Here is a 115,343-nt window from a genome sequence, read left to right on the forward strand (position 1 = left end):
CACAGCACGCTGACGAACGTGCCGATGATGAACCGCTCGGCGACGGCGGGGTCGTCGCCCGACCGCAGCTCCGGATAGCGCCCGAGCCCCTTGATGGCCAGGGCGAGCGCGACCATCTCGCGCCAGCCCGCGACGACCGAGGCGTAGATCGCGACCCGCTCCAGCGCCCCGATCCAGGCGCCGCCGCGCAACCGGTCGGCGGCGCCCTCGAGGGCCGCGGTGCAGGTCGGGGAAGGCCGGCGTCGGCCGCGGCTCCTCGGGGCGGCCCCGGTCGGCGAGCCGGAAGACGAGCACCGTCAGCGGTCCGCCGCCCAGGGTCGCGAGCACGCCGAGCGCGGCGAGCACGAGGAAGTCAGGCATGGCGCCAGGGTAGGAGCGAGGTCGGACACCCGCCGATAGCCACGCGCGTCACGGCAGCGTGCGCAGCCGGCGGATCGCCGCTGCGGCCACCGCGAGGCCGTGGCCGCGCACCCGTTGCGACGCGGCGGAGGTGCTGATGCCGAGCTCGGCGGCCAGCTGCTGCTGGGGGCGTCGTCGACCAGTCCGCGCAGCAGTCGCCACGAGCGCTCGTCGAGCGGGCCGAGCAGCTGGTCGAGGCAGGCCAGGGCCGGGTCGACCGCTGCGGGCGGGGGAGCGGTCTGGTCGTCGGTGCGGTAGGAGAACCGGGCGTGCTTGGTGGCCGCGCGTGCGGCGCGCTCCTCGACGTCGACGATCGCGTCGCGGGCGGTCCACCAGGCCGGCCCGTCGGACGCCCCCGCCTCGTCGGAGAGGTCGGTCACCTCGCCGTAGCCGAGCCCGGCGCGCACCTCGACCTCGGGAGCCAGCGCCAGCCGCACGGCGAAGGCGACGCCGATCGCGTCGCCGAGCCGGGCGTACGTCGCCTGGAACTCGTCGCCCGCCGTCACCCCCGGCGCACGCAGCGCGGGGAACTCCTCCCGGGTCTGCTCGAACGCGGCGACGAGCCGGTCGTGCAGCCCGGCGCGGTCGCGGTGGGTGCGGGAGCCGACGACGTCGACGATCAGGGCGGCGCACGACAGGGACGGGGACCGAGCCATGGAATGAAGCATAGAACTTCATTCACCAGAAGTGAAGCGAAACGCTTCACTGGCTCGGTCCCCGTGCGCAGCGGCGTCGCGGCGTCAGTGCGCGGCGCGCGTGACGTCGGTGCCCTTCGGCGTGAGCACGAAGGCCAGCGCCGCGACGGCGAGCATCAGGATGCCCCCGATGAGCCCGGTGGACTGCATCCCCTCGGTGAACGCCTGCCCGGCGCTCGCCGCGAGCTGCGGCAGCTGCTGCTGCCCGGCGATGGCCATCGCCGCGCCCAGCGACTCCTCGGCCTGCGCCGCGAGCGCGGGGTCGAGGCCGTCGAGGGCCGCGCTGTCGACCAGCTCGGCCCGGTACAGCAGAGCCGAGATGCTCCCCATCACGGCTACGCCGAGGGTGCCGCCGAGCTCGTACGACGTCTCCTCCAGAGCGCCGGCGTTGCCGGCCTTCTCCTCGGGCGAGGCGCCCATGAGCATCGCGGAACCGATCGCCAGGGATCCGGTGCCGGCGCCGACCAGCACCAGGTAGGCGAGCACGATCGCCCCGTTGAGCTCGCCGTCCTGCAGGCCGAGCAGCAGCATGCCGACGCCGGCCAGGGCCAGCCCGCCGGCCAGCACGGCACGGGCGCCGATGACGCGGGACAGCGGCGGTGCGATCGCGGCGGCGACGGCACCGGCGAGCGCGGCGGGGACCAGTCGGAGCCCGGCCTCGATGGGCGAGGCGCCGTCGACCAGCTGGAGCCACTGCGCGAGCAGGAGCAGCGCGGCGATCAGCGAGAACGTCGCGCCGAGCGCGGCGACGATGCCAGCGGTGAAGGTGCGGTTGCGGAACAGGCGCAGGTCCAGCAGCGGGTGGTCGCTGCGCAGGCAGCGCCGCACGAACCAGGTCAGCGCGACGGCGGCGACCGCGAGCGCGGCCCAGGCCAGGGGCACGTCGAAGCCGGCCTCCTTGCCGAACTTCTTCACCGACCAGATCAGCAGGGTCATGCCGACGAGCGAGAGCGCGGCGGCGAGGGCGTCCCAGCGGCCGGGGTTGGGGACCTTCGACTCCGGGAGGATGACCAGCCCGGCCACGATGCCGACGGCGATGAGCGGGATGTTCACCAGGAACGCCGAGTGCCAGGAGAAGTTCTCCAGCAGGAACCCGCCGACGAGCGGGCCGACGGCCGCGCCCAGCCCGGAGACCGCGGCCCAGATGCTCAGTGCGGTCGCGCGCTCCTTGGGGCTGGTGAAGACCACGCGGATCAGCGACAGCGTCGTCGGCATGATCATCGCCCCGCCGACGCCGAGGAAGGCCCGGATCGCGATCACGTGCCACGCCTCGCTCGCGAAGACGACGAGGAAGGAGGCCACGCCGAAGATGAGGTAGCCCAGGAGCAGCATCTTCTTGCGGCCCCACCGGTCGCCGATGGCCGACCAGGAGACGAGCAGCCCGGCGAGGACGAGCGAGTAGACGTCGACGATCCACAGTTGCTGCTCCGCCGTCGGCTTGAGCTCGGCCGCCATGTCGGGCAGCGCGATGTTGAGGATCGTCATGTCCATCGTGATGAGCAGCAGGCTGGCGCTCAGGACGGCGAGCGCGAGCCAGCGGCGGCGCGGCGACAGGGTGTCGGCGCGCGCGGAGAGCGAGGTGACCGAGGCGTTCATGACGGGTCCTTGGCGGTCGGCATGGCCAGGATCGCGTCGGTGATGCGCGCGATGGCCTCGCGGCTCAGCGGGGCCTCGCGCAGCGCGGCGTGCAGGGTGGCGCCGTTGATGACGACCTCGAGCGCGACGGCGCGCTCGCGTCCGACGTGCCGCTCGAGCATCTCGGTGAGTCGCTCGGTCCAGCGCACGGCCAGGGCCTCCAGGCCCGGGTCGGCCAGCGCCGCGGAGTACATCGCGACCCCGGCGCGCACCTCGCGGCGGTCGGACAGGGCCTCGTGCAGCAGCGCCGGCAGCTCGGTGGCGATGGCCTCGGGGAGTCGAGCCGCTCGGCCATCTGCTGCATCTCGACGTCGGTCTCGTCGACCAGCGACTGCAGCGCGGCCTCGCGCAGGTCGTCGATCGAGCTGAAGTGCTGTGTCGTGGACCCCAGGGGCACGCCGGCGCGGGTGGCCGCGGCGCGGTGGGTCAGCGACCCGGGCCCGTGCTCCAGGACGTGCTCGGCCGCGGCGGCGATGATCATCCGCCGGCGGCCCTCCGGGTCGCGCTTGCGCGGTGGGGTGGTGGTCATGCGGGGCTCCTCCGTTGATGTACGTATGTACATGTACGTTTGTACAGTAACGCCGTCCGCAGGGCAAGTCCGGCTCGGTCGGGGCGGTGTCTAGGCTCGTGACCGTGCGGCAGGCGGGGACGGTGAGACGGCCGTCCGCGCGCACCCGGCGCCTCGCCGCCGCCGGCCTGACCGTGCTGGTCGGGCTGCTGGTGAGCACCCGCTGGTGGGACACCCACCGCTTCCAGGTCCCCGTCCTGCAGGCCGCCTTCCCGGTCGTCGGGGCGCTCGCGGTGGGTTGGGCGGCGCTGCTGCTGGCGCTGCGGCACCGGACCGCCGCGACGGTGCTCGCGGTGCTGGCCGCGCTCGTACCGCTGCTGCTCGCCGGCGGATCGCTGCGCAGCGACACGGTGCCGGCGCGCCCGGGCGACCAGGTCGTGATGAGCGCCAACCTGCAGTACGGCCGCGCCGACCCCGCCGCGCTCGTCACCCTGGTGCGCCAGCAGCGCGTCGACGTGCTCGTCCTGGTCGAGGTCACGCCCGACGCGGCCGCCGCGCTGCGCCGCGCCGGCCTCGACCGCCTCCTGCCGCAGTCGGCCGGCAGCCCGCGCACCGGCGCCGACGGCACCATGATCCGCAGCCGCCACCCGCTCCAGACGCTCGAGAACGCCCAGGTGCCAGGCCTTTTCGGCTCACCTGTCGCGCGCGTGCGCGCACCCTCGGGCACGTACGTCGTCAAGGGCGTGCACCCGTACCCACCCGCCGGCGAGCTCGTCGCGGGGTGGCACCGACAGCTGCGCGACCTGGGGCGGTGGGTGCGCGCGCAGCCGACCGACGAGCCGCTGGTGCTGGCCGGCGACTTCAACTCCTCCTCGGCCCACCCGGCCTTCCGCGAGGCGACCGCCGGGCTCACCGACGCCCACGGCGCCGCCGGGAAGGGGTGGGTGCGCACCTGGCCGGTGGGGCAGCGGGTGCCGCCGTTCGTGCAGATCGACCACGTGCTGCAGCGCGGCGGTCGCGTGGTCGACGCCGGCAGCGCGACCGTGCCCGACACCGACCACGCGGTGGTCTGGGCGCGGCTGCGCGTCCCGGGCTGAGCGCCGCAGCGCCCGACCGGCCGCCCCGCGCGACCGCAGCGCCCCCAGGGCAGGCAGCGCCCCCAGGGCATACGGTGCGGTGGTGAGCGAGCGCGGTGGCGGGCCCTTCGGCGAGCTGGGACGGTTCGCCCGTGCGGCCCTGGTCGACCCGGTGCCGCGCGACCACCGTGAGTCGCGCGCCGCGATCCGTCGCCGCCAGGTCGTGGTGCTGGCCACCCTCGTCGTCGGCTTCGCGCTGCTGACCTGGGCGCTGCGTACGCCCCCTGGCAGCTCGGCCTTCTACGTCGCCACCCTCGCGCTCGCCGCGGTCTGGGTGGCCGGGGCGTTCGCCTCCGGGCCGCTGCACCTGGGCCGCGCCCGCACCCGCACCGGGCGCATCGACGCGCGCCCGGTCGTGCAGCCGGTCGTCCTCGGCGTCTCGCTGCTGCTGGTGTTCCTCGCCGGGGCGCTCGTGGTGGGCCGGATCCCGCTGCTGCGCGGCCCGGTGGAGGAGCTGCTCGACCACGCGCGCTTCGGCTCGCTGCTCGCCGTCGCGCTCATCACGGCGATCAACGGCATCGCCGAGGAGCTGTTCTTCCGCGGCGCGATGTATGCCGCGCTCACCCGCCACCCCGTCGCGGTCTCGACGATCGCGTACACCCTGTCGACCGTGGGCACGGGGGTGCCGCTGCTCGTGCTGGCCGCCGCCGCGCTCGGCCTGGTGACCGGCCTGCAGCGTCGGGTCACCGGCGGCATCCTCGCGCCGACGATCACCCATGTGGTGTGGTCGCTCGGCATGCTCCTGCTGCTTCCCCCGCCCTCGCGATCGGAGACTGACATGGCCACGGACCAGACCGACCGGCCCGCCGGCGACGGGCCGGTGCTCGTCACCGGCGCCACCGGATACATCGGCGGGCTGCTCGTCCCCGAGCTGCTGCGCCGCGGCCGGACGGTGCGGGTGCTCTCGCGCAGCGCCGACCGCATCGCCGAGCTCGACTGGGGCGACGCGGTCGAGGTCGCCGAGGGCGACGCGTCCGACGCCGACGACGTGGCCGCGGCGCTCGAGGGCGTCGACGTGGCCTACTACCTGCTGCACTCGATGGCCGGCGGCGACGACTTCGAGGAGCGCGACCGCGAGCTGGCGCGCACGTTCGCGACCGCCGCGGCGCAGCAGGGCGTCCGGCGGCTGGTCTACCTCGGCGGCCTGCACCCCGACGGCGAGCTGTCGCCGCACCTGGCCTCGCGCGTCGAGGTCGGGAAGATCCTGCTCGACTCGGGCGTGCCGACCGCGGTCCTGCAGGCCGGCGTGGTGCTGGGCGACGGGTCGGCGTCGTTCGACATGCTGCGCTACCTCACCGAGCGGCTGCCGGTCGTGGTCGCGCCGCGCTGGCTGCGCAACCGCATCCAGCCGATCGCCGCGGACGACGTCGTGCACTACCTCGCCGAGGCCGCCGACCTGCCGGCCGAGCTCAACCGCACCTTCGACGTGGGCGGCCCCGACGTGCTGACCTACGCCGAGATGATGGAGCGCTTCGCGGCCCTCACCGACCTCGGCCCGCGCTACATCGCGACCGTGCCGGTGCTCACCCCCGAGCTCGCCAGCCTGTGGGTCGGGCTCGTCACGCCGGTCGACTCCGGGGTGGCGCGGCCGCTGGTCGGCAGCCTGATCCACGACGCCGTGCGCTCCGAGGAGGACCTCGACGACCTGGTCCCGCCCCCGCCCGGCGGGGCCGCCGGCTTCGACGAGGCCGTGCGCCGGGCCACCCGCGACATGCACCTGTCGCTGTCGGCCCAGGGCGCCCGGCTCGGGGCGGGCGCGATCGGCGCGGCCGTCTCGCTCGGGTCGGCGGCGACCGCGCCGGCCCGGGGAGTGCTGCGCCGCCTGCGGTCCTGAGCCCCGGGCGTACGTCGGGGTCGGGGGCCGCCGGCAGCGGCGCCCGGGCGGGTCGCTCGGCCCGATCGGTGACGTGCCCTCCGGGCCCCGGCATCGCCGGCCCCCGCGTGTGACACGTGGTGCAGGTGGGACGAAGGGCTACCCTGCGGACGTGGCCACCCGTCAGTCCGCGTCGTCCCAGCGCGCCTCCGCGAGTCGCGGTCGCTCCACGCGACCGTCCTCGCGCACGTCCTCCCGCCCGCCCGCCAAGAAGAAGGCCGGCGCGGGTGGCAGCACGCGCGCCAGGACGACCAGCGGCGGGCTGCCCCTGCCGCTGCGCGCGCTGCGCGGCACCTGGATGGGCGTCGCGCACGTCGCCGGCGGCGCCGCCCGTCGGGTCGGGACGTCCGCGCGCGACCTCGACCCCGAGCACCGTCGCGACGGGGTCGGTTTCCTGCTCGTCGCGCTCTCGCTCGTCGTCGCCGCTCGCGAGTGGTGGGGCCTGAGCGGATTCTTCGGCGACGTCGTGCACGCGGTCGTCGCGGGCACGTTCGGCCGGGTCGGCCTGGTCCTGCCGCTCGTGCTGCTGCTGCTCGGGGTGCACCTGCTGCGCTCGCCGCGCGGCCACCAACCGACCAACCGGGTCGTGATCGGCCTGGTCATGTTGGCCTTCTCCGCCTGCGGCCTGGCCCACCTCGCCGACGGCATGCCCGCCCCGCCCGACGGCCAGGAGGCCATGCGCGAGGCCGGCGGCATCATCGGCTTCCTGGCCTCCAGCCCGCTCGAGGCGGCCGTCCGGGTCTGGGGCGCGGTGCCGCTGCTGCTCCTGCTCGGGGTCTTCGGCCTGCTCGTCGTCACCGCCACGCCGGTGCACCTGGTCGGGCAGCGGCTCGGCGAGCTGCGCGACCGGATCTTCGGCATGCCCGAGGCCTACGACGACCAGGACGAGGAGCAGCTCGACGCCGTCGCGGCCGACCGGCACGGCGCCGACATCGACGGCACGGCGCCGAAGCGGCGCAGGCGCACCCGCAAGAAGGACGCCGACGAGGGGTCCGACGACGAGGCCCGCGAGGGTGACGAGGCGTTCGAGCAGGCGGCCACGGTCGTACCCCGTCGGACCAAGGGCGGACGGGTGCTGCGCCCCGGCGAGAAGGCCCCCAAGGACGACCCCGAGCGCGCCGGCGGCGAGGTCTACGACGGCGAGGCGGCCGCGGCCGCCGAGGCGCTGGACCGGGCCAAGCAGGGCGCGGTCAAGCTGCCGACCGCCAAGGCGGGGAGGCGGCCGCCGGCGAGAGCAGGTCCAAGCTCGAGGCCCCGCCCACCCAGCAGCTGCCGCAGCGCGTCGAGCAGCTCGCGCTCGCGGGCGACGTCACCTACACGCTGCCCGAGAGCACGCTGCTCGAGCCGGGCACCCCGCACAAGTCGCGCTCGTCGGCCAACGACCGCGTCGTCGAGGCGCTCACCGAGACGCTGGAGTCGTTCAACGTCGACGCCGAGGTCACCGGGTTCACCCGCGGCCCGACGGTCACCCGCTACGAGGTCGAGCTGGGCGGCGGCACCAAGGTCGAGAAGGTCACGGCGCTGTCGAAGAACATCGCCTACGCCGTCGCGTCGGCCGACGTTCGCATCCTCAGCCCCATCCCGGGCAAGAAGGCCATCGGCATCGAGATCCCCAACACCGACCGCGAGAAGGTCAGCCTCGGGGACGTGCTGCGCAGCCAGGCCGCGCGCGGCAACGAGCACCCGATGGTGATGGGTGTCGGCAAGGACGTCGAGGGCGGCTACGTCATCGCCAACCTCGCGAAGATGCCGCACATGCTGGTGGCGGGCGCCACCGGCGCCGGAAAGTCCAGCTTCGTGAACTCGATGATCACCTCGGTGCTCATGCGCGCGACGCCCGACGAGGTGCGCATGGTGCTGGTCGACCCCAAGCGGGTCGAGCTGACCGCCTACGAGGGCATCCCGCACCTGATCACCCCGATCATCACCAGCCCCAAGAAGGCCGCCGAGGCGCTGCAGTGGGTCGTGCGCGAGATGGACACCCGCTACGACGACCTCGCGGCGTTCGGCTACAAGCACATCGACGACTTCAACAAGGCGGTGCGTTCCGGACGGGTGCAGCCGCTGCCCGGGTCGGAGCGGGTGCTGCAGCCCTACCCCTACCTGCTCGTGATCGTCGACGAGCTCGCCGACCTGATGATGGTGGCGCCGCGCGACGTCGAGGAGTCGATCGTGCGCATCACCCAGCTCGCGCGCGCGGCCGGCATCCACCTGGTGCTCGCGACGCAGCGCCCGTCGGTCGACGTCGTCACGGGTCTGATCAAGGCCAACGTGCCGAGCCGACTGGCCTTCGCCACCAGCTCGCTCGCCGACAGCCGCGTCGTGCTCGACCAGCCCGGCGCCGAGAAGCTCATCGGCCAGGGTGACGCGCTGTTCCTGCCCATGGGCGCCTCCAAGCCGATGCGTGTTCAGGGCGCGTGGGTCACCGAGACCGAGGTCCAGCAGGTCGTGGAGCACGTGCGCGAGCAGCTGAAGCCGACCTACCGCGACGACGTCGCCGTCTCGGCGCCCAAGAAGGAGATCGACGAGGACATCGGCGACGACCTCGACGTGCTGCTGCAGGCGGCCGAGCTGGTCGTCACCACGCAGTTCGGGTCGACCTCGATGCTGCAGCGCAAGCTGCGCGTCGGGTTCGCCAAGGCCGGTCGCCTGATGGACCTGCTGGAGTCGCGCGGCATCGTCGGCCCGTCCGAGGGCTCCAAGGCGCGTGACGTGCTGGTCAAGCCCGACGACCTGCCGACCACGCTCGCGCTGCTGCGCGGCGAGGAGGTCCCCGACCGGGCCGACGACGCCGGTGACGTGGGCGAGGAGCCGGCGCAGGCGTACCACGACGGCCATGACGGCGAGGATGAGTCCGGTGAGGACGCGTGGGAGCTGACCCAGCACGGCCGCTGAGAACCGGGTGCACCGCGGCCGGGGTCCGCGGCCGCGGTGGCAGCGGTGGCGCTACTACCCCAACGCGGTGCTGCTCGGCGCCCAGCTGCTGGGGATCCTGGTCTACCCGTTCACCGACAGCGAGCTCGGGCGCGCGGTCTTCTCGCTCTTCCAGCTCGGGGTGCTGGTCATCGCCGTCGGCGCGGTGCGCGCCACCCCGGCGCTGAACTGGGTGTCGTGGGTGTTCGGCGTGCCGGCCGCGGTGCTGACCCTGGTCGAGGTCGTCGTGCGCGACAACAACACGATCTCGTTGCTGTCCAACGTGACTCACGCGGCGTTCTACTTCTACCTGGCCTATGCGCTGGTGCGGTACATGTTCGCCGACCGGCACGTCAGCACCGACGAGATGTTCGCGACCGGGTCGTGCTTCACGGTGGTCGCGTGGGCGTTCGCGTACCTGTACGGCGCGGTGCAGAACGTCTGGGGGCCCGAGCAGTTCTCGCACGCCGGCGACGGGCCGCTGACCTGGATGCAGATGCTGTTCCTGAGCTTCACGACGATGACCGGCACGGGCCTGTCCGACATCTCGCCGGTCGGGGGACAGGCACGCTCCATCGTCATGCTGGAGCAGCTGGCCGGGCTCAACTACGTCGCGCTGGTGGTCGCCCGGCTGCTGGCCATGACGATGGCGCGTTTCCACGCCGAGGGTGACGCGGACGTACGGCGGTGGCGGGGTGATGCGGGCACGCCCCCAGGAGCGACCGCGCCACCGACACCCGCACCGACACCGACACCGACGAGGCGTGAGGCGTCAGTGCGTCAGGCGTGAGGCGTCAGCGTGAGGCGCGGCGCACACCTTCCCGCGCATGAAACCGGGTTACGTGCGTTTGACCCTGATGCATTGAGGTCAGTTACACGTAACCGGGTTTCATGCCTGGGGGTGCCGATGAAACCCGGTTTCATGCGGGTGGTTCATGCGGGCGGGGTGGCCTCCAGGCGGTATCCCTGGCCCGGCTCGGTGACCAGCAGGCGCGGGGCGGCGGGGTCGTCCTCGAGCTTGCGGCGCAGCTGGGAGACGTAGACCCGCAGGTAGTGCGACTGCCGGTCGTAGCCCACGCCCCACACCCGCCGCAGCAGCTCCTGCTGGCTGACCAGGTGGCCGGGCCGCTCGGCCAGCACGTCGAGCATCGACCACTCGGTGGGTGTGAGGTGCACGTCCTGCCCGCCGCGGCGGGCGGTGCGCTCGGCGAAGTCGAGCTCGACGTCGGCGGTGCGCAGCGGGGCCGGCCGGTGCTCGCCGGGCTGCAGCCGCCGCTCGGCCACCCGGATGCGGGCGAGCAGCTCCTCGACGCCGAACGGCTTGGTGACGAAGTCGTCGGCGCCGGCGTCGAGCGCCTCGACCTTGTCGTCGGAGTCGTGCCGGGCCGACAGCACGATGACGGGGATCTGGGTACGTCCGCGCAGTCGGCGGATGACCTCGACGCCGTCGACGTCGGGCAGGCCCAGGTCGAGCACCACCAGGTCGGGCGGCTGGGGCGAGTCGAGCACCTCCTGCAGCGCCGAGCGTCCGTCGTGCACCTGCGCGACGGAGTAGCCGTGCGCTCGCAGCGTGATGCCGAGCGTGCGGACGATGGCGGCCTCGTCGTCGACGACCAGGACGTGGGTCACGGGGTCTCCTCGGGAGGATCGCTGGGGGTCGCGGGCAGCGCGGGCAGCTGCAGCACCATGGTCAGCCCGCCGCCCGGGGTGTCCTCGGCGGTGAGGCTGCCACGCATCGTCTCGGCGAGGCCCCGGGCCACCGCGAGGCCCAGGCCGACGCCCGACCCGCGCGGCGCGTCGCCGAGCCGCTGGAACGGCGCGAACAGGCGCTCCTGCTGGTCGGCCGGCACCCCGGGGCCACGGTCGACGACCCGGATCTCGACGGCGGCGCCGACGCGCCCCGCGTCGATGCGCACGCCGTGCCGGCCGCCGTGCTGCACGGCGTTGTCGACGACGTTGCCGAGCACCCGCTCGGCAAGGCCCACGTCGGCGACGCACACCAGGTCGGGGGCCACGTCGACCTCCACGTGGCCGCGGCCCGCGAGGCCGGCGAGGGCCAGGTCGACCAGCTCGGACGCCTCGACCGGCACCAGGTGCGGGCGCACCGAGTCGGACTGCAGGCGCGACAGGTCGAGCAGGTTGCCGATCAGCCCGTCGAGCCGGTCGGCGGAGTCCTCGACGGTCTCCAGCAGCTCGGCGCGGTCCTGGGCGCTGAGGTCCACGTCGGTGAGCCGCAGCCCGCCGACGCCGGCCTTGATCGCGGCGAGCGGGGTGCGCAGGTCGTGCGACACGGCGGCCAGCAGCGCCCCGCGCGCCTTGTTGTCCTGGGCGAGCCGGCCGGCCTCCTGGGCCGCGGCCGCGAGCGCCCGGGAGCGGATCGCTGCCGCGGCGTGGCTGGCGACCGCCTCGACCAGCCGGCGCTCCCGCCCGCTCGGGGCCGGTGCGCGCAGCGCGAGCGCGTGCCGCTCGTCGATGGTCGCGGTCGTCAGCTCGCCCGGACCGTCCAGGTCACCGACCGTCGCGACGGGGCCCTGCAGGGTGCCGCTCGCGGTGCGTCGCAGCACCCCCGCGCCCCGCGCGTCGAACAGCTCGCGGGTGGCGGTGAGCAGGTCGGTCAGCGGGTCGCGGGCGTCGATCAGCGTGTGCGCCAGGTCGGCGAGGAGGCGCGACTCGCGCTCGGCCGCCAGCGCGAGGCGGGCGCGCTGCTCGGCCAGGTGCACGACCGAGGCCACCGCGACGGCCACGAGCACGAAAAGCGTGACGGCAGCGATGTTCTCGGGCTCGCTGATGGTCAGGGTGTATCTCGGGTCGGTGAAGAACCAGTTGATCAGCAGGCTCGACACGACGGCCGCGACCACGGCCGGCAGCAGCCCGCCGACGATGGCGACGAGCACGGTGAGCGCCAGGTAGAGCAGCATCTCCAGCGGCAGCTCGTGGCTGCCGCTGGTCAGCGTCAGCACCCAGGTGAGCAGCGCGGCGCCGAGCGTGGCGAGCAGCCAGCCGGCGAGCGTACGTCCTCGGCCGAGCGAGCCTGCCGAGCGCGGCCGTCGCACCGCTCGAGACTCCGGGTGGGAGACCATCAGCACGTCGATGTCGCCCGAGCCGCGCACCACCTGCTCGCCCACCCCTGGCTGAGCAGGCTCTGCCAGGCCGACCGGCGGCTGGCGCCGATGACGATCTGCGAGGCGTTGATGCCGCGGGCGAAGTCGAGGATCGAGCGGGCCACGTCGGAGCCGGTGACGACGTGCATCTCGCCGCCGAGCTCGTGGGTGAGCTCCCGGGCGGCCGCGAGCGACTCGGCGGGGGAGTCGCGCAGGCCCGAGTCGGGAATCACCTTGACCGCGAACAGCTTTCCGCCCGCGCCACGGGCGGCGATGCGCGCTCCGCGGCGCAGCAGCACCTCCTGCTCGGGGCCGCCGGTGAGCGCCACGAGCACCCGTTCGCGGGTGGCCCAGGTCTGCTCGATGCGCTGCTCGTCGCGGTAGTGCTCCAGGTGCTCGTCGACCCGGTCGGCGACCCACAGCAGTGCCAGCTCGCGCAGCGCGGAGAGGTTGCCGGGGCGGAAGTAGTTCGACAGCGCCGCGTCGACCCGCTCGGCGGGGTAGACGTTGCCGTGGGCGAGCCGGCGGCGCAGCGCCTCCGGGCTCATGTCGACCAGCTCGACCTGGTCGGCCGCGCGCACCACCTCGTCGGGCACCGTCTCGCGCTGCCGCACCCCGGTGATGCCGGCGACGGCGTCGTTGAGCGACTCCAGGTGCTGCACGTTGACGGTCGAGATCACGTCGATCCCGGCGTCGAGCAGCTGCTCGACGTCCTGCCAGCGGCGCCGGTGGCGCGAGCCGGAGGCGTTGGTGTGCGCGAGCTCGTCGACCAGGCACACCTGCGGCGCACGGCGCAGCACCGCGTCGACGTCGAGCTCGTCGACGGTGCGGTCGCCGTGCGCGACGGCGACCCGGGGAGCACCTCCAGCCCCGCGAGCGCGTCGGCCGTGCGGGCCCGCCCGTGGGTCTCGACGACGCCGACGACCACGTCGGTGCCCCGGTCGCGGCGGCGGCGCCCTCGCCGAGCATGGCGACGGTCTTGCCCACACCGGGGGCAGCGCCCAGATAGATGCGCAGTCGTCCGCGAGCCACCCCGCGATTGTGCCCGGCCGCCACGTCAGTCCCGCGCGGCCACCCGCGCGAGGGCGAGGTTGAGCTGCAGCACGTTGACCCGTGGCTGCCCGAGGAAGCCCAGCGTCGGGTGCTGCGTCTGCTGACGTACGAGCGCGGCCACCTGGGTGCGCGGCAGCCCGCGGGCGGTCGCGACCCGGGCCACCTGCCCGTCGGCCGCCGCGGGCGTGATGTGCGGGTCGAGCCCGCTGCCGCTCGCGGTGAGCAGGTCGGGTGTCGCGGCGCCACCGAGCGCCGCGCGCCGCTGCGCCACGTCGGCCTGCAGGTCGGGGCTGGAGGCGGGCAGGTTGGACCCGCCGCTGGTGTCGCCCGCGTGGTCCGAGGCCGACGGTCGGGAGTGGAACCACTGCGCCCCGGTCCACCGCTGGCCCAGCAGCGAGGAGCCGACGACCCGCCCGTCGACCCGCACGAGCGACCCCTCGGCCTGGTCGCGCAGCCCGGCCTGGCCGACGGCCCAGACGGCGCCGGGGTAGGCGACCCCGAGCAGGACGGTGAGCAGCAGCAGCACGCGCAGCGCGGCGGTGCCCTGCCGCACGACGGCGGCGGACCGGGAGGTGGTGCTTCGGAGCATGGCGATCACAGTCCTGGGAGTGCGGAGACGAACAGGTCGATGAGCTTGATGCCGACGAACGGCGTGACGACGCCGCCGAGGCCGTACACCAGCAGGTTGCGTCGGAGCAGCGCCCCGACCGGCATCGGTCGATAGCGAACGCCCTTGAGCGCCAACGGGATCAGCGCCACGATCACGAGCGCGTTGAAGATGACCGCCGAGAGCATCGCCGACTCCGGGGAGCCGAGCCGCATGATGTTCAGCGCCTCCAGGCCCGGGTAGGTCGCGACGAACATCGCGGGGATGATCGCGAAGTACTTCGCGAGGTCGTTGGCGATGGAGAACGTCGTGAGGGCGCCGCGGGTGATCAGCAGCTGCTTGCCGATGGCGACGATGTCGATCAGCTTGGTCGGGTCGGAGTCGAGGTCGACCATGTTGCCGGCCTCCTTCGCGGCCGAGGTGCCGGTGTTCATCGCCACGCCGACGTCGGCCTGGGCGAGCGCCGGCGCGTCGTTGGTGCCGTCGCCGGTCATCGCGACGAGCCGGCCCCCGGCCTGCTCCTGGGTGATGAGCCGCAGCTTGTCCTCCGGCGTCGCCTCGGCGAGCACGTCGTCGACCCCGGCCTCGGCGGCGATCGAGGCGGCGGTGCGCGCGTTGTCGCCGGTCACCATCACCGTGCGGATGCCCATGCTGCGCAGCTCGGCGAACCGGTCGGCGAGGCCGGGCTTGACCACGTCCTTCAGGTGCAGCACGCCCACGGCGACCGGGTGCTCGCCGACCCCGTGCACCGCGACGAGCAGCGGGGTGCCGCCCTGCTCGGCGATGCGGTCGGTGATCGCGTCGACGGCGTCGTCGCAGGTGCCGCCGTGCTCCACGATCCACGCGCGCACCGCGCCGGTCGCACCCTTGCGCACCTGGGTGCCGTCGGGCAGGTCGACGCCGCTCATCCGGGTCTGCGCGCTGAACGGCACGTCGACCGCGCCCCGGGGGCAGCGCGGCGCGGCGGGCAGCTGCGCGGTGCACCAGTCGACGATCGAGCGGCCCTCGGGCGTGGTGTCGGTCTGCGACGACAGGTGCGCCAGCTCCTGCGCGCGCCGGGCCGGCGTGCCGCCGAGCGGGTGGAGGGCGTACGCCTGGCGGTTGCCGAGCGTGATGGTGCCGGTCTTGTCCAGCAGCAGCGTGCCGACGTCGCCCGCGGCCTCGACCGCGCGGCCGCTCGTCGCGAGCACGTTGTGCTGCACGAGCCGGTCCATGCCGGCGATGCCGATCGCCGACAGCAGCGCCCCGATGGTCGTCGGGATGAGGCAGACGAGCAGCGCGACGAGCACGATCACCGACGGCGGCTCGCCGGTGAGGCCCGCGAGCGGCGGGACCGTCGCGACCGCGAGCAGGAAGATGATCGTCAGGACGATCAGCAGGATGCCGAGCGCCACCTCGTTGGGCGTCTTCTGCCGCGCGGCGCCCTCGACCAAGGAGATCATCCGGTCCAGGAACGAGCGGCCCGGCTCCGCGGTGACCCGCACGACGATCCGGTCGGACAGCACCGTGGTGCCGCCGGTCACCGCGCACCGGTCGCCGCCGGCCTCGCGGACGACCGGGGCCGACTCGCCGGTGATCGCCGACTCGTCGACGGTGGCCATCCCCTCGACCACGTCGCCGTCGCCGGGGATCACCTGGCCGGCGGTGACCACCACCCGGTCGCCGACCCGCAGGTCGGCGCCGGCGACCTCCTCCTCGCCGCCGGCCGGGAGCAGCCGGCGGGCCGTGGTCGTGGTGCGCGTGCGGCGCAGCGAGTCGGCCTGGGCGCGTCCGCGGCCCTCGGCGACCGCCTCGGCGAGGTTGGCGAACAGGATCGTCAGCCACAGCCACACCGTGACCGACACGCTGAAGACGCCGGGGTGCAGCACCGACAGCGCCGTGGTGAGCACCGCCCCGACCCACACGACGAACATCACCGGCGAGCGGAACAGGTGGACGGGGTTGAGCTTGCGCAGCGCTGCGGGAGCTGGGCGGCGCCGAGGGTGAGCAGCTGGGTCATGACAGGGCCTCCGCGAGCGGACCGAGGGCGAGGGCGGGTAGGAAGGTGAGGCCGGCGACGAGCAGCGCCACCCCCACCATCAGCCCGGAGAACAGCGGGGTGTGCGTCGGCATGGACGACGCAGTGACCGGCGAACGGCGTTGTGCCGCAAGGGATCCCGCGAGCGCCAGGACGAGCACCACGGGCAGGTAGCGGCCGAGCAGCATGCACGTCGCCAGGGCCAGGTTGAGCACCGGCTGGTCGGCGCTCAGCCCGGCATAGGCGCTGCCGTTGTTGTTCGCGGCCGACGCGAAGGCGTACAGCATCGTGGTGAGCCCGTGCGCGCCGTCGTCGGCGACGGCGGCCCGCGACGCCGGGACGACCAGCGCCAGGCCGGTGCCGAGCAGCACCAGCGCGGGGGCGGTGATCAGCGCGAGCGAGGTGCAGGTGATCTCCCGGCGCCCGATGCGCTTGCCGAGCAGCTCGGGCGTGCGGCCCACCATGAGGCCGGCCAGGAAGACGGTGAGGGTGGCGAGCAGGAACGCGCCGTACATCCCCGAGCCGACGCCGCCGGGCGACACCTCGCCCAGCAGCATGTTGAGCAGCAGGGTGCCGCCGCCGATGGGCGAATAGCTCTCGTGCATCGAGTTGACCGCGCCCGTCGAGGTGCCGGTCGTGGAGCTGGCGAACAGCGCGGAGCCGAAGATCCCGAAGCGCACCTCCTTGCCCTCCATGCCGCCGAGCGGCCCTGTGGCTGCACGGGACTCGGCGATCGTCGTGATCGTCAGCGCGGCGGCCCAGAGGGTGACCATGAAGCCGAGCACGGCCCAGCCCTGACGGCGGTCGCCCACCATCAGGCCGTACGTCCTCGGCAGCGCGAACGGGATGAGCAGGATCAGGAAGATCTCGAGCAGGTTGGTGACGGCGTTGGGGTTCTCGAAGGGGTGCGCGGAGTTGGCGTTGAAGTAGCCGCCGCCGTTGGTGCCGAGGAGCTTGATGGCCTCCTGGCTCGCCACCAGGCCGCCGTTGATCTGCTGCTGCCCGCCGCCGAGCGTGCCGACCGTGGTGGGCGCGTCGAGGTTCTGGATCACCCCGCCGGCCAGCAGCAGCACCGCACCGACCGCCGCGACCGGCAGCAGCACGCGCACGACGACCCGGGTGAGGTCGACCCAGAAGTTTCCGACCGTGCCCGACCCGTCGCGGGCCACGCCGCGGATCAGCGCCGCGCACACCGCGATGCCGACCGCCGCCGACACGAAGTTCTGGATCGTCAGGCCGAGCGTCTGCACCAGGCGCGAGGCGCCGGTCTCACCGCCGTAGCTCTGCCAGTTGGTGTTGGTGACGAACGAGACGGCGGTGTTGAGCGCGCCGGTGCGTGACTGCGACTCTCCGCTGCTCAGCGGCAGCCGGCCCTGCAGCAGCACCAGTGCGGTGAGCAGCGCGATGCTGACGACCGCGAGCGCCAGGCAGGCGATGGCATACGTCGACCAGCGTTGCTGCGACTGCGGATTCACGCCCGAGAGGCGATAGACGGCGCGCTCGACGGCGAGGTGCCGGTCGCTGGTCAGCACCCGCGCGAGATAGCCGCCGAGGCTCAGGTGCGCGACGGCGAGCGCCAGCACCAGGGTCGCGAGGGTGAGCACCGCGCCCGGCATCAGAACTTCTCCGGGTGCAGGAGGGCGTACAGCAGATAGACGAGGAGGCCGGCAGCGACGACGCCGGCGACAAGCAGCTCAGGCATGCGTGCAGCGTCTGCCCGACGCCGCCCGCGTCCGCCCCGCTTGACGCGACCTTCACACGTCTTGACGGGATCTTGAGGTGTCCTCGGGGAGTCCGCGGGCAGGGCGCCGGCGTCGGCGAGCTCGGCGCGGATGTCCTCGACCATCGCGCGCACGGCGGGCTCGCCCTCGACCGGGCCGCCGGCGAGCAGCCCGTCGGCGCCCAGCAGCACCGCGGAGGGGTTGGCGAACAGGCGCAGCACCCGGGCGACGTTGAGGTCCAGGTCGTAGAGGGCGTACGGCGCGGCGGCGGGCGCCAGCTCGGCCACCCGCTCGGGGTCGGCGTCGAACAGCGCCCGCACCGCCACGACCCCGCCGAGCTGCTCCTCCCAGACGCGCAGGTCGGGGGCGATGCGGGTGCACGGGCCGCAGCCGGGGCTCAGCGCCACGAGCAGCGCGGGACGCTCGGTGGCCAGCTCGTGCAGCGTCAGCTGGGTGCCCTCGGGCGTGCGGGTCTGGCCGTACGGGATCGGGTGGCGGACGTAGTCGAGCTCGCCGGCGTCGTCGCCGGGCTCCGCGGCCGGTGCCGCAGCCGGTGCGGCCGGCTCGCCGCTGCCGCCGAGGCTGAGCGTGCAGACCGCCGCCGCCAGCGCGGCCCCCACCAGCCACAGCCACCACTGGTCGAGGTCGGCGAGCGCGGACGGCACGCTCACCCCGCGCAGCGCGCCGACCAGGGCAAGCACTCCCGCGAGCACCAGCAGCGTGTTGCGCACCAGGGTGCGGCCGGTGATCGTGTGCGCGCCGAGCCGGCCGAAGCAGCCGCAGCGCACCGGGTGCTCGAAGCGCAGGGCGCGGGCCACGACGAGCCAGTACGCCAGCAGCAGCGCGAGCGTCGCGCTCGCCACCACGACGAGCAGCGGCGCCGGGCTCACCAGCAGCGCGACGCCGAGCACCAGCTCGGCGGGCGCGAGCAGCGCCGGCGCCCACGACGGCGCGTCGACACGCAGCGCGCCGAAGGCGTCGGCGGTGGCCTGGCGCTCGCGCAGCTTGGCCGCGCCGCTGACCAGCAGGATCAGCGCGCAGGTCAGGACCGGGAGGACGAGGGCGAGCTCGGGCACCGGGTCATCATCGCAAGCGCCCCGCCCCGCGGGTGCGTAGATCGCCGATCAGGCGGAGGCGTCGAGCTCCTCGATGGTGGCCAGGCTCGGCCCGCGGGTCTGCTGCAGGTCACGGGCCACGGCCTCGGCGTCGCGCAGCACCCGCAGCACGTTACCGCCCGCGACCTTGGCGAGGTCGTCGTCGCTCCAGCCCCGCTCACGCAGCGCCTCGAGCACCGCGGGGTAGCGGCTGACGTCCTCGAGGCCGACCGGCAGCCCCGGCACGCCGTCGTAGTCGCCGCCGACCCCGATGTGGTCGATGCCGGCCACCTCACGGATGTGCACGAAGTGGGCCACGACGTCGTCGATGGTGGCGGTCGGCATCGGGTGGGTGCGCTGGTACTCCTGCGCGAACCGCTCGAACGCGTCGAGGTCGCTGGGCTTGACGCCCTGGGCGCGGGCCGCCTCCGTCGCCTCGCGGCGGTACTCCGCGCACGCGGGCGAGACGAACGCCGGCACGAAGGTCGCCATGATCACGCCGTTCCGGTCGCGCAGCGTCTCGAGCACGTCGTCGGGGGCGTTGCGCGGGCTGTCGGCGACGGCGCGGGCGCTGGAGTGGCTGAAGATGACCGGCGCCTCGCTCGCGGCCAGCGCGTCGCGCATCGTGTCGGCGGACACGTGGGACAGGTCGACGAGCATGCCGGTGCGGTTCATCTCGCGCACCACCTCGACGCCGAACCGGGAGAGCCCGCCGAGCACCGGCTCGTCGGTGGCGGAGTCGGCCCACGGCACGTTGTCGTTGTGGGTGAGCGTGAGATAGCGCACGCCGAGGACGTACATCATGCGCAGGGTCGCGAGCGAGGAGCTGATCGAGTGGCCGCCCTCGGCACCGAGCAGCGAGGCGATGCGCCCGGAGCGGAACACCTCCAGCACCTCGTCGGCCGTGCGCGCGATGCCGAGGTCGTCGGGGTAGCGAGCGACCAGCTGGTGGACGGCGTCGATCTGCTCCAGCGTGGCGCTGACGGCCGTGTCGCCGGTGAGCGAGGCGGGGACGAACACCGACCAGAACTGCCCGCCGACGCACCCCTTGCGCAACCGCGGGATGTCGGTGTGCGTCCGGTCGCTGGTGTCGCCGGAGACGTCGAGCCGGTCGAAGTCGTACCGCACCGACTGGCGCGCGGCCCACGGCAGGTCGTTGTGCCCGTCGATCAGCGGGTGCTCGCGGAGCAGGTCGGTGATGTCGCGCCGGGTCTCGGTCATGGAGGCCATCAGACCACGCTCACTAGAGTGGCCGCGTGCCGAACCCCACTGACCGCCGCAGCGTCGCTGTGGTGACCCTCGGCTGTGCCCGCAACGAGGTCGACAGCGAGGAGCTCGCCGGCCGGCTGGCCGCCGAGGGCTGGAGCCTGGTCGACGACGCCGCCGAGGCCGACGTCGCCGTCGTCAACACCTGCGGATTCGTCGAGCAGGCCAAGAAGGACAGCATCGACGCGCTGCTGGAGGCGAACGACCTCAAGCAGACCGGGCGCACCCAGGCGGTGGTCGCGGTCGGCTGCCTGGCCGAGCGCTACGGCAACCAGCTCGCCGAGCAGCTCACCGAGGCCGACGCCGTGCTCGGCTTCGACTCCTACGCCGACATGTCGGGCCACCTCACCGCGGTGCTCCAGGGCCACCGGCCCGCGGCGCACACCCCCGGCGACCGACGTACGCTCCTGCCGCTGTCCCCGGTGGCGCGGCAGGAGTCCGCGGCCGGCGTGGCGACCCCCGGCCACGGGCAGGGCGCCGCCGAGACCTCCCGTCCCGACGACGTGGTCGTCGAGAGCCCCGTCGCGGGCGCGGGCCCGCGGGTCATCCGGGCCCGGCTCGACGGGCGGCCGTGGGCGCCGCTGAAGATCGCGAGCGGCTGCGACCGGCGGTGCGCGTTCTGCGCGATCCCGATGTTCCGCGGCGCCTTCGTGTCGCGCCGGCCCACCGACGTGCTCGCCGAGGCCCGCTGGCTGGGGGAGCGCGGGGTCAAGGAGGTCTTCCTCGTCAGCGAGAACTCCACGTCCTACGGCAAGGACCTCGGCGACCTGCGGCTGCTCGACACGATGCTGCCCGAGCTGGTCGCCGTCGAGGGCATCGAGCGGGTGCGGGTGAGCTACCTGCAGCCGGCCGAGATCCGCCCCGACCTGCTCGACGCCATGACCCAGGTCCCGGGCGTCGTGCCCTACTTCGACATCTCCTTCCAGCACGCCTCCGGCCCGCTGCTGCGCCGGATGCGCCGGTTCGGCGACCGCCGCTCCTTCCTCGACCTGCTGCAGCAGGTGCGCGAGCGCTCGCCCGAGGCCGGCATCCGCTCCAACGTGATCGTCGGGTTCCCCGGCGAGACCGAGGACGACCTCGCCGAGCTCGAGGCGTTCCTCGCCGAGGCGCGGCTCGACGTGGTCGGGGTCTTCGGCTACTCCGACGAGGACGGCACCGAGGCCGAGACCTACGGCGACAAGCTCGACCCCGACGAGGTCGCCGAGCGGGTCGAGCGCATCCGCACGCTGGCCGACGAGCTGAACCTGCAGCGCGCCGAGGAGCGCGTCGGCGAGGTCGTCGAGGTGCTGGTCGAGTCGGTCGAGGACGGGCAGGCGACCGGCCGCGCGGGCCAGCAGGGTCCCGACGTCGACGGCGTCACCCAGCTGACGTCCGGCACGCATGCCGTCGGTGACCTGGTGCGGGCTCGGGTGATAGGGACGGAGGGCATCGATCTGCTCGCCGACCCCCTCACGGAGCCCGCCTGATGCACATCCCCGAAGAGCCCGACCCGATGGCCACCCCGAGCCGGGCGGTCAGCAACTGGAACGTCGCCAACCAGCTCACCGCCCTGCGCATCCTGCTGGTGCCGGTCTTCGCGGTGCTGCTGCTGACCGACGGGGAGCAACACCGGGTTCCGGTGGGCGGCCTTCGCCGTCTTCGTCCTGGCCAGCCTCACCGACCGCATCGACGGCGACCTCGCCCGCTCGCGCGACCTGGTCACCGACCTCGGCAAGGTCATGGACCCCATCGCCGACAAGGCGCTCGTGGGCATGGCGCTCGTCGGGCTGTCGATGATCGGCGAGCTGTGGTGGTGGGTGACCGTCGTGATCCTGGTGCGCGAGCTCGGCATCACGCTGCTGCGCTTCGCGGTCATCCGGCACGGCGTGATGCCGGCGAGCCGCGGCGGCAAGGCCAAGACGGTCCTGCAGATCGTCGCGATCGCGATGTTCGTCATGCCACTGCCGGAATGGCTCCACGTCGTCGCGATGATCGTGATGCTCGCCGCCGTCGCGGTGACGGTCGTGACGGGAATCGACTACTGCGCCAAGGCCGTACGCCTTCGCCGGGCGAGCCTGCGCGGTCGCCCCGGACCCTCCGACGACGCGCGAGGCGGATAGCGGTGCCGGCCAGCCTCGCGGCGTCCTGAGGCCGTCGTGCGGGAGCCGGCGGCGCGCGACGTCGTGCACGTCCTGACCGAGCGGGGTCGCACCGTCGCCACGGCCGAGTCGCTCACCGGGGGACTGGTGTGCGCCGCGCTCACCGAGGTCCCCGGGTCCAGCGCGGTCGTGCGCGGTGGGGTCGTGGCCTACGCCACCGAGGTCAAGGCGGCGGTGCTCGGCGTGGACGGCGAGCTGCTCGCCCGGGGCGGCGCGGTCCAGGGCGAGGTCGCGGCTCAGCTGGCCGAGGGCGTACGGCGGGTTCTGGGTGCCGACGTCGGTCTCGCCACCACCGGGGTGGCCGGCCCGGCCGAGCAGGACGGGCAGCCGGTCGGGCGGGTGTTCGTCGCTGTCGCGCGGCCCGAGGGCACCACCGTTCGGCAGCTGGACCTGAGCGGGGACCGCGCGGCGATCCGCGAGCAGACCGTGTCCGCCGTGCTGGCCCTGGCGCACTCGCTCGAGGGCTGAGCCGCGGCCCCGGCCGGGCGCTAACCGTCCTTGCTGGGGCGGCCCCGCCGGCGGATCGGCGCCGCGTCGCGGGGAGCCGGCCCGCCTTGCGCAGCGCGTCGCGCAGCACCGTCTCGACCTGGGCGTTGACGCTGCGCAGGTCGTCCGCCGCCCACCGCTGCAGCGCGTCGTGGACGGCAGGGTCGAGCCGGAGCAGGACGGCCTTGCGCTGGCCGCCCCGCCCCGACGTCGAGGGCTGGTCGGAGGTCAGTGGTAGAGGCTTCCCGTGTTGACGACCGGCGTGGCGCGCTGGTCGCCGCACAGCACGACGAGCAGGTTGCTGACCATCGCGGCCTTGCGCTCCTCGTCGAGCTCGACGACCGACTCGCGCTCGAGCCGCTCGATGGCCATCTCGACCATCGTCACCGCGCCCTCGACGATCCGCTCGCGCGCGGCGATGATCGCGCTGGCCTGTTGCCGCTGCAGCATCGCCTGGGCGATCTCCTGGGCGTAGGCGAGGTGGCTGATGCGCACCTCAAGGATCTCCACGCCGGCGATGGCCACGCGCGCCGCGACCTCGTGGGCCAGCTCCTCGGAGACCTGGTCGGTCGAGCCGCGCAGCGAGGTGCCGCGGCCGTCGGGGTCGTCGTAGGGGTGGGTGGTCGCGACGTGCCGCAGCGCCGCCTCGGACTGCACGCTGACGAAGTCGGTGTAGTGCTCCACCGCGAACGTCGCCTTCGCCGTGTCGGCGACCTGCCAGACGATGATCGCCGCGATCTCGACCGGGTTGCCGTCGGCGTCGTTGACCTTCAGCGCGTTGGTCTCGAAGTTGTTGACCCGCACCGACACGTTGCGGCGCGTGGTCAGCGGCATGACCCAGGTGAGGCCCGTGCGGCGGACCGTGCCGACGTAGCGGCCGAAGAACTGGATGACCCGGGTCTGCCCGGGCTGGATGACCACGAGCGGGGAGCCGACGAAGACCGCCAGCACCACCAGCGCGATCGCGACGGGTACGAGCCCGGCGAGCGCCGACAGCCCGGCGCCGACCAGCATCGCCAGCGCGACGAGCAGGGCGAGGAAGCCGTTCATCGCCCACGCCGGGCGCTCGGAGATGTCGACCCGCATCCCCTCGTGGCCGACCGGCCGGTGCGAGGGCGGCTGCTCCTCGGGGCCGCGGCCGGAGTCGTCGGGTCCGTGCGGCCCGTTCGGGCCGGGACCGCCGGGGCCGCCGGGGCCGTTCTGGCCGTGGGGGCCGTTCGGGCCCTGGGGTCCGCCGGGGCCGGGAGGCAGGCCGGGGCCGGTGGGCGCGCCGCCGGGTGCGTCGATGCCCGCCGGCCCGTTCTGGCCGGGCATCGGGCCGGGACGACCCTGCTGCTGCGCGGGCAGCGGGTGCCGGGTGGACGGGCCCGACGGTGCGTCGCGCCCGGGTCCCTGCGGCGTCGGGGGCAGGCCCCCTGCCGGAATCGCGCCGGTCTCCTCGTTGTTGCTCATGTCGATCGCTCCTGCCCTCGTGGCGGGTGGGTGGCGGAATCGCACCCCCGAGTTCCCGCGATATCAAAGTGATAGCACTTTAACCCGTGTCGTGCCCGCACGTCGAGATGCCTGTGGGTGCCGCGAGGTACGGTGTTGTCAGCGCTGGTGATCCGCTCACCTGCACCACGGGAGGGTGGTCCGCAGCCGCCCCCGAGACCGTTCGAGACCGTCCGATCGCGACCTGACGCCGCACGACCTGCACGAGGAGGCCCGATGATTCTGCTTCGCCGAGAGCTGGGTGACGTGCTGCGCGAGCAGCGTCAGGACCAGGGCCGCACCCTGCGCGACGTGTCGTCGTCGGCCAAGGTGTCCCTCGGCTACCTGAGCGAGATCGAGCGCGGCGAGAAGGAGGCATCCTCCGAGATGCTCGCCGCGATCTCCGCCGCGCTCGGGCTGCAGCTGTCCGAGACGCTCGAGCTCGTCTCGCAGCGCGTCGCCGTGGCCGAGGCCATCGCCGCGCCGGTGCGCCTGCCCGTGGGGCAGCGCGAGCACGCCTCGGTCGTCCACGCCGCCTGAGCGGCGCGTCCGGCCTGCACCGCGGGCCCCTTCACGTTCCGCACGCACCCCCGTCGCACGCGCCCGGCGGGTTGCCACCGCACGCCGCGCTCAGCCGCGCAGCTTCGTGGTGGTCGGTCCGAGCCGCCCCTGCGGTCGTCCGTCGTCGTGCGCGGCCAGCCCGCCCTGGCACGTGGGGCAGTAGCACAGCACCCGCTGCTGCGGCGGCTCGCCGACCGTCGCCATCCGCACCATCCCTCCGCACCGGCGACAGGGCAGGCCGCGCCGGGCGAAGACGTACGCCGGTTCGCGGCTGTCCCCGGTCGACACCGGCCGGCCCGACGCGACGCTCTGGCGCAGCAGCCGCCGAGCCCGACGTACGACCCCGCGCAGCTGCTCCTGCGACAGCTCGCCGACGGCGGTCCACGGGTTGAGCCGCTCCAGGAAGAGCGGCTCGCTGGCGAAGATCGTGCCGAGCCCGGCGACGTTTCGCTGGTCGAGCAGCGCCTCCGCGAGCAGGCGGTCGGGCTGGGCGGCCAGGTTCGCGACCGCGAGGTCCTCGTCGAGGCCGGGGCTGAGCAGGTCGGGGCCGAGGTGCCCGACGACCCGGTGCTCGTGGGCGGTCGGCACCAGGCCGACCATGCCGAGCTGCCAGCCGAGCGCCGCGTGCTGCCCGGTCGCCAGCAGCACCCGCAGCTTCGGCGAACGCCGTTGCGCCGCAGTCACTCTCGCGGTCGGACTGGTGCGCCAGCGGCCCTCCATGCGCAGGTGGGTGTGCAGCGTGACGCCGCGGTCGACCCGGTGCAGCAGGTGCTTGCCGACGCTCACGACCTCGAGCGTGGTCGCGCCCTGCAGCGGCGTGGCGTCCAGGTCGCCCCAGCGGATCTCGGCGTGCCGCAGCACCTCACCCGCCAGGGCACGGTGCAGCCGGCGAGCAGCCAGCAGCACGGCATCACCTTCGGGCACGGCACGACGCTACCCACCCGCCGCCACCCTGCCGAAACCGCGTTTGAGCCTTCTGACCGTGCTGCAGTGGAGTCAAAGCGCTGAAACTGCGTTTCAGAGCCGGGGCGGGCAGGGGTCAGCCGCGCAGACTCACCCGCGCAGTCTCACCCGCGCAGGCGGAGACCGCGGGGGTGGCGTGGAAGCCGCTGGCCTCGAGGGCGGCGGCGACCGGGTGCTCGGAGCCGAGCAGCTTGTCGCCGTCGGCGGTGGTGACGGTGAGCTGGCCGAGCGCTCCTTCGCGGACCGCCAGGGCCAGGGCGTCGGCGGCCGCGCGCAGGGTGGCCTCGTCGTCGCTCCACGACAGCAGGGTCTTGCCGCCGCGCTCGACGTAGAGCACGAGGGCGCCGTCGACAAGCACGACCAGGGAGCCGGACTTGCGACCCGGCCGGTGACCCGTGGTGGCTGCACCCGTGGCCGTGCCACCCGTCGCCGCTGCACCGCTGGTCGCACCGTCGGGGAGGTCGGGCGGTCCGGCCAGGGAAGGGCCGCGCCGTAGGGGTTGGCCGGGTCGGCGGCCGCGAGCACCTGGGCGGTCGAGAGCTCCGGCCGCGGTTGCTCCCACAGCGAGTCGGTCGCGGGTGCGGTCGGGCGGCCGACCGCACGCAGCCGGTCCACGGCCCCCGCGGTGCCGAACTGGGCGGCGCCGAGCCCCTCGACGAAGTAGCCCCGGCGCACCCGGCCGGACTCCTCGGCGGTCGAGAGCACCCGATAGACGCCGGCGAACCCGTCGGGCACGCCCTCGGCCATCACCGACCCGCGGGTGACGATGCCGTAGCGGTCGAGCAGCACCTCGGCCGTGGCCAGCGCCCGCTCGGTCGGGGCGTCGGCCGCGGGCGGCAGCAGCGACCAGCGCCCGCCCACCTTGCCGGGGGTGGCGACGCGCGAGGTGCCGGCGCCGGTGACGCCGCGCCGACCGACGGGCACGCCGCCGAGCGACGTGCGCGCCCGGCCGTAGCGGCTGCGGGCCGGGCCGGTGCGGCGCGCCCGGTGCGCGGGCCGGCCACCGCCGACCAGCGCGCGCAACGGGGCCAGCGTGTCGCCGGTGACGAGCCCGCCCCAGACGAGGTCCCACAGCGCCTCGGTGAGCCGGTCGTCGCCGACGACCTCGCCCGCGGACAGCGCGGCCACCCGCTCGCTCAGCGTGCTGAAGAAGAACGCGCCGCCGCCCTCGAGCGCCTGCAGCACCCGCTCGTGCAGCGGCCCCAGCTCGAGCTCGGCGTCGGGCGGGGTGAGCGTCAGGTGGGCCGAGTCGGCGAGGTGCAGCGACATCCAGCCGTCGTCGCCGGACAGCGCGCCCCGCCCCTGCCAGAGCACCTCCCCGCCGGCCATCAGCTCGTCGAGCATCGACGGGCGATAGCTCGCGACCCGCGCGGGCAGCACCAGCGACTCCAGACCGCTGGCCGGCAGCGCCACCCCGGCGAGCTGCTCGACGGCGCGCAGCAGACCGTCGAGCCCGCGCTGCCCGGAGCCCACCCCTGCCACGCCGGCAGGAAGCGGGCGAGGTCGCGCGCCGGCACCGGCTCGACCTCGGCGCGCAGCGAGGCGAGCGAGCGACGCTTGAGCACCCGCAGCACCTCGGCGTCGGCATATTCCACCGACTCGCGTCCGCCGCCCAGCGACAGCGGGCGCAGCTCGCCGGCGACCAGCCGTCCGGCACCGACCAGGCGCTGCAGCCCGGCGTGCACGACCGCGCGGCCCAGGCCCAGCTCGGCGGCGACCGCGGGCTCGTCGAACGGGCCGTGCGTGCGGGCGTAGCGCGCGAGCAGGTCGCCGAGCGGGTCGTCGACCGGCTCGAGGAAGACCGCCGGCACCCCCATCGGGAGCGAGACCCCCAGCGCGTCGCGCAGCCGGGCGGCGTCGTCGACCAGGGCGAAGCCGTCGCGGCCGGCCACGCGCACGGCGACGACCTGCCGGTCGCTCACCAGCGACTCGAGCCACGCCGGCACCCGGTCGCGCACGTCGGGACGGGTGCGCTCGGTGACGGCCTCGGTGGTGAGCGGGCCGAGCCAGCGCAGCAGGTCGGCCACGTCGTCGCGGTCGCGGGCCAGGCGCTCCTCGGTGGTGCGCTGCAGCTCGGTCTCGGTCGCGGCGACGACCTCGGGGTCGAGCAGGTCGCGCAGCGCGGTGCCCTCGTCGCGTCCGAGCAGCTCGCCCAGCAGCACCGGGTCGAGCGCCAGCGCGGCCGCGCGGCGCTCGGCGAGCGGGCTGTCGCCCTCGTAGAGGAACTGGGCGACATAACCGAACAGCAGGCTCTTGGCGAACGGCGACGGGGTCTTGGTCTCGACCTCGACCACGCGGATGCGCCGGGCCTGCACGTCGCGCATCAGGTCGACCAGACCGGGCACGTCGAAGACGTCCTGGACGCACTCGCGGACCGCCTCGAGCACGATGGGGAAGGACGGGTAGCGACTCGCCACCTGCAGCAGCTGCGAGGAGCGCTGCCGCTGCATCCACAGCGCCTGCCGACGCCCCGGGTTGCGCCGGGGAGCAGCAGCGCTCGCGCCGCGCACTCGCGGAAGCGTGAGGCGAACAGCGCCGACCCGCCGATCTCGTCGGTGACGACCTGCTCGACGTCGTCGGGGTCGAGCAGCAGCAGCGCCGACAGCTCGCGATCGAGCTCGACCCCCTGGTCGACCTCGAAGTCGAGCAGCCGCAGCACGATGCCGTCGTCGCCGTGCAGCGCCTGCACCTCGGTGCCGAACCGCTCGCGCAGCCGCGCCGCCAGCCCCAGCGCCCACGGCGCGTGCACCGGTGAGCCGAACGGGGAGTGGATGACCACCCGCCAGTCGCCGAGCTCGTCGCGGAACCGCTCGATGACGATCGACCGGTCGTGCGGCAGGTGGCCGGTGGCCTCGCGCTGCTCGCCGAGATAGGCGAGGAGGTTGTCGGTGGCCCACTCGTCGAGCCCGGCCCGGCGTACGCGATCGCGGGCCTTCGCGTCGTCGAGCCCGCCGAGCTCACGCACGAACGAGCCCACCGCGCGCCCCAGCTCGGCCGGCCGGCCGGGGAGTCACCCCGCCAGAACGGCAGCCGGCCGGGCTGGCCGGGCGCGGGCGTGACGAGCACCTGGTCGTGGGTGATGTCCTCGATGCGCCAGCTGCTCGTGCCGAGCGTGAACACGTCGCCGACGCGCGACTCGTAGACCATCTCCTCGTCGAGCTCGCCGACGCGCCGGCCGGGCCCTTCGCCGGTGGCGAGGAACACCCCGAACAGCCCCCGGTCGGGGATGGTGCCGCCGGAGGTGACCGCGAGCCGCTGCGCGCCGCGGCGACCGCGCAGCACCCCCTCGATGCGGTCCCACTCGATGCGCGGGCGCAGCTCGGCGAACTCGTCGCTGGGGTAGCGCCCGGAGAGCATGTCGAGCACCGACTCCAGGACCGACCGCGGCAGGGAGGTGTACGGCGCGGCTCGCCGGACCAGTCGCTCCAGCTCGTCGACGGTCCAGTCGTCGAGCGCGCACATCGCCACGACCTGCTGGGCAAGCACGTCGACCGGGTTGCTCGGGACCCGCAGCTCCTCGATCGCGCCCGCGCGCATCCGCTCGACGACCACCGCCGTCTGCACCAGGTCGCCGCGGAACTTGGGGAACAGCACGCCGCGCGAGACTGCACCCACCTGGTGCCCTGCGCGCCCCACCCGCTGCAGACCGCTCGCGACGCTCGGTGGGCTCTCGACCTGCACCACCAGGTCGACCGCGCCCATGTCGATGCCCAGCTCCAGCGAGCTGGTGGCGACCACCGCGGGCAGCCGCCCGGCCTTGAGGTCGTCCTCGATCTCGGCCCGCTGCTCCTTGCTCACCGAGCCGTGATGGGCGCGGGCGAGGACGCCGGGCGCCCCCGCGGCCTGCCCCGCCTGACCCATGAGCTGAGCCGGTGGGCGCGGCGGCACCGCGGGCGGTGCGTCCTCGGGTGCGTCTTCGATGTCGTCGGCGTCGGCATCGGCGTGCTCGGCCACCGCCGCCTCGGCGCCCTCGGCCCAGATCTCGTTGAGCCGCGAGGTCAGCCGCTCCGCGAGCCGGCGGGAGTTGGCGAACACCAGCGTCGAGCGGTGCCCGGCGACCAGGTCGACGATGCGCTCCTCGACGTGCGGCCAGATCGAGGCGCGCTCCTGCGGGTCGGCGTCGTCGGACGGGCTGCCCCCGCCCAGCTCGCCGAGGTCGGGCACCGGCACCACGACGTCGAGGTCCCACTCCTTGGTCGACGGCGGCTGCACCACGCTCACCGGCGAGCCCCCGGCCAGGAACCGCGCGACCTCCTCGACCGGCCGCACGGTCGCGGACAGGCCGATGCGCTGCGCCGGCTTCTCGAGCAGCTCGTCGAGCCGCTCGAGGCTGAGGGCCAGGTGGGCGCCGCGCTTGGTGCCGGCGACGGCGTGCACCTCGTCGACGATCACGGTCTCGACCCCGCGCAGCGCCTCGCGCGCGGAGGAGGTCAGCAGCAGGAACAGCGACTCGGGCGTCGTGATCAGCACGTCGGTGGGCGTGCGCTGGAACGCCCGGCGCTCCTGCGCCGGCGTGTCGCCCGAGCGGACCGCGACCGTGACGTCGGGCTCGGGCAGCTCGAGCCGGCTCGCGGCGTGGCGGATGCCGACCAGAGGTGCGCGCAGGTTGCGCTCGACGTCGACCGCGAGCGCCTTCATCGGCGAGACGTAGAGCACCCGGCAGCGCGCCGCCGGGTCGTCCGGCGGCCCCTCGCTCGCCACCCGGTCGAGCGCCCACAGGAAGGCCGACAGCGTCTTGCCCGACCCGGTGGGCGCGACGACCAGGGTGTGCTGCCCGTCGCTGATCGCCTCCCACGCGCCGGCCTGGGCGGCCGTGGGCTCGGCGAAGCTGCCCTCGAACCACGCGCGCGTGGCGGGGGAGAAGCGGTCGAGCACCGAGGCCATGGCGCAAGCCTGCCACCGACGTACGACATCGCCGGCCGGGCGGTGCGCTCACCCCACGGCGGTGGTCGTTCCGGCTACGCCGCGGGGCGCTGCGCCGAGGTCGTGAAGTCCTGACCGGCGTACTTCCACAGGATGCCGCCGAGGACGTCGCTGTGCCGGTCCAGCGCGGTGGGGTCGATGTTGCTGGAGTCGTCGCAGGAGCGGTGGTAGCACGGGTCGAACGAGGCCCCGGCCGTGCCGCCCCAGCTGTTCGCCTGTGCCGCCGACTTCGGCTCGGAGCCGCCGCTGTAGAGACCGCCGGTGGGGATGCCGTACCGCAGGAAGGCGGCGTGGTCGCTGCGGCCCTGCACGTCGACGTACTCGGCCGGCACGCCCTCGGCGCTCATCAGGCTGGTGAGGTCGTCGCGCACGAACGTGCCGGCCGGGTTGTCGTCGTAGACGAAGTAGCCCGGGTTCACCGACCCGATCATGTCCGCGTTGACGTACGCCTTGATGCGCGAGCGCTCGGTGCTGGTCAGCGACTGCACGTAGTAGCTCGAGCCGACCAGACCGATCTCCTCGGCGCCCCAGAACGCGAATCGCAGTGTGTTGCGAGGCTTCTCGCCGCTCGCGGCATAGGTGAGCGCGGTCTCGAGCACGCCCGCGGTGCCGGACGCGTTGTCGTTGATCCCGGGGCCGGCGGTGGCGCCGTCGAGGTGCGAGCCGAGCATCACGACGCCGTTCGGGTCGCTGCCGGGCACCTCCGCCACGAGGTTGTACGTCGTCCCGCGCGAGGTCGGGACCTGCTGCACGGTCGTGCTCAGGCCAGCCGCCTCGAGCCGCCCCTTCACGTAGTCCAGCGACCGCTGGTATCCCGGCGTCCCCACCGCCCGGTTGCCCCCGTTGGCGTCGGCGATCTGCTGCAGCGCCGACACGTGCCCCTGCACCCCGGTCAGCGAGATGTCCGGGGCGACCGCGGCGTCGGCCGGTGCGGCGAGCAGGGGAGCGGCGACGAGCGCCACGGTGGCGGCGAGGGCGTGCGGGCGGCGGGTGGCTGTCATGCGACGACCATCGCGGCTGGGCGCGTCGGAGGGAAGGCGGCTTGACTAAGTCCGGAGCAAGGCTTGGCCGTTCGCTTGCCCGCCGCCGACATGCGGGTGAGGATCGGGCAATGGTCTCCGCCTCCGACCTCCCGCTCGAGCAGCAGGTCGCGCTGCTGTCCGGCGCCACCTTCTGGCGCACGGAATCCTTTCCGGACCAAGGGATCCCGCCGGCAGTGCTCAGCGACGGTCCGCACGGGCTGCGCGCGCAGAACCCCGACCTGAACAGCTTCGGGCTGTCCGACAGCAGGCCGGCGACCTGCTTCCCGCCCGCGGTCACGATGGCGACCACCTGGGACGAGGAGCTCGTCGAGGTCGTCGGTCGAGCGGTCGGCGTGGAGGCGCGGGCGCTCGGCGTCGACGTGGTGCTCGGGCCGGGGCTGAACATCAAGCGGCACCCGTGCGGCGGGCGCAACTTCGAGTACTACAGCGAGGACCCGCTGCTCAGCGGCCGGTTCGCGGCGGCCGCCGTGCGCGGCATCCAGAGCACGGGCGTCGGCGCCTGCGTGAAGCACTTCGCGGTGAACAACCAGGAGTCGCACCGCATGGTCGTCGACGCCGTCGTCGACGAGCGCACGCTGCGCGAGATCTACCTCGCCGGCTTCGAGCACGTCGTCACCGAGGCGCAGCCCTGGGCGGTGATGGCGGCGTACAACAGCGTGAACGGCGAACCGGCCACGGCGAGTCCCCGGCTGCTGCGCGAGATCCTGCGCGAGACATGGGGATTCGAGGGTCTGGTGATGAGCGACTGGAGCGCCGTGGGCGACCGCGTCGCCGGCGTCGCGGCGGGCATGGACCTCGAGATGCCGAGCAGCCGGGGGCTGTCCGACGGCGACGTCGTCGCTGCCGTACGCCAGGGCCGGCTCCCCGAGGCGGCCGTCACCGCGTGCGCGCAGCGGGTGCTCGACCTGGCCGCGCGGGCCCCCGGCGAGGCGGCGGGGAGCATCCCGGTCGACGTGCACGACGCGCTCGCCCGCCGCGCGGCGGCCGCCGGCACCGTGCTGCTCACCAACGACGGCACCTTGCCGCTGGACCCGACGGCGTCGGTCGCGCTGATCGGGGCGATGGCCGAGCACCCGCGCTTCCAGGGCGGCGGCAGCTCGCAGGTCAACCCGACGCGCGTCACGACGGCGCTGGCCGCGCTGGAGAGCCGGGGCGCGACGTTCACCCATCACCCCGTCTACGACCCGCAGACGGGCGAGGCGGGCCGCGCCGAGATCGCCGCCGCGGCCGACGCCGCGCGCGCCGCCGACGTCGCGGTGGTGCTGGTCGGCCTCCCGCCGGTGGTCGAGAGCGAGGGCTTCGACCGGGCCGACCTCGCGCTGCCGCCGCAGCACGACGCGCTCGTGACCGCCGTCGCCGCCGCGAACCCGCGCACCGTCGTGGCGCTGTCCAACGGGTCGCCGGTGACGCTGCCGTGGGCCGACGACGTGGCGGCGGTGCTCGAGTGCTACCTCGGCGGTCAGGCGAGCGGGGGCGCGCTCGTCGACGTGCTGTACGGCGACGCCGACCCGGGCGGGCGGCTCGCCGAGACCTTCCCGCGGGCGCGCGCCGACGTGGCCGCCGACCCGTTCTTCCCCGGCCGGCCGCACCAGGTCGAGCACCGCGAGGGGCTGTTCGTCGGCTATCGGCACCACGTGACCGCCGAGGTGCCGCCGGCGTTCGCCTTCGGGCACGGGCTCAGCTACGCGGCGTTCGACTGGAGCGCCCCGCGCCTGTCGACCGACGCGATCGCCGCGGGCCAGGACGTCGAGCTCACGGTCACGGTGACCAACGTGGCGCGCCGGGCCGGGTCGGACGTGGTGCAGGTCTACCTGGCCGACCGCACCGGCGTGGTGCTGCGCCCGGCGCGCACGCTCGCCGCCTTCGCCAAGGTGCACCTGGACCCCGGGGAGTCCCGCGACGTCACGGTCGTGGTGCCCGCCCGGGCGTTCCAGTTCTTCGACGTCGCGCAGCAGCGGTGGCAGACGCCCACCGGTGACTTCGGCGTCGAGGTCGCCCGCTCGTCGGTCGACGTGGTCGCGACCCTGCGGGTCACGGTGGACGGCGGGGTGAGCACCAGCAGCGAACCGGCCGACGGTCCCGCGGTGGCCGCGAGCGACGCCGACTTCGAGCGGCGCCTCGGACGCCCCGTCCCGACCCCGCGGCCGGTGCGGCCGTTCAGCCGCGACTCCACGATGTCGGAGATCGCCCAGACGCGGGTCGGCGCGGCCTTCCGCTCGACGCTGTGGCGCCTCGGCCCGGGCAGGGCCGGGGAGGCCGACCCCACGACGCAGGAGGCCGTCACCCGCGCCTTCGAGGAGCTGCCGCTGCGGGCCGCAGCCGCGCTGTCCGGCGGGCGGCTGCGCTGGCCGGCGGTCGACGCGCTCGTCGACCTCGCCAACGGGCGCCCGCTGCAGCTGCTCGGGGCGCGGCGCGCGGCGCGAACGGGCTGCTGCGTCGGTGGGGTGGCCGCTAGGTCGGGCCGAGCGCCTGCGAGGAACCGCCCGCCGAGTGGTCACTTCTGGCTGGTGCCGCGCCCCGTTCATCGGCAACAACTGACCTTTCGACGCGCGCGGCGGGCCTGTCGGCGCCGTTGCGGGCCCGCGGCGGGTCGGGCTGCAGCCGCAGCACGTGCAGCGTCGTCGCCAGCATCGTGTAGTTGCCGACGAGCAGCAGCAGCTCGAGGCGCTCGCGCTCGTCGAGGTGCCGGCCGAGGGCGGTCCACGTCTCGTCGGACAGGTCGGACGTGCCCACCAGCTCGTCGACCGCACGCAGGATCGCCGCGTCGCGCGCCGGCCACTGGTCGTCGAGATCCGTTGCGGTGCGGTCGATCTCGGAGGTCGTCAACCCGGATCGGCGGCCGATCCGCTCGTGGTGGGCGCGCTCGTACGCACTGTCCCTGAGGTGGGCCACGCGCAGGATGACCAGCTCACTCTCGCGCCGCGGCAGGTGCCCGAACGGCATCAGCGAGGCGGAGAACCCCAGCCACCCCCAGTACGTCCGGCGCGCCCGGCCGAGCACCGTGAACACCGCGGGCGGCGCGGTGCCCATGACGCGACCGGCCGCCCGGCTGAAGGCGTACGCCGCCGGCCCCAGCTCGCGCAACCCACCCGGGCGGACGCGCGGCGTCACGACCGCTCCACCCGCTCCGGCTGGGCGGTGGTGAACGGCACGTCCTCGGTGCGGGCGAGCTCGAGGGCGCGCTCGAGCTGGGGGAGCGGCTTGAGCTCGACCACGCGCTGGGCGAGCGCGCGGGCAGGCAGCACGGCCCGACCCCACACCGGCGCGGCGATGGTGCGCGACCGGCGGGCGATACCGCGCTCGAGCGTGTCGATGGCGCGGGGGAGAGAGGAGACGCCGCTCAGCGAGGTGTGCCGCCCGAGCAGGGCCTTGGCCGCCTCGGTGCCGAAGCCACGGCTGGTCATCTCGGTGTCGAGCTCGGAGTAGAACGCGACCCCGACCCGGGCACCGCTCGGGCGCAGCTCCTGGCGCAGCGTGTTGCCCATCGCCTCGACGGCGGCCTTGGAGGCGGAGTAGGCGCCCATCAGCGGCAGGTGCACGGCGGCGCCGAGCGAGGCGGTGAGCAGCGCATAGCCGCCGGGGTGCGCGACGTGCGGCCCGGCCGCGCGCAGCGTGTAGTAGGTGCCGAGCGCGTTGACCGCCAGCGTGCGCTCCATGACCTCCGGGTCGCCACCGATCATGGCCAGCTGCCTGGCGATCCCGGCGTTGGCGACGACCACGTCGAGCCCGCCGAGCTCGCCGACCAGCTCGGCCACGGCGGTGTCGACCTGCGCCCGGTCGCTGACGTCGCACTCGCGCCAGACGGCGCCGGTGCGCTCGGCCACCTGCCGCAGCAGGTCGGGCTCGAGCCCGAGCAGGGCGAGGCGGGCCCCGCGGGAGGCGAGGCGCTCGGCCAGCGCCGCACCGATGCCGCGCGCGGCCCCGGTGATCAGGACGCGTCGTCCGGTGAGTGGTTCGGCTGCCATCCCGCGAGCGTACCTACGCGCGGGTAGGTGTGGCGTGCGTACGCCGTCGATGGCGGCAGTGAGCTCAGCCGGGTTGCTGCTGGGTGATGCAGTGGATGCCGCCGCCGCGGGCGTACAGCTCGCGGGCGTCGACGCCGACGACCCTGCGGCCGGGGTAGACCTGCTCCAGCACGGCGAGGGCGCGCGCGTCGTTCGGGTCGTCGAAGGTGCACGCGATGACCCCGCCGTTGACGACGAGGTGGTTGACGTAGCTGTAGTCGACCGGGCCCTCGTCGTCGAATCCCGTTGCAGGAGCAGGGATCCGGACGATCTCGAGCGTGCGTCCGGCGGCGTCGACGGCGTTGCTCAGCACCTCGATCAGCTCGCGGCTGACCGCGTGGTCGGGGTGCTCGGGGTCCTCCTGGTCGTGCACCAGCACGACGCCGGGGAGGGGAAGGTCGCGACGATGTCGACGTGGCCGCGGGTGCCGAACTCCTCGTAGTCGCGGGTCAGCCCGCGGGGGAGCCAGATGCAGCGGGTGACCCCGAGCGTACGTCGGAGCTCGGCCTCGATGTCTTCGCGCGTCTTCCCAGGGTTGCGTCCGGGGTCCAGCTGCACCGTCTCGGTGAGCAGGGCCGTCCCCTCACCGTCGACGTGAAAACCCCCGCCCTCGTTGACGATCGGCGAGTCGAGCACCTCGGCGCCGGCGAGCCGGCCGACGAGCTCGCCGACCTCGGCGTCGTGCTCCCACGACGCCCACGACTGGGCGCCCCACCCGTTGAAGACCCAGTCGACCGCGCCGAGCGCCCCCGAGGCGTCGCGCACGAACGTCGGGCCGATGTCGCGCATCCACGCGTCGTCCAGCGGGGCGGTGGTGCGCTCGACCCGGTCGTCGAGGAAGCGGGCCGCGACGTCGTCCTGGCCCGGCGCGACGAGCATCGTCACGGGCTCGAACTCGACGACGGCGTTCGCGACCGCGGCCCAGGTGCGCCGCGCCGCGTCGGCCTCGTCCTCGGTGTCGCCGAGGGTGTAGCCCGACGACGGCCAGGCCATCCAGACGCGCGACTGCGGAGAGGTCTCGGCCGGCATGCGCCAGCCGCGAGAACCGTTGTCAGCGTTGGTCATTCGGAGACCTGTCGCTGGTGCTCGGGGCGCACCGGCTCGCTCAGCGCGGCATAGCTGTCGGGGCGCCGGGTGGCGAGGAACGGGAACAGGTCGAGCCAGTCCTTGCGCTGCGACAGGTCCAGGTCGGTGACCAGCACCGCCTCGGTCTCGCGCGGCGCCTGCACGAGGATCCGGCCGTAGGGGTCGGCCACGAACGAGGTGCCGTAGAACGTGATGAGCCCCTCCGTGCCGGTGCGGTTCGGCGCGACGACGAACAGGCCGTTGGCGATCGCGTGGCCGACGATGGTGTGCTGCCACAGCGGCTGGGTGTCGAACTCGGGGTGGTCGGGCTCGGACCCGATCGCGGTGGGGTAGACGAGCACGTCGGCGCCGCCGATGGCGTACAGCCGGGCGACCTCGGGGAACCACTCGTCCCAGCAGGTCGGCAGACCCAGCCGCACGTCCTGGCCGGGCACGTCGACGACGGGGTAGGCGTCCTCGGGCGGGCCGGGGCGGAAGTACTTGTCCTCGTAGTAGCCGGCGGTCACCGGGATGTGCGTCTTGCGGGTGCGCGCGACGAGCGTGCCGTCCGGCGCGACGAGCACGGCGGTGTTGAAGCCCAGGCCGTCGCCCTGGTCGGCCTTCTCGTAGAGCGAGGCGTGGACGTAGACGTCGTGGGCCTTGGCGGCCTCGCGCGCGAACGTGATCGTGGGGCCGGTCTCGAGGTCCTCGGCGGTGGCCGACGGGGTGCCCTCGGGGAGGGTGTCGGCGGGGTAGCGCGACAGCGTCAGCTCGGGCAGGAACACCGCCGTCGCGCCCGCCTCGGCGGCCTGGCCGATCGCCTCGGACAGCACCGCGCGCAGCTCGTCGGCGTCCTCGCGCCAGTGGTGCTGCACCACCCCGATGCGCAGGGGCGGCGCGCTCGGCTCGTCGACGCGGGCCGGGGACGTCGGGACGGACGTGGTGGTGATCAGCTCCATGCCGGCCAGTATGCCCAGAACTTCGAAATCGTATGAGACCGTCTCCGAGTGCGAGTCAGTGAGCTGTGGCGATTGATCGACGAGGAGTTCGGGCGGGCGTACGGCCGGCACCTCGCCAGGACGCACGTGCTGCGCGCGCTGCAGGACCGCACGGTCGAGCAGGCGCTGGCCGCGGGCGTCGAGCCGCGCGCGGCGTGGAAGGCGCTGTGCGTCGACCTGGACGTGCCGCCCGAGCGGTGGCTGGGCCGCGACATCCCGCTGAGCGACCACCCCGACTGAGCCCGCGTCGAGCGCGTGGGCGACGTCACCGGCGTGTCGTGCGATCTCGTACGCCTGTTCGGATAGTGTCGTCCACAGGTCCGGTCCGACGACCCGCTCCGTCCACAGCGTGCGTGGCACCTCTGGGTGAGTGTCGGTGCCGGCACCTAGCGTCTGACGCACGCTCGTCGCCCCCGTGCACGCAGGGGTGAGGGGCCCGTCGCCGGGAGGCGCGCTCACCACGATCCGACAGGAGCACCCACGCATGGCAGGCAACCTGAAGTCCGTCGGCGGCGGCGACAAGGAGAAGTCGCTCGACGTCGTCCTCGCCCAGATCGAGAAGTCCCACGGCAAGGGCGCGGTGATGCGCCTCGGTGACGACGTGCGCCCGCCGGTGCAGGTGATCCCGACCGGGGCGATCGCCCTCGACGTCGCGCTCGGCGTGGGCGGTCTGCCCCGTGGCCGCGTCGTGGAGGTCTACGGGCCCGAGTCCAGCGGAAAGACCACGGTCGCGCTGCACGCGGTCGCCAGCGCCCAGAAGAACGGCGGCATCGCGGCGTTCATCGACGCCGAGCACGCGCTCGACCCGGAGTACGCCAAGAAGCTCGGCGTCGACACCGACGCGCTGCTGGTCAGCCAGCCCGACACCGGTGAGCAGGCGCTGGAGATCGCCGACATGCTGATCCGCTCCGGCTCGCTCGACATCATCGTCATCGACTCGGTGGCCGCGCTCGTGCCGCGCGCCGAGATCGAGGGCGAGATGGGTGACAGCCACGTCGGTCTGCAGGCGCGGCTGATGAGCCAGGCGCTGCGCAAGATCACCGGTGCGCTCAACTCCACGGGCACCACCGCGATCTTCATCAACCAGCTGCGCGAGAAGATCGGTGTGATGTTCGGTTCTCCCGAGACCACCACGGGCGGCAAGGCGCTGAAGTTCTACGCCTCGGTGCGGCTCGACGTGCGCCGCATCGAGACCCTCAAGGACGGCTCCGACCCGGTCGGCAACCGCACCCGGGTCAAGGTCGTCAAGAACAAGGTCTCCCCGCCGTTCAAGCAGGCCGAGTTCGACATCCTCTACGGCCAGGGCATCTCCCGCGAGGGCGGCCTGATCGACATGGGCGTCGAGCAGGGCTTCGTGCGCAAGTCCGGCGCTTGGTACACCTACGAGGGCGACCAGCTCGGGCAGGGCAAGGAGAACGCCCGCACCTTCCTCAAGGACAACCCCGACCTGGCCGACGAGCTGGAGCGCAAGATCAAGGCGAAGCTCGGCGTCGGCCCGGGGCTGCCCGAGGACGCCGCGGCCGGTGAGCCGGCCGGCCAGCCCGAGCCCGACCAGGTGCCGGTCGACTTCTGATCGGATGACCGCTTCCCAGCAGCACCCTGCGGCGCCGTCCACATCCCCCGTGGGCGGCGCCGCGGGCGTGCGTCCGAGCCACCGGCCACCGGTGCGGCGGCTGCCGACCGCGAGCCCGACGCCCACGAGGTGGCCCGCACCATCGCCCTGCGGCAGCTGACCATGGGTCCGCGCAGCCGCTCCCAGCTCGAGGACAAGCTGCGCCAGCGCGGCTGCGACGACCAGGTCGCCACCGAGGTGCTCGACCGGCTCGAGGAGGTCGGGCTGATCGACGACACCGCCTACGCGCAGATGCTGGTGCGCTCCCAGCAGGCCACCCGCGGCCTCGCCCGTCGCGCCCTGCGGCACGAGCTGCGCAAGAAGGGCGTCGACGACGACACCGCCGCCGAGGCCCTCGACCAGGTCAGCGACGAGGCCGAGGTCGAGCAGGCCCGCGAGCTGGTCGCCAAGAAGCTGCGCAGCATGCACGGTCTCGACGCCACCGTGCAGGCGCGGCGGCTGGCCGGCATGCTCGCCCGCAAGGGTTACGGCGGCGACGTCGCCTGGCGCGTCGTGCGGGAGGCGGTCGACGAGGCCGAGGAGCACCGGCGCGACTGAGCGCGCAGGTCAGGCGGTCCGGTCCTGGGCGACCCGGTCGTACGTCGTGTGCCGCTGGGCGGCGGGACGGCCGGCCAGCGTGGCCATCTGCTCCAGCTCGGCGATCGACTTGCGCGAGCCGTTCGTGCTGCCCGCCATCCGCGAGATGGTCTCCTCCATCAGCGTCCCGCCGAGGTCGTTGACCCCGCCGTTCAGCACCTGGGTGCACACCTCCGGTCCGAGCTTGACCCACGAGCACTGGATGTTGTCGATCAGCCCGTGCAGCATGATCCGCGCGACGGCGTGCACCGCGCGGTTGTCGCGCACGGTCGGGCCCGGGCGCGCCACCCCGGCGAGGTAGACCGGCGCGTTCTGGTGCACGAACGGCAGCGGCACGAACTCGGTGAACCCGCCGGTGCGGCGCTGGATCTCGGCGATCGTGCGCAGGTGCCCGACCCAGTGGCGCGGGTGGTCGACGTGCCCGTACATCATCGTCGAGGTCGTCGGCAGGCCCACCTCGTGCGCCGTCGTGATCACCTCGATCCACTGCTGCGCCGGCAGCTTGCCCTTGGTCAGCACCCAGCGGATGTCGTCGTCGAGGATCTCCGCGGCGGTCCCGGGCAGCGAGTCGACGCCGGCGGCGCGCAGTTCGGTGAGGAACTCCCGCAGCGGCAGCCCGGTTCGCGACACCCCGTTGATGACCTCCATCGGGGAGAAGGCGTGGATGTGCAGCGACGGGGCGGCCGCCCGGATCTCGCGCGCGATGTCGAAGTACGCCGTCCCCGGCAGCTCCGGGTGGATGCCGCCCTGCACGCAGACCTCGGTCGCGCCCACCTGCACCGCCTCCGCGGCGCGCTGGGCGACCTCGCCCATCGACAGGGTGTAGGCGTCGGCGTCGGTCTTGCGCTGCGCGAACGCGCAGAAGCGGCAGCCGGTGTAGCAGACGTTGGTGAAGTTGATGTTGCGGTTCACGACGTACGTCACGACGTCACCCACCGCGTCGCGGCGCAGGTCGTCGGCCAGGCGGGTGACCGCCTCCAGGGCCTCGCCGTCGGCGGTGATCAGCGTCAGCGCCTGCTCCTCGGTCACGCCCGCCGGGTCGCGCTCGGCGGCCGCGAGGGCCTCTCGCGCAGCGGAGTCCAGGCGCGCGGGGGCGGTGTCGCGACCGTCCGGCTGCGCGGCCTCGCTCGCGACCTTCTCGCGCAGGGCCTGCCAGTCGCCGTAGACCGCGTCGAAGTCACCGCGACGGTCGGTGCGGCGCCCTTCGTCGTCGATGGCGGTGTGCAGGTCGGTGCGGCCGCTGTCGTCCCACCCGCCGTCGGGCTCCTGCCACGGCAGACCCGTGGCCCGGGCGCCGGCGCGGGCCAGGCCGTCGTCACCGCGCAGGGCGTCGACGTGCGGCCGCAGCCGCGGGTCGACCCACGGGAGGTCGAGATACTCCGGGTGGGCCGTGAGCCGCTCGCGCAGCTCGAATCCCAAGGAATCGCAAAGGGATCCGAGCGCGTCGACCTGCGGCCAGGGTCGCTCGGGGTTGACGTGGTCGGGCGTGACCGGGCTGATGCCGCCGAAGTCGTCGACGCCGGCCTGCAGCAGCCGACGGCACTCCTCGAGGTCCACGAGGTTCGGCGGCGCCTGCACCCGCGCGCCCGGCCCCAGCACCACCCGGGTGGTCGCGATCGCGGCGAGGTACTCCTCCAGCCCGAGGTCGGGCACCGACCGCATCGCCGTGTCGGGCTTGGCCCGGAAGTTCTGCACGATCACCTCCTGGAGGTGCCCGTGCTCGCGCCCGACCCTGCGCAGCGCGAAGATCGTCTCGGCGCGCTCGGTGAGGGTCTCGCCGATGCCCACGAGCAGTCCGGTGGTGAACGGGACTGCCAGGCGACCGGCGTCCTCGAGGGTGCGAAGGCGTACGGCGGGGTCCTTGTCGGGCGACTTGTGGTGGGCGAGGCCGGGCTGCTCGAACAGCCGCGTGCTGGTCGTCTCGAGCATCATGCCCATCGAGGGCGCCACCGGCTTCAGGCGCATCAGCTCGCCCCAGGACATGACGCCGGGGTTGAGGTGGGGGAGCAGGCCGGTCTCCTCCAGCACGCGCACGGCCATCGCGCGCACGTAGTCGAGGGTGGAGTCGTAACCGGCCTCGTCGAGCCACTGCCGCGCCTCGGGCCAGCGGTCCTCGGGGCGGTCGCCGAGCGTGAAAAGCGCCTCCTTGCAACCTTGTTCGGCGCCCGCACGGGCGATCTCGAGCACCTCGTCCGGCGTGAGGTACGGCGCCGGCAGCTTCCCGGGGACCGTCACGAACGTGCAGTAGTGGCAGCGGTCGCGGCACAACCGGGTCAGCGGGACGAACACCTTGCGCGAGTAGGTCACGGTCGCGGGGCGGCCCGCCTCCTGCAGACCGGCGTCGCGCACCCTGCCGGCGACGGCCAGCAACCGCTCCAGCTGCTCACCCCGCGCTGCGAGGAGCGCGGTGGCCTCCGCGACGTCGATGCTGCGCGCGGACTCGGCGCGGCCGACCGCTCGGGCGATCTCACGCTCGGTCGGTGCCTGCGACAGATCAGTCATGCCTCGATCCTCACCGATGACCAGGGCGTTTCGTGGCTCGGGGCGGCGTGTGTCTCGAAGGCCAGGAGGAATCCGGGCGCAGGCCCGTTCGTAGGGGTGTGCGCGAGCGGCGAGAGGCGGTGAGGTCAGCGGCGGGCGACGGTCAGGTGCAGGGCTCGTCGCAGCTCGCCGCGCCCCGCCGCGAGCCGGGGGTCCGCGGCGCGCGGCGTGACCAGCGACAGCCGGATGCGCTGCCGGAACGGCAACGGGTCGAGCACCTCCTCCTCGGTCGTCTGGTGCGCGAGCGCGCTGCGCGGGACCACCGCGAGGCACCCCACGCGTCTGGCCATCGCCACCGCGGTGGGGAGCGTCGCGGCCAGCTCGACCTCGGCGCCCAGCCGCGCCAGGCGAGCCGCCACCTCAGGGCCCGTGCTGTCGTACGTCGCGACGAGAACCCGGCGACCGGCGTACGGCGTGCGGCCGCGTCCCCTCCCCGGCGTGCTCCTGCGGCGGAAGACCTCGAGCACGTCCTCCCCGAGCGGGTGCACGCGCGCCTGCCGGGGGAGCGTCATCTGCTCGGCGATGCCCACCACGGCGGCGTCGAGACTGCCCTCCGAGACCAGGTGCACCAGCTCGGGTCCGTGCGACACCGTCGGCAGCACCGGCTGCCGCAGCAGCTGCTCGACGGACGGGAACACCGACGGCGCCAGTGACGCGAACGTGCCTATGCGCAAAGGCTTTTCGCGGGATGCGGCGTGTGCCGCGCGATAGATGCCGTCGAGATGGCCGAGCAGGTGCTCGGCCTGCCGGGCCACCTCCTGTCCGGCGGGTGTCGGCCGCGCGCCCGTCGTGTCGCGGGTGAACAGGGGCAGGCCCAGCCGGCGCTCCAACGTCGACAGCCGTGCGCTGGCGGACGGCTGGCTCACGTGCAGGCGGCGCGCTGCAGCTCCGATCGACGCCTCCTCGGCGATCGCCAGCACGAGGCGCAGATCATCGATGCTGGGATCATTCGCCATAGGGCAACCCTATGACCCGCCGTACGCCCTCGCTGGCTACCGCAGGCACGGCCGGCCGACCACGGTGGAGCCATGACGAACCAGGCGCACACCCACCCCGACCGGACCCTCCCGACCCCCGACCAGGCGCGCGCCTGGCTGCAGCGCTGGGACGACCAGCAGGCGACGTACTTCTCCGACCGTGACGAGCGCTTCGAGGTGATCTGCGACGTGCTGGTCGAGACGGTGCAGCGGCCCGACCCGCTGGTCGTCGACCTCGGGGTCGGCCCCGGTTCGCTCGCCCGCACGGTGCTGCAGCGCATCCCCGGCGCGACCGTGGTGGGCGCCGACATGGATCCGCTGCTGCTGGGGCTGGCGAGCGCGGCGTACGGCGAGGAGCGGTTCCGCCTGGTGCAGGTCGACCTGCGGCGCGACGGCTGGCTGGCCGAGCTCGACCTGCCGCGGGCACCGGACGCCTTCATCAGCACGACGGCGCTGCATTGGCTCGAGCGCGCACCGCTGCAGCGGCTCCTGCGCACGGCCGCCGAGTCGCTCGCCGGCAGAGGGGTTTTCGTCGACGGCGACCACCTGTTCGTCGCAGCCCGGGACAAGAATCGCGTCGTGCGGTCCGACCTCGACCAGCTCGCCCAGGCCGTCGCCGACCGGGCCGCGGTGCGAGCCGGTGGGCAGGAGGCGGAGGGCTGGTCGCAGTGGTGGGACGCCGCGGCGACCGCTCCCGAGCTCGCCGGCCTGTGGCGGCAGCGTGCGGCCATCGACCTGTCGCACGACGTGAACGACGCGGCGACCCTCGCGGACTACCTCGACGCGCTGCGCCAGGGCGGCTGCCGCGAGGTCGGGACGGTCTGGCAGGTGGGGCACGACCGGGTCGTCGTCGGCCTGCGCTGACCCGCCGCAGATCGGCCGGGTCGGCCGATCGGTCCCGGCAGCGGAGCGTCCGGGATGGTCGTTACCGTCGCCGCCATGAGCGAATCGACGACCCCGAAGCCCAAGCTGGACCTGGTGATCCTCGACTGCCCCGACGCGCTGGCCCTGGGCCGCTTCTACGCCGAGGTGCTCGGCTGGGAGCTGGAGGAGGGCTCCGACCGCGACTGGACCACCCTCGTGCCGCCCGGCGGCGGTCTCTCGCCGGACAACCCCGACGGCCGAGCGACGTTGGCGTTCCAGCGGATCGACGACTGGGTCGAGCCGACGTGGCCGGGCGGGGCGCACCCGCAGCAGTTCCACCTCGACCTGGCCACCGGAGGCAGCATCGAGGCGGCCGAGCCGGGCGTCCTCGCCGCTGGCGCCCGGGTGCACGAGCACCAGCCGTCGGACGACGGGCACTTCAAGGTCTACCTCGACCCGGCCGGCCACCCGTTCTGCCTCATCAAGTGAGCGGCGTGAGCGACGGCAGCGGCGGCCTGCGGGCGGTCCACCACATCGACCTGTGGGTGTCGGCGCTGAGCCGCGGGCGCGAGAGCTGGGGCTGGCTGCTGGGCGAGCTGGGTTGGTCCGAGGAGTTCTCCGACGACGACGGCTGCGCATGGACGCACCCCGACGGCACGTACGTCTTCATGCAGACCGCGCTGGTGCACGCCGAGTACGTCCGCACCGGCATCGGCATGAACCACCTGGCGCTGCTCGTGGACGGTCGCGACCGCCTCGACGCGCTGCGCGCCGCCGCGCCGGAGCACGGGTGGAGCGAGCTGTTCGCCGAGAAGTACCCCCACGCCGGCGGCGAGCAGCACGTCGCGCTCTACCTGGAGGACCGCGACGGCCTGGAGGTCGAGGTGGTGACGCCGCCGGCCACCGCAGAGCCGGTCGGGTAGGAGCTCGCCCAAGGCGGTCGAATAGGCGCGAGGCGCTAGCCGAGCGGCGTATCGAGACCACGCCGGCACCCAAGCTGGTCGAGTAGGCGCGGCTAGCCGAGTGGCGTATCGAGACCACGCCGGCACCCAAGCTGGTCGAGTAGGCGCGAGGCGCTAGCCGAGCGGCGTATCGAGACCACGCCGGCACCCAAGCTGGTCGAGTAGGCGCGAGGCGCTAGCCGAGCGGCGTATCGAGGCCACGCCGCCGACACTCCTGGGCTACCCGTGCCTTCAGAGTGGTTGTCAGTGGGCGCTCCTACGATGGGTACATGAGTTCGAACACCGCTCCCGGCGCTGGGTCGTGGGAGCCGGGCGCGCCGCTCGGTGACCAGGTCACCGGGCCGGCCGAGGTGTTCGAGTCGATGCTGCTGGAGGACGGGGTCCTGGGCGCGATCGAGACCGTGCTGAGTGGGCTGCAGGTCGCTGGCACCGACCCGGTCACGCTGCAGCTGGAGGGGATGAAGCTGCTCGCCGCGGACGTGGCGCGGCGGATGACCCGGCCTGACCCGTTCGCGGTCGGGGAGCACGACGACGGCTGGTTCGTCCCGTCCGACCTGCCCCAGGGCCAGGCCACCGAGCCGGGCGCCGACGTGGAGGCCGCCGGGAGCGATACCTGCGGTGCCGGCCTGGCCCCTGAGGCTGCTGCCGCGGCGCCGGCGTCGGGCTCGCTCGACACGACGGCGGACGATGCTGCTTCGGCCGGCACGTCCGCTGCGGAGCTGCCGCAGGCGTGGCGGGATGCGGCTGCGGCCGCGGCGCGGTTGGCGCGGTTCGAGGACGTCACAGTGGCGGCGCACCAGGTGATGAACCAGGCGGGTGCGGTCCGGGCGTACGCGGCCGAGCGGTGCGCCCGGTTCGACACCGCTTCGGACTCGACGCCCTGGTCGGCCGCGGACTGCCTGACCGGGGACGCCCCTCGCCCCGGAGACGTGACCGAGCATCCGCCCGGTCACCGGGGCCGGTTCACCGGTGACCTGCTCGCCCCGTCGCTGCGACTCGGGCCGCAGGCCGCGGACTCCGTGGTCGATGCGGCGGTCTGGTTGACCCAGCGCACCCCGGCGCTGCTGGCTGCGGTCGCCCGCGGCGAGGCCAACCTGGACACCGCTGCCGCGATCGCCCGTGAGCTGCAGGACGCTCGCCCCGACACCTGCGAGCTGGTCGAAGACGCGGTCCTCGGGCGCGGGGTGCACCAACGGTCCTTGTCCCCGGCGCGGCGCTCGGCCCGGGTCCTGGTCGAACGGTTCGAGGCCACCGCCGCCCGGACCACGCTGCAGCGGACGCAGGCCCAGCAGACCGGGGTCCGGCTCGACACCCACCCCACTCCCGGTCTGTCCTCCCTCACTGCGGTCATGCCCACCGGGCATGCCGCCTCCGTGATCGACGCGGTCGACCAGCGCGCCCGCGCCGCCCAGCACGAAGCCAAGACCGCCTCTGGCGACGGTCAGGCGCTGCTGCTCGGGCAGCACCGCGCCAACGCGCTGCACGACCTGGCCCTGGGCAACGTGGAGCTCATCGCCCACCTCGAACTCATCGTCCCGCCGGGGGCTCCCCGTCGCAGACTCCGCCGGCTGACACCCCGCCGCCGACCGGAGACTCCCCGCCGGAAGGAAACGGCCCATTGCCCGCGGGCCCGCCGCCGACCACAGACTCGCCGCCGGAAGGGAACGGCACGCCCGACGCCTCAGCGCAGCTCCCGGACCCTGCTCCCCGCGCAGTCACCGCCCCGGCCACCCAAGCGGAGCCCGCCACGACAGGCCGATCGACCGTCACGGCCGAACAGGCCGTGCAGATCCTGACCAACGCAGCCACGATCGTGGCCCACGACCGCGCCGGACCGGTCCCGACCGAGCAAGCCATCCAGCTCCTGACCACCCGCGCGCACCGAGTCACGGTCGAACACGTCGACCCGTGTGCCAGAGCCCGTGGACCAGACGACCCGGTCGGCCGCGACGGGCCCGAGAGCTACCGACCGGGCGCCCGGCTCAGGCGCGCGGTCAAACGCCGCGATCAGACGTGCCGGTTCCCCGGCTGCGACCGGCGCACCCTGTTCACCGACCTCGACCACGTCGAACCCTGGCCTCGCGGACGCACCAGCGCCAGCAACCTGCAGAACCTGTGCCGCCACCACCACTGCACCAAGCACCAAGCTGGGTGGCGCGTCGTCATGACTCCCGATGGGACCTGCACCTGGACCAGCCCCACCGGCCGCACCCACACCACCCAGCCAGGTCTGCTCGAGCTCCTCGACGACCTCGCCTACCCCGTGACGCTCGACCGGTGAGCTAGGCCCGACGTCCCCGGGGTCATCGCACGCTGGCGGGCTATTCGACCAGCGTTGGGGCGGCTACTCGGCCTGGCCCGACGAACCCGTGGCGACGGCGTACGACCACAGCTCGGCCGACATACCGACCGGGCCCTTGCCCGGCTCACCCGAGCCGCCGCCCGGCTGCCCGCCGGACTCGCCCTGCCCGTGCGCGCGGCCGAACGCCGACCCGTCGCGCCAGGCCTCGAACGAGGCCTCGTCGGCCCACCGGGTCACCACGAGCCAGGTGTTGCGGCCGTCGGTCGGCTGCAGCAGCTCGAACCCCTCGAAGCCGGGCTGCCCGTCGACGGCGCCGGCGCGCGCCGCGAAGCGCTGGGCCAGCTCGTCGCCGCTGCCCTCGGGGACCGTGATGGCGTTGATCTTCACGATGCTCATGCCTCGATCCTGCGCCACTCGCGGTTTCCGGCGCGCACCGGCCCGGACGTACCCTGGGCAGCGCGATGGAGACGAGCGCGATGAAGACGTACGAGGTCCGCACCCACGGGTGCCAGATGAACGTCCACGACTCCGAGCGGATCAGTGGTCTGCTGGAGTCGGCGGGCTATGTCGACCTGGCCGGGCTGGCCGCGGACGAGCGACCCCAGGCGCCGGACGTCGTCGTGTTCAACACGTGCGCGGTGCGCGAGAACGCCGACAACAAGCTCTACGGCAACCTCGGCCACCTGCGCCCGGTCAAGCAGGACAACCCCGGCATGCAGATCGCGGTCGGCGGCTGCCTCGCCCAGAAGGACCGCGCCACTATCGTCGAGAAGGCCCCTGGGTCGACGTCGTCTTCGGCACCCACAACGTCGGCTCGCTGCCGGTGCTGCTCGAGCGCGCGCGGCACAACGCCGAGGCGCAGGTCGAGATCCTCGAGTCGCTCGAGACCTTCCCGTCCACGCTGCCGACCCGGCGCGACTCGGCCTACAGCGGCTGGGTCTCGATCTCGGTGGGCTGCAACAACACCTGCACGTTCTGCATCGTGCCGAGCCTGCGCGGCAAGGAGAAGGACCGCCGCCCCGGCGAGATCCTCGCCGAGATCGAGGCGCTGGTGCAGCAGGGCGTCGTCGAGATCACCCTGCTCGGTCAGAACGTCAACAGCTACGGCGTGGAGTTCGGCGACCGGCTCGCGTTCGGCAAGCTGCTGCGCGCGTGCGGCGACATCGAGGGGCTCGAGCGGGTCCGGTTCACCAGCCCGCACCCGGCTGCGTTCACCGACGACGTCATCGACGCGATGGCCGAGACGCCCAACGTGATGCCGTCGCTGCACATGCCGCTGCAGTCGGGCTCGGACCGGGTGCTGAAGGAGATGCGCCGGTCGTACCGCTCGGCCAAGTTCCTCGGCATCCTCGACCGGGTGCGCGAGCGCATCCCGCACGCGGCGATCACGACCGACCTGATCGTGGGCTTCCCGGGCGAGACCGAGGAGGACTTCCAGGACACGCTCGACGTCGTGCGCGCCTCGCGCTTCTCGTCGGCCTTCACCTTCCAGTATTCCGTCCGGCCCGGTACGCCCGCCGCCACCATGCCCGACCAGCTCCCCAAGTCCGTGGTCCAGCAGCGGTTCGACCGGCTCATCGAGCTGCAGGAGGAGATCTCCTGGAGCGAGAACCGCACGGTCGAGGGCCGCACCGTCGAGGTGCTGGTCGCGCCCGGCGAGGGCCGCAAGGACGCCGAGACGCAGCGGCTCTCGGGTCGCGCGCAGGACAACCGACTGGTGCACTTCGCCGTGCCCGACGGGGCCGAGCGCCCCCGCCCCGGTGACATGGTCGAGGTCGACGTCACCTACGGCGCGCCGCACCACCTGGTGGCCGACGGCGCGCTCACCGGCGGCACCTACCGCGTGCGCCGCACGGCCGGCGGCGACGCGTGGGAGGCGCTGCAGGCGGGTGCCACACCCGGCGCCAGCCCCAAGCCCGCGGTCAGCCTGGGGATGCCGAGCATCGGCAAGCCCGCCACGCCGCCGCCGAGCGCGCCCGCCTGCTCGTTGTGACGAGCCCCTGCTCGCCCGGGTGTCGGGCGGGCAGCCGAACTAGCGTTGGCCGGGTGCTGCCCTCCGACCACGTGCTCGACCTGTTCGCGGTGCCGGGTGACGTGCGCTCGCTGCCCGGCGGCCGGGGCGGCAGCGTGCTCGCCGGCGACCTGGTGCTCAGCCCGGGCCGCGACGCGCGGGTCGCCGACCTGCTCGACCCGACGCTGGCGCGGCTGGCCGTCGCGCTCGACACCCGCCCCGGTCGGCGCGCGCAGGACCTGCGCATCGCCGTGCCGGTGCCTGCTCGTGACGGGTCGTGGGTGGTCGACGGATGGGGCGCGAGTCGCTTCGAGCCCGGCACCCGGGCGTGCACCGACCTCCCGGTGCTGCGCGCCACCGGCGCCGTGCTGCACGCCGAGCTGGCCCTGGCCGTGCGCTCGTGGCCGCCCGCCCAGCAGCCGCCGCGCCACCGGTGGGACGTCGCCGAGCGGGTGGCGTTCGGAGCGGCGGACCGCCTCGACGAGACGCCGGTCGGGTCGGACGAAGTGCCCTCTGCCACAGCCGATCTCGTGGACGAGTTGCTGCGCGAGCGGAGCGATCACCCGATCGGCCCCGACCAGCTGGTGCACGGGGACCTCGCCGGCAACGTGCTGATCGACCCGGCGGGCGCACCGGTCGTGATCGACCTCTCGCCCTACTGGCGGCCGGCGCTGTGGGCGGAGGCCGTGTGCGTGCTCGACGCGGTGATGTGGCTGGGCGCCGACGCCGGCGTCGTGCAGGAGTGGACGTCCGGCGCGCAGCGCGAGGCGATGCTGCGGGCCGGGATCTTCCGGCTGGTCGCTGACCAGCCGGAAGACCCCGAGCCCTACCGCCGCGCCCTGGGCGCGCTGCTGTCGCTCAGTCGCCCTTGACGTTGACGATCTGCCGCAGCGTGTGCCGGACCTCGACCAGGTCCGCGGCGTCGGCCATGACCACGTCGATGTCCTTGTACGCCTGCGGGATCTCGTCGACGAACGCGTCGGTGTCGCGGTACTCGATCCCGACCATCGCCTCCCGCAGCTGGTCCTGGGTGTACGCCTTGCGCGCCTTCGTCCGCGACAGCGCCGTCCGGCGCCGTGCGGCGAGGAGTTCAGCGACACCGGGTTGCCCAGCCCGGACACCACGTAGGACGCGGTGCCCATGGAGCCCGGGATCAGCCCCGGGCGACCCCGCTCGGCGTTGATCGCGCCCTTCCGGGAGACCCACACGTGCTTGCCGAAGTGCTTCTCCTGCTCGGTGTAGTTGTGGTGGCAGTTGATCCGCTCGGCCTCGACCAGCGAGTCGAGGCCGACCCACCGCCGCACCTGCTCGGCGACCCGGTCCATCATCTCCTCCCGGTTGAGCAGCGCGAACTGCTGCGCCCACCGCAGCTCGCGCACGTAGGCCCAGAACTCCTCCGACCCCTCGACGAGGTAGGCAAGGTCCTTGTCCGGCAACGAGATCCACCACTTCTCGCACATCCGCTGCGCGACCTTGATGTGGTGCTGGGCGATCTTGTTGCCGACGCCCCGCGAGCCCGAGTGCAGGAACAGCCACACCCGGTCCTCCTCGTCGAGGCTGATCTCGATGAAGTGGTTGCCCGAGCCGAGCGTGCCCAGCTGCAGCCGCCAGTTCTTCGCGTAGGACTCCGGGTCGAACCCGGCCTGCTCCGCCGCGGCGGCCAGCCGGTCCAGCCGCTCCTGGGTGTGCTCGCGGCTGATCTTCCGGTTGTAGCCACCGGCGGACAGCGGGATCGACCGCTCGATCTGCTCGCGCACCGCCGCCCGGTCCTGCGGCAGGTCGGTCGCAGTCAGCTCGGTGCGGACCGCGATCATGCCGCAGCCGATGTCGACGCCGACGGCCGCCGGCATGACCGCGCCCAGCGTCGGGATCACCGAGCCCACGGTGGCGCCGAGCCCCAGGTGGGCGTCCGGCATCAGCGCCAGGTGCGGGTGGATGAACGGCATCGTGGCCGTGCGCTCCGCCTGCTCCCGGGTCGCGGGCTCGAGCACGCTCGCCCAGCTGAGCAGCTTGTCGTTGATCTTCTCCATCGTCCGCTCCTTCCCGTGAGCAGTCTCGGGTGTGCCGCCGGTTCGGCAGCGACCGAGAGTGACACGCGGGAGATGCTGGCCGCCAACGGTTTTCGGCGGTTCCTCGCCGAGACCGACTCGGGCGCCGGGGCGGTCGTGCAGGCGTCAGCGGGCGGCGCGGATCAGTCCCGCAGGAACTGCGGCACCCGGTCCTTCGGCCGGCCGATGATCGCCCGGTCGCCGCGCACCAGCACCGGCCGCTGCATGAGGCGGGGGTGCTCGGCGAGCACGTCGGCGACCTGCTCGGGCGTCTGCACGTCGGCGTCGGTCAGGCCGAGCTCGGTGAACAGCTTGTCGCGCCGCACCAGGTCGCTCGGCTCGTCCTCGAGCTTGCCGAGCAGGTCGAGCAGCGCCGCGCGGTCGAGCGGCTCGCTGAGGTATCGCACCACGTCGGTGTCGACCCCGGCCGTCTCGACCTCCTCCAGCGCCGCGCGCGACGTGGAGCAGCGGGGGTTGTGCAGCAGCGTGAAGTCAGCCATGCCGGCAGGCTAACGGGCTGCTCGGCGGGGCTCGGCCGGTCGCGGCTCAGCCGGCCGCGCTCTCGCCGTGCTGCAGCCGGTCGTACGCCGCCCGGCAGGCGCCGCAGTCGCACGTCGTCGACGCATGCATGGTGCCCGAGTTGCGTGTGCTGCCAGGCGGATACAGCGGCTCCGGTCTGCCCCCGGGATGGCCGTACGTCTGCTGCAGCTGCGGGGTCGGGTCCGCCTGCGCCGCTCCCCGGTTGCAGCAGCTGCACGAGGAGTAGCCGCGCGAGCGCGGCTCGTGCCACCCGGTCGCGTGCCCGCAGGCGCGGCAGCGGTGCACCAGCACGCTCATCGCGGCGCGCCACCTTCTGGACGGATCGGCATCAGCAGCGACAGCGCACCGTCGCTGCCGCGGACCGCGAGCGGGGAGATCGGGCCGTCGAGGCGCAGCACCGGTTCGTCGCCCGCGGCCGTGACTGCGTCGAGCAGGAACTCGTGCCGCACCGTGATGCCGGGGGCGCCCGGGCCCGCACCGGTGGACGAGGCGGGAACGATGGTCGCGGTGCCGGACCGTGCGTCGATCTCGAGATCCGTTGTCTGCCAACGGGACTCGACGGCCGATCCGGAACTCTGGTCCTGCCCCTCCAGCAGCCGTCGGTAGTCCGGGAAGTCTCCGTCGACCAGCCCTGCAGAGCAGCCGGCGGTCCCGACCTGCAGCGAGACCTCGTCCTCGACAAGCGCCAGGCTCACCGCCGTCGACCCGCCGGTGTCGCGCAGCAGGTCACCCACCTCGGCCAGCCAGGCCGCGGGCACGACGCCCCGGGCGCACCCCTGCCCCGCCCGGCCATCCTCCGGCTGCCACACCTCGACCTCGTGCACCGCCAGCCGGTAGCGATCGGTCGCCACCATCCGCAGCAGCCCCGGCTCGATCTCGCACAGCGCGCCGTGCAGGACGGGAAGGTCTGGGTCCCGGCCCACGGCGAAGGCCACGGCCTCGATCAGCCGGCGCAGACCCGCGGCGGAGACGGAGACGCGCACGGCCGCGGACTCGCCCTGGTCGCCCAGCCCGGCGCGCAGCCGCGCGATCTCGCGACGGGCGTCCTCGAGGCCGCCCTCCAGCCGGCGCAGGTGGGCGGCGAGCAACCCGTCGACCAGCTCGACGTCGTGGTGCTGCTCCACGGCCTCGCGGATCTCGGCGAGCGGGAGACCGACCCGGCGCAGACCCGCGACCAGGCGCGCCACCGCGACCTGGCCGGGCGCGTACCGGCGATAACCGCTGGTGGCGTCGACGGCCTGGGGGCTCAGCACGCCGGCCCCGTCGTAGAAGCGCAGCGCGCTCACCGTGAGGCCGCTGCGGCGGGCCACCTCACCGATGGGGAGCAGATCGGTCATGGGGCTACTCCACACCCTCGACCGGGTCGAGGGTCCAGCCGCAGCGACGACGCGTCCGCGCCCGGCAGGCGGCAGGGGAGCGCAGCAGAACCCACCGATGACAAAGCTGCAGCGCGCGACGGCGGACCGTCACGCGCTGCAGCCGGGGAGCGAGTCGGCTCCGAGAGGCGCGGCTGCGCCTGCTCAGCTGCCGATCGCGCCGCTCTCGTCCTCGGGGTCACGCTCGGGCGGAAGCGGCATGCCCTCTTCGGTGGCCGTGCTCTCCTCGTCCTCCTGATAGACCTCGTCCGTGTGCTCGCGCTCTGTGTCGGGATCAGGCTGCGTCGTCATGGCACCAGGTTAGAGGGCTCGCGCCGGCGCTTCACCCGAGCCTGGCCGCCAGGCCGGCAGGGGTGGCACGATGCCCGCGATGAGTGACGACGTCGCGTCCCGGTCGGATCGCCGGCACCCGGTGGTCGCGGTGGTCGGACCCACCGCGACGGGCAAGTCCGACCTCGGGGTCGAGCTGGCCCTGCGGCTCGGGGAGAGGTCGTCAACGCCGACGCGTCCCAGCTCTACCGCGGCATGGACATCGGCACGGCCAAGCTGAGCCCCGCCGAGCGGCGCGGTGTCCCCCACCACCAGCTCGACGTCATCGACGTGACCGACGAGGCGAGCGTCGCCGCCTACCAGCAGGCCGCCCGCGCCGACATCGACGCGATCAGCGGCCGCGGCGCGGTCCCGGTCGTCGTCGGCGGGTCCGGGCTCTACGTGCGGGCAGCGCTCGACCGGTTGGAGATCCCGCCCACCGACGCCGCCGTGCGCGCCCGCTGGGAGTCGCGCCTGGCGGCCGAGGGCCCAGCCGCGCTGCACGCCGAGCTCGCCGCTCGCGACCCCGCCGCCGGCGCCGCGATCCTCCCCAGCAACGGCCGTCGCGTCGTGCGGGCGCTCGAGGTCGTCGAGCTGACCGGCCGGCCGTACAGCGCGACCATGCCGACCCGCGAGCTCGTCCGTCCCACAGTCATGCTCGGCCTCCGGGCCGACCGCGACACCCTCGACCGACGGGTCGAGGCCCGCGCCCGGAGGATGTACGACCAGGGCCTGCTCGACGAGGTCCGCTCGCTCCTCCCGCACGGGCTTCGCGACGGGCGCACGGCCAGCCGCGCCATCGCCTACGCCCAGGCGCTGCGCGTGCTCGACGGCGCCCTGACGCCCGAGGACGCCGTCGCCGAGACCGCGCAGGCCACCCGCCGGCTCGTCCGGCGGCAGGAGTCGTGGTTCCGCCCCGACCCGCGCATCCACTGGCTCGACGCGACGGCGCCCGACCTGCTCCAGCAAGCGCGACGACTCGTGGAACGCCCAGCAGACTCTGCGACGATGGGCCGGTGACCACCACCATCCCGTTCGCCAAGGGCCACGGCACGCACAACGACTTCGTGCTCGTGCCCGACCCCGACGGCCGGCTGCCGCTCGATGCCGGCACCGTCGCCTTCCTGTGCGACCGCCGCGGCGGCATCGGCGGGGACGGTCTGATCCGCATCACCCGCGCGGCTCACGTCGACGACGTCCCGGAGGGCCTCGACCCGCAGGCGTGGTTCATGGACTACCGCAACGCCGACGGCAGCGTCGCGGAGATGTGCGGCAACGGCACCCGGGTGGTCGCCCAGTGGCTCACCGAGGCCGGCGAGATGCGCGACTCCGTCGACCTCGCGACCCGCGCCGGGGTGAAGCGGATCGTCAAGACCGACAACGGTTTTGCGGTCGACCTCGGCCCCTGGGGGCTCAGCCGCGCCGACGAGGCGCAGCAGCGCGGCATGGACAGCGTGGTGCAGGTCGTCGGCGCGCCCGACCCCTGCCCTCGCTCAGCCTCGACCTGGGCAACCCGCACACGGTGGTCGCGCTCCCGCCGGAGTTCGACCTGCAGGCCCTCGACCTGACCGCCGCACCCCACGTCGACCCGCACCCCCGCACGGCACCAACGTCGAGATCGTGCGCGCGATCGGCACCGGTCACATCGCCATGCGGGTGCACGAGCGTGGCGTCGGCGAGACCCAGTCGTGCGGCACCGGGGCGGCGGCCGCGGCCCTCGCGACCTGGTGGTGGGCCGGCCAGCCGCAGGACCAGCTCGACTGGCGGGTCGACGTGCCCGGCGGCACGGTCGGCGTGCACATCGCTCGTGACCGGGTGACCCTGTCCGGCCCGGCGGTCATCGTCGCCCGGGGCGAGGTCAGCCTCCCGGCTCCTCGCGGCTGACCCGCAGCACCCGGAAGCCCTTCGAGCTGGCCAGCCGCGCGGCGGTCAGGCCGGGCAGCTCCCGCCCGATCCAGCTCTGCAACGAGTCGGCCCCGAGGTTCTTCTGCACCACGAGGTATGCCCGCCCGCCCGGCGCGAGCCGGGGCAGCCAGGTGCGCAGCAGCTCGTGCAGCACCGCCTTGCCGACCCGGATCGGCGGGTTGGACCAGATCTCGTCGAACACGACGTCGGCCGGCACCTCGTCGGCGGTCACCGCGCGCACGCCGTCGCAGCCGAGCCGAACGGCGTTGCGCCGCAACAGATCCAGCGCCCGCTGGTTCACGTCGACGCCCCACACCGCGGCCTGCGGCTGGGCCAGCGCGAGCGACAGCGAGATCGGTCCCCAGCCGCAGCCGAGGTCCAGGAAGGTGCCGGGCGACCCGGGCAGGTCGACCTGGCGCAGCAGCACGGACGTCCCGGCGTCGATCCGCCCGGGGAGAAGACGCCGGGGGCCACCTCGACCTCGCGCGGGGCACCGGCGAGCTCGACGCTGAGCGTGCGGCGCTCGTCGGCGCTGGCCGGCTCGGCGGTGAAGTAGTGGTCGCCCGGCTCGTCGGGCCCGGGCCGCTCGGGGGTCACGTCGCAGGAGCCTAGGAGTCGTCGTCGCCGGGCACGTCGAGACCCTCCCGCTCGTCGCGGTCGGCCCACTCCAGCAACGGGGTGAGGTCGTGCTCGACGTCGTCGATGCCGGCGTGCAGGTCGCCCAGCTCGGCGAACCGCGCGGGCACGGTGGCCATGGTGAGCTCCTGCGGCTCCACGTCGGCGATCTCGTCCCAGCGGATCGGGGTCGACACGGTGCCGCGCGGGTTGCCGCGCACGCTGTAGGCCGAGGCGATCGTGTGGTCGCGCGTGTTCTGGTTGTAGTCGACGAAGACCGCCGCAGGGTCGCGGTCCTTGCGCCACCACGTCGTGGTCGTGTCCTGCGGTGCCCGCCGCTCGACCTCGCGGGCGAAGGCCAGGGCCGCCCGGCGTACGTCCGCGAACCCCCAGTCGGGCCGGATCCGCACGTAGACGTGCAACCCGTTACCACCGGAGGTCTTCGGGAAGCCGGTGATCTGCAGCTCGTCGAGCACCTCCTGCGCGACGCCTGCGACGCGGCGCACCCGGTCGAAGCCGGCCTCGGGCATCGGGTCGAGGTCGATGCGCCACTCGTCGGGACGCTCGGTGTCGGCGCGGCGGCTGTTCCACGGGTGGAGCTCCACGGTCGACATCTGCACCGCCCAGATCACCGACGCCAGCTCGGTGACGCACAGCTCGTCGGCCGTGCGGTCATACCTCGGGAAGGTCACCCGCACCGTCTCCAGCCAGTCGGGTGCCCCGCGCGGGACCCGCTTCTGGTGCACCTTCTCGCCGGCGAGGCCCTCGGGGTAGCGGTGCAGCATGCACGGCCGCTCGTAGAGCGCCCGCACGATGCCCTCGCCGACCGCGAGGTAGTAGTCGGCGAGGTCGCGCTTGGTCGCCCCCGTCTCGGGGAAGTAGACCCGGTCAGGGCTGGAGAGGCGTACGACCCGCTCACCGACCGTCAGCTCCACCGGTTCGCCGTGCTCGGACTTCTTGCCCGCCATCTCGCCTCCGCCGTTGCGCCGCGACGCCGCCCCGGACGCCGCGACCCAGGCTGCCACCTCGGGCTCCCGCGGGGAGTAAACAACTCGCCCGCGGCGTTGACGGGTGAGAACCTATGGAGAACATGACTGAACGAGACGAGCTGCTGAGCGGCCGCGCCGAGGCGCTGGCCGCCACCAACGACACCGACCCGCGCTACGACGAGTCCGGCTTCCTCATCGACGGTTACGACGGCGAACAGCTGGACCGTCAGGAGCGTGCTGCGCTGCGCCGGGTCGAGGGCCTGAGCACCGAGCTGCAGGACATCACCGAGGTCGAGTACCGCCAGCTCCGCCTGGAGCGGGTCGTGCTGGCCGGCGTCTGGTCCGAGGGGACCGCCGAGGACGCCGAGAACTCGCTGCGCGAGCTGGCCGCGCTGGCCGAGACGGCCGGTTCGACCGTGCTCGCCGGCGTGATCCAGCGCCGCAGCCGGCCCGACCCCGGCACCTGGATGGGTTCCGGAAAGGCCGAGGAGCTGCGCGAGGTCGTGATCGCCGAGGGCGCCGACACCGTCATCGCCGACAGCGAGCTCGGCCCGAGCCAGCGCCGCGCGCTGGAGGACATCGTCAAGGTGAAGGTCATCGACCGCACCGCGCTGATCCTCGACATCTTCGCCCAGCACGCGAAGTCCAAGGAGGGCAAGGCGCAGGTCGAGCTGGCCCAGCTGAGCTACCTCCTCCCGCGCCTTCGCGGGTGGGGTGAGTCCATGTCGCGCCAGGCCGGTGGTCAGGCCGCCGGCGGCCAGGGCATGGGGTCGCGCGGTCCGGGTGAGACCAAGATCGAGCTCGACCGGCGTCGCATCAACAGCCGGATGGCCAAGCTCCGCAAGGAGATCGCCACGATGAAGACCGCCCGCGACACCAAGCGTCACTCCCGGCGGTCGAACCACGTGCCGAGCGTCGCGATCGCGGGCTACACCAACGCCGGCAAGTCCTCCCTGCTCAACCGGCTGACGGGTGCGGGCGTGCTGGTGCAGAACCAGCTGTTCGCGACCCTCGACCCGACGGTGCGTCGCGCCGAGACCCCCGACGGCCGCCTCTACACGCTGGCCGACACGGTCGGGTTCGTGCGCGCGCTGCCGCACCAGCTGGTCGAGGCGTTCCGCTCCACGCTGGAGGAGGTCGCCGACTCCGACCTGCTGCTGCACGTGGTCGACGGTTCCCACCCCGACCCCGAGTCGCAGATCTCCGCGGTGCGCGCGGTGCTCGCCGACGTGGGCGCGACCTCCGTCAAGGAGATCATCGTCGTCAACAAGGCCGACCTCGCCGACCCCGAGGTCGTCGACCGGCTGCTGCGCAGCGAGAAGCACGCCATCGCGGTGTCGGCCCGCACCGGCGCCGGCATCGACGAGCTGCGCCGGCTGGTCGCCGACGAGCTGCCGCGGCCCGACATCCGGGTCGACGTGGTGCTGCCCTACGACCGCGGCGACCTGCTCTCCCGCCTGCACGACGAGGCCGAGATCATCTCGACCGAGCACGAGGCCGACGGCACCCACGTCCACGCGAAGGTGACTCCGACCCTGCAGGCCGAGCTCGAGGCGTACGCCCGCGTCTGAGCGAGCGGTTCGCGCGCCCCTATCCTCGGGCGCGTGAGCACACCGAAGCCCACCGCCGAGCACGCCCGCCTGGCCGAGTCCGAGGACGACCTCGCCCCGTGGCGCGTCTGGGGTCCCTACCTCAGCGCGCGGCAGTGGGGGACCGTGCGCGAGGACTACTCCGCCGACGGGAACGCCTGGGACTCCTTCCCGTTCGAGCAGGCGCACACCCGGGCCTACCGCTGGGGTGACGACGGGATCGCCGGCCTCACCGACCGCTACGGCTTCCTCAACGTCGCGGTGGCGTGCTGGAACGGGCGCGACGACCGGCTCAAGGAGCGGCTGTTCGGGCTCACCAACGGGCAGGGCAACCACGGCGAGGACGCCAAGGAGTACTGGTGGCACCTGGACGCCACTCCGACCCACTCGTTCGCGCAGTACCTCTACCGCTACCCGCAGGCCGCGTTCCCCTACGCCCGGCTGGTCGAGGAGAACGCCCGGCGCGGCCGGGACGAGGACGAGTTCGAGCTGTCCGACACCGGCGTGCTCGAGGGCGACCGGTTCTTCGACGTCGTGACCACCCACGCCAAGAACGGTCCGTTCGACGTGGTGGTGCGCATCGAGGCGACCAACTGCGGACCCGACCCCGCGCCGCTCGACCTGGTGCCGCAGGTGTGGTTCCGCAACACCTGGTCGTGGGGTCGCGACGACCGGCGGCCGTCCCTGCGCCGCGACGGAGACGGGTTGCTGCTGCAGCACGACTGGCTTGGCGAGTATCGGCTGACGCTCGATCCTGGTGCCCGAATCTTGTTGTGCGACAACGAGACCGACGTCATGGCGACGTTCGGCGGTGCGGACGGGCAGCCGGCGTACCCGATCACGGCGGTCGACCGGGCGGTCGTGCACGGCGACGACTCGCTCCTCGCGCCCGACGACCACGCCGCGACCAAGGCCGGGCTGTGGTGGCACTTCGAGCAGGTCGCACCGGGCGAGACGGTCGGCGTGACGCTGCGGCTGACCCGCACCGACCAGGACGCCGGCGCGACCGCCGACGAGGTCGTCGCCCGCGGGCGCCGCGAGGCCGACGAGTTCTACGGCCAGGTCATCCCGGCCGGCACCAGCGAGGTCGACCGGCAGGTGGCCCGCCGCGCGTTCGCCGGGCTGCTGTGGTGCAAGCAGCTCTACCGCTACGACGTGCGGCAGTGGCTCGAGGGCGACCCGGCGCAGCCGGCCCCGCCGCCCGAGCGGCTGCAGCCCCAGCCGGCGGGTCGTAACACCGACTGGCGCACGCTGTCGCTGGCCGACGTGATCTCGATGCCGGACGAGTGGGAGTACCCCTGGTTCGCGTGCTGGGACCTGGCGTTCCACACGGTGGCGCTGGCCCACCTCGACCCGTGGTTCGCCAAGGAGCAGCTGGTCCTGATGTGCCGCGAGTGGGCGATGCATCCCAACGGCCAGCTCCCGGCGTACGAGTGGAACTTCTCCGACGTCAACCCGCCCGTGCACGCGTGGGCGGCCTGGCAGGTGTACGAGCTCGACGGCCGGACCGACACCGGGTTCCTCGTGCGGATCTTCACCAAGCTGCTGCTCAACTTCGGCTGGTGGGTCAACCGCAAGGACTCCGACGACTCCAACCTGTTCGAGGGCGGCTTCCTCGGGATGGACAACATCGGCCCGTTCGACCGCTCCGCCCCGCTGCCGGAGGGGCAGCGGCTGGAGCAGTCCGACGCGACGAGCTGGATGGCGTTCTTCTGCCTGTCGATGCTGCGCATGGGGTGGGAGCTGGCGCGCATCGACCGGGCCTGGGACGACACGGCCACGAAGTTCCTCGAGCACTTCCTGTCGATCGCCGAGGCGATGGACAGCTTCGGCACCACCAACGTCTCGCTGTGGGACGAGGGCGACGGCTTCTTCTACGACGTGGTCGTCGACGACGACGGCAGCGTCACGCAGGTGCGGGTCCGCTCGCTCGTCGGGCTGCTGCCGCTGCTCGCGGTCGTCTGCGAACCCGACTGGGTGCGAACGGATCTCGCCGACTACACCGCTCGGATGGGGTGGCTGCTGGAGCGGCGCCCGGAGCTCACCGACGCGGTGGTGCACAGCGAGCACGACGGCAGTCCCGACACCACGCTGTCGGTGCTCACGAACGAGCGGCTGCAACGGCTCCTCGCGCGGATGCTCGACGAGGGGAGTTCCTCTCGCCGCACGGCATCCGGTCGCTGTCGGCGGTCTACCGGCAGGGCACGACCGTGCCGATCGACGGGGCCGACCTGCCGATCGCGTACGAGCCCGCCGAGTCGCGCAGCAACCTGTTCGGCGGCAACTCCAACTGGCGCGGACCCGTGTGGTTCCCGATCAACCTGCTGCTCACCGACGCCCTGCGCACCTTCGCCACGGACATGGCCCGCGACCTGCAGGTGGAGTTTCCCACCGGGTCGGGTCGGCAGGCCGGTCTCGTCGAGGTCGCCGACGCGATCGACGACCGGCTCATCGCGCTGTTCCGGCCCGACGCGTCGGCCGACGGGCGGCGGCCGAGCGACCCGGTTCACGTGCCGACGGGGGAGCGGTGGCAGGCGCACCCGACGTTCAGCGAGTACTTCCACGGCGACACCGGCCGCGGCCTCGGCGCCTCCCACCAGACCGGCTGGACCGCCGGCGTCGCCCACCTGATCTGCCGCCCGCGCTGAGCTGAGCCGGCCCCTCCCCGCCCCGAGTCCGTCCGCATGAAACCGGGTTACGTGCATGTGACCCTGATCCAGTGGGGTCAGATGCACCTAACCCGGTTTCATGCCGGCGTAGCCTCCGACCATGACCTCCCTCTCGCAGTTCAGCGCCACCACGATCAGCGGCGAGGACAAGCCGCTGTCCGACTACGACGGACAGGTCGTGCTGGTCGTCAACACCGCGAGCGAGTGCGGTTTCACCCCGCAGTACGCCGGGCTCGAGGAGCTGCAGGGCAAGTTCGCCGGCCGCGGGTTCACCGTGCTGGGCTTCCCCTGCAACCAGTTCGGCGGGCAGGAGCCGGGTGACGCGCAGCAGATCGGCGCGTTCTGCGAGAAGAGCTACGGCGTCACCTTCCCGATGTTCGACAAGGTCGAGGTGAACGGCTCCGGCGCGCACCCGCTCTTCGCGTGGCTGCGCACCCAGAAGTCGGGGCTGCTCGGCGACCGCATCAAGTGGAACTTCACCAAGTTCCTGCTCGGCCGCGACGGGCAGGTGATCGAGCGCTACGCCCCGACCACCAAGCCCGAGGCGCTCGAGGCCGACATCGAGCGCGCGCTGGGCTGACGCGCCCGGGCCCGCACCCGCGCCGGAGGCCCGTTCCGCTGGTGCGGTGCTCCGCCGGAGGGTGCGCTGAGGCGCACGGTTCTGCGGTGGTCCGCGAGGGCGTACGCCCGCGGCGGAGCCGCCGTGCACCGCACCTGGGGACGACGCTCCGACCCGTGCGCCGGATCGGCCTACCCTGGGCCGCATGCCACCGACGCCCTCGCTCGACGAGCTGATCCATCAGGCGGTCACGGCGATCGGGGGACCGAGCGCCCCGGCCAGGTCCAGATGGCGCACGCGGTCGCCGAGGCCGTGCAGACCGGCGAGCACCTGCTCGTCCAGGCCGGGACGGGCACCGGCAAGTCGCTGGCCTACCTCGTGCCGGCCGTGGTGCACGCCCAGCGCAGCTCGCGCCCGGCGATCGTCGCGACTGCGACCCTGGCCCTGCAGGCGCAGATCGTCGACCGCGACCTGCCCCGGCTTGCCGACGCGCTGCAGCCGGTGCTGGGCCGCCGCCCGACGTACGCCCTCGTCAAGGGCCGCCGCAACTACCTGTGCAAGCACAAGCTCGAGGGCGGTTACCCCGACGACGACGAGGGCCTGCTCTCCGTCGGTGAGGTCGACTCCGCCGCCGGGCGCGTCGGCCAGGAGGTCGTGCGCCTGCGCGAGTGGGCCGACGAGACCGAGTCGGGCGACCGCGACGAGCTGGTGCCCGGGGTGTCCGAGCGGGCGTGGCGGCAGGTGTCGGTCTCGGCCCGCGAGTGCCTCGGCAGCAAGTGCCCGATGGTGCAGGAGTGCTTCGTCGAGCAGGCGCGGGCCGTGGCGAAGGACTCCGACGTCGTCGTCACCAACCACGCGTTCCTCGCGATCGACGCCTTCGAGGGGCGGCACATGCTGCCCGAGCACGACCTGCTGGTGATCGACGAGGGCCACGAGCTCGTCGACCGCGTCACCTCGACCATCACCGACGAGATCGCCGCCGGCTCGGTCGCGGGCGCCGCCAAGCGGGTCGGGCGGCTCGCCGAGACCGAGGCGCTGGTCGACGCCGGCGAGGGCCTCGGGCAGGCGCTGGGGCAGATCGCCGAGGGGCGGGTGCTCAACCTGCCCGAGGTGCTGGTCGCTGCGCTCGGCCGGGTGCGCGACACCTCGCGCGACCTGCTGTCGGAGCTGAAGTCGCAGGGTTCCGGCGAGGGCGACGGCGGCCGCCAGATGGCCCGCGCCGCTGTGCAGGAGCTGTTCGACATGGCCGAGCGGGTGCTCGAGCAGCGCGAGCTCGACGTGGTGTGGGTCTCCGAGGACCCCCGCCGCGGCCCCGTGCTGCGGGTGGCGCCGATGAGCGTCGCGATGCTGCTGCGCGACGCGATCTTCGACGAGCGCACCGTGGTGCTGACCTCTGCGACCCTCGAGCTCGGCGGCACCTTCGACGCCGTGGCCGGGCAGCTCGGCCTGCGCGGCGAGGGCGGCCCGAAGTGGCGCGGCCTGGACGTCGGGTCGCCGTTCGACTACCCCCAGCAGGCGATGGCGTACGTCGCCCAGCACCTTCCCGCGCCCGGTCGCGACGGCATGTCGGGGCAGGCGTTCGACGAGATCGAGGCGTTGATCCGCGCGGCCGGCGGCCGCACGCTCGGGCTGTTCTCCTCGCGCCGCGCCGCCGAGGCGGCGGCCGAGGAGATGCGCGCCCGGTTCGGCGACGAGATCCCCGTGCTGTGCCAGGGCGACGACCAGCTGCCCACGCTGGTGCGCCAGTTCGCGGCCGACGGCCCGACCTGCCTGTTCGGCACCCTGTCGCTGTGGCAGGGCGTCGACGTGCCCGGCTCGGCCTGCCAGCTGGTGATCATCGACCGCATCCCCTTCCCCCGCCCCGACGACCCGCTGTCGTCGGCGCGCTCGCAGGCGATCGCCAAGATGGGCGGCAACGGGTTCATGGCCGTCTCGGCGACCCACGCGGCGCTGCGCCTGGCGCAGGGGGCCGGCCGGCTCGTACGCCGTTCCACCGACCGCGGGGTCGTCGCCTTCCTCGACTCGCGGATGATGACGGCCCGCTACGCCGGGTTCCTGCAGCGCTCGCTGCCGCCGTTCTGGCCCACGACCGACCGCACGCTCGTGCTCAAGGCGCTCGGCCGGCTGGACGCGACGGCGCCCGAGGTCGTCGGGGTCGACACCCCGGCGCTGCGCGGGGTCGGCGGGGGAGCGCCGGCCACCCCGGCGCCCGACGCCCCCGTGCCCGACGCACCGGTCGCGACACCGGTCGCCGACTCGGCGCGCACCGCCGTGACCGACGGCCGGGCCTGGAGCGAGGAGGACGACGAGGAGCTGCGCGACGGCGCCGACATGGGCCTGACCGTCGAGGAGCTCGCCGACCACCTCGACGTCTCCGCCGAGCAGGTGAGCGCCCGCGCCGGCCAGCTCGGCCTGGCGCTCGAGGGGTGAGCGCCGCGGCCGGGGCAGCGCGCGTCCCCGTGTCGGTGGCGCCTGGCAGGCTGGCCCCGTGAGCGTGCCACCCCTGGTCCTGATCTCCGGGCCCGAGCAGGTCATCGCCGACCGGGCGCTCGCCGAGACGCTCGACGCGGTGCGCCAGGACGATCCCGAGGCCGAGATCATCCGCATCGACGGCTCGGCCTACGCCCCCGGCGACCTCTCGATCCACACCAGCCCGAGCCTGTTCGGCGGAACCAAGGTCGTCGTCGTGCGTGACCTCGACGAGGGCACCGACGCGCTGATCGACGAGCTCACCACCGTCGTGCAGCAGGGCGTCGACGGCGTGCTGATCGTCACCCACAAGAGCGGCCAGCGCGGCAAGCGCGCGCTCGACGCGATCAAGAAGGCCGGTCCGCGGGTCGTCAACGCCCCGGCGATCAAGAGCGACCGCGACAAGAGCGCCTTCGTCACCAACGAGTTCCGCGCCCGCCGGCGCAAGGTCACGCCCGACGCGGTGCGCGCGCTGCTCGAGGCCGTCGGCAAGGACCTGCGCGAGCTGGTGCAGGCCTGCCAGCAGCTGGTCGACGACACCGAGGGCCTCATCGACGCCGACGTGGTGGCGAGATATCACGGCGGCAAGGTCGAGGCCACCGGCTTCCGGGTCGCCGACGCCGCCGTCGCGGGCGACGCCCCCGAGGCGCTGCGCCTGCTGCGGCACGCCCTCGCGAGCGGGGTCGACCCGGTGCCGATCGTCGCGGTGCTCGCGAGCCAGCTGCGCCAGGTCGCCCGGGTGGCCAGCGCCGGCCGCGGCCGCTCCGACCAGCTCGCCAAGCAGCTGGGCATGGCCCCCTGGCAGATCGACCGCGCCCGCGCCGCCTCCCGCGGCTGGGACGGCGACCGCCTCGGCCGGGCGATCCAGGCGGTCGCCGCCGCCGACTTCGACGTCAAGGGCGGCGGGCGCGACCCGGTCTACGCCGTCGAGCGGGTCGTCCTGGAGATCACCCGCCAGCGGCACGCCACCGCCTGACCGCCCGCAGACCCTCGCCCTGTCCCCGGCGAGCCCCGCCTCGGCATCCTCCCGCGCACCCGCCTGCCCGCCGGACCGCCCGCGTGACGACGGCGGACCAGAAACCACGACGGCGGCACAGATCAGATCTGTGCCGCCGTCGTCGTACGTGGGCCGCCGTCCTCGGGCGGCGGGCCCCGCGCGGAGCCGGTCTCAGCCGGCCGTCACGCCGAACGTCGCCAGCCAGTCCTGCACGCCCTGGATGTCGACGCGCTGCATGCCGTCGAGGTAGCGGCAGTTCTGGGTGTAGCCGTAGCTGGTGACCGTGACGACCTGCCCCTGGTAGAACGTCGGGCCGCCGGAGTCGCCGAAGCAGGACCCGCCGCCGCCGCGCACGTCGTTCGGGTTGCCGTTGAGCTGCAGGATCTGCGGCGTCAGCTTCTGCCCGGGCGCGGTGGTGTTGCGCCGGATCAGCGGGTAGCTCATCGGCGTCGGCTTCTGCGGGCCGCTCTCGGGCTTGCGCACCTCGGTGCCGTATCCGACGATCGTGAACAGCGTGTGCGCCAGTTGCGACCGCGGGATCTCGTCCAGCGTGCCGACGGGAGCGATCTCAGCGGGCTCGATGCCGGTGATCGGCTCGTCGAGCACGATCACGCCGACGTCGTTCCAGTTCGCCATGTCGGTGAAGTCGGAGTAGTCGGGGTGGCTGTAGGCCGTGCCGATGTACCAACCCTCCTCACCCGCGATGTCCTCGGGCGTGTAGCCGACGGAGGGGTCGGACGCCTCCGGGATGCCCGACGGGGGCTCCTCGGCGATGACCGGGTCGAAGGTGACGATCGTCTGGCCGACGGTGCCGCTGGTGCAGTGCGCCGCGGTCAGCAGCACGGTCGGGCTGACCAGCGTGGCGCTGCAGCGATAACGACCGGTGCCGTCGTAGAACAGGATCAGCCCCACGTTGGGGTGCTGGTTGCCGTCCGGCTCGCCGCCGGTGATCGCGGTGGCACGCAGCGCGGGCGCGAACATCATCGCCATGGCCACCAGGATCACGGCGATGAAGCGCCGATAGGTGCGGGTCACGGGTTCTCCCTTGTCCGGTGTGCGGATCCCCGAGACTTCGCAGTCAACTCCCGCCCGGGCGGGGTGTCCAGCGATTCCCGCGATTGACGTACGTCCTCGCCGGGCTCCGCGCGGCCGGCTCGTTTTGGGGGAGCGGCGCCAGCGCTGGTAACTTTGTTCATTGCGTGCGCGCTCTGGTCGTGCGCGCATGCAAGCACCAACCACCGCCGCTCGTCGCCGGGTGTCCCCACGCCCCATCCCGAGCCGGCGGACCGTCGCCCTCAACGACACCGACACAGACCGACCGAGGAAGAGTTTTCGTGGCAAACATCAAGTCGCAGATGAAGCGGATCAAGACCAACCAGGTCCGCACCGAGCGCAACCGGGCCTACAAGTCCGAGCTGCGCACCTGGATCCGCAAGTTCCGCGAGGCCGCCGAGTCCGGCGACAAGGCCGCTGCCGCGGACGCGCTGCGCGCGGCGTCGACCAAGCTCGACAAGGCCGTCACCAAGGGCGTCATCCACAAGAACCAGGCGGCCAACAAGAAGTCCGCCATGGCCAAGGCGCTGAACAAGATCTAGTTCTCTCGGCCGCGTCTCCTCCTCCGGGTGGACTCGCGGGCTCGCCCACCCGGCATCGTCGACACGGCGCTCTTCTTTCTGCCGCGTCTCCTCCTCCCGGTGGACTCGCGGGCTCGCCCACCCGGCATCGTCGACACGGCGCTGCTCCCGGGCCGGCACGAATCCGACGGCCGCCTTTCCTCGGGGAGGCGGCCGTCGGCGTACCCGCTCCCGGCTGCGCTATCCTGCGGCCATGAAGCGCTCGCTGCTCCTTACCCGGCCGCGTTGACCGACTCGGACATCAACGCGGCGAACCCCTCCATGGTGAGGGGTTTTCTCATGGGCGAGTCCGCGCCTCCCGACCGAGACCCGGTCACCTGAGCCTTCGAGCACCACCTGAGCTTCGAGCAACCCGCGAGGACGACCACTGTGAACGCACAGACCGACGCAGACACCCCTGCACACCGGTACACCGCCACGCTGGCCGGCGAGATCGAGCGCCGCTGGCAGGACCGGTGGGAGGCCGACGGCACCTTCGAGGCGCCGAACCCGAGCGGCCCGTGGGGCGAGCCGGGCGTGGCCGAGCAGCCCAAGCTGATGATCCAGGACATGTTCCCCTACCCCTCCGGGGCGGGGCTGCACGTCGGGCACCCGCTGCCGTTCATCTCGACCGACGTCTACGCGCGCTACCAGCGCATGCGCGGCAAGAACGTCCTCTACACCCAGGGTTTCGACGCGTTCGGCCTGCCCGCCGAGCAGCACGCCGTGCAGACCGGGCAGCACCCGCGCAAGACGACCGAGGACAACATCGTCAACTTCACCCGGCAGACGCGGTTGCTGGGGCTCTCGCACGACCCGCGCCGCCGGATCCAGACCATCGACCCCGGCTACTACCGCTGGACGCAGTGGATCTTCCTGAAGATCTACGACAGCTGGTACGACCAGCGCGCCGGCAAGGCCCGTCCGGTCAGCGAGCTGCGGGCCGGGCTGGAGAGCGGCGAGATCGAGACGCGCGCGGGCCGCCCGTGGTCGGAGCTGACCGAGGACGAGCGGCGCGAGGAGATCGACGGGCGGCGGCTGGCGTACCGCAAGGACGTGCCGGTCAACTGGGCGCCCGGCCTGGGCACCGTCGTCGCCAACGAGGAGGTCACCAACGAGGGCCTCACCGAGCGCGGCGACATGCCTGTCTTCCGGCGCAACCTGCCGCAGTGGATGATGCGCATCACCGACTACGCCGACCGGCTGCTCGACGACCTGGACCGCGTGGAGTGGACCGAGTCGATCAAGCTGATGCAGCGCAACTGGATCGGCCGGTCGCACGGTGCGTCGGTGCGTTTCCCCGTCGAGGGCGCCGCGCCGCTGGAGGTCTTCACCACCCGTCCCGACACCATCTTCGGCGCGACGTTCATGGTCGTGGCCCCGGAGCACCCGCTGCTGGCCGGCGCGGTGCCGCAGGCGTGGCCCGAGGGCACCAAGGAGGCCTGGACCGGCGGGGCGAGCACGCCGCGCGAGGCGGTCACGGCCTACCAGGCGCAGGCGGCCCGCAGGTCCGAGCTCGACCGGCAGACCGACGACAAGGCCAAGACGGGCGTCTTCACCGGCATCCTGGCCACGAATCCCGTGACGGGCCAACAGGTTCCGGTCTTCACGGCCGACTACGTGCTGATGGGCTACGGCACCGGCGCGATCATGGCGGTGCCGGGGGAGGACCCCGCGACTGGGCGTTCGCCGCGGCCTACGACCTGCCGGTCGTGCGCACCGTGCAGCCGCCCGAGGGCCACGACGACAACACCGCTTACACCGGCGCCGGCCCGCTGATCAACTCCTCCAACGACCGAATCTCGTTGGACGGCAAGGAGATCGAGGAGGCGAAGGCCGAGACCATCGCGTTCCTCGAGCGCGAGGGGACGGGACGCGGCACGGTCACCTACAAGCTGCGCGACTGGCTGTTCAGCCGGCAGCGCTACTGGGGCGAGCCGTTCCCGATCGTCTACGACGAGCAGGGCAACGCGCACGCGGTGCCCGACGAGCTGCTCCCCGTCGAGCTGCCCGAGGTCGCGGACTACTCGCCGAAGACGTACGCCCCCGACGACGCCGCCTCGATGCCGGAGTCGCCGCTGTCGCGCGCGACGGACTGGGTCGAGGTCGAGCTCGACCTGGGGGACGGGCCGAAGACGTACCGCCGAGAGACCGACACCATGCCCAACTGGGCCGGATCCTGTTGGTACGAGCTGCGATACACCGACCCGGACAACACCGAGCGCTTCGTCGACCGCGGGTGCGAGGAGTACTGGATGGGTCCCGGGCGCGGCGCCGGAGAGGGCGTCGCGAACGACCCCGGCGGCGTCGACCTGTACGTCGGTGGCCCGGAGCACGCCGTGCTCCACCTGCTCTACGCCCGGTTCTGGCACAAGGTGCTGTTCGACCTGGGCGAGGTCAGCTCGGAGGAGCCGTTCCGCCGGCTGTTCATCCACGGATACGTGCAGGCCTACGCCTTCCGCGACGGCCGTGGTCAGCCGGTCCCGGCGGCCGAGGTCGAGGAGGGCGTCTCCGCCGACGGCACCACGGCGAGCTGGACCTGGCAGGGCCAGCCGGTCACCCGTGAGTACGGCAAGATGGGCAAGTCGCTGAAGAACGTCGTGACGCCCGACGAGATGGCGCGCGACTACGGCGCCGACACCTTCCGCGTCTACGAGATGTCCACCGGGCCGCTGGACCAGTCGCGTCCGTGGGAGACCCACGCGATCGTCGGCGCGCACCGCTTCCTGCAGCGGCTGTGGCGCACCGTCGTCGACGAGACGACCGGTGAGCTGCGACTGGCCGACGAGATGCCGCTGGAGCTGCAGCGCGAGCTGCACCGCACCATCGACGGCGTCACGCGCGACTACGACGAGCTGGGCTTCAACACCGCGGTGGCCAAGCTGACGTCGTGGGTCAACTCGGTGACCAAGGCCGGTGCCATGACCCGCGAAGCCGCAGAGGCGACCGTGCTCCTGCTGGCGCCGCTGGCGCCGCACGTCGCCGAGGAGCTGTGGGCGCGGCTGGGGCACGACGAGTCGCTGGCGCACCAGCCGTTCCCGACGGCCGACCCGGCGCTGCTGGTGCAGGACACCGTGACCTGCGTGGTGCAGGTGCAGGGCAAGGTGCGCGACCGGCTCGAGGTGTCGCCCGACGTGACCGACGAGGAGCTGGAGGAGCTGGCGCGAGCCAGCGAACGCGTACGGGCTGCGTTGGGGGACAAGCAGATTCGCAAGGTGATCGTGCGCGCCCCCAAGCTGGTCAACATCGTCGCGGGCTGACCCGGGCCGACCATGATCGCGCTCGTCACCGATTCGACCGCCGGGCTCCCGCCAGAGCTCGCGGCCGAGCTCGGTGCGCGCGTGGTGCCGCTGCACGTGCTGCTCGACGGCGAGTCGTTCGTCGAGGGCGTCGACATCGGGCCCGACGAGGTGGCAGCCGCGCTGCGGGAGGGGCGGCGCGTGTCGACGTCGAAGCCGTCGGCGGGAGCCTTCCTCGACGTCTACGAGGAGGCGGTGGCGGAGGGGGCCGAGCAGATCGTCTCGGTGCACCTGTCGAGCGCGATGTCGGGCACCATCGCCTCGGCCCGGGTCGCGGCCGACGAGCTGGAGGTGCCGGTCACGGTCGTCGACTCCCGGTCGCTCGGGATGGCGCTGGGCTACGCGGTGGCCACGGCGAGCGGGGCGATCGCGCAGGGGACGTCGGTGGCCTCGGTCGCCGCCGCCGCGCGGGAGCGGGCCGAGACCGCCTCCACGGTGTTCTACGTCGACACGCTGGAGTACCTCCGTCGCGGCGGGCGCATCGGACGCGCGTCGGCGCTCGTCGGGTCGGCGCTGGCGATCAAGCCGCTGCTGCAGCTCAGCGAGGGCGAGGTGGGGCCGCTGGAGCGGGTGCGCACGTCGTCCAAGGCGCTGGCCCGGCTCGAGGAACGCACCGTCGAGGCGGCCGAGGCCGCGGCCGACAACCCGCTCGGCCTCGACATCGCGGTGCAGCACGTCGACGCGGGCGAGCGGGCCGAGGCGCTGCGCGACCGGTTGCGCGAGCGGTGCCCCGACGCCCACGAGGTACGTCTGGTCGGGCTCGGCGCCGTCGTCGCCGCCCACGCCGGCCCGGGAGCGATCGGCACCGTGGTGAGCCCGCGCGTGCGCACCACGCCCCCGGTGATCGGCGCCGCCGCGGTCTGAGCCGCGGCGGGTTGCGCGCCGGTGCCGCTGCCTGCTGTCGGTGCGCCGCTGGTGCGCTGCCGGTGCTCAGCGCCCTTGGCGAGCAGGGGCGGCCCAGATAACCGAGGGGCGGCCCAGTTAATAAGGGGGCCGCCCCTGTCGTACGGGGGCCGCCCCTCCGCCGGAGGTGGGCGTCCACAGGGCGTACGTCCGCGGCCGGGTTGTCCACAGGGCCGTCCGCGGCCGCAGCGGGAACCTCTTTGTCCCGCTTAGGTTCTCGGACATGCCACGCCAGACGCCCTCGCCGCCGCCCGACCGGCTCGCCGCCGTCCTGGGTGAGGTCGAGCGCGCGCGCCGAGGCGAGGGGTGGACCCCGGCCGAGCCACCGGACGACCGGGGCCGGCGCCGCGCCCGCAGGGAGGCTGCGGGCGACCACGACCTCGATCGTCGGGTCGGACGGCGCAGCGACCGCGGGGCGGACGGGAGCGGGCGCGACGAGCTGGGGGAGCGGCGCCGCGCCGGGCGCCACCGGCGCGACGCCGACGCCGACGAGGAGGTGCTGCGTCCGCACACCCCGCTGGTGCGGGCACCGGTGAGCCTGCGCGACGCCGTCGTGGCGCCCGGGCGGCTCGCGGCCGTGGCGGTGCTCGTGCTCGTGATCGCGGCCGGGTCGGTGCTGGGCGGTCGGCTGCTGTGGATGCGGGCGACCAGCGAGCCGCGGCCGGCGTCGGCCTCGATGCTGCCCGATGCGTCCGGCACCCCGGGGTTGCAAGGCACGCCACGGGCCTCGGCACCGGCTGCCGCAGGGGTGCAGCCGGGCGGGCCCCCAGGCGCGCCCGCCCCCGGGGCGAACGGGGCGGCGAACGGGCCGGGCGGGGCACCCGGGCCGGGTGGGGCACCCGGTGCTGCCCGGCCCGGCGCCGCGAGCGCCGGACCGGCCGCACCCGCCACCGTGATCGTCCACGTCGTCGGGCAGGTCGCGCGCCCCGGCGTGGTGACGCTGCGGCCCGGGGCGCGGGTGCGCGACGCGGTCGCCGCGGCCGGGGGCGCGCGGGACGGCGCCGACCTGGCCAGGGTCAACCTGGCCCGGCCGGTCTCCGACGGCGAGCAGGTCGTGGTCCCGAAGCCGGGGGAGGAGGTGACCCCGGCCCCCGGAGGGCCTGCGCCCGGCGGGATCCCAGGAGCCCCCGGCGGGGCGCCCGGTGCGGGCGGCGCCCCGCCGGGTGGGGCGGCAGGCGGCGCGCCGGCGCCAGGGGCGGCGACGGGGCCGGTCAACCTCAACCAGGCCGACGCGGCGGCCCTCGACACCCTGCCGGGCATCGGACCGGTGCTCGCCTCGCGCATCGTGCAGTGGCGCACCGACAACGGCCGGTTCACCTCGGTCGACGAGCTGGGCGAGGTGAGCGGCATCGGCGACAAGCTGCTCGAGCAGGTGCGGCCGCTGGTCACCGTCTGAGGCGGTGACCGACCACGGGGGCGACGAGCCGGAGGCGCCGGACGCTCGCCGGCTCGACGTCCGGCTGCTGCTCCCGGCCGGGTGCGCGTGGGTGGCCGTGCTCGTCGGGCTGCGCCTGTCCCCGGCCGTCCTGCTGCCGACCGCTGTCGCCGCCGGGGTCGCCGCACTGCTGCTGGCCCGGCGCGACCTCGGCACCGCGCGCACCATCGCCGCCCTGTGCCTCGCCGCGACGTCGCTCACGACGCTGGCCACCGGTCTGCACCAGGCCACCGCCCAGGTCGGCCTCGTCGACGAGCTGACCGAGCAGCGCGCGACCGTCACGGTGCGTGCCTCGCTGGCGACCGACCCCCGGTTGGTCAGCAGGCGCTCGGACGCCGCGGGAGCCGACGACCCGATGTACGTCATCACCCTCACCGTGCGCGAGGTCACCGGCCGGGGGAGCAGAGCGGTTCGGGCGCCCGCGTGCTCGTCTTCGGCGACGAGGCATGGGCCGAGATGCGTTGGGGCCAGACGGTTCTCGTGACCGGGCGCCTCTCCGAGCCCGACCCTGGGGCGGCCGAGACGGCCGTGCTCGCGGTGTCCCGGCCGCCGCGGCTCGTGGCCGACGCCCCGGCGCCCTTCCGCGCCGTCGAGGTGCTGCGCGGGCGGCTGCGCGACGCCACCGACCCGCTGCCGGCCGACCCCCGCGGGCTCGTCCCCGCGCTGGTGATCGGCGACACCTCGCGGCTGCCGGGCGACCTCGTCGACGACATGCAGGCGACGGGCATGACCCACCTGACCGCCGTGAGCGGCGCCAACGTGTCGATCCTGCTGCTCGCGGTGGTCTGGTGCTGCGGCTGGCTGCGCATCCCGCGCCGCGGCCGGCTGCCCGTCTGCCTCGTGGCGCTGGCCGTCTTCGTGCTGCTGTGCCGACCCGAGCCGAGCGTGGTGCGGGCGTCGGCCATGGGCGTCGTCGGGCTGCTCGCCACGAGCTCGGGCCGCCCCGCGCCGCGGCTCCCGCGCTCGGTGCCGCCGTCGTCGGGCTGCTGGTCATCGACCCGTGGCTCGCGGCGTCGTACGGTTTCGCGCTGTCCGTGCTCGCCACGCTCGGCCTGGTGCTGTTCGCTCGCAGCTGGGGCCGGCGGATCGCCGCGGCGCTGCCGCGCAGGCTCGCCTGGCTGGGGGAGCCGATCGCGATCCCCGTGGCGGCACAGGCGATGTGCGCGCCCGTCATCGTCCTGCTGCAGAGCTCGGTGAGCGTGGTCGGCGTACCGGCCAACCTGCTCGCCGCACCGCTCGTCGCGCCCGCCACGCTCGGTGGCATCGCGGTGGTGCTCCTCGCCCCGCTGTCCCTGCCGCTCGGGGTCGCGATCGCCTGGGTCGCGGGCCTGCCGGCCTGGGGCATCGGGGCCGTCGCGCACCTGGCGGCCCGGGTGCCGTGGGGAAGCCTGCCGTGGCCGGCCGGTCCGCCCGGGGCGCTGCTGCTGGCCGCGCTCGTGCTCCTCGCGCTGCTCACCGGCCCGCGGCTGGTGCTGCGCGGCCGCCGGCACCCGGTCGTCGTGCTGGCGTGCGCGCTGCTGGTCTCGGCGGCCGTGTGGCCGCTCCCGCAGCCGGGCTGGCCACCGCCGGGCTGGGTGCTCGTCGTCTGCGACGTGGGCCAGGGCGACGCTGCCGTGCTGCGCACCGGGCCCGACCGTGCGCTCGTGGTCGACGCCGGACCCGACGAGGCCGGCGTCGCTCGCTGCCTCGACGACCTGGGCGTCCGCCGCGTCGAGGCCGTCGTCCTCACCCACCTGCACGCCGACCACGTCACCGGTCTCCCGACCCTGCTCGACGGTCGCGGGGTCGGTGAGGTCCTCACCACCTCGGTGCGCGAGGAGGACGCCGGCGCCGCCGAGCAGCCGATCGTCGGCCCGCTCGTGGTGCGCACGACAGCGGCAGCAGGCGTACCCCTCACCGAGGTGCGCGCCGGAGACCGGCTGGCGTGGGGGCCGGTGCAGGCCACGGTGCTCGCGCCCGCCCGCACCATCCGCACCGGGTCGCTGCAGAACAACGGGTCGGTCGTGCTCGACGTGCGCGTCGCGGGCGTACGCCTGCTGCTGCTCGGCGACGCCGAGCAAGAGGCGCAGCGCGAGACGCGGCGAGCCCTGGCCCGCCTCGGTGACCCCACCCCGGTGCTGGCCATGAAGGTGGCCCACCACGGCTCGTCCAACCACGACCCGGCGCTGCTGCGCCAGGTGCGGGCGACGTACGGGCTGATCAGCGTGGGGTCCGACAACGACTACGGGCACCCGGCACCCCGGCTGCTCGGCTCGCTGCGCGACTCCGGGACGCTCGCCGTGCGCACCGACCGCGGGGGCGACCTGGCGGTCGTGGTGCGCGACGGGCGCGGGTCGGTGGTGAGCCGGCGATGACGCGACGGGCGCCGCGACCGGGCCGGGCCCGTGGGCTCGACCCGCGGGGCCTCACCCTGCGAGGCCTCAGCCCGCGGGCGCCGCCTCGACGTCGGGCCGGCAACCGGTCTGCTTGGCCGCCTCGGCGAGCGCCTCGACGGTCGCCTGCACCGCGGGCACGCGGGCGAGGTCGGGGGTGGTCACCAGCTGCACGGTGCGCCGGTTGGGCGGGTTCATCGGCCGCACGACCACGCCGTCGTTGCTGGTGGAGCGCAGGATCAGCTCGGGCACGAGCGCCACTCCCAGGCCCGCGGCCACGAGCGCGAGCACCGCGACGTAGTCCTCGGTCTCGAAGGCCACCTCGGGCTCGAAGCCCGACTGCTGCGCGAGCGAGAGCAGGTGACCGCGACAGCGCGGGCAGCCGGCGATCCAGGCCGACTCGTCGAGGTCGGCGAGGTCGACGCGCTCCTGCGCGGCCAGCGGGTGGTCGCGGGGAGAACGATGCGCACCTCGTCCTCGAGCAGCGTCTGCACCGAGAACGGGTCGAGGTCGTCCTCGCCGCGCGGCAGGGTGTCGCCGTCGTAGACGAACGTCACCGCCACGTCGCAGTCGCCCGCGCGCAGCGAGGCCAGCGCCTCGGGCGGCTCGGCCTCGGTGAAGGCGACCCGCACGTCGGGAAAGCGCTGCTTGACCAGCGCCAGGGCCTGCGGCACCAGCGTCGAGGCGGCCGACGGGAACGCGGTGAGACGCACCCGCCCCGACTGCAGCCCCGCGATGGCGCGGATCTCGCCCTCGGCCCGGTCCAGCGCGGTGAGCACCGGCACGGCGTGCCGCGCGAGCACCTCGCCGGCCTCGGTGAGCCGCACGCTGCGCCCGATGCGCTCGACGAGCACGGTTCCGGTGCGTTCCTCGAGGCGGCGCACCATCTGGGAGATGGCGGGCTGGGAGTAGCCCAGCGACGCGGCCGCCGCGGTGAAGCTGCCCTCTTCGGCGATGGCGCGCATCACGCGCAGCCCAGCGGCGTCGATCATGCCTCCGGATCCTACGTTCTCGCTGACGGATACTGGTCGGGTGCTGACCTCCACCACCCCTGACCCGGCCCTGGCGCCGGGCCTGTGGGACGAGCTCGTCCGGCTGGTGCGCGGCGGCGACGTGTGCGTGCTGACCGGCGCCGGCATCTCCACCGAGTCGGGCATCCCGGCCTACCGCGGCGCCGACGGCGAGCGGCGCGTGACCCCCATGACTGTGTCCGAGCTGCTCCGGAGCCCGGCGGCGCGACAGCGCTACTGGGCGCGGGCGTACACCGGGTGGCCGAGGTTCGCCGCGGCCGAGCCGAACGACGGGCACCGCGCGGTCGCGCGGCTGCAGGACCTCGGCCTGGTCGGCACGGTCATCACCCAGAACGTCGACGGGCTGCACCAGCAGGCGGGCGCGCGCGACGTCACCGAGCTGCACGGGTCGTTGTCGTACGTCGTCTGCGCCGACTGCGGGGAGCGGTACGCCCGCGAGGTCGTCGACGAGTGGCTCGCCGGGGCGAACCCGCACTTCGACCGGGAGATCAGCGGTCAGGTCCGGCCCGACGGCGACGTCGTGCTCACCGACGAGCAGGTGGCCGGCTTCCGGATCGCCGCGTGCGTGGTCTGCCGGTCGGACCGGCTCAAGCCCGACGTCGTGATGTTCGGCGAGTCGGTCGTGCGGCCGGTGGTCGACGCGTGCTTCGAGGCGGTCGACCGGTCCCGGGCGCTGCTGGTGCTGGGCTCGTCGCTGATGGTCATGTCGGGCTACCGCTTCGCCCGGCACGCGGCCCGCGAGGGCATCCCGGTCGCCGCGATCACCCACGGCGTCACCCGGGCCGACGACCTGATCGACGTGAAGGTGGACGCCCCGCTGGGGCCGACCCTGCGCAGGCTCGTCGAGGCGGTCGCGGCGTAGAGCCCGCGCCGGGTAGGCCCGGCGGTCAGACGCGGCGCAGGACCGCGGTGACCTTGCCGAGGATGGTGGCGTCGCTGCCGTCGATCGGCTCGTAGGCCTCGTTGTGCGGCATCAGCCAGACCTTGCCCTTGGTGCGCTTGAAGGTCTTGACGGTCGCCTCGTTGTCGAGCATCGCGGCCACGATGTCGCCGTTGCTGGCCGTCGGCTGCTGCCGCACGACCACCCAGTCGCCGTCGCAGATGGCCGCGTCGACCATCGAGTCGCCGACCACCTTGAGCAGGAACATGTCACCCTCGCCGACGATCTGGCGGGGGAGGGGAAGACGTCCTCGACGACCTCCTCGGCGAGGATCGGGCCACCCGCGGCGATGCGGCCGACGACCGGGACGTACTCGGCCTCGGGGTGGTCGTCGTGCATGCCGGTCTCGTCGACCAGGCTCTCGCTCGCCTGGCTCACCGAGCGGCCGCGATAACCGCGCTCGCGCTTGCTCTGCCCGGGGGCGATCACCTCGATGGCGCGCGGGCGCATCGGGTCGCGGCGCAGGTATCCCTTGCGCTCGAGCATCGTCAGCTGGTGGGCCACCGAGCTGGGTGAGGTCAGGCCGACGGCGTCGCCGATCTCGCGCATGCTCGGCGGGTATCCGCGGCGGTCGACCGAGTTGCGGATCACCTCGAGCACCTTGCGCTGACGCGTGGTCAGGGCCTGCCCGTCGGGTTCGGGCATCTCGTGGATCTTGGCCATGGGTTTCGGTCCTCGTTCCGCGTCGCGCCGCGGCCGGTGACGGTGCCCGCTGGCGCCGGACCGGTCGTCGTCGGCGAGGGGCTGTCGGTGGTCGCTGCTTGTCTTGGTGACTGTGCGAACAGCCTATGAAGACCCGCAGCAGGTTTCAAACACCTGTACGACGCGTGTCGGCGGGGTCTCCCGGCCGAGCCGGCCGCGCGAGGCCTTGAGCCGTTCGAACGTCCGTGCTATACATCGTACAGACGTTCCATCGCACACTTGTTCGTCGAGTTCGTCACCGTCCTTGGAGGAAGACATGAGCGCCGCCACCGTCACGCCGGCCATCGCCCCGCACCCGCGGTTCGGGTCCGCCCAGCCCGCGCGGCGCCGGCACCTGCGAGTCGTGCCGCCGCTGCCGCAGCAGGAGGCCCGCCCCGCGGCCTTCCGGCTCACCCGCCGCGGCCGCCGCGCGCTGGCCCTCGCCGTGGTCGTCCTGGCGATCCTGGTCGGCGCGGCCATCAGCGCGACCGCCGGGGGAGTGGAGGCCCAGCAGGTCGTCACCGTGAGCTCCGGGGAGACCCTGTCCGACCTGGCCCGTGCCCACCTTCCCGGGGTCCCGGTCGGCACGGCCGTCGCCCAGATCCAGGTGGCCAACGGCCTCAACTCCCTGCAGGTCTCCAGCGGTCAGCAGCTGGTGATCCCGGCGCCCTGAGCAGGGGTGCTGGCCTGTCGCCCGAGCGCGGCGACAGCCTCGATCTCGTGGCCGGTGACGGGCTCCTCCGTCGCCGGCCACGTCCACTTCTCCCGCCGTTCCGGGCGCCTGAGCGGGTGGTGCGCGGGTGACGTGGTGAGCGACACGCAGGCCGCCGCGGCGCGGCCTTGCGCGTCGGGCCAAAGCGTCCTAACCTCCCTATATCTAGTAGTTACAGCCGTGTAAGTTCTCCACATCTAGTCCACAAGGACATCCACAGCCGGAGGCCGGTTTTCCACCGTCCGTCCCCAGGTTTTCCCCCGAACCGGCCTCGTGGGCGCCCTCCCGGACCCGATCGGACCGCGCGAAGGAGGTGCCCGATGCACTGCCCGTTCTGCCGCCACGACGACTCCCGAGTCGTCGACAGTCGTACGTCCGAGGACGGCACCAGCATCAAGCGGCGCCGCCAGTGCCCGGCCTGCGGCAAGCGGTTCAGCACCCTGGAGACCGCGAGCCTGACCGTGGTCAAGCGCTCCGGGGCGAGCGAGCCGTTCGCCCGCGGCAAGGTGCTGGCCGGGGTCCGCAAGGCCTGCCAGGGCCGACCGGTCTCCGACGACGACCTGGCGCTGCTGGCGCAGCAGGTCGAGGAGAGCATCCGCTCCCAGGGGCTGGCCGAGATCGACGCGCACGACGTCGGGCTGGAGATCCTGGGGCCGCTGCGCGCGCTGGACGAGGTGGCCTACCTGCGCTTCGCCAGCGTCTACCAGGCCTTCGAGTCCACCGACGACTTCGAGACCGCCATCACGCTGCTGCGTGCCGAGCGCGAGGCCGCGGGCGTCGAGCCTGACCGGGCCGAGCGCCCCGCGTCGACCTCGTCGACGGGGCCTGTCGGTGGTGGCGGCGACGATGAGACCGCCAGCACCTGAGCACCACCCCCTAAGAAACCTGCCGAGCACAAGACACCCACCGGAGGAGCTGTCATGACCGAGACGACCAGCGCTGGATCCAGGGCCCGTCGCAAGAACAAGGGCCTGAAGATCGAGCGCATCTACACGACCCCGGGCGTCCACCCCTATGACGAGGTGACCTGGGAGTCGCGTGATGTCGTCCAGCAGAACTGGAAGACCGGCGAGACCATCTTCGAGCAGCGCGGCGTGGAGTTCCCCGACTTCTGGTCGCTCAACGCCTCGACCATCGTCACGACGAAGTACTTCCGCGGTGCGCTCGGCACCGACGCGCGCGAGCGCAGCCTGAAGCAGCTCATCGACCGCGTCGTGCTGACCTACGTCAAGGCCGGCAAGGAGCACGGCTACTTCGCCTCCGACGACGACGCCGACATCTTCGAGCACGAGCTCACCTACGCCCTGCTGCACCAGGTGTTCTCGTTCAACTCCCCGGTGTGGTTCAACGTGGGCACCAAGAGCCCGCAGCAGGTCTCGGCGTGCTTCATCCTGTCGGTCGACGACTCGATGGACTCGATCCTCAACTGGTACAAGGAGGAGGGGTTCATCTTCAAGGGCGGCTCCGGTGCCGGCCTCAACCTTTCCCGCATCCGCTCGTCCAAGGAGCTGCTGTCCTCCGGCGGCACCGCCTCGGGTCCGGTCTCCTTCATGCGCGGCGCCGACGCCAGCGCCGGCACCATCAAGTCCGGTGGCGCCACCCGCCGCGCCGCCAAGATGGTCGTGCTCGACGTCGACCACCCCGACATCGAGGAGTTCATCGAGACCAAGGCGCGCGAGGAGGACAAGATCCGCGCGCTGCGCGACGCCGGGTTCGACATGGACCTCGGCGGCAAGGACATCACCTCCGTCCAGTACCAGAACGCCAACAACTCCGTCCGCGTGAGCGACGAGTTCATGCGCGCGGTCGAGGAGGGCACCTCCTTCGGCCTGCGCGCCCGCGGCACCGGTGAGGTCATCGAGCAGGTCGACGCCCGCGAGCTGTTCGGCAAGCTCAACCAGGCCGCGTGGGAGTGCGCCGACCCGGGCGTCCAGTACGACGACACCATCAACGCCTGGCACACCAACCCCGAGACCGGCCGCATCACCGCGTCCAACCCGTGCTCGGAGTACATGTCGCTCGACAACTCCTCGTGCAACCTGGCAAGCCTGAACCTGCTGAAGTTCCTCAAGGACGACGACACGTTCGACACCGAGACCTTCCAGAAGGTCGCCGAGCTGGTCATCACCGCGATGGACATCTCGATCTGCTTCGCCGACTTCCCGACCGAGGCGATCGGCGACACCACCCGCGACTACCGCCAGCTGGGCATCGGCTACGCCAACCTCGGCGCGCTGCTCATGGCGACCGGTCACGGCTACGAGTCCGAGGGCGGCCGCAGCCTCGCCGCCGCGATCACCTCGCTGCTCACCGGTGCCGCCTACAAGCGTTCCGCCGAGATCGCCGGCGTGGTCGGCCCGTACGCCGGGTTCGCCCGCAACGCCGAGGCGCACCGCCGCGTCATGCGCAAGCACCAGGCCGCCAACGACCAGGTGCGCACGCTCGACGCGATGGACTCCGGCATCCACGCCGCGGCCACCAAGGCGTGGGCCGACGTGATCTCCTCGGTGAGCGCAACGGCTTCCGCAACGCCCAGGCGTCGGTGCTCGCGCCCACCGGGACCATCGGCTTCATGATGGACTGCGACACCACCGGCATCGAGCCCGACTTCTCGCTGGTGAAGTTCAAGAAGCTCGTCGGCGGCGGGTCGATGCAGATCGTCAACCAGACCATCCCGCGGGCCCTGAAGAAGCTCGGCTACCAGCCGGAGCAGATCGAGGCGATCGTCGAGCACATCGCCGAGAAGGGCCACGTCATCGACGCCCCGGGGCTGAAGACCGAGCACTACGAGGTCTTCGACTGCGCGATGGGCGAGCGGGCGATCACGCCCATGGGTCACGTGCGGATGATGGCGGCCTGCCAGCCGTTCCTGTCCGGCGCGATCTCCAAGACCGTCAACCTGCCCGAGACCGCCACCGTCGAGGACATCGCCGAGGTGCACCTCGAGGGCTGGAAGCTCGGCCTCAAGGCGCTCGCGGTCTACCGCGACAACTGCAAGGTCGGCCAGCCGCTGTCCGACGGCAAGAAGCAGGACAAGCCGGCCGCCACCGAGGAGCCCGTGGTCGAGAAGGTCGTCGAGTACCGCCCGGTCCGCAAGCGGATGCCCAAGCGCCGCAGCAGCCAGGTGACCTCGTTCGCCGTGGGTGGCGCCGAGGGCTACCTCACCGCCAGCCGGTACGACGACGGCGAGCTCGGCGAGATCTTCCTCAAGCTCGGCAAGCAGGGCTCCACCCTCGCCGGGATGATGGACGCCTTCTCGCTGGCGATCTCGGTGGCGCTGCAGTACGGCGTGCCGCTGGAGACGTACGTCGAGAAGTTCACGAACATGCGGTTCGAGCCGGCCGGCCTGACCGACGACCCGGACGTGCGGATGGCGCAGTCGATCATGGACTACGTCTTCCGTCGCCTGGCGCTGGACCACCTGGACTTCGAGACCCGCTCGTTCATGGGCATCCACTCCGCCGAGGAGCGGGCGCGCCAGCTCGAGACCGGTTCGTTCGCCGAGGCCACCAGCGAGAGCGACTCCGGCGACGACGTGGCCGACGAGCTCGAGGGCTACTCCCAGTCGGCGGCGCCGGCGGTCAAGAAGGCCGAGGCCGAGCAGGCCGCCGTCGAGGCCGACGACGTGAAGTCCGGCTCCGGCGCGGCCGACGTGCGTGAGGTATCCTCCGAGATCCACTCCTCGGCCGAGCTGATGGAGAAGTTCCAGGGCAAGGCGGCCGACGCCCCGATGTGCATGACCTGCGGCACGAAGATGCGCCCCGCCGGTTCCTGCTACGTCTGCGAGGGCTGCGGCTCCACCAGCGGCTGCAGCTGACGCCGCGACCGCGCCCCGCGCGGTCCCGCCCGGCCGGCCCCGGCACGCACCCCGCGTGCCGGGGCCGACCCATGTCCGCCGGGAGTGCGGGGGTGGGGTGCACGGTTCGGCGGTGGTCCGCCGGAGGGTGCGGTGGGGCGCACGGTGCGGCGGTGGTCCGTGCGGGCGTACGGGGCTTGGTCACGCTTGCGCGGTGGTCCGCTGTGAACCGCCCCGGGATGTCTGGAGACTTCATTAGTTGGAGGATGAAGTCATGGCACGTCCCAGCAAGTACCCCCGGGAGTTGCGAGAGCGCGCTGTCCGGGCGGTAGCCCAGGCGATGGCGCAGGGTGAGTACCCGAGCGAGTTTGAGGCGATCCGAACGATCGCCAGGAAGCTTGGCATCGGGTCGCCCGAGACGCTGCGCAAGTGGATCAGGCAGGCCGAGGTGGACGGCGGCACGCGTCCAGGGAAGACGACCCAGGAGCTGGCCGAGATCCGGGAGTTGAAGAAGGAGGTCGCCGAGCTTCGGCGGGCGAACGAGATCCTCAAGACCTCCTCGGCTTTCTTCGCGGCGGAGCTCGACCGCCAGTCAAGGTTCTGATCGACTACATCGACGAACACCGCGAGGAATTCGGGGTCGAGCCGATCTGCCGGGTGCTCAGCGAGCACGGCGCCAAGATCGCCCCGTCTACCTACTACGAGGCCCGTAGCCGCAAGCCGTCGAAGCGCGCCCTGCGCGATGCCGACGTCAGTGAGCTGATCCGCGCAGCGCGCGAGCAGCGGTTCGTGGCGAGGTTCGGTGCGCGCAAGATGTGGCTCTACTTACGCCGGCAAGGGCACGAGGTGGCCCGATGCACCGTGGAGCGGCTGATGACAGCGAACGGCTGGCAGGGCGCGCTGAGGGGCAAACGAGTGCGGACCACGATCCCCGACCCGAGGGATGCCCGGGCCGCTGACCTGGTCGACCGGGACTTCACCGCGACCGCACCGAACCAGCTCTGGGTCGCCGACTTCACCTACGTCGCGACCTGGTCGGGCACGGTCTACGTCGCGTTCGTCTTCGATGTCTTCTCACGGATGATCGTGGGCTGGCGGGCGGCTACCAGCATGACCACCGAACTCGTGCTCGACACTCTTGAGCACGCGACGTGGTCACGCCGACAGCAGGGGATCGAGGACCTGACCGGCCTGGTGCACCACAACGACGCCGGCAGCCAGTACACCTCGTTCGCGTTCACCACGCGCCTGCTCGAGGCCGACGTGGACGCATCGGTGGGTTCGGTGGGCGACGCCTACGACAACGCCCTAGCCGAGTCCCAGATCGGGATTTACAAGACCGAACTGGTCCGGCCCGAAGGACCCTGGCGCGACGTCGAGCACGTCGAGATCGAGACCCTGCACTGGGTTCACTGGTTCAACCACGAGCGGACCCACGAATCGGTCGACGATCTCACACCGATCGAGGTCGAGGCCGCGCACTACGCTGCAAGAAACCGTCTCGTCCCGACCGGGTAGAGACACAACCAGAAGCCTCCGGAAACTCCGGGGCGGTTCAGTGCGGGGCTTGGTCACGCTTGCGCGGTGGTCCGTCGGGGGGTGCGGTGGGGCGCACGGTTCGGCGGTGGTCCGTGCGGGCGTACGGGGCTTGGTCACGCTTGCGCGGTGGTCCGCTGAGAGGTGCGGTGGGGCGCACGGTGCGGCGGTGGTCCGTGCGGGCGTGCGGGGCTTGGTCACGCTTGCGCGGTGGTCCGTCGGGGGTGCGGTGGGGCGCACGGTTCGGCGGTGGTCCGGGAAGACGGGGGAGTCACGTCCTGGCGGAGGACCGCCGGACGTGGTTATATGGAGTTATGCAAAACGAAGCACGCGATTATGTGCGGCTGGGGCCGTGCCTGCGTGCGCCCGGCGGCCGGGTCTACCTCCCGCACCGTCGCATCCACCTCGATCTGCAGCTGCGCCTCGGCCTGGTCTGTCGCGAGCGTCCGCACGCCCGCCACCACCAGACCTCGAAGGAGCAGTCCCATGACCACGATCCACCGTGCCCTGCCGACCGGCCTGGCACCCGCCGACCCTGACGAGCTGCTGCGCCTCACGCTGCTGCTCGCCCACGACGAGCGCCTGCCCGAGCTGCTCGACCTGACCTCTCCCGAGCGCAGCTGGACCCGGCTCGAGGCCACCGACCTGATGGAGGTCTGGCTCATCGGCTGGCCGCCCGGCACCGGGACCGGCTGGCACGACCACCAGGGGTCCAGCGGCGCGTTCCGGGTCGTCCACGGCGCGCTGACCGAGCACACCTGGGACCGCGGCGCGCGCACCCGCGACCTCGCCCGCGGCGAGGGGCGCTCGTTCGCGGCCTCGCACGTGCACGACGTGCGCAACGAGGGGGCGACCGCGGCGGTGTCGGTGCACGCCTACGCGCCGGCGCTGCGCGGGATGACGCGGTACGCCGTCGCGGGCGGAGCGCTGGTGCGCCAGCAGGTCGAGCGGGCCGGACAGTGGTGAGGCCGCAGCAGCTGGTCGAGCCGGCGCCGACGTACGACGGGATCGACGGCATGCTGGCCGACGCCCGCAGCCGGCTGACCCGGGTGACCGCGCAGCGGGCGTACGCCCTCGTCGCCGCCGGCGACGCGCTGCTGGTCGACATCCGGCCGGCCGCCCAGCGCAGCGCCGAGGGTGAGGTGGCCGCCGACGTCGGGGCGCTGGTCGTCGAGCGCAACGTGCTGGAGTGGCGCCTCGACCCGCGCCAGGACGCGAGCCTCCGGGTCGCCGACCTCGGGGCGCGGGTGCTCGTGCTGTGCCAGGAGGGCTACACCTCCTCGCTGGCCGCCGACAGCCTGCAGCGCATCGGCGTGCACCGGGCGACCGACGTGATCGGCGGCTTCCGGGCCTGGCGCGCGGCCGGCCTCCCCGCCACCCGAGCGCGCTGAAGCGCAGTTAGAGCGCTACGACTCCGCTGCAGCGAAGTCCAAGCGCTCTAACCGCGTTTCAGCACCGGGGCCGTGCCCCCCACCCACCGGCCGGTACGCCGGCGCGGCCGACCTCCGGATCAAGCCTTCCGGCGCAGCCCCCGCTGCCCGTCCACCAGCTCGAACGAGGCCGCCGTGCTGATCGGGCGGTCCTTGACCGTCACGGCGTCCAGCACCTTGAAGTCGGCGGTCATCGACTGCGGGCGGATGGTCGTCGAGACGTAGCCGCGCTGGTCGGCGTAGTACTTCAGGTGCGGGTTGATCGCCAGGTTGGGGTTGGTGGCGCCCGGCTTCCCGTTCCCGGTCGAGGTGATCGAGGTGCACACCAGCTCCGAGCCGACGACGGGCGCGTCGGGGTCGCGGTAGTCGACCTTGAGGTCGTTGGCCCAGTGGCGGTGCACGTCGCCGGTCAGCACCACCGGGTTGCGCACCCCGGCCGACACCCAGCCCTGCGTGATGCGCTTGCGGGAGGCGGCGTAACCGTCCCAGGAGTCCATCGACACGTCGGTGACGCCCTCGCTGGCGTTGCGGTCCTGCTCGGCGAAGAAGACCTGCTGCCCGAGAATGTCCCACTGCGCCTTGGACGCCTTGAACCCGTCGAGCAGCCACTTCTCCTGGCGCGCCCCGGTGATCGAACGGTTCGGGTCCAGCCGCGGCTCGCAGTTGGCCTTCCACCCGTCGCCGCACGCCTGGTCGTCGCGGTACTGCCGGGTGTCCATCATGTGGAAGTTCGCGAGCCGGCCCCACTGCAGCCGGCGGAACACCTGCATGTCCGGGCCGCTCGGGATGCTGCTGCGCCGCAGCGGCATGTTCTCCCAGTACGCCTGGAACGCCGCCGCCCGCCGCGCCCGGAAGCGCGCGGTCGTGTCGTTGCCCTCCCAGGAGTTGGTGTTCTCGGGGATCTCGTCGGCCCAGTTGTTGTCGACCTCGTGGTCGTCGAACACCACGAGCCACGGCGCGGCCGCGTGCGCCGCCTGCAGGTCGGCGTCGGACTTGTACTGCCCGTGCCGCTGGCGGTAGGTCGCCAGGTCGGTCGTCTCCGGACCGGCGTGGTCGCGCACGTTGCCGTCGCGCCCGAGGTACGACTTCGCCTTGTACTCGTACTGGTAGTCACCCAGGTGCAGCACCAGGTCGGGGTTCTCCTCGGCCATCCGGCGGTAGGCGGTGAACCAGCCGTGCTCGAACTGCGAGCACGACGCGAACGCCATGGTCAGCGCCGCGGGCAGCTCGTGACCCGCCGGGGCGGTGCGCGTGCGACCCACCGGGCTGATGTGCCGACCGGTGCGGAAGCGGAACCAGTACTCCGCCCCCGGCCGCAGCCCGGTGAGCTCGACGTGCACCGAGTGCGCCGACTCAGGTCGGGCAATCACGTTGCCTCGCTTGACGACTCGGCGCATGCCCTCGTCGCTGGCGACCTCGTAGCGCACCGACACGGGGCGGCTCGGCATCGCGCCGGTGCCCGACTCGTCGACCGGGTCCAGGGCCAGCCGGGTCCAGAGCACGACACCGTCGGGGGTGGGGTCGCCCGAGGCGACACCGAGGGTGAAGGGGGACACGCGCAGCGCGGCGCCGGGGGAGGGGTCGGCGCCGCGGGCGGGGATCGTGGTCGCGGCGACGGCCGTCGTGGCGAGAGTTCCGGTGAGGAGGGTTCTGCGGGAGAGTTCCATGCTCGCCAGGCAACCGCGCCGGGGCGACGCGCGGGGTGTCGCGCGCATGACGACCGGATGAACCCTGGCGCGGACGCCTCCCGTGGCTACCCTGGCGCCGTGCCTTTCTGGAAGCGACGCACCGATGCCGACCTGCCCGACGACGACGCCGAGCCCCTCGAGCCGCGTGCCCTGCTGCGCCTGTTCGACGAGATCGGCCAGTCGTGCGCCGACGAGGTGGGCCGCCTGGGCGGCGACCGCGACCAGGTGATCGCCACGGTCTGGTTCGCCGAGAACCAGGAGGTCAGCCGGGTCAACCTCACCAGCGACGGCCTCCCGGTCAACGCCGGCAAGAAGTTCGTGCGCGAGCTGTCGACCCAGGCCGCGCCGCTGCGTCGCCAGCCCTCCGACGGGCGGCTCGACCGGCTCGACGCCACGGTCGAGAACGGCGCCCTGAGCACCCAGGTGACCTATCGCGACTGACCAGCCGTTCGACTCCTGGTGGCCGCTGCGCGACCGGGCGGTGCTGGGGGAGCTGCTCCAGGCGTACGCCGACCCCGGCCGGGGCTATCACGACCAGGAGCACCTGCGCGAGGTGCTGGAGCGGGTCGACGAGCTGGCCGCCGCCGACCCGCGCCCGCTCGACCTCGACGTGATTCGCCTGGCGGCGTTCTTCCACGACGCCGTCTATCGCACCGGTCCGCCGGAGCCGGACGGGGCGGACGCGCGGCCGTCGAACGAGGAGGCCTCTGCCCGCTGGGCCGAGCGTGCCCTCGGCCACGAGCCGCAGCTCGCCGCGCGCGTGGCCGGGTTGGTGCGCGCCACGACCACCCACGAGGCCCCGTCCGACGACGCCGAGGCCGCCGTGCTGCTGGACGCCGACCTGGCGATCCTCGCGGCCCCGCCCGAGCGCTACGCCCGCTACGTCGCCGGCGTGCGCCGGGAGTACGCCTGGGTCGCCGTGCCCGACTTCCGCGCCGGCCGTGCCCGGGTGCTGCGCGACCTGGCGAGCCGGGAGCGGATCTACCGCACGGCGTACGCCCGCGCCCGCTGGGAGGGTCCGGCCCGGGCCAACCTCGCGGCCGAGCTGGACGACCTCGAAACTCCCAAGAATGATCGCGACGGATAGGCACGCCGGTCCGCCTCGATCATTCTTGGGTGTTTCGCGGTCAGTCGCGCACCTGCAGCAGCACCTTGCCGGCCGCCTTGCGCTCGTCCAGCGTGGCGATCGCCTCGCCGACGTCCTCCAGGTCGAGCCGGGCGCCGATCGGCGGCGCGACGTGGCCGCCCTCCCACAGCTCGAGCAGCCGGCTCCACTGCTGCTGCAGGTATGCCGGCTGCCGCAGCCAGAAGGCGCCCCACCCGACGCCGACGACCGAGATGTTGTTCAGCAGCAGGCGATTCACCTTCACCTCGGGGATGGAGCCGCCGGTGAACCCGATGACCAGCAGCCGCCCCTCGGGGCCGAGCGAGCGCAGCGAGTCGGTGAATCGGTCACCGCCGACCGGGTCGACCACCACGTCGACCCCGCGCCCCTCGGTGAGGTCCTTGACGGCGTCCTTGAACCCGTCGGCCAGCACGACCTCGTCGGCCCCGGCGACGCGGGCGGTGTCGGTGCGGTCCTCGCTGGACACGACGGCGATCGTGCGGGCCCCGAGCGCCTTGGCCAGCTGCAGCGACGCGGTGCCGATGCCGCCGGAGGCGCCGTGCACCAGCACGGTCTCGCCCTCGGCGAGGCGCCCGCGGTGCTCCAGCGCGAACAGGCAGGTGAGGTAGTTCATCGGCAGCGCGGCGGCGGTGTCGAGGTCCATCGCGTCCGGCAGCGCGAAGACCATGTCCGGCCCGACCGCCACCTGCTCGGCGAACCCGCCGAAGCCGGGGAAGGCGGCCACCCGCTGACCCGGCTCGAACGTGCCGGCCGGCGCCTGGCGTACGACACCGGCCACCTCACCGCCCGGGACGAACGGCAGCTCGGGCTTGAGCTGGTACTCACCCCGGGTCAGCAGCACGTCGGGGTAGGCCACGCCGGCACGGTGCACGTCGACCAGCACCTGGTCCTCGCCGGGCTGCGGCTCCGGCAGGTCGGCGACCTTCACCGACGCCGGGCCGTCGAGCGTGCTGACCTGGGCTGCGCGCATGGGAACTCCTCGATCCGGGGACGAGCTTTCGCGCCAACCTACCTGCGGGTCACCCCGGACCTTCCGCTGCGCGGACACCACCCCGGCGAGGGGGCCGTCCCCTGAGACACTGGGGGCGTGAAGGCTTTGTTGCTGGAGAGCGTGCACCCCTGGCCGAGAAGATGCTCGGCGACGCCGGCGTGGAGATCGAGTCCCGTCCCGGCGCCCTCGACGAGGACGAGCTGATCGAGGCGCTGCAGGGCGTCGACCTGCTGGGCATCCGGTCCAAGACCGAGGTGACCGACCGGGTGCTCGCCAGCGCGCCGCAGCTGCAGGCGGTCGGCGCGTTCTGCATCGGCACCAACCAGATCGACCTCGCCGACGCCGCCGGCCGCGGCATCCCGGTGTTCAACGCGCCGTTCTCCAACACCCGCTCGGTCGTGGAGCTCGCGATCGCCGAGATCATCGTCATGGCGCGCCGCCTCACCGAGAAGGACCGCGCGCTGCACGACGGCGTCTGGGACAAGAACGCCAAGGGCAGCCACGAGATCCGCGGCCGCCGGCTCGGGATCGTCGGCTACGGCAACATCGGCTCGCAGCTGTCGGTGGTCGCCGAGATGCTCGGGCTGCAGGTGTTCTTCTACGACACCGACGACAAGCTCGCGCTCGGCAACGCCCAGCGCTGCTCGAGCCTGAACGAGCTGCTCGACATCGCCGAGGTCATCACGCTGCACGTCGACGGCCGCAACGGCAACGCCGGCTTCTTCGGCGCCGAGCAGTTCGCGCGCATGCGCCCCCGCTCGCTGTTCCTCAACCTCTCCCGCGGCTTCGTCGTCGACTACGAGGCGCTGCGCGACAACCTGCTGTCCGGCCACATCGCCGGTGCCGCGGTCGACGTCTTCCCGCAGGAGCCCAAGCGGCGCGGCGACCCGTTCAGCTCGCCGCTGCAGGGCATCCCCAACGTGGTGCTCACCCCGCACGTCGGCGGCTCCACCGAGGAGGCGCAGGAGGACATCGGCCGGTTCGTCGCCGGGAAGCTGCGCGACTATGTCGCCCAGGGCACCACGACGCTCAACGTCAACATGCCGGCGCTCAGCCTCGGCTCGACGCCGGGGGAGTGCCGCCTGGTGCACTTCCACGCCAACGTCCCGGGCGTGCTGGCCAAGGTCAACAGCGTGCTCGCCGAGCACGGCGTCAACATCGACGGCCAGATGCTCAGCACCCGCGGCGAGACGGGCTACGTCGTCACCGACGTGGCCGAGGGCCTGTCCGACGCGGTGCTCGACGAGCTGCGCGCGATGCCCGAGACCATCCGGCTGCGCGTCATCGACTGAACCGGCCACGCTGCTCGACGTCTTCGGGCGGCGCGACCTCGTGCAGCGCGTGCCCGTGGAACGGCACCGCCCAGCGCACCGGAGCGATCACGACCCGCTGGCGCTCCTCGTCGTCCTCGGCCACCGGCAACCCCTGCGCACCCAGCACCTCGCGCACGCGCTCGGCGACCTCGGCGACGCTGATCCCGGTCTCCGCGAACACGCCGTACGTCATCGGCAGCCGACCCTCGGCCACCAGCTCGGCCACGTCGGAGGAGGTCGAGTAGCAGTAGCCCTCGACCGTCGCCCCGTGCCCGAGGGCCACCCCGGCCGAACGCACCACCGCGTCGAGGGCGGCGGCGTCGTCGCCGCCCTCGCCGAAGCTCACCGCGAGCCCGCGCGTGGGCAGCCCGTCGATCGCGTCGAGGAGCTGGATCGCCTCGGGCGTGGCCCGGCGTACGTGCTCGTTGTGGTCGGCGATCACCGCGTCGACGAGGTCGGCGACCTCGGCGGGGGTCGGCTGCGTCTCGCCCGGGAAGACGTCCGGCACGTCGACGTCACCGAAGCCCTCGACCAACGCCTCGCGGGTGTCGATGGCCGCCGCGACCCGCAGCGCGATGGTGCCGGCGAAGGTGTCGCGCGCCGGCGGGAAGCGGCGCGGTGCGGTCTGGTCGTTGCTCACGTGGGGTGCCTCTCCGTCGGCGGCGGGTCTCCCGGACGATACTGATCCCGTCGTCGACCCGAAGGGCTTCCCGTGTTCCGCAACGCCGGCCTGATCCTGCTGCTCATCGTGATCGCCTCGATCGTGTGGTTCTTCGTCAAGGGTCGGGTCACCCGGGCGCAGGAGCAGGTGCGCGACCGCGCGCTCGAGGGGGCCAGCGTGGGCCGGGCCGCGACCGCGCGCCCCGCGGCGAAGCACCTGGCGATGATGGGCCGCACGCTCACCCTGGCAGCCGACCCGCAGCGCACCGGTGAGCTCATCGCGCAGGTGGCCGGTGCCGACGACCGGGTCACCGACGTACGTCCGGAGCCGCAGGCCCTGATCGTCGAGATCGACGGTTCTCGCCCGCTGGTGCGGGCGCACCTGCTCCCCGACCGCACGGTCGTGGGGGTCGACGAGATGACCTGGGAGATGGGCTTCCCGCAGGGGGCGTCGGTGTGGGACCGGGTCGCCGCGGCCATCGCCCAGGCCGCGACCGCGCAAGGCATCCCGGTCTCGGAGGGGACCCGGGAGTTCGTGCGGGCGGACCGGCCGCAGGAGCGCTCGGAGGTGTGGGTCGTCAAGACCTGACCGGAAAAGTCGGTCACGATCGCGGAACGGAGCAGGTGGCTGCGGCGTCGCACCATTACTCTCAGCACGGCAGCAGGGGAGCTGCCTTCTTTCCCTGAAGGGACCGCACCATGAAGAACCGCCGCGCCAGCCTCCTGATGGTGCCCGCCGTCCTCGCCGCGATGACCTTGTCGGCGTGCCAGGACGAAGCGCCCACGGCCGCCCCTCCGACGCCGGCGTCACAGCCGCCGTCGCCCACGCAGACGCAGCAGACGCAGCAGCCCGCCCCGTCGACCCAGGCGCCGGCTCCCGCTCCGAGCACGTCCGAGGCGCCTGCCCCGGCACCGACGACCCAGCCCCCGTCGTCGTCCGCCGCGCCGGCTCCGAGCGGTAGTGGTGCGGGCGGTCAGTGCGAGAGCAGCTCGCTGTTTCCCATCAAGCGCGGTTCGGTGCAGCCAAAGCCCCTGAGCACCGCGCAGACCGGCACGAGCCTCTCCGACCGCACGGCCGAGATCCGGATCGGCAACCCCGAGATCGACACCTCCGGTGGGGACAGCTTCTTCCCGGGTGACGGGATGCAGACGGTGATCTACCCGGTGACCATGAAGATCACCAACGGCAACTTCGTCGTGGCCAGGCTCGCGTACGGGCTCGTCGACGACCAGGACAACCCGTGTCAGCCGGACACTCTCGGCGGGGTGCTGCCGAAGGGGAGCAGTTCGAGGTCGAGACCGTCCAGGAGGGTTCGAGCCTGACCAAGAAGATCGCCTTCGCCGTCCCGATCGGCGCCGACCTGAGCAAGTACAGCGTCGTCTTCGCCGACGACTACAACTCTGGCGACGCCGAGCTGGCCTGGACGGCCAAGTGACCCGCTGGCGTGGCCGCCTCACCGATGCATGACGACCCAGCTCGACAGCGGCGGCGCTGTCTGGCACCCGAGAGGAAACCGAACGCTATGAGCAAGACCCGCCGAGCCAGTCTGGCTGTGGTGCCCGCCGTCCTGGCGGCGATGACACTGTCGGCGTGCCAGGACCAGGCCCCGACGGCGGCGCCGCCGACGCCGGCCTCCCAGCCGCCCTCGCCCACCCAGACGCAGCAGCCGGCCCCGACGCAGCAGCCGGCCCCGACGCAGACCGAGCAGCCGGCCCCTGCACCGTCGACCTCCGAGCAACCGGCGCCGGCACCGACGCAGGACGCGCCGTCGTCGTCCGCGGCTCCCGCCCCCAGCGGGAGCGGCGCGGGGGTGGCTGCGAGAACACCTCATCCTTCGCAATCGATCGCGGCTCGGTGGCTGCCAAGCCGCTGAACACGGTCCAGAAGGGCAAAGGCTCGGGTGGCACCGCCGACATCAGCTTCGGTGCGCCGACCGTCGACACCTCCTCCGGCGACAGCTTCTTCCCGGGCGAGGGAATGCAGACGGTCATCTACCCGGTGACCATCAAGCTGACCGAGGGTGACTACTGGACCACGACCTACCTGAAGTTCGGGCTCAACGACGAGGCCGGCACCTCCTGCAAGGCGGACGTGCTGAGCGCCGTGCTCTCCGGGAGCGACAAGCTGGACGTCCAGTCGTTGAACTCGGGGGACACCGTCACCAAGAAGCTGGCGTTCGCGGTGCCGGTGGGAGCCGACCTCAGCAAGTACACGGTGGTCTACAAGGAGAACTACCCCGGTGACGCCGACCTCGCCTGGACGGCGAAGTAGGCCGCTACCGGGCAACGCATCGAGGGGCGCCACGCGGATCCCGCGTGGCGCCCCTCCCGCTCCAGGACGGTGGACTGCACTGCGGCGGAACGTCGAACGGGCGACCGACGTCACAGCGTCGCCCCTGGACGAGGCTGCTGGGCAGCTGCCGAAGAGCATCGAGAGGAAACGAGAGAACGATGAACAAGACCCGCCGCGCCAGCTTCCTGGTCGCGCCCGCCGTCCTCGCCGCAATGACGCTGTCGGCTTGTCAGGACGAGGCGCCGACCGCCGCGCCTCCCACGGCCGCGTCTCAGCCGCCGTCACCGAGCCAGACCCAGGGGCCTGCTCCGACCAGCCAGGCACCCGCGCCTGCTCCTTCGTCACAAGCTCCCGCCCCGGCGCCCTCGTCCACGGCTGCCCCGGCCCCGGCCCCGAGCAGCGGCGGCGCCGGCCAGTGCGAGGAGTCTTCGTCCTACACCCTCGAACGCGGTTCGGTGCAGCCCAAGCCGGTGGGCACACCCCAACGAGTCACGACCGAGAATGGCAGCGAGGTCGAGGTGACGGTTGGCAAGCCCACGATCGACAACTCGTCTGGCGACACCTTCTTCCCGGGGGACGGGATGCAGGCCGTGATCTACCCCATCACGGTCAAGCTCATCTCGGGAAGCTTCTACGTCACGACCTACCTCGCTTTCGGTGTGGCTGACGCCAGCGACAACGCATGCGCGCGGGACTACGGGACGGTGGTCAAGCGCAGTGAGCGGATGCCGGTCGAGAGCCTTCGTACGGGTGACGTCAAGTCGGCCAAGGCGGCGTACGCCGTCCCGGCTGGCACCGACATGTCCAAGATCTACGTCCTGTTCGCCGACAACTACGACGCAGGCAAGGCAGAGCTGGCCTGGAACGGCAGCTGACCGGACTAGGAATGCCGAGAAGGAACGAGAAACTCATGAACAAGTCCCGCCGCGCCAGCTTCCTGGTCGCGCCCGCCGTCCTCGCCGCAATGACGCTGTCGGCGTGTCAGGACGAGGCGCCGACCGCCGCGCCTCCCACGGCCGCGTCTCAGCCGCCGTCACCGAGCCAGACCCAGGGGCCTGCTCCGACCAGCCAGGCACCCGCGCCTGCTCCTTCGTCACAAGCTCCCGCCCCGGCGCCCTCGTCCACGGCTGCCCCGGCCCCGGCCCCGAGCAGCGGCGGCGCCGGCCAGTGTGACAGCTCCTCCTCCTACACCCTGGAGCGCGGTTCGGTGCAGCCCAAGCCGGTGGGCACGGCGCAGCGGGCCAAGACCGACAAGGGCGGAGAGGTGGAGGTGACCATCGGAAAGCCGACGGTCGACAGCTCCTCAGGGGACTCCTACTTCCCGGGGGACGGGATGCAGACGGTCATCTACCCGGTCACCGTCAAGGCCGTGTCCGACTCCTACGTCTCGACCCCGCTCTCGATCGGTCTCGTGGATTCCTCGGACGAGCCCTGCAGTGCCGACTTCGGGATCGTGGTGCCCCGCGGTCAGAGGCTGCCGATCGAGATCCTGCAGCAGGGCGACACTGCCTCGGGCAAGGCAGCGTTCGCGGTTCCGGCCGGCGCTGACCTGTCCAAGATCTATGTCCTGTTCGCCGACGACTACAGCGGTGGCGACGCCCAGCTTGCCTGGAACGGCAACTGAGCCGGCCGCTACGAGAGGAATCGAATCCCATGAACAAGCAGACCACCCGCCGCGCCGGCCTGGCCGTGGTGCCCGCCGTCCTCGCCGCCATGACCTTGTCGGCGTGCCAGGACGAGGCGCCGACCGCCGCGCCTCCCACGGCCGCGTCCCAGCCGCCGTCGCCGAGCCAGACCCAGGAGCCTGCTCCCACGAGCCAGGCCCCGGCCCCCGCGCCGTCGACCACCGAGCAGCCAGCGCCGGCGCCCACGTCAGCGCCGGCGAGCTCGGCGGCACCTGCCCCGTCGGGCAGCGGCAGCGGAGGTGCCGTGTGCGAGGACTCCGGGTCGTACACGATCGATCGTGGGTCGGTGGGCGCCAAGCCCCTGAACACGGTGCAGAAGGGCAAGGGCGTCGGCGGCACCATCGACATCAGCTTCGGTCCGCCCACCCTCGACACCTCCAGCGGGAACAGCTTCTTCCCTGGCGAGGGGAAGCAGACGGTGATCTACCCGGTGACCCTGAAGCTCTCGGACGGCGACTTCTTCACGGCGAGCTACCTGAAGTTCGGACTGACCGACCAGTCCGGCAACCCCTGCAAGGCAGACGTGCTGAACGCGGTGATCTCCGGCAGCGACAAGCTCGATGTCGAGTCGCTGAGCCCCGGCGACACGCTGACCAAGAAGCTGGCATTCGCCGTGCCGGTGGGCGCCGACCTGAGCAAGTACTCCCTGGTCTTCAACGACGATTCCAACGGCGACGCCGAGCTGGCCTGGACGGCCAAGTAGGTCGTGACCGCTCCGGGAGACCGGATCACAGACGCCGCGCGGGCCACCCGCGCGGCGTCTGCGCGTCGGGACGCACCGGTGACAGGCCGCTGCCCGACGGTGCGCCGCGTGGTGCCGGATAGGGTTGCCGCCGTTGTCGTCCCGCGTGACGCGAAGGAACCTCGAGCGTGACCCAGTCCACCCGCCCTGATGCTGTCGCCGGCCCGTTGCTGGGCCCGGCCGACGAGCAGCGTCGCGCCGGCCTGCGCCGGATGCGGCTGGTCGCCACGGGGCTGCTCGGCCTGGCCGCGGTGATCTTCGTGCTCACCCTGGACCGCGACGGCTTCTGGGGATACGTCAACGCGGCCTCCGAGGCCGCGATGGTCGGTGCGGTCGCCGACTGGTTCGCCGTGACCGCGCTGTTCCGCCACCCGCTCGGCCTCAAGGTGCCGCACACCGCGCTGATCCCGCGCAAGAAGGACCAGCTCGGCGCGAGCCTGGAGGACTTCGTCACCGAGAACTTCCTCACCCCCGAGCTGGTCCAGGAGCGGCTCGCGCAGGCCGACGTCACGCTGCGCCTGGGGAGTGGCTGCGCCAGCCGGAGAACGCCGACCGCGTGGTGCAGGAGGTGGCGCCCACCCTGGCCCACGCCGTGGGGTCGGTGCGCGACGACGAGGTGCGCACCCTGCTGGAGAACTTCCTGCTTCCGCGTCTGGCCCGCGAGCCGATCAGCCCGGTGGCCGGCAGCCTGCTGGAGGGTGTGGTCGAGGACGGCTCGCACCACGGGCTGGTCGACATCGCCACCCGCGAGCTGCACACCTGGGCCTCGGCCAACAAGGCCGTCATCGCCGGCATCATCGGCGAGCGCGCCCCTGGTGGTCGCCCAAGTGGCTCGACGACACGGTCATCGACCGCATGTACGTCGAGATCATGAGCTGGCTCACCGACGTGCGCGACCAGCCGCAGCACCCCGCCCGGCGCGCGCTCGACGACCTGCTGCGCCAGCTCGCGCAGGACCTGCAGCACGACCCCTCGACCATGCAGCGCGCCGAGCAGCTCAAGGCCCGGCTGCTGCTGCACCCCGGCGTCGCCGACGGGATGCTCTCGCTCTGGGGGTCGGTGCAGCGCACGGTCGTCGACGCGCTGGGCGACCCCGACGGCCCGCTGCGCACCCGCCTCGCGGTGATCCTCGCCGACCTCGGTGACCGGGTCGTGCGCGACGCCGACCTGCGCGACTCGCTCGAGCGCCGGCTCGGCGACGCCGTGGGCTACGTCGTGCAGACCCACGGCCGCGAGATCTCCACCCTCATCTCCCAGACCGTGGCGCGCTGGGACGGCGACGAGGCCGCCCGCCGCATCGAGCTGCAGGTCGGGCGAGACCTGCAGTTCATCCGGATCAACGGCACCGTCGTCGGCGGGCTCGTCGGCCTGGTCATCCACGCCCTGACCCAGCTGGCCTGACCCGGTCCGGCGCCGACCCTTCTCGCGATGCGAGAGCGGCGTCCTGCGCGTCAAGACGCTGTCGTACGCTCGACGCAGGTCAAGAGCGCCAGCGCCAAGTCCCGGCTCGCTGGCCGGCAACCCTCCTCCGCGGTGGGGTGCCCCGGGAACAGACCTGGCCGGAGCCCGACGGGAGGGCCCGGCAAGCGCGGGCGCAGAGTCCCTGAACCCGCAGCGCCACCGGCGCGGGGCCGGTGGCGACCGATCGACGCGAGGAGACGGCCATGACCACCGAGACCACCAGCCCCAGCTGGTCCTTCGAGACCCGCCAGCTGCACGCCGGCCAGGAGCCCGACCCGACCACGGGGGCCCGGGCGCTGCCGATCTACCAGACGACGTCGTACGTCTTCAAGGACACCGAGCAGGCGGCGAACCTGTTCGGGCTCAAGGAGTTCGGCAACATCTACTCCCGCCTGATGAACCCCACGCACGACGTGGTGGAGCAGCGGATCGCGAGCCTCGAGGGTGGCGTCGCCGCGCTGCTCGTCGCCAGCGGCCAGGCGGCCGAGACCCTGGCCATCCTCAACATCGCCGAGGCCGGGGACCACGTGGTGGCCAGCCCCTCGCTCTACGGCGGCACGTTCAACCTGCTGAAGTACACGCTCCCGAAGTACGGCATCGAGGTCACCTTCGTCGAGGACCCCAACGACCCCGAGTCGTGGCGCGCGGCCGCGAAGGACAACACCAAGCTGTTCTTCGGCGAGACGATCTCCAACCCCAAGAGCGAGGTGCTCGACATCGAGGGGGTGGCCGCGGTGGCGCACGACCTCGGGGTGCCGCTGGTGGTCGACAACACCATCGCGACGCCGTTCGTCACCCGCCCGCTCGAGCACGGGGCCGACATCGTGGTGCACTCGGCGACGAAGTACCTCGGCGGCCACGGCACCACCATCGCCGGCGTCATCGTCGACGGCGGCAGCTTCGACTTCGGCAAGGACCCCGAGAAGTTCCCCAACTACAACACGCCCGAGGAGAGCTACCACGGGCTGGTCTACGCCCGTGACCTCGGCGTCGGCAGCGAGCTCGGCGCCAACCTGGCGTTCATCCTCAAGGCGCGCGTGCAGCTGCTGCGCGACCTGGGGCCGGCGAGCTCGGCGTTCGACGCCTTCCTCATCGCGCAGGGGCTGGAGACGCTGAGCCTGCGCGTCGAGCGGCACCTGGAGAACACCCGCAAGGTTGCGGAGTTCCTGCAGGGCCACGACCAGGTCGAGTCGGTGCGCTGGGCCTCGCTGCCCGGCGACGACAGCTACGAGCAGGCGCAGAAGTACGCCCCGCGCGGCGCGGGCGCGGTGCTCGCCTTCGAGATCGTCGGCGGCATCGACGCCGGGCGGCGCTTCGTCGACGGCGTGACGCTGCACTCGCACGTGGCCAACATCGGCGACGTGCGCTCGCTGGTCATCCACCCCGCCTCGACCACGCACAGCCAGGGCGGCGACGAGGACCGGCTGGCCGCCGGGGTCACCCCCGGACTGGTGCGCCTCTCGGTCGGCATCGAGCACATCGACGACATCATCGCCGACCTCGAGCAGGGGTTCGCCGCCGCGAAGGGCTGACCAGCGAGCGTCCAGCCAGTCTTCAGGCGCACCGCCTAGGGTGCGCCGCGTGGTGAGCGAATCAGCAGACGTACGAACCGCTTCCGGTGACCGAGCCTGGCGCCCGACGACGCGCCGTCGGGGAGTGACCCGGCGCAGCGCGCTCGTCGGGGGCTCGGTGCTGGGCGCGCTGGCCCTCGCCGGCTGCAGCGACGACGCGAGCTCCGGCGGCGGCTCCGGGACGTCTGCGTCCGGGTCGGGGGCCTCCGGCTCCGGCGGCGCGACGCAGGCGACGCCGCTGAAGCACCCGGCCGGGCTGTCCTACGGCACCTGGCTGCGACCGACCTCGCACCTGCTCGACGCCGCCAGCACCAAGGCGGTGCTCGTGGAGTTCCTCGACTTCGAGTGCGAGGCCTGCGGCGGGATCTTCCCGGTCATCGAGCAGCTGCGCGAGGAGCTCAAGGGCCAGCTGACGTACGCCATCCGCTACTTCCCGCTCAATGGTCACCGCAACTCGGTGCCGGCCGCGCAGGCCGCCGAGGCCGCCGCCCGGCAGGGCAAGCTGGAGCCGATGTATCGCCAGCTGTTCCAGAACCAGAGCGCGTGGACCGAGCAGCAGGGCCCGGTCGACCAGCAGCTGCGCGGCTTCGCCCAGGCCGCCGGCGTCGACCTGACCCAGTGGCAGCGCGACCGCACCTCCCAGTCGGTCACGAGCCGGGTGCAGGCCGACCTGAGCGACGCGAACGCCCTTCGGCTGCAAGGGACTCCGAGCTTCTTCTTCAACGGCCAGCCGTTCCAGCCGCAGAGCGTCGACGACATCCGTAACCGGGTGCGCGACGCCAACAAGGCATGAGCGGGCACGGGGTGGCGATGCCGCGGTGGCGCGCCGCCGTCGTGACGGTGGCCGGGCTGATCGGCCTGGCCGCCGCCCTGGTGCTGTCGATCGAGAAGTACCAGCTGCTCGTCAACCCGTTCTACCGGCCCTCGTGCAGCGTCAACGAGAAGGTCAACTGCACGGCCGTGATGCAGTCCGAGCAGTCGGCGCTGCTCGGCTTCCCCAACCCCTACCTCGGGCTCATCGGCTTCGCGATCGTGCTGACGATCGGCGTGGCCGCGCTCGCCGGCACCCGCTTCCCGGGGTGGATCTGGAAGGGCCTGTCGCTCGGCATCCTGGCCGGGCTCGCGCTCGTGGCGTGGCTGGCGTACCAGAGCATCGTGGTGATCGAGGCGCTGTGCCCCTACTGCATGGCGGTGTGGGTCGTGACGATCGTGCTGGCCGCCGTGGTGTGGCCGTTCGCGCTGCGCCGGTCCCCCTCCCGCTGAGGAACGGGGGAGCGGGCCGCGAGCGGCGGGTGGGAAGATGGGGGACTGATGAGTTCTGCTGCCCCCGCCGAGTCGCGTCCGCCCCGCCGACGGGGGCGCGGACGCGGCCACCGACGTACGCCGGAGTCGCCCGAGCAGCGCCGCGCGCGGCAGGAGCGGCGCCGGGCGACGGTGCCCGCCATCACCTATCCCGAGGCGCTGCCCGTCTCGGCGGCTCGCGACGACATCGCCGCGGCGATCCGCGACCACCAGGTCGTGGTCGTCGCCGGCGAGACCGGCTCCGGGAAGACCACCCAGCTGCCGAAGATCTGCCTGGAGCTGGGGCGCGGCATCGACGGGACGATCGGCCACACCCAGCCGCGGCGCATCGCCGCCCGGTCGGTCGCCGAGCGGATCGCCGAGGAGCTCGACGTCGAGCTGGGCCAGCAGATCGGCTACCAGGTGCGCTTCACCGAGCAGGCGCAGCGCGACACCCTGGTCAAGGTGATGACCGACGGCATCCTGCTGTCGGAGATGCAGCGCGACCGCGACCTGCGCCGCTACGACACGCTGATCATCGACGAGGCGCACGAGCGGTCGCTCAACATCGACTTCATCCTCGGCTACCTCAAGCAGCTGCTGCCGCGCCGCCCCGACCTCAAGGTGATCATCACCTCGGCCACCATCGACCCCGAGAAGTTCGCGAATCACTTTGCGGTCGAAGGGGTTCCGGCGCCCATCATCGAAGTGTCGGGGCGGACGTACCCCGTCGAGGTGCGCTATCGCCCGCTGGTGCGCACCGAGGGGACGGGGAGGGCGCGGCCGAGGTCGACGTCGACCAGGTCACCGGCATCGTCGAGGCGGTCGAGGAGCTGTGGACCGAGGCGCGGCCCGACGGCGGGCCGCAGGACATCCTCGTCTTCTGCTCGGGCGAGCGCGAGATCCGTGACGCTGCAGAGGCGTTGGCGGGTCTGCAGCTGCCCAGCACCGAGATCCTGCCGCTGTTCGCCCGGTTGTCGGCGGCCGAGCAGCACCGGGTGTTCAGCCGGCACAGCGGTCGCCGGGTCGTGCTGGCCACCAACGTCGCCGAGACCTCGCTCACCGTGCCGGGCATCCGGTACGTCATCGACACCGGCACGGCGCGCATCTCCCGCTACAGCCAGCGGCTCAAGGTGCAGCGGCTGCCGATCGAGCCGGTCTCGCAGGCCTCGGCGACGCAGCGCACCGGTCGTGCCGGGCGGCTCGCCGACGGGATCTGCATCCGGCTCTACTCCGAGGAGGACTTCGCCGCCCGGCCGGAGTTCACCGACCCGGAGATCCAGCGCACCAACCTGGCCTCGGTCATCCTGCAGATGACCTCGCTGGGCCTCGGCGACATCGCGCGCTTCCCGTTCGTCGACCCGCCCGACTCGCGGCAGATCACCGACGGTCTGCGGCTGCTCGAGGAGCTCCAGGCGGTCGACCCGCACGCGGTGGACCCGCGCAAGCGGCTGACGGCGGTCGGCCGGGCGATCGCGACGCTGCCGGTCGACCCGCGGCTGGCGCGCATGCTGGTGGCCGCCTCGGAGAACGGCTCGCTGCGCGAGGTGCTCGTGATCGTGGCGGCGCTGTCGATCCAGGACCCGCGGGAGCGGCCGGCCGACCAGCAGGCGCAGGCCGACCAGAGCCACGCCCGGTTCAAGGACGAGCACTCCGACTTCGTCGGCTACCTCAACCTCTGGCGATACCTCAAGGAGCAGCAGAAAGCGTTGAGCGGCAGCGCTTTTCGGCGCATGTGCAAGCGCGAGTTCCTGCACTACCTGCGGGTGCGCGAGTGGCAGGACCTGCACACCCAGCTGCGGCAGGCGTGCAAGCAGCAGGGCCTTGTGCGCAGCGACAACGACGCTTCGCCCGACCAGATCCACCAGGCGCTGCTCACCGGGCTGCTGTCGCACGTCGGTCTGCGCGACCGCGACCGCCGCGACTACTTCGGCGCCCGCGGTGCACGGTTCGCGATCCAGCCGGGCTCGACGCTGTTCCGCCGGCAGCCGGACTGGGTCATGTCGGCCGAGCTCGTCGAGACCACCCGGTTGTGGGCGCGCACCAACGCCGTCACCGACCCGGCCTGGGTCGAACGCGCCGCTGCGCACCTGGTGAAGCGGACGTACGCCGAGCCCCACTGGTCGCGCAAGCGCGGCAGCGTCATGGCGGCCGAGCGGGTGACGCTGTACGGCGTGCCGCTGGTGGCCGGGCGGCAGGTCGGCTACGGGTCGGTCGACCCGGTGCTCTCTCGCGAGCTGTTCATCCGCAACGCGCTGGTCGAGGGCGACTGGGAGACGCGGCACGCGTTCTTCCGCGAGAACCAGCAGCTGGTCCGCGAGCTGTCCGACCTCGAGGCGCGGGCGCGACGCCGTGACCTGCTCGTCGACGACCACGCGCTGATGGAGTTCTACGACGAGCGGATCCCCGAGTCCGTCGTGTCTGCAGCGCATTTCGACGCCTGGTGGAAGAAGCAGTCGCGCGAGACGCCCGACCTGCTGACCTACAGCCGCGAGCTGCTGCTGGCCGAGGGAGCCGAGGAGGTCGACCAGTCGGCCTTCCCCAAGAGCTGGCGGCAGGGCGAGCTGCGGCTGCGGCTGACCTATCAGTTCGAGCCCGGCACCGACGCCGACGGCGTCACGGTGCACATCCCGGTCGAGCAGCTCAACCAGGTCGACGACGAGGGGTTCGACTGGTTGGTGCCCGGCATGCGCGAGGAGCTCGCGGTGGCGCTGATCAAGTCGCTGCCCAAGGCGATCCGCCGCAGTGTCGTGCCCGCGCCCGACCACGCGCGGGCCGCGCTCGCGACGATCGGCCTCGAGGACGGTCCGCTCGACGAGGCGCTGGCCAGGGCGCTGCGCGAGCGGGTCGGTGCGCCGGTCGCTGCGGCCGACTTCGACTGGGCGCGGGTGCCCGACCACCTGCGCATGACGTTCCGCGTCGAGGACCACCGGCGCCGCCGGCTCGCCGAGGGGAAGGTGCTCGGCGAGCTGCAGCAGCAGATGGCCGGACGGGTGCGCTCGACGATCGCGCGAGCCGCGTCGTCGGTCGAGCGCGAAGGCTTGCGGCAGTGGAGCTTCGGCGACCTGCCCGCGACGTTCGAGACCAAGCAGGGCAAGCGCAGCGTGCAGGGCTTCCCCGCGCTGGTCGACGAGGGCGACTCGGCGGCGGTCAAGGTGCTGGCGAGCCGGCAGGAGGCCGACGCCGCCAGCCGCCTCGGCGTGCGGCGGCTGCTGCTGCTCGGCACCGACGTGCCCTGGAAGCGCATCCTCGGGCTGCTCGACAACCGGCAGCGGCTCGCGCTCGGCAGCAACCCGCACGGCACCATGCAGGACCTGCTCGACGACGCCCTGGCCGCGGCCGTCGACTCGGTCGTGGCCGAGCAGCCGCAGGGCCAGGTGCGCAGCGACGCGGCGTTCGAGCAGGCCCTCGCCGGCGTGCGCCAGCAGGTGGTGCCGCGCGTCATCGAGATCGTCGACGACCTGGTGCCGGTGCTCGACCACAGCCGGCAGCTGACGCTGCGGCTCGACGCGATGAGCCAGCCGTCCGTGGCCCAGCTGCGCGAGGACGTACGTCAGCAGCACGCCGAGCTGATCTTCCCGGGCTTCGTGGCGGCGACCGGCAAGGGCGCCTGCGCGACCTCGACCGATATCTGCGGGCGGCGCTGGAGCGGCTCGACAAGGCGCCGGGTGACCTGCCCCGCGACGACGAGCGTGCGGCGGTCGTCGCGACGGTCGAGCGTGAGCGCGCCGACCTGCTCGCGAAGCTGCCTGCGCCCCGCCGCCTCGACCGCGACGTGGTGGAGCTGCGCTGGATGACCGAGGAGCTGCGGGTCAGCCTGTTCGCGCAGCGCCTCGGCACGGCCTACCCGGTCTCGGAGAAGCGGATCTACGCCGCCATGGACGCGGTGGAGGACGCCACCGCCTGACCCCAACCGGTCGCTGAGGACGGCGTGGCGGAGCGAGACCGCGATGCCGAGTGGTCACGTGTTGCCGGTGCTGACGCCGCGCAACCCGCAACGAGTGACCACTCAGCACGCCACGGGCGTGGCCGTAGGCTCGGACGGTATGCCCGCCCCGTCGCCGGACGGCGGCCGTAGGCTCGGGGCATGGCCACCTTGTTCACCAAGATCATCGACGGCGAGATCCCCGGGAAGTTCGTGTGGAAGGACGACACCTGCGTCGCCTTCCTGGTCATCGACCCGATCACCGACGGGCACACCATCGTGGTGCCGCGCGAGGAGGTCGACCAGTGGCTCGACGCCGACCAGGCGCTGCTGGCGCACCTCACCGACGTGGCGCAGCAGATCGGCCTGGCGCAGCGGGCGGCGTTCGACGCGCCGCGGGTGTCGCTGCTGACCGCAGGCTTCGAGGTGCCGCACCTGCACCTGCACGTCTTCCCGATCACCGGTGAGGCCGACATCTCCTTCGCCAACGCCCAGCGCGGGCAGGACCCGGAGGTGCTCGACGCCAACGCCGCCAAGCTCAAGGCCGCGCTGCGCGACCAGGGCCACGGCGAGCGGGTGCCGGACTGACCGACCCGGCCGCGGGCGTACGCCCTCCACCCCCGAGGGGGAATCGCCGGGCTGGGTCGTGCGTTGTCCCGACCAAGACGTTGACCACCCTGCGACCAGGAGACACCTGTGCTGGACCCCGCCGCGCTCTACCGGCTGGAGACCGACCCGACCCGTGACGACCTGCACGCCTCGACGCTCATCGTGGCGCTCGGCGGGCTGATCGACGCCGGCATGACCCAGCGCCTGATGATCGACCACGTGCTCGAGGTCAGCGACGCCGAGGTCATCGCCTCCTTCGACATCGACCAGCTGCTCGACTACCGCGGGCGGCGCCCGGCGATGACGTTCAGCAGCGACCAGCTGACGTCGTACGACGACCCCACGCTGCTGCTGCACCGCGTCACCGACGAGGAGGGCAACGCCTTCTTCGTGCTCGAGGGCCCGAGCCCGACTACCAGTGGGAGCGGGTCGTCGAGGCCGTGCGCCAGCTGGTCCGGCTCCTCGGCGTGCGCCTCGTCGTGAGCGCCCAGGGCATCCCGATGGCCGTGCCGCACACCCGCCCGGTCGGCATGACGCGCTACGCCAGCGACCGCAGCCTCATCCCCGAGAACGACCCGGTCTTCGGCACCATGCAGATCCCCTCCAGCCTGGAGAACCTGCTGCACCTGCGGCTGGCCGAGTCCGGCACCGACACCGTCGGGTTCGCCGTGCACGTGCCGCACTACCTCGCGCAGGTCGAGTTCGGCGACGCCGCCGTCGCGGCGCTGGAGGCCATCCACGGCGTGACCGGTCTGGCCATCCCGATCACCGACCTGGCCGCCCAGGCGGGGCTGCACCGCGCCGAGATCGCGCGGCAGATCGAGGAGAACCCCGAGGTCACCCAGGTCGTGTCGGGCCTCGAGCAGCAGTACGACACGTTCATGGAGGGCCGCGAGCGCAAGAGCCTGCTGGCCACCGAGATGGCCGAGCTGCCCTCCGCCGACGAGATCGGCGCGCAGCTCGAGCAGTTCCTGCGCGAGGAGACCGACGAGGTCGACGAGGACGAGTCGGTCGAGAGCGACCGGCACGACGAGGGGCCCGACTTCCTGCGCTGAGGTCTCGTGGGTCTCGATACGGCCTCGCCCAGCGGCTCGGCCTGCTCGACCAGCATGGGGGTGGGTCAGTCCTTCGCCTCCGACCAGCGGTGCACCAGGCGGGCGTCGACGACGAACCGCACCGGCGCCCCGCCCGACCAGCGGCGGCCGGCCGCGGCGAGGGTCTGCTCGACCAGGTCGAGCGCGCCCTCGGCGTCACGCTCGGGCAGCTCGATCAGCAGCTCGTCGTGCAGCATCAGCACGATCCTCCCGGCGCCGCTCCCGTGGTCGGCGAGGGCCGCGCGCACGGTCAGCGCCCACGCCTTGAACAGCTCCGCCGCGGCGCCCTGCACCACCGCGTTGCGCGTGAATCGCCCTGTCGCGCGGGCCTGTTCGCCGTTCGTCGGGTGCGCGACGCGCACCACCCGCCCGCCGTACGTCTGCACCGGCTGACCTGCTCACCGCGCCGTGCCGCGGTCTGCAGGAAGCGCATCGCGGTGGGGTAGGTGCGCTCCATCCGCGCCAGGGCGGCGCCGGCCGGGCCGCTGGTCTGGCCGTACATCGCCGCGAGCACCGCGATCTTGGCCGTGGGGCGGTCTACGCCGAGCTGCCCGGCGACGTCGGCGTAGAGGTCGTCGGCGCGGCTCGCCTCGGCGAACGCCGGGTCGCGCGAGACGACCGCCAGCACCCGTGGCTCGACCTGCCCCAGGTCGGCGCGCAGCAGCACCCGACCCTCGGGTGCCGCGATGCCCGGCCGCAGCGCGGCGGGGAGGCTGTGCAGCCCGGCGCCGGCCGTCATCCGCCCCGCCCCGCCGTCGCACACCGTCCACGACCCGCGCAGCCGGTCGTCGGCGCCGACGTGCCGGTCGAGCCAGCCCCAGCCGTACGTCGTCGCGATCCGCTCGGCCTTGCGCCACTCCAGCAGCGGACCGACCACCGGGTGGGTGTGTCGGTGCGCCTCGAGCCGCCCCGAGCGGGTGTCGTCGACCAGCACCCCGACGCCGCGCAGCAGCTCCAGCACCTGCGCCGGGTTGCGCAGGTCGGTGCCCTCGCGACCGAGCACGTGGCGCAGCACCTCGGCGTCGCGCTGCCGCCGCAGCCGCACCGCCTCGGCCTCGCTGCGCGGCCGCTCGCCGGCGAACCGGGTGATCAGCCCCTCCAGCGTCGGCCGGTCGACGCCGAGGCCCAGCTGCTCCAGCTCGGTCACCAGCACCGCCGCCCCCGACTCGCTGTACGCCGTCGCCACCGCCTGCGGTCCGCGCTCGCCGAGCAGCGCGGCCTGGTGCCGGCAGACGTGCAGCGCGAGCGCACCCCAGGCGCTCAGCTGGTCGGGCCGGGGAGCTCGCCGGTGAGCAGCCGGGGCTCGAGGTAGCCGTCGGCGCGCACCAGCCCCTCGTCCGCGGCCGGGGCGAGGTCGAACAGGTCGCCCGTCGGCACCGGGGGCAGGCCGTCGTGGGGAGTCCGACCGCGCTCGCCCACACCTGGTCCAGGCGCGCCGACCAGCCGCCGACGAGCAACCGGTGGACCTCCTGCAGGTCCCACCCGCGGCGCAGCCGGGCACCCCGGGCCGCGAGCGGCGCGAGGTCGGCGCGGTCCCACCACACGAGGCGGGTCGCGGGCGCGCTGCGCGCGAGCTCTTCGAGCACCGGCAGCAGCGCGCCGGCGTCGCCGGTGAACCGCAGTCTCCCGGCGCCCGGGGGCCCCCGGCCGAGGGGCCGCCGGCCGGGACGCGGGAGGAGGGGCCGCCGTCGGAGGCGACGGACGGGTCGTCGCCGGACTCGACGAGGGCGTACGTCTCGGTGCCGGGGGCGCGCACCAGCGCCAGCAACGACGAACCCCGCACCGGATCGCGCCGGTGCGGGGTTCCCTCGGTCTGGGTCAGTTGTTCTGGCCCCGGCCGTCGTCGTTGCTCTGCCAGGACGAACCCTGCGTCGGGTTGTTGCCCTGCTGCCACGGCTTCTGGTCGTCCTGCACCGGGGTGGCGCGGGTGGCCTGGTCGTGCACGTCGTCGCCGCCGCCCTCGACCGGTCGGACCGCCTGCGTGGGGGCGTCGTGGTCGCCGGACTGCCCGGTGCCCTCGCCCTGGCCGTAACCCTGGCCGAGCCCGCCCTGGTTGCCCTGCTGGCCCTGGTCGAAACCGCCCTGGCCGTAACCGGACTGGCCGCCCTGCTGGCCGTAGCCACCCTGGCCCTGGTCGAAACCGCCCTGGCCGTAGCCGGACTGGCCGCCCTGCTGGCCGTAGCCACCCTGGCCGTAGCCGGACTGGCCCTGGTCGTAACCGCCCTGGCCGTAGCCGGACTGGCCGGCCTGCTGGCCGTAACCCTGCTGGCCGTAGCCGCCCTGGCCCTGGTCGTAGCCCTGCTGGCCGTAGCCCTGCTGGCCGTAGCCACCCTGGCCGTAGCCGGACTGGCCCTGGTCGTAACCGCCCTGGCCGTAGCCGGACTGACCGGCCTGCTGGCCGTAACCCTGCTGGCCGTAGCCGCCCTGGCCCTGGTCGTAGCCCTGCTGGCCGTAGCCACCCTGGCCGTAACCGGCGCCGCCGGCGTAGCCGTACTGACCCTGGTTCTGGTCGTAGCCGCCCTGCGTCGCGGGCTGAGCCTTCTTGCCGCGCATCAGCGAGAACGCGATGAGGGCGAGGCCGGCCAGCAGCAGGATCGGGCCGAGGATGAGGCCGAGCATGCGCATCGCGCCGCCACCGATGTTGTCGGCGCGCGGGCCGGCGAACAGGTTGCCGGAGCTGCCGTCGCACTGGACGGTGTAGGCGCCGGCCCCGAGACCGTCGGTGCTGCGGGCGATCTCGTAGTAGGTGCTGCCGTTGGCCTCCACGGAGAAGTCGGAGGCGGGCCGGCCGAGCGTCGTGGCGTTGCCGTTCTGCTCGGCGGTGCAGGTGGAGCTGGCGCGGGCGCCCTGCTCGGTGCTGAACACCGAGAAGCCGGCGTCCTCGGCGTTGATCGACTGTCCGTTCTGGAACTCGGCGAGCTTGACGCCGCCGCCGGACATCAGCCCGACCACCAGCAGGACGAGCCCGATCAGGGCGAGCGCGGCACCGATCCCGAGGGGGCCTTCGAAGACTTGGACATGCGCGAAACCTAACGTAAGGCGGGGCAGGTGAGCCTACGACCCCGCGGACTTGTCGCGGATCTGACGCTTGATCCGAGCCAGCATCGCGACCATGCCGCGCATGCGCAACGGAGACACGGCCTGCGAGAGCCCGATCCGGAACGGGATGTCGTCGGGGACGCCCAGCACGGCCGAGACGGGCTGCCCGTCCAGACCGGTGTGCAGGATGCCGGCGAAGCCACGGGTCGTCGGTGCCTCGGGGGCGCCCGGAAGAACAGGCGTACGACCGGCTCGGCGGCGCCGGCCCCCTCACCGGCGGCGTCGGCGGCGTCTTCCAGCTCGACCGCGAGGAACAGCGGCGACTGGCACTCGTGCACCTGCTCCATCTCGACGTCGGCGTAGCGCTCGGGCAGGTCGGGCAGCTCGTCGCTGAGCTCGAGCAGCAGCTGGAGCCGGTCGGGCTCGCTGAGCGCGTCGAAGTCGTCGATGACCTCCGCGAGCGGGGCCGGCAGGTCGTCGGTGACCTCGCTCACGAGGGCTTGCCCTGCTCGACGGGCACACCGACGGAGTTGCCCCACTCGGTCCACGAGCCGTCGTAGTTGCGGACCTTGTCGAAGCCCAGCAGGTGGGTGAGCACGAACCAGGTGTGCGAGGAGCGCTCGCCGATGCGGCAGTAGGCGACGACGTCGTCACCGGTGTCGAGGCCCTGCTCCTCGAGGTAGATCGCGGCCAGCTCGTCGCGGCCCTTGAAGCGGCCGTCGTCCTGGGCGGCGCGGGCCCACGGCACCGACTTGGCGCCGGGGATGTGGCCGCCGCGCACCGAACCCTCCTGGGGGTAGTCGGGCATGTGCAGCAGCTCGCCGGAGAACTCACCGGGCGAGCGCACGTCGACCAGCGGCTTGCCGAGGTGGCGCAGCACGTCCTCGCGCATGGCCCGGATCTGGGAGTCGTCGCGCTCGACCACGGGGTAGTCGACCGGCTCGACCCGCGGGACCTCGCGGGTGAGCTCGCGGCCCTCGGCGACCCAGGCGGCGCGGCCGCCGTCGAGGAGGCGGACGTCGGGGTGACCGAACAGCGACATGACCCACAGGGCGTACGCCGCCCACCAGTTGGACTTGTCGCCGTAGATCACGACGGTGGTGTCGCGGCCGATGCCGCGCTCGGACATCATCTGCGCGAACCGCTCGCCCCCGACGTAGTCCCGCACGACGGGGTCGTTGAGGTCGGTGTGCCAGTCGAGCTTGCGGGCACCCGGGATGTGGCCGGTGTCGTAGAGCAGGACGTCCTCGTCGGACTCCAGCACCACCAGGTCGGAGTCACCCTTCGCCAGCTGGTCGGCGAGCCACGAGGTCGACACCAGGCGCTCGGGGTGGGCGTAGTCGGCGAAGGCCGGGTTGTCGTCGATGGGTGCTGACATGGTCACCACGGTATCCGCCGGGTCCGACACTCCCGGGACACCCTTTGGGGGAGCGTCCGCGACGCGGGACCGCTGGCACAATGCGGGCCATGTTCGGATTCGGCAAGGACAAGAAGGACGAGACCGACCGTGCGGTCGCGCGCGCCAAGAACCCCGGAGAGGGCGGCGCGGTCGACGCGATGGCCACCGGGCTGGTCGAGCGGCTGCTCGCCACCGGTTTCGACGGCAAGCTCGCCTTCGACTCCGCCCACGAGGTGGCCCAGGCGGCCCTGAAGAAGCACAACGGCAACCGCGACAAGGCGATCGACGAGGTGATCGCCGACCACCGCAAGATGGCCGCGACCAGCGGTTTCGTCACCGGGCTCGGCGGCCTGTTCACCATGCCCGTCGCGCTGCCCGCCAACGTCATCGGCTTCTACCTGCTCGCCACCCGCATGGTCGCGGCCGTCGCGGAGCTGCGCGGCCACGACATCAACCGCCGCGAGCTGCGCTCGGCCGTGCTGCTCACGCTGGTCGGCACCGAGGCCGACGACGTGCTGGCCAAGGCCGGCGTCGCGACCACCGGCCGCCTCGCCGGTATGGCCTCGCAGAAGCTGCCGCCCGCCCTGCTGATGGTCGTCAACAAGGCCGTCGGATTCCGGCTCATCGGCCAGGTCGGCGCCAAGGCGTTCGCCCGCGTCGGCAAGGCCATCCCGGTCGCCGGCGGCGTGATCGGGGCGGGTCTGGACCTGCTGCTGCTCAACAAGATCGCGGCCAACGCGCGCGAGCAGTTCCCGACCGCCGGCGCCTGAGCGATGGCACCGAGCCGAGGTGTCCCGCGGCGGTCGCGCGCTGCCCAGTGGTCGGCGGTGCGCGAGCTGAGCAACGCCGTACGCCGGGCCAGCGCGCCCGGTGCGCCGAGCCTCGCGACCCGCATGTCGGCGGTGCCGCGCATGGTGAAGGCGTCGTTGAACGGTGAGTACGACGGGGTCTCCCCGCTGCGCCTCGCGGCGCTGGCGGGGGCGGCGGCCTACGTCGTCTCGCCGGTCGACCTGCTCCCGGAGGCGGTGCTGTCGGTCGTCGGTCTCGCCGACGACGCGGTGGTGCTCGCCTGGTTCGCGACGGCGCTGGTGCAGGACACCGACGACTTCCTCGCGTGGGAGGCCCGGCGCAAGGGGACGGTGCGCGGCCAGCGGCTGCGCTGACCCGCCGGCGTACGTCGTGCACAGGGCTGCGAGACCGTCACCCGGTTTCCACAGGGGTCGCGCTCCCTCCTGACGGGGCGGTCCGGTCGCCCCACCGTGGGGGCATGACCGAGACCAGATCCGGACCCCGACACGTCCTGCACGGGCTGGGCGAGCTCGTCGCCTACGTCCCCTACCTGCTGGGCTTCCATCCGCGCGAGTCCGTCGTCGTGCTCGGCGGCGGGCCGCCGGACGGTTACGGCCCCAGCGCGAGGTACGACATCGTCGCCCCGCCCGACCAGCGTGCGGAGCTGCTGCGCCAGGTCACGCAGATGATGCAGCGCGCCGGTGTCGCCTGGCACGACGTCGTGGTGTTCTCCGCCGCCCCCGACGTCGCGACCGTCGCCGACGAGGCGGCCGAGGCGCTGCGGGCGGCGAACCCCGTCAACCACGTCGTGCTGGTGCGTCCCGCCGAGGGCGACCGGCCCGCGCAGTGGTGCATCGACGACTGCCGCTGCGGCGGCCGCTGCCCGCGCGAGGTGTGGCAGCCGGTGCCCGCCGCCGACCGCATCCCCGCCGTCGCCGACCACGTGCTGGGGGAGCGCACGCCCGCGGCCGAGCGCGAGGACCTGGTGCGCTCGCTGCGCCCGGCCCCGCTGCGCCCGGGCGCGGTCGCGCAGTGGGTCCAGACCCGCGTGCTCGGCCCGGACGAGGAGGACGAGCTCGACGACCTCGACGACCGCTTCGCCGACTGGGCCGAGGCCACGGCCGACGACGACCTGTGCGACGACTGGGACGACGCGTGGGCGGCGGAGTGGGGCGAGCCCGACGACGATCGCGACGATTCCGACCCCGACCACGTCGGCCCCGCCGGTGGGGAAGCGCTGCTCGACGCGCTCGAGCGGTCGACGCAGGCGGCGAGACGGCTCGCCTGCCCCAACCCGTACGTCTGGGGCGACTACCCCGCGGCGCTCGCCCGGGTGCTCGACCCCTCGCGCGACGCGCCGAGGGTGCGCGACCTGCCCGTCGGCGACCTCGGCACGGTGCTGATGACGCTGCGCGAGCGGAACCTGCGCGACCACCTGATGGGCTGGCTGGCGATGACGCCGATGACGGTGCCCGGCCTGTTCCCCGACCTCACGCGGGCGATCCGCCGGGCGGGCGCCGTGCCGTTCGACGACCGGGTGCTCACCCCTGCCGAGGTCACCCGTGTCACCGAGCGGCTGCGCGAGCTGGTGCGCTCCGCGCCGGAGCCGATGGTGCCGGCTCCGGCCACGCTGCTGGCGTACTGGTGCTGGACGCACGGCGGGGGAGCGCTCGCGCTGGTCGCGCTCGACCGCGCCCTGGAGGCCGACCCCGACTACCGCATGGCAGGGCTGCTGATGCAGGTCGTGACCCACGGGATGCGGCCGCTCGACCTGTGTCCCACGACGCGAGAGGCGGCGGTCTGACCGCTCGGCCCGGTGCTAGCGTCGGTCGCGTCAAGAGTCTCAGCGACAAGCCCCGGCTGGCTGAGCGGCAACCCTCCACCGCGGTGGGGTGCCCCGGGTGAGGACAAGGTCGGCGACGCCGTCGACAAGCGCGGGGCAGCGACAGGTGCGAGCCCCTGACCGGGAGCGAGGCCGATGACGCTGCAGGACCGACACCGCCCGCTGACGCGCCCGGCCTACGGCCGCCGCCCGGAGTGCTGGGTCCCGCTCGGTGCGGGCACCAACCCCGACGCGTTCGGGCTGCGCGTGGGTTCGGTGCCGCTGGAGACCGGGGGCTGCTGCCCGACGTGGTCGTGGCGGTCCAGACCTGGGGCACGCTCGCCCCCGACGGCAGCAACGCGGTCCTGGTCGAGCACGCCCTCACCGGCGACACCCACGTCGTCGGCCCACCCGGTCCGGGGCAGCCGACGGCCGGCTGGTGGCCCGGGCTCGTCGGACCCGGCGCCGCCATCGACACCGACCGCTGGTTCGTCGTGGCCACCAACGTGCTGGGCGGCTGCCGCGGCACCACCGGGCCCGCCACCGAGGCCGCCGACGGGCAGCCGTGGGGCTCGCGCTTCCCCGAGGTCACGATCCGCGACCAGGTCCGGGTCGAGGCGCTGGTCGCCGACCTGCTCGGCATCCCCGCCTGGGCGCTGGTCATCGGCGGCTCGATGGGCGGGATGCGTGCGGCCGAGTGGGTCGCGACCTATCCCGACCGCGCCCGCGCCGCCGCCGTCGTCGCCGCGTGCGGCGCCGCGACGGCCGACCAGATCGCCTGGGGCCAGGCGCAGACGCTGGCCATCGAGCAGGACCCCGACTGGCGGGGCGGCGACTACCACCGCAGCGGCGTCTCGCCCGACCACGGCCTCGGGCTCGCGCGCCGCATCGCCCACACGACCTATCGCAGCGCGCCGGAGCTCGAGGAGCGCTTCGGGCGCTCGCCGCAGCCGGGGAGGACCCGATGCGCGGCGGGCGGTTCGCGGTCGAGAGCTACCTGGACCACCACGCCCGCAAGCTGTCCGCCCGGTTCGACGCCGGGAGCTACGTCACGCTCACCCGCGCGATGGCGACCCACGACATCGGCCGCGGGCGCGGCGGCATCGCCAAGGTGCTGCGCCGCTACACCGGCGACCTCGTGGTGGCCGGGGTCGACAGCGACCGGCTCTTCCCGCTGGAGCTTTCCCAGCAGCTGGCCGCCGCGCACGGGCGCCGTCCGGCCGCCGTCATCGAGTCGGCCCACGGCCACGACGGGTTCCTCGTCGAGGTCGACCAGGTCGCCGATCTCGTCTCCGGCCAGCTCGCCCGATTGGCCTCCCGCCACCACCGCCGCGTCGGGTAGCGTCAGCCGCACCGGTGGCGCCGACGCCCCGGAGACGCCGCAGCGCAGGAGGCTCGAGATGACCGTGCTCGTGGGATTCGTCCCGACCGCCGAGGGGCGCGCCGCCCTGACCCGCGCCGTCGACGAGGCGCGGCGGATGTCCACCCAGCTCATCGTGCTGGACTCCGGCGGCGGCCAGTCGTCCGAGCTCGACGCCGTCGTCGCCGAGGCCGAGCAGTCCGGCGTGCAGGTCGAGCGCCGCCCCATCGAGCACAAGAAGGACCCGGCCGAAGACATCATCGCCGTCTCCGAGAAGGAGGGCGTCGACCTCATCGTCATCGGGCTGCGCCGGCGCACCCCGGTCGGCAAGCTGATCCTCGGCTCCAACGCCCAGCGCATCCTGCTCGACGCCGCCTGCCCGGTGCTCGCGGTCAAGGCCGACGCCGCCGACTGACCGAGGTGCCGCCGAGGGGCGAGCCGGCACCGGCGTACGTCGGGATCGGGGGCCGCCCGACCCGCCGCCGGAGACGGTGGAACAACGCCACGGCGTGGGCGGTTGGAAAGAACGTCCCGTGCGTCGTTTTATAATGGTCGTGGAGCGTTCAGGAGATCAGCGTTCATCAGGTCCCCGATCAGGCGAACATTGATCCCAGACCGCGAGGCCCGCTCCACCCCCAACAACTCGGGCGCCGCCGACCGGCGGTGTCTCGTGGTGCCCAGACGGCGCCGCCCCGTGACGGAAGGTTGCTCGTGACTTCAGCGTCGAACCCCCTGCCGACAGCGACGCCGGCGACGGCCGACGGGCCGTGCCTGCGACGTCGACCAAGCGCACCGTGTCGGCCAAGGCCCCGGCCTCGACGACCAAGAGCACCACCAAGCGTGCGGCGTCCAAGACCGCCAAGGCGACCCCGGCCAAGAGCGCCAAGTCCGCCGCGAAGCCGGTCGACGGCAAGAAGGCCGACACCGCGAAGTCCGCGACCACCAAGACCGCCGCGAAGTCGGCCGCGCCCAAGAGCGCCGCCAAGAAGACCACCGCGACGAGCAAGACGGCCGCGGCCAAGACCACCGCCAAGAAGGCCGCCAAGAGCTCCCCGGCCAAGGCCGACGAGGCCACCGAGACGACCGAGGTCGTCGAGGAGGTCGAGGTCGCCGAGGGCGAGACCCCCGCGCAGCCGGCCCCCGAGGG

The 115,343-nt window shown here is 73.2% G+C and carries 81 protein-coding genes, 22 pseudogenes, 2 riboswitches and 1 other annotated feature (2 of these 106 only partly in view); of the genes and pseudogenes, 61 read left to right on the forward strand and 42 right to left on the reverse strand.

Going from position 1 to position 115,343, the window contains the following annotated elements; all coding sequences use genetic code 11:
• The 4 genes from QUE40_RS05515 to QUE40_RS05530 form a co-directional block, all read right to left on the reverse strand.
• Nucleotides 1–191, reverse strand: the 5' portion of a protein-coding gene (locus QUE40_RS05515; protein ID WP_289232539.1) for a hypothetical protein. It extends 43 nt beyond the left edge of the window; the window shows 191 of its 234 coding nt (coding positions 1–191); it begins with the start codon at nucleotides 189–191; its stop codon lies off the left edge, out of view.
• A gap of 105 nt (nucleotides 192–296) precedes the next feature.
• Nucleotides 297–1,055, reverse strand: a complete 759-nt coding sequence (locus tag QUE40_RS05520; protein WP_289232540.1) for a SatD family protein — start codon at nucleotides 1,053–1,055, stop codon at nucleotides 297–299.
• An 84-nt stretch (nucleotides 1,056–1,139) separates the two neighbouring features.
• Nucleotides 1,140–2,690, reverse strand: a complete 1,551-nt coding sequence (locus QUE40_RS05525; RefSeq protein WP_289232541.1) for an MFS transporter — start codon at nucleotides 2,688–2,690, stop codon at nucleotides 1,140–1,142.
• Nucleotides 2,687–2,941 (reverse strand): hypothetical protein, encoded by a 255-nt coding sequence (locus QUE40_RS05530; RefSeq protein WP_289233142.1) that lies wholly within the window; start codon nucleotides 2,939–2,941, stop codon nucleotides 2,687–2,689. Before QUE40_RS05530 ends, QUE40_RS05525 begins: the two co-directional genes overlap by 4 nt.
• 439 nt (nucleotides 2,942–3,380) lie before the next feature.
• Here QUE40_RS05530 and QUE40_RS05540 point away from each other — a divergent pair, with 439 nt between their 5' ends.
• From QUE40_RS05540 to QUE40_RS05555, 4 genes and pseudogenes are all read left to right on the forward strand, one after another.
• Nucleotides 3,381–4,334: an endonuclease/exonuclease/phosphatase family protein gene (locus QUE40_RS05540; protein ID WP_289232542.1), complete on the forward strand. Its 954-nt coding sequence runs from the start codon at nucleotides 3,381–3,383 to the stop codon at nucleotides 4,332–4,334.
• Nucleotides 4,335–4,416: 82 nt separating this feature from the next.
• Nucleotides 4,417–6,207 (forward strand): NAD(P)H-binding protein, encoded by a 1,791-nt coding sequence (locus QUE40_RS05545; RefSeq protein WP_289232543.1) that lies wholly within the window; start codon nucleotides 4,417–4,419, stop codon nucleotides 6,205–6,207.
• Between the two features lie 337 nt (nucleotides 6,208–6,544).
• Nucleotides 6,545–9,141: pseudogene (locus QUE40_RS05550) on the forward strand (DNA translocase FtsK).
• Nucleotides 9,142–9,148: 7 nt separating this feature from the next.
• Nucleotides 9,149–9,949 (forward strand): ion channel, encoded by an 801-nt coding sequence (locus QUE40_RS05555; protein ID WP_289232544.1) that lies wholly within the window; start codon nucleotides 9,149–9,151, stop codon nucleotides 9,947–9,949.
• A gap of 143 nt (nucleotides 9,950–10,092) precedes the next feature.
• Here the strand turns inward: QUE40_RS05555 and QUE40_RS05560 are convergent, their stop codons facing one another.
• The 9 genes and pseudogenes from QUE40_RS05560 to QUE40_RS05600 form a co-directional block, all read right to left on the reverse strand.
• Nucleotides 10,093–10,788, reverse strand: coding sequence for a response regulator (locus QUE40_RS05560; protein WP_142004750.1), 696 nt, complete (start codon nucleotides 10,786–10,788; stop codon nucleotides 10,093–10,095).
• Nucleotides 10,785–12,284, reverse strand: coding sequence for a sensor histidine kinase (locus QUE40_RS05565; protein WP_289233019.1), 1,500 nt, complete (start codon nucleotides 12,282–12,284; stop codon nucleotides 10,785–10,787). Before QUE40_RS05565 ends, QUE40_RS05560 begins: the two co-directional genes overlap by 4 nt.
• Nucleotides 12,239–12,595: a universal stress protein gene (locus QUE40_RS18915; protein WP_350227134.1), complete on the reverse strand. Its 357-nt coding sequence runs from the start codon at nucleotides 12,593–12,595 to the stop codon at nucleotides 12,239–12,241. Before QUE40_RS18915 ends, QUE40_RS05565 begins: the two co-directional genes overlap by 46 nt.
• Before the next feature lie 126 nt (nucleotides 12,596–12,721).
• Nucleotides 12,722–13,229 (reverse strand): annotated as a pseudogene (locus tag QUE40_RS18920) (histidine kinase); the annotation flags it as partial.
• 88 nt (nucleotides 13,230–13,317) lie between these two features.
• On the reverse strand, nucleotides 13,318–13,902 hold the full coding sequence (gene kdpC, locus QUE40_RS05580; RefSeq protein ID WP_289232546.1) for a potassium-transporting ATPase subunit KdpC: 585 nt from the start codon (nucleotides 13,900–13,902) through the stop codon (nucleotides 13,318–13,320).
• Nucleotides 13,903–13,907: 5 nt separating this feature from the next.
• The gene (kdpB, locus tag QUE40_RS05585; RefSeq protein ID WP_433997071.1) at nucleotides 13,908–15,833 is read right to left on the reverse strand and encodes a potassium-transporting ATPase subunit KdpB; all 1,926 of its coding nucleotides are present in this window, start codon (nucleotides 15,831–15,833) and stop codon (nucleotides 13,908–13,910) included.
• Nucleotides 15,834–15,915: 82 nt separating this feature from the next.
• On the reverse strand, nucleotides 15,916–17,553 hold the full coding sequence (gene kdpA, locus QUE40_RS05590; protein WP_289232547.1) for a potassium-transporting ATPase subunit KdpA: 1,638 nt from the start codon (nucleotides 17,551–17,553) through the stop codon (nucleotides 15,916–15,918).
• Nucleotides 17,553–18,734 (reverse strand): K(+)-transporting ATPase subunit F, encoded by a 1,182-nt coding sequence (kdpF, locus tag QUE40_RS05595; protein WP_289232548.1) that lies wholly within the window; start codon nucleotides 18,732–18,734, stop codon nucleotides 17,553–17,555. Before kdpF ends, kdpA begins: the two co-directional genes overlap by 1 nt.
• Before the next feature lie 48 nt (nucleotides 18,735–18,782).
• Nucleotides 18,783–19,973, reverse strand: a complete 1,191-nt coding sequence (locus QUE40_RS05600) for a dipeptidase (protein WP_289233021.1) — start codon at nucleotides 19,971–19,973, stop codon at nucleotides 18,783–18,785.
• A gap of 35 nt (nucleotides 19,974–20,008) precedes the next feature.
• Here QUE40_RS05600 and rimO point away from each other — a divergent pair, with 35 nt between their 5' ends.
• The 3 genes and pseudogenes from rimO to QUE40_RS05615 all read left to right on the forward strand — a co-directional run bounded on the left by rimO (nucleotide 20,009) and on the right by QUE40_RS05615 (nucleotide 22,624).
• Nucleotides 20,009–21,484: a 30S ribosomal protein S12 methylthiotransferase RimO gene (rimO, locus tag QUE40_RS05605; protein ID WP_289232549.1), complete on the forward strand. Its 1,476-nt coding sequence runs from the start codon at nucleotides 20,009–20,011 to the stop codon at nucleotides 21,482–21,484.
• Nucleotides 21,484–22,117: pseudogene (gene pgsA, locus QUE40_RS05610) on the forward strand (CDP-diacylglycerol--glycerol-3-phosphate 3-phosphatidyltransferase). The gene rimO and the pseudogene pgsA overlap by 1 nt, the downstream one beginning before the upstream one ends.
• Before the next feature lie 36 nt (nucleotides 22,118–22,153).
• On the forward strand, nucleotides 22,154–22,624 hold the full coding sequence (locus QUE40_RS05615) for a CinA family protein (protein WP_289232550.1): 471 nt from the start codon (nucleotides 22,154–22,156) through the stop codon (nucleotides 22,622–22,624).
• A gap of 246 nt (nucleotides 22,625–22,870) precedes the next feature.
• Here QUE40_RS05615 and QUE40_RS05620 read toward each other — a convergent pair whose 3' ends face one another.
• Entirely contained in the window at nucleotides 22,871–23,956 is a 1,086-nt protein-coding gene (locus QUE40_RS05620; protein ID WP_433997072.1) for an SPFH domain-containing protein, read from the reverse strand.
• Nucleotides 23,957–24,349: 393 nt separating this feature from the next.
• On the opposite strand from QUE40_RS05620, the gene QUE40_RS05625 reads away from it, so the two are divergent.
• A complete protein-coding gene (locus QUE40_RS05625; RefSeq protein WP_142004761.1) occupies nucleotides 24,350–24,652 on the forward strand; it encodes a helix-turn-helix domain-containing protein in 303 nt (100 codons plus the stop codon).
• Nucleotides 24,653–24,742: 90 nt separating this feature from the next.
• On the opposite strand, the gene QUE40_RS05630 is transcribed toward QUE40_RS05625, so the two are convergent.
• The 3 genes and pseudogenes from QUE40_RS05630 to QUE40_RS05640 form a co-directional block, all read right to left on the reverse strand.
• Nucleotides 24,743–25,597: a DNA-formamidopyrimidine glycosylase family protein gene (locus QUE40_RS05630; protein WP_289232551.1), complete on the reverse strand. Its 855-nt coding sequence runs from the start codon at nucleotides 25,595–25,597 to the stop codon at nucleotides 24,743–24,745.
• Between the two features lie 143 nt (nucleotides 25,598–25,740).
• Nucleotides 25,741–30,520 (reverse strand): annotated as a pseudogene (locus QUE40_RS05635) (ATP-dependent helicase).
• Between the two features lie 74 nt (nucleotides 30,521–30,594).
• Nucleotides 30,595–31,560 (reverse strand): M20/M25/M40 family metallo-hydrolase, encoded by a 966-nt coding sequence (locus QUE40_RS05640; RefSeq protein WP_289232552.1) that lies wholly within the window; start codon nucleotides 31,558–31,560, stop codon nucleotides 30,595–30,597.
• Between the two features lie 320 nt (nucleotides 31,561–31,880).
• On the opposite strand from QUE40_RS05640, the gene QUE40_RS05645 reads away from it, so the two are divergent.
• Nucleotides 31,881–34,484, forward strand: a complete 2,604-nt coding sequence (locus QUE40_RS05645) for a glycoside hydrolase family 3 C-terminal domain-containing protein (RefSeq protein WP_433997073.1) — start codon at nucleotides 31,881–31,883, stop codon at nucleotides 34,482–34,484.
• Here QUE40_RS05645 and QUE40_RS18925 read toward each other — a convergent pair.
• From QUE40_RS18925 to QUE40_RS05665, 4 genes and pseudogenes are all read right to left on the reverse strand, one after another.
• A pseudogene (locus tag QUE40_RS18925) lies at nucleotides 34,426–34,632 on the reverse strand (carboxymuconolactone decarboxylase family protein); the annotation flags it as partial. The gene QUE40_RS05645 and the pseudogene QUE40_RS18925 sit on opposite strands and share 59 nt — an antisense overlap.
• Before the next feature lie 77 nt (nucleotides 34,633–34,709).
• Nucleotides 34,710–35,567, reverse strand: a complete 858-nt coding sequence (locus QUE40_RS05655) for an SDR family NAD(P)-dependent oxidoreductase (protein WP_289232553.1) — start codon at nucleotides 35,565–35,567, stop codon at nucleotides 34,710–34,712.
• Between the two features lie 130 nt (nucleotides 35,568–35,697).
• A pseudogene (locus QUE40_RS05660) lies at nucleotides 35,698–36,671 on the reverse strand (agmatine deiminase family protein); the annotation flags it as partial.
• On the reverse strand, nucleotides 36,668–37,630 hold the full coding sequence (locus QUE40_RS05665) for a nitrilase-related carbon-nitrogen hydrolase (RefSeq protein ID WP_289232554.1): 963 nt from the start codon (nucleotides 37,628–37,630) through the stop codon (nucleotides 36,668–36,670). The pseudogene QUE40_RS05660 and the gene QUE40_RS05665, both read right to left, overlap by 4 nt.
• A gap of 48 nt (nucleotides 37,631–37,678) precedes the next feature.
• Between QUE40_RS05665 and QUE40_RS05670 the strand changes: the two genes are divergently transcribed.
• From QUE40_RS05670 to QUE40_RS05680, 3 genes are all read left to right on the forward strand, one after another.
• The gene (locus tag QUE40_RS05670) at nucleotides 37,679–37,909 is read left to right on the forward strand and encodes a DUF3046 domain-containing protein (RefSeq protein ID WP_142004768.1); all 231 of its coding nucleotides are present in this window, start codon (nucleotides 37,679–37,681) and stop codon (nucleotides 37,907–37,909) included.
• Nucleotides 37,910–38,153: 244 nt separating this feature from the next.
• On the forward strand, nucleotides 38,154–39,242 hold the full coding sequence (gene recA / locus QUE40_RS05675) for a recombinase RecA (RefSeq protein ID WP_289232555.1): 1,089 nt from the start codon (nucleotides 38,154–38,156) through the stop codon (nucleotides 39,240–39,242).
• Between the two features lie 129 nt (nucleotides 39,243–39,371).
• Nucleotides 39,372–39,839, forward strand: coding sequence for a regulatory protein RecX (locus QUE40_RS05680; RefSeq protein WP_350227079.1), 468 nt, complete (start codon nucleotides 39,372–39,374; stop codon nucleotides 39,837–39,839).
• A 9-nt stretch (nucleotides 39,840–39,848) separates the two neighbouring features.
• On the opposite strand, the gene QUE40_RS05685 is transcribed toward QUE40_RS05680, so the two are convergent.
• Together QUE40_RS05685 and QUE40_RS05690 are read right to left on the reverse strand one after the other, a co-directional pair.
• A complete protein-coding gene (locus QUE40_RS05685) occupies nucleotides 39,849–42,380 on the reverse strand; it encodes a bifunctional FO biosynthesis protein CofGH (protein ID WP_289232556.1) in 2,532 nt (843 codons plus the stop codon).
• 125 nt (nucleotides 42,381–42,505) lie between these two features.
• The gene (locus tag QUE40_RS05690) at nucleotides 42,506–43,375 is read right to left on the reverse strand and encodes a LysR family transcriptional regulator (RefSeq protein ID WP_289232557.1); all 870 of its coding nucleotides are present in this window, start codon (nucleotides 43,373–43,375) and stop codon (nucleotides 42,506–42,508) included.
• A 72-nt stretch (nucleotides 43,376–43,447) separates the two neighbouring features.
• Here QUE40_RS05690 and QUE40_RS05695 point away from each other — a divergent pair, with 72 nt between their 5' ends.
• The 4 genes from QUE40_RS05695 to QUE40_RS05710 all read left to right on the forward strand — a co-directional run bounded on the left by QUE40_RS05695 (nucleotide 43,448) and on the right by QUE40_RS05710 (nucleotide 47,018).
• Nucleotides 43,448–44,260, forward strand: coding sequence for a class I SAM-dependent methyltransferase (locus QUE40_RS05695; RefSeq protein ID WP_289232558.1), 813 nt, complete (start codon nucleotides 43,448–43,450; stop codon nucleotides 44,258–44,260).
• A gap of 75 nt (nucleotides 44,261–44,335) precedes the next feature.
• Nucleotides 44,336–44,749, forward strand: coding sequence for a VOC family protein (locus QUE40_RS05700; RefSeq protein WP_289232559.1), 414 nt, complete (start codon nucleotides 44,336–44,338; stop codon nucleotides 44,747–44,749).
• Nucleotides 44,750–44,754: 5 nt separating this feature from the next.
• Complete coding sequence (locus QUE40_RS05705) at nucleotides 44,755–45,183, forward strand: VOC family protein (protein WP_289232560.1); 429 nt, start codon at nucleotides 44,755–44,757, stop codon at nucleotides 45,181–45,183.
• A gap of 308 nt (nucleotides 45,184–45,491) precedes the next feature.
• On the forward strand, nucleotides 45,492–47,018 hold the full coding sequence (locus tag QUE40_RS05710; protein ID WP_289232561.1) for a hypothetical protein: 1,527 nt from the start codon (nucleotides 45,492–45,494) through the stop codon (nucleotides 47,016–47,018).
• Nucleotides 47,019–47,566: 548 nt separating this feature from the next.
• Here the strand turns inward: QUE40_RS05710 and QUE40_RS05715 are convergent.
• Nucleotides 47,567–47,920, reverse strand: a complete 354-nt coding sequence (locus QUE40_RS05715) for an antibiotic biosynthesis monooxygenase family protein (protein WP_142004777.1) — start codon at nucleotides 47,918–47,920, stop codon at nucleotides 47,567–47,569.
• Nucleotides 47,921–47,985: 65 nt separating this feature from the next.
• On the opposite strand from QUE40_RS05715, the pseudogene miaB reads away from it, so the two are divergent.
• Nucleotides 47,986–49,517 (forward strand): annotated as a pseudogene (gene miaB / locus QUE40_RS05720) (tRNA (N6-isopentenyl adenosine(37)-C2)-methylthiotransferase MiaB).
• 53 nt (nucleotides 49,518–49,570) lie between these two features.
• Nucleotides 49,571–50,407, forward strand: a complete 837-nt coding sequence (locus tag QUE40_RS05725) for an aminoglycoside phosphotransferase (RefSeq protein ID WP_289232562.1) — start codon at nucleotides 49,571–49,573, stop codon at nucleotides 50,405–50,407.
• Here QUE40_RS05725 and QUE40_RS05730 read toward each other — a convergent pair.
• Nucleotides 50,394–51,451 (reverse strand): annotated as a pseudogene (locus QUE40_RS05730) (RtcB family protein). The gene QUE40_RS05725 and the pseudogene QUE40_RS05730 sit on opposite strands and share 14 nt — an antisense overlap.
• Here QUE40_RS05730 and QUE40_RS18930 point away from each other — a divergent pair.
• On the forward strand, nucleotides 51,333–51,584 hold the full coding sequence (locus tag QUE40_RS18930; protein ID WP_350227185.1) for a hypothetical protein: 252 nt from the start codon (nucleotides 51,333–51,335) through the stop codon (nucleotides 51,582–51,584). The pseudogene QUE40_RS05730 and the gene QUE40_RS18930 overlap by 119 nt on opposite strands.
• A 142-nt stretch (nucleotides 51,585–51,726) precedes the next feature.
• On the opposite strand, the gene QUE40_RS05735 is transcribed toward QUE40_RS18930, so the two are convergent.
• The 4 genes from QUE40_RS05735 to QUE40_RS05750 form a co-directional block, all read right to left on the reverse strand.
• Nucleotides 51,727–52,083 (reverse strand): ArsC/Spx/MgsR family protein, encoded by a 357-nt coding sequence (locus tag QUE40_RS05735; protein ID WP_142004782.1) that lies wholly within the window; start codon nucleotides 52,081–52,083, stop codon nucleotides 51,727–51,729.
• A 46-nt stretch (nucleotides 52,084–52,129) separates the two neighbouring features.
• Nucleotides 52,130–52,420, reverse strand: a complete 291-nt coding sequence (locus QUE40_RS05740) for a hypothetical protein (protein WP_289232563.1) — start codon at nucleotides 52,418–52,420, stop codon at nucleotides 52,130–52,132.
• Nucleotides 52,417–53,460, reverse strand: a complete 1,044-nt coding sequence (locus tag QUE40_RS05745) for a DNA polymerase III subunit beta family protein (protein WP_289232564.1) — start codon at nucleotides 53,458–53,460, stop codon at nucleotides 52,417–52,419. The genes QUE40_RS05740 and QUE40_RS05745 overlap by 4 nt, the downstream gene beginning before the upstream one ends.
• Nucleotides 53,461–53,643: 183 nt before the next feature.
• Nucleotides 53,644–53,790, reverse strand: coding sequence for a hypothetical protein (locus QUE40_RS05750; RefSeq protein WP_170206777.1), 147 nt, complete (start codon nucleotides 53,788–53,790; stop codon nucleotides 53,644–53,646).
• 79 nt (nucleotides 53,791–53,869) lie between these two features.
• Between QUE40_RS05750 and miaA the strand changes: the two are divergent.
• Together miaA and dapF are read left to right on the forward strand one after the other, a co-directional pair.
• A pseudogene (gene miaA, locus QUE40_RS05755) lies at nucleotides 53,870–54,828 on the forward strand (tRNA (adenosine(37)-N6)-dimethylallyltransferase MiaA).
• Nucleotides 54,825–55,692 (forward strand): annotated as a pseudogene (gene dapF / locus QUE40_RS05760) (diaminopimelate epimerase). The pseudogenes miaA and dapF overlap by 4 nt, the downstream one beginning before the upstream one ends.
• On the opposite strand, the pseudogene QUE40_RS05765 reads toward dapF, so the two are convergent.
• Together QUE40_RS05765 and ligD are read right to left on the reverse strand one after the other, a co-directional pair.
• Nucleotides 55,667–56,310, reverse strand: a pseudogene (locus tag QUE40_RS05765) (class I SAM-dependent methyltransferase). The pseudogenes dapF and QUE40_RS05765 sit on opposite strands and share 26 nt — an antisense overlap.
• Nucleotides 56,311–56,321: 11 nt before the next feature.
• The gene (gene ligD, locus QUE40_RS05770) at nucleotides 56,322–57,296 is read right to left on the reverse strand and encodes a non-homologous end-joining DNA ligase (protein ID WP_289233025.1); all 975 of its coding nucleotides are present in this window, start codon (nucleotides 57,294–57,296) and stop codon (nucleotides 56,322–56,324) included.
• Between the two features lie 122 nt (nucleotides 57,297–57,418).
• Between ligD and hflX the strand changes: the two genes are divergently transcribed.
• The 5 genes and pseudogenes from hflX (at nucleotide 57,419) to holA (ending at nucleotide 65,579) form a co-directional block, all read left to right on the forward strand.
• Nucleotides 57,419–58,888 carry a GTPase HflX gene (hflX, locus tag QUE40_RS05775; protein WP_142004788.1) on the forward strand — a complete coding sequence of 490 codons (1,470 nt, stop codon included), beginning with the start codon at nucleotides 57,419–57,421 and terminating at the stop codon, nucleotides 58,886–58,888.
• Nucleotides 58,889–58,921: 33 nt separating this feature from the next.
• Nucleotides 58,922–61,537: an MGH1-like glycoside hydrolase domain-containing protein gene (locus tag QUE40_RS05780; RefSeq protein WP_350227080.1), complete on the forward strand. Its 2,616-nt coding sequence runs from the start codon at nucleotides 58,922–58,924 to the stop codon at nucleotides 61,535–61,537.
• Between the two features lie 138 nt (nucleotides 61,538–61,675).
• A complete protein-coding gene (locus QUE40_RS05785) occupies nucleotides 61,676–62,155 on the forward strand; it encodes a glutathione peroxidase (protein WP_289232565.1) in 480 nt (159 codons plus the stop codon).
• A gap of 184 nt (nucleotides 62,156–62,339) precedes the next feature.
• Nucleotides 62,340–64,564, forward strand: a pseudogene (locus QUE40_RS05790) (ATP-dependent DNA helicase).
• A 58-nt stretch (nucleotides 64,565–64,622) separates the two neighbouring features.
• Nucleotides 64,623–65,579, forward strand: coding sequence for a DNA polymerase III subunit delta (gene holA, locus QUE40_RS05795; RefSeq protein ID WP_289232566.1), 957 nt, complete (start codon nucleotides 64,623–64,625; stop codon nucleotides 65,577–65,579).
• Nucleotides 65,580–65,771: 192 nt separating this feature from the next.
• On the opposite strand, the gene QUE40_RS05800 is transcribed toward holA, so the two are convergent.
• A complete protein-coding gene (locus QUE40_RS05800; RefSeq protein WP_236022261.1) occupies nucleotides 65,772–66,635 on the reverse strand; it encodes a S1 family peptidase in 864 nt (287 codons plus the stop codon).
• A 299-nt stretch (nucleotides 66,636–66,934) separates the two neighbouring features.
• Here QUE40_RS05800 and rpsT point away from each other — a divergent pair, with 299 nt between their 5' ends.
• From rpsT to QUE40_RS05835, 7 genes and pseudogenes are all read left to right on the forward strand, one after another.
• Entirely contained in the window at nucleotides 66,935–67,195 is a 261-nt protein-coding gene (gene rpsT / locus QUE40_RS05805; protein ID WP_142004793.1) for a 30S ribosomal protein S20, read from the forward strand.
• A 408-nt stretch (nucleotides 67,196–67,603) separates the two neighbouring features.
• Nucleotides 67,604–70,473 (forward strand): annotated as a pseudogene (gene leuS, locus QUE40_RS05810) (leucine--tRNA ligase).
• 12 nt (nucleotides 70,474–70,485) lie between these two features.
• The gene (locus QUE40_RS05815) at nucleotides 70,486–71,376 is read left to right on the forward strand and encodes a DegV family protein (RefSeq protein WP_289232567.1); all 891 of its coding nucleotides are present in this window, start codon (nucleotides 70,486–70,488) and stop codon (nucleotides 71,374–71,376) included.
• A 262-nt stretch (nucleotides 71,377–71,638) separates the two neighbouring features.
• Nucleotides 71,639–72,811, forward strand: a complete 1,173-nt coding sequence (locus tag QUE40_RS05820; RefSeq protein ID WP_289232568.1) for a ComEA family DNA-binding protein — start codon at nucleotides 71,639–71,641, stop codon at nucleotides 72,809–72,811.
• A gap of 4 nt (nucleotides 72,812–72,815) precedes the next feature.
• On the forward strand, nucleotides 72,816–73,334 hold the full coding sequence (locus QUE40_RS05825) for a hypothetical protein (RefSeq protein WP_289232569.1): 519 nt from the start codon (nucleotides 72,816–72,818) through the stop codon (nucleotides 73,332–73,334).
• A gap of 227 nt (nucleotides 73,335–73,561) precedes the next feature.
• Nucleotides 73,562–73,738: pseudogene (locus QUE40_RS19615) on the forward strand (ComEC/Rec2 family competence protein); the annotation flags it as partial.
• The gene (locus tag QUE40_RS05835) at nucleotides 73,717–75,204 is read left to right on the forward strand and encodes a ComEC/Rec2 family competence protein (RefSeq protein WP_289232570.1); all 1,488 of its coding nucleotides are present in this window, start codon (nucleotides 73,717–73,719) and stop codon (nucleotides 75,202–75,204) included. The pseudogene QUE40_RS19615 and the gene QUE40_RS05835, both read left to right, overlap by 22 nt.
• A 66-nt stretch (nucleotides 75,205–75,270) precedes the next feature.
• Here QUE40_RS05835 and QUE40_RS05840 read toward each other — a convergent pair.
• A pseudogene (locus QUE40_RS05840) lies at nucleotides 75,271–76,361 on the reverse strand (LysR family transcriptional regulator).
• Between QUE40_RS05840 and QUE40_RS05845 the strand changes: the two are divergent.
• Nucleotides 76,255–77,115 carry an NAD-dependent protein deacetylase gene (locus tag QUE40_RS05845; protein ID WP_289232571.1) on the forward strand — a complete coding sequence of 287 codons (861 nt, stop codon included), beginning with the start codon at nucleotides 76,255–76,257 and terminating at the stop codon, nucleotides 77,113–77,115. The pseudogene QUE40_RS05840 and the gene QUE40_RS05845 sit on opposite strands and share 107 nt — an antisense overlap.
• Nucleotides 77,116–77,140: 25 nt before the next feature.
• On the opposite strand, the pseudogene lexA reads toward QUE40_RS05845, so the two are convergent.
• Nucleotides 77,141–77,856: pseudogene (gene lexA / locus QUE40_RS05850) on the reverse strand (transcriptional repressor LexA).
• A 295-nt stretch (nucleotides 77,857–78,151) separates the two neighbouring features.
• Between lexA and QUE40_RS05855 the strand changes: the two are divergent.
• From QUE40_RS05855 to QUE40_RS05880, 6 genes and pseudogenes are all read left to right on the forward strand, one after another.
• Nucleotides 78,152–78,547, forward strand: coding sequence for a LysM peptidoglycan-binding domain-containing protein (locus tag QUE40_RS05855; protein WP_289232572.1), 396 nt, complete (start codon nucleotides 78,152–78,154; stop codon nucleotides 78,545–78,547).
• A gap of 359 nt (nucleotides 78,548–78,906) precedes the next feature.
• On the forward strand, nucleotides 78,907–79,452 hold the full coding sequence (nrdR, locus tag QUE40_RS05860) for a transcriptional regulator NrdR (protein WP_142004803.1): 546 nt from the start codon (nucleotides 78,907–78,909) through the stop codon (nucleotides 79,450–79,452).
• Nucleotides 79,453–79,506: 54 nt separating this feature from the next.
• Nucleotides 79,507–82,403, forward strand: a pseudogene (locus tag QUE40_RS05865) (vitamin B12-dependent ribonucleotide reductase).
• Between the two features lie 253 nt (nucleotides 82,404–82,656).
• Nucleotides 82,657–83,900 (forward strand): IS3 family transposase gene (locus QUE40_RS05870; RefSeq protein ID WP_289232390.1). Its coding sequence is split into 2 segments (ribosomal slippage): nucleotides 82,657–82,945 and nucleotides 82,945–83,900, totalling 1,245 coding nucleotides; the frame shifts between segments, so codons are not numbered across the junction.
• Nucleotides 82,944–83,072: a sequence feature (AL1L pseudoknot), on the forward strand. It overlaps the preceding gene by 129 nt.
• Nucleotides 83,901–84,404: 504 nt before the next feature.
• The gene (locus QUE40_RS05875; protein ID WP_289232573.1) at nucleotides 84,405–84,884 is read left to right on the forward strand and encodes a cysteine dioxygenase; all 480 of its coding nucleotides are present in this window, start codon (nucleotides 84,405–84,407) and stop codon (nucleotides 84,882–84,884) included.
• Nucleotides 84,881–85,309, forward strand: a complete 429-nt coding sequence (locus QUE40_RS05880; RefSeq protein WP_350227082.1) for a rhodanese-like domain-containing protein — start codon at nucleotides 84,881–84,883, stop codon at nucleotides 85,307–85,309. Before QUE40_RS05875 ends, QUE40_RS05880 begins: the two co-directional genes overlap by 4 nt.
• Before the next feature lie 119 nt (nucleotides 85,310–85,428).
• Here QUE40_RS05880 and QUE40_RS05885 read toward each other — a convergent pair whose 3' ends face one another.
• Nucleotides 85,429–87,015: an alkaline phosphatase D family protein gene (locus QUE40_RS05885; protein ID WP_289232574.1), complete on the reverse strand. Its 1,587-nt coding sequence runs from the start codon at nucleotides 87,013–87,015 to the stop codon at nucleotides 85,429–85,431.
• 99 nt (nucleotides 87,016–87,114) lie between these two features.
• Between QUE40_RS05885 and QUE40_RS05890 the strand changes: the two genes are divergently transcribed.
• Together QUE40_RS05890 and QUE40_RS05895 are read left to right on the forward strand one after the other, a co-directional pair.
• The gene (locus tag QUE40_RS05890; protein WP_142004811.1) at nucleotides 87,115–87,477 is read left to right on the forward strand and encodes a hypothetical protein; all 363 of its coding nucleotides are present in this window, start codon (nucleotides 87,115–87,117) and stop codon (nucleotides 87,475–87,477) included.
• A gap of 40 nt (nucleotides 87,478–87,517) precedes the next feature.
• A complete protein-coding gene (locus QUE40_RS05895; protein ID WP_289232575.1) occupies nucleotides 87,518–88,123 on the forward strand; it encodes an HD domain-containing protein in 606 nt (201 codons plus the stop codon).
• Nucleotides 88,124–88,163: 40 nt separating this feature from the next.
• Here QUE40_RS05895 and QUE40_RS05900 read toward each other — a convergent pair whose 3' ends face one another.
• On the reverse strand, nucleotides 88,164–89,132 hold the full coding sequence (locus tag QUE40_RS05900) for an NADPH:quinone oxidoreductase family protein (protein WP_289232576.1): 969 nt from the start codon (nucleotides 89,130–89,132) through the stop codon (nucleotides 88,164–88,166).
• A gap of 117 nt (nucleotides 89,133–89,249) precedes the next feature.
• Here QUE40_RS05900 and serA point away from each other — a divergent pair.
• Nucleotides 89,250–90,445, forward strand: a pseudogene (gene serA, locus QUE40_RS05905) (phosphoglycerate dehydrogenase).
• Here the strand turns inward: serA and QUE40_RS05910 are convergent.
• The gene (locus QUE40_RS05910) at nucleotides 90,435–91,106 is read right to left on the reverse strand and encodes a DUF6891 domain-containing protein (RefSeq protein WP_289232577.1); all 672 of its coding nucleotides are present in this window, start codon (nucleotides 91,104–91,106) and stop codon (nucleotides 90,435–90,437) included. The pseudogene serA and the gene QUE40_RS05910 sit on opposite strands and share 11 nt — an antisense overlap.
• A 72-nt stretch (nucleotides 91,107–91,178) precedes the next feature.
• On the opposite strand from QUE40_RS05910, the gene QUE40_RS05915 reads away from it, so the two are divergent.
• The 13 genes and pseudogenes from QUE40_RS05915 (at nucleotide 91,179) to QUE40_RS05975 (ending at nucleotide 105,748) form a co-directional block, all read left to right on the forward strand.
• Nucleotides 91,179–91,715, forward strand: a complete 537-nt coding sequence (locus tag QUE40_RS05915) for a hypothetical protein (protein WP_289232578.1) — start codon at nucleotides 91,179–91,181, stop codon at nucleotides 91,713–91,715.
• A 652-nt stretch (nucleotides 91,716–92,367) separates the two neighbouring features.
• Nucleotides 92,368–92,562 carry a hypothetical protein gene (locus tag QUE40_RS05920; RefSeq protein WP_289232579.1) on the forward strand — a complete coding sequence of 65 codons (195 nt, stop codon included), beginning with the start codon at nucleotides 92,368–92,370 and terminating at the stop codon, nucleotides 92,560–92,562.
• Nucleotides 92,563–92,981: 419 nt separating this feature from the next.
• Nucleotides 92,982–93,398, forward strand: a complete 417-nt coding sequence (locus QUE40_RS05925) for a hypothetical protein (protein ID WP_289232580.1) — start codon at nucleotides 92,982–92,984, stop codon at nucleotides 93,396–93,398.
• A 179-nt stretch (nucleotides 93,399–93,577) separates the two neighbouring features.
• Nucleotides 93,578–94,294: a hypothetical protein gene (locus QUE40_RS05930; protein ID WP_289232581.1), complete on the forward strand. Its 717-nt coding sequence runs from the start codon at nucleotides 93,578–93,580 to the stop codon at nucleotides 94,292–94,294.
• Nucleotides 94,295–94,329: 35 nt separating this feature from the next.
• Nucleotides 94,330–95,043, forward strand: coding sequence for a hypothetical protein (locus tag QUE40_RS05935; protein WP_289232582.1), 714 nt, complete (start codon nucleotides 94,330–94,332; stop codon nucleotides 95,041–95,043).
• A 29-nt stretch (nucleotides 95,044–95,072) separates the two neighbouring features.
• The gene (locus tag QUE40_RS05940) at nucleotides 95,073–95,807 is read left to right on the forward strand and encodes a hypothetical protein (protein WP_289232583.1); all 735 of its coding nucleotides are present in this window, start codon (nucleotides 95,073–95,075) and stop codon (nucleotides 95,805–95,807) included.
• 359 nt (nucleotides 95,808–96,166) lie between these two features.
• A pseudogene (locus QUE40_RS05945) lies at nucleotides 96,167–97,247 on the forward strand (DUF445 domain-containing protein).
• Nucleotides 97,248–97,324: 77 nt separating this feature from the next.
• Nucleotides 97,325–97,441: riboswitch (SAM riboswitch) on the forward strand.
• Nucleotides 97,442–97,510: 69 nt separating this feature from the next.
• On the forward strand, nucleotides 97,511–98,839 hold the full coding sequence (locus QUE40_RS05950) for a bifunctional o-acetylhomoserine/o-acetylserine sulfhydrylase (RefSeq protein ID WP_289232584.1): 1,329 nt from the start codon (nucleotides 97,511–97,513) through the stop codon (nucleotides 98,837–98,839).
• A 124-nt stretch (nucleotides 98,840–98,963) separates the two neighbouring features.
• Complete coding sequence (locus tag QUE40_RS05955) at nucleotides 98,964–99,671, forward strand: DsbA family protein (RefSeq protein ID WP_289232585.1); 708 nt, start codon at nucleotides 98,964–98,966, stop codon at nucleotides 99,669–99,671.
• Complete coding sequence (locus QUE40_RS05960; protein ID WP_289232586.1) at nucleotides 99,668–100,141, forward strand: vitamin K epoxide reductase family protein; 474 nt, start codon at nucleotides 99,668–99,670, stop codon at nucleotides 100,139–100,141. The genes QUE40_RS05955 and QUE40_RS05960 overlap by 4 nt, the downstream gene beginning before the upstream one ends.
• Nucleotides 100,142–100,321: 180 nt before the next feature.
• Nucleotides 100,322–104,066 (forward strand): annotated as a pseudogene (gene hrpA / locus QUE40_RS05965) (ATP-dependent RNA helicase HrpA); the annotation flags it as partial.
• Nucleotides 104,067–104,246: 180 nt separating this feature from the next.
• The gene (locus QUE40_RS05970; protein WP_289232587.1) at nucleotides 104,247–104,672 is read left to right on the forward strand and encodes an HIT family protein; all 426 of its coding nucleotides are present in this window, start codon (nucleotides 104,247–104,249) and stop codon (nucleotides 104,670–104,672) included.
• Between the two features lie 228 nt (nucleotides 104,673–104,900).
• Nucleotides 104,901–105,748: pseudogene (locus QUE40_RS05975) on the forward strand (proteasome assembly chaperone family protein).
• 65 nt (nucleotides 105,749–105,813) lie between these two features.
• Here QUE40_RS05975 and QUE40_RS05980 read toward each other — a convergent pair.
• The 5 genes and pseudogenes from QUE40_RS05980 to QUE40_RS06000 all read right to left on the reverse strand — a co-directional run bounded on the left by QUE40_RS05980 (nucleotide 105,814) and on the right by QUE40_RS06000 (nucleotide 110,204).
• Nucleotides 105,814–106,152 carry a DNA polymerase gene (locus tag QUE40_RS05980; protein WP_350227083.1) on the reverse strand — a complete coding sequence of 113 codons (339 nt, stop codon included), beginning with the start codon at nucleotides 106,150–106,152 and terminating at the stop codon, nucleotides 105,814–105,816.
• Nucleotides 106,038–106,973, reverse strand: a complete 936-nt coding sequence (locus tag QUE40_RS05985; RefSeq protein WP_289232588.1) for a DNA polymerase — start codon at nucleotides 106,971–106,973, stop codon at nucleotides 106,038–106,040. The genes QUE40_RS05980 and QUE40_RS05985 overlap by 115 nt, the downstream gene beginning before the upstream one ends.
• 632 nt (nucleotides 106,974–107,605) lie before the next feature.
• Nucleotides 107,606–108,727, reverse strand: coding sequence for a hypothetical protein (locus QUE40_RS05990; RefSeq protein WP_289232589.1), 1,122 nt, complete (start codon nucleotides 108,725–108,727; stop codon nucleotides 107,606–107,608).
• A gap of 114 nt (nucleotides 108,728–108,841) precedes the next feature.
• Nucleotides 108,842–109,320, reverse strand: a pseudogene (locus QUE40_RS05995) (SufE family protein).
• Nucleotides 109,317–110,204, reverse strand: coding sequence for a sulfurtransferase (locus tag QUE40_RS06000; protein WP_289232590.1), 888 nt, complete (start codon nucleotides 110,202–110,204; stop codon nucleotides 109,317–109,319). Before QUE40_RS06000 ends, QUE40_RS05995 begins: the two are co-directional and overlap by 4 nt.
• Before the next feature lie 89 nt (nucleotides 110,205–110,293).
• Here QUE40_RS06000 and QUE40_RS06005 point away from each other — a divergent pair, with 89 nt between their 5' ends.
• The 5 genes from QUE40_RS06005 to QUE40_RS06030 all read left to right on the forward strand — a co-directional run.
• Complete coding sequence (locus QUE40_RS06005; RefSeq protein ID WP_142004840.1) at nucleotides 110,294–110,995, forward strand: EcsC family protein; 702 nt, start codon at nucleotides 110,294–110,296, stop codon at nucleotides 110,993–110,995.
• Nucleotides 110,996–111,052: 57 nt separating this feature from the next.
• Nucleotides 111,053–111,388: a YkvA family protein gene (locus QUE40_RS06010; protein ID WP_236022266.1), complete on the forward strand. Its 336-nt coding sequence runs from the start codon at nucleotides 111,053–111,055 to the stop codon at nucleotides 111,386–111,388.
• Nucleotides 111,389–111,492: 104 nt separating this feature from the next.
• Entirely contained in the window at nucleotides 111,493–112,818 is a 1,326-nt protein-coding gene (locus QUE40_RS06015; protein ID WP_289232591.1) for a DUF4192 domain-containing protein, read from the forward strand.
• 28 nt (nucleotides 112,819–112,846) lie between these two features.
• Nucleotides 112,847–112,955: riboswitch (SAM riboswitch) on the forward strand.
• Nucleotides 112,956–113,150: 195 nt separating this feature from the next.
• Entirely contained in the window at nucleotides 113,151–114,611 is a 1,461-nt protein-coding gene (locus QUE40_RS18935) for an alpha/beta fold hydrolase (RefSeq protein ID WP_350227084.1), read from the forward strand.
• A gap of 352 nt (nucleotides 114,612–114,963) precedes the next feature.
• Nucleotides 114,964–115,343, forward strand: the beginning of a protein-coding gene (locus tag QUE40_RS06030; RefSeq protein WP_289232592.1) for an RNA polymerase sigma factor. The gene runs 991 nt beyond the window's last position; only the first 380 of its 1,371 coding nucleotides appear in the window; its start codon is at nucleotides 114,964–114,966; its stop codon lies beyond the right edge, outside the window.

The organism is Barrientosiimonas endolithica (assembly GCF_030296655.1).
GTDB classification, from domain to species: Bacteria; Actinomycetota; Actinomycetes; order Actinomycetales; family Dermatophilaceae; genus Barrientosiimonas; species Barrientosiimonas humi.

Coding starts and splice junctions, on each gene's coding strand:
- QUE40_RS05665 (WP_289232554.1), bottom strand. CDS start 37,630: ATGGAGCTGATCACCACCACGTCCGTCCCGACGTCCCCGGCCCGCGTC.
- QUE40_RS05600 (WP_289233021.1), bottom strand. CDS start 19,973: ATGACCGAGACCCGGCGCGACATCACCGACCTGCTCCGCGAGCACCCG.
- QUE40_RS05785 (WP_289232565.1), top strand. CDS start 61,676: ATGACCTCCCTCTCGCAGTTCAGCGCCACCACGATCAGCGGCGAGGAC.
- QUE40_RS05940 (WP_289232583.1), top strand. CDS start 95,073: ATGAACAAGCAGACCACCCGCCGCGCCGGCCTGGCCGTGGTGCCCGCC.
- QUE40_RS05820 (WP_289232568.1), top strand. CDS start 71,639: ATGCCACGCCAGACGCCCTCGCCGCCGCCCGACCGGCTCGCCGCCGTC.
- hflX (WP_142004788.1), top strand. CDS start 57,419: ATGACTGAACGAGACGAGCTGCTGAGCGGCCGCGCCGAGGCGCTGGCC.
- QUE40_RS05815 (WP_289232567.1), top strand. CDS start 70,486: ATGATCGCGCTCGTCACCGATTCGACCGCCGGGCTCCCGCCAGAGCTC.
- QUE40_RS05855 (WP_289232572.1), top strand. CDS start 78,152: ATGAGCGCCGCCACCGTCACGCCGGCCATCGCCCCGCACCCGCGGTTC.
- QUE40_RS05740 (WP_289232563.1), bottom strand. CDS start 52,420: ATGAGCGTGCTGGTGCACCGCTGCCGCGCCTGCGGGCACGCGACCGGG.
- ligD (WP_289233025.1), bottom strand. CDS start 57,296: ATGGCGGGCAAGAAGTCCGAGCACGGCGAACCGGTGGAGCTGACGGTC.
- kdpB (WP_433997071.1), bottom strand. CDS start 15,833: ATGTTCGTCGTGTGGGTCGGGGCGGTGCTCACCACGGCGCTGTCGGTG.
- QUE40_RS05970 (WP_289232587.1), top strand. CDS start 104,247: ATGGCCACCTTGTTCACCAAGATCATCGACGGCGAGATCCCCGGGAAG.
- QUE40_RS05745 (WP_289232564.1), bottom strand. CDS start 53,460: ATGACCGATCTGCTCCCCATCGGTGAGGTGGCCCGCCGCAGCGGCCTC.
- QUE40_RS05700 (WP_289232559.1), top strand. CDS start 44,336: ATGAGCGAATCGACGACCCCGAAGCCCAAGCTGGACCTGGTGATCCTC.
- QUE40_RS05640 (WP_289232552.1), bottom strand. CDS start 31,560: ATGACAGCCACCCGCCGCCCGCACGCCCTCGCCGCCACCGTGGCGCTC.
- QUE40_RS05885 (WP_289232574.1), bottom strand. CDS start 87,015: ATGGAACTCTCCCGCAGAACCCTCCTCACCGGAACTCTCGCCACGACG.
- QUE40_RS06015 (WP_289232591.1), top strand. CDS start 111,493: ATGACCGAGACCAGATCCGGACCCCGACACGTCCTGCACGGGCTGGGC.
- QUE40_RS05935 (WP_289232582.1), top strand. CDS start 94,330: ATGAACAAGTCCCGCCGCGCCAGCTTCCTGGTCGCGCCCGCCGTCCTC.
- QUE40_RS05685 (WP_289232556.1), bottom strand. CDS start 42,380: ATGACTGATCTGTCGCAGGCACCGACCGAGCGTGAGATCGCCCGAGCG.
- QUE40_RS06000 (WP_289232590.1), bottom strand. CDS start 110,204: ATGTCAGCACCCATCGACGACAACCCGGCCTTCGCCGACTACGCCCAC.
- QUE40_RS05525 (WP_289232541.1), bottom strand. CDS start 2,690: ATGAACGCCTCGGTCACCTCGCTCTCCGCGCGCGCCGACACCCTGTCG.
- kdpC (WP_289232546.1), bottom strand. CDS start 13,902: ATGCTCCGAAGCACCACCTCCCGGTCCGCCGCCGTCGTGCGGCAGGGC.
- recA (WP_289232555.1), top strand. CDS start 38,154: ATGGCAGGCAACCTGAAGTCCGTCGGCGGCGGCGACAAGGAGAAGTCG.
- QUE40_RS05690 (WP_289232557.1), bottom strand. CDS start 43,375: ATGGCGAATGATCCCAGCATCGATGATCTGCGCCTCGTGCTGGCGATC.
- QUE40_RS05620 (WP_433997072.1), bottom strand. CDS start 23,956: ATGCCCGGCCAGAACGGGCCGGCGGGCATCGACGCACCCGGCGGCGCG.
- QUE40_RS05930 (WP_289232581.1), top strand. CDS start 93,578: ATGAACAAGACCCGCCGCGCCAGCTTCCTGGTCGCGCCCGCCGTCCTC.
- QUE40_RS05520 (WP_289232540.1), bottom strand. CDS start 1,055: ATGGCTCGGTCCCCGTCCCTGTCGTGCGCCGCCCTGATCGTCGACGTC.
- QUE40_RS05710 (WP_289232561.1), top strand. CDS start 45,492: ATGAGTTCGAACACCGCTCCCGGCGCTGGGTCGTGGGAGCCGGGCGCG.
- QUE40_RS05950 (WP_289232584.1), top strand. CDS start 97,511: ATGACCACCGAGACCACCAGCCCCAGCTGGTCCTTCGAGACCCGCCAG.
- QUE40_RS06005 (WP_142004840.1), top strand. CDS start 110,294: ATGTTCGGATTCGGCAAGGACAAGAAGGACGAGACCGACCGTGCGGTC.
- QUE40_RS05960 (WP_289232586.1), top strand. CDS start 99,668: ATGAGCGGGCACGGGGTGGCGATGCCGCGGTGGCGCGCCGCCGTCGTG.
- kdpA (WP_289232547.1), bottom strand. CDS start 17,553: ATGCCGGGCGCGGTGCTCACCCTCGCGACCCTGGTGCTGGCGCTCGCC.
- nrdR (WP_142004803.1), top strand. CDS start 78,907: ATGCACTGCCCGTTCTGCCGCCACGACGACTCCCGAGTCGTCGACAGT.
- QUE40_RS05735 (WP_142004782.1), bottom strand. CDS start 52,083: ATGGCTGACTTCACGCTGCTGCACAACCCCCGCTGCTCCACGTCGCGC.
- QUE40_RS05900 (WP_289232576.1), bottom strand. CDS start 89,132: ATGCGCGCAGCCCAGGTCAGCACGCTCGACGGCCCGGCGTCGGTGAAG.
- QUE40_RS05655 (WP_289232553.1), bottom strand. CDS start 35,567: ATGGCAGCCGAACCACTCACCGGACGACGCGTCCTGATCACCGGGGCC.
- QUE40_RS05645 (WP_433997073.1), top strand. CDS start 31,881: ATGGCGACCACCTGGGACGAGGAGCTCGTCGAGGTCGTCGGTCGAGCG.
- QUE40_RS05750 (WP_170206777.1), bottom strand. CDS start 53,790: ATGACGACGCAGCCTGATCCCGACACAGAGCGCGAGCACACGGACGAG.
- QUE40_RS05625 (WP_142004761.1), top strand. CDS start 24,350: ATGATTCTGCTTCGCCGAGAGCTGGGTGACGTGCTGCGCGAGCAGCGT.
- QUE40_RS05990 (WP_289232589.1), bottom strand. CDS start 108,727: ATGTCCGGCGGCGGCGTCAAGCTCGCCGAGTTCCAGAACGGACAGTCG.
- QUE40_RS05695 (WP_289232558.1), top strand. CDS start 43,448: ATGACGAACCAGGCGCACACCCACCCCGACCGGACCCTCCCGACCCCC.
- QUE40_RS05875 (WP_289232573.1), top strand. CDS start 84,405: ATGACCACGATCCACCGTGCCCTGCCGACCGGCCTGGCACCCGCCGAC.
- QUE40_RS05715 (WP_142004777.1), bottom strand. CDS start 47,920: ATGAGCATCGTGAAGATCAACGCCATCACGGTCCCCGAGGGCAGCGGC.